This window comes from Streptomyces sp. A5-4 (assembly GCF_051131715.1).
GTDB lineage: Bacteria > Actinomycetota > Actinomycetes > Streptomycetales > Streptomycetaceae > Streptomyces.
In genome coordinates this window covers 3,746,783-3,859,166 of the sequence record NZ_CP178591.1, presented here as the reverse complement: position 1 = coordinate 3,859,166, position 112,384 = coordinate 3,746,783, and the positions used below count along the sequence as shown (strand labels likewise).

At 70.6% G+C, this 112,384-nt stretch carries 103 protein-coding genes, 4 tRNA genes and 3 pseudogenes (2 of these 110 cut by a window edge); 51 read left to right on the top strand and 59 right to left on the bottom strand.

The window, feature by feature from the left end; translation table 11 throughout:
• A protein-coding gene (locus ACLLJJ_RS17710) for a globin domain-containing protein (protein ID WP_434592320.1) crosses the window boundary here: on the top strand, nt 1-625 show its final stretch. 1,124 nt of this gene lie to the left of the window's left edge; 625 of the gene's 1,749 nt are visible here — the last part of the coding sequence; its start codon lies off the left edge, out of view; the stop codon is at nt 623-625.
• Between the two features lie 38 nt (nt 626-663).
• Here ACLLJJ_RS17710 and ACLLJJ_RS17705 read toward each other — a convergent pair whose 3' ends face one another.
• The 4 genes from ACLLJJ_RS17705 to ACLLJJ_RS17690 form a co-directional block, all read right to left on the bottom strand.
• Nucleotides 664-1,143, bottom strand: a complete 480-nt coding sequence (locus tag ACLLJJ_RS17705) for an NUDIX domain-containing protein (protein ID WP_434592318.1) — start codon at nt 1,141-1,143, stop codon at nt 664-666.
• An 80-nt stretch (nt 1,144-1,223) separates the two neighbouring features.
• Nucleotides 1,224-2,120, bottom strand: coding sequence for a LysR family transcriptional regulator (locus tag ACLLJJ_RS17700; protein WP_434592317.1), 897 nt, complete (start codon nt 2,118-2,120; stop codon nt 1,224-1,226).
• Between the two features lie 227 nt (nt 2,121-2,347).
• The gene (locus ACLLJJ_RS17695) at nt 2,348-3,496 is read right to left on the bottom strand and encodes a cystathionine gamma-lyase (RefSeq protein WP_434592315.1); all 1,149 of its coding nucleotides are present in this window, start codon (nt 3,494-3,496) and stop codon (nt 2,348-2,350) included.
• 5 nt (nt 3,497-3,501) lie between these two features.
• The gene (locus ACLLJJ_RS17690) at nt 3,502-3,879 is read right to left on the bottom strand and encodes a phage holin family protein (RefSeq protein ID WP_283521981.1); all 378 of its coding nucleotides are present in this window, start codon (nt 3,877-3,879) and stop codon (nt 3,502-3,504) included.
• 68 nt (nt 3,880-3,947) lie between these two features.
• Between ACLLJJ_RS17690 and ACLLJJ_RS17685 the strand changes: the two genes are divergently transcribed.
• From ACLLJJ_RS17685 to ACLLJJ_RS17670, 4 genes are all read left to right on the top strand, one after another.
• Nucleotides 3,948-4,265 carry a cupin domain-containing protein gene (locus ACLLJJ_RS17685; RefSeq protein WP_434592312.1) on the top strand — a complete coding sequence of 106 codons (318 nt, stop codon included), beginning with the start codon at nt 3,948-3,950 and terminating at the stop codon, nt 4,263-4,265.
• Nucleotides 4,266-4,415: 150 nt separating this feature from the next.
• Nucleotides 4,416-4,640 (top strand): DUF5326 family protein, encoded by a 225-nt coding sequence (locus ACLLJJ_RS17680; RefSeq protein ID WP_434592309.1) that lies wholly within the window; start codon nt 4,416-4,418, stop codon nt 4,638-4,640.
• A gap of 338 nt (nt 4,641-4,978) precedes the next feature.
• Complete coding sequence (locus ACLLJJ_RS17675) at nt 4,979-5,704, top strand: IclR family transcriptional regulator (protein WP_434592307.1); 726 nt, start codon at nt 4,979-4,981, stop codon at nt 5,702-5,704.
• 100 nt (nt 5,705-5,804) lie between these two features.
• Nucleotides 5,805-6,239 (top strand): SsgA family sporulation/cell division regulator, encoded by a 435-nt coding sequence (locus tag ACLLJJ_RS17670; protein ID WP_283521984.1) that lies wholly within the window; start codon nt 5,805-5,807, stop codon nt 6,237-6,239.
• Between the two features lie 71 nt (nt 6,240-6,310).
• Here the strand turns inward: ACLLJJ_RS17670 and ACLLJJ_RS17665 are convergent, their stop codons facing one another.
• A complete protein-coding gene (locus tag ACLLJJ_RS17665) occupies nt 6,311-7,687 on the bottom strand; it encodes a YibE/F family protein (protein ID WP_434592305.1) in 1,377 nt (458 codons plus the stop codon).
• A gap of 222 nt (nt 7,688-7,909) precedes the next feature.
• On the opposite strand from ACLLJJ_RS17665, the gene thiC reads away from it, so the two are divergent.
• Complete coding sequence (gene thiC, locus ACLLJJ_RS17660) at nt 7,910-9,676, top strand: phosphomethylpyrimidine synthase ThiC (protein WP_434592303.1); 1,767 nt, start codon at nt 7,910-7,912, stop codon at nt 9,674-9,676.
• Nucleotides 9,677-9,707: 31 nt separating this feature from the next.
• On the opposite strand, the gene ACLLJJ_RS17655 is transcribed toward thiC, so the two are convergent.
• The 3 genes from ACLLJJ_RS17655 to ACLLJJ_RS17645 all read right to left on the bottom strand — a co-directional run bounded on the left by ACLLJJ_RS17655 (nt 9,708) and on the right by ACLLJJ_RS17645 (nt 13,157).
• Entirely contained in the window at nt 9,708-10,532 is an 825-nt protein-coding gene (locus tag ACLLJJ_RS17655) for a hypothetical protein (RefSeq protein ID WP_434592300.1), read from the bottom strand.
• Between the two features lie 193 nt (nt 10,533-10,725).
• Nucleotides 10,726-11,796 (bottom strand): metallophosphoesterase, encoded by a 1,071-nt coding sequence (locus ACLLJJ_RS17650; protein WP_434592297.1) that lies wholly within the window; start codon nt 11,794-11,796, stop codon nt 10,726-10,728.
• Nucleotides 11,797-12,044: 248 nt separating this feature from the next.
• Complete coding sequence (locus ACLLJJ_RS17645) at nt 12,045-13,157, bottom strand: LacI family DNA-binding transcriptional regulator (RefSeq protein WP_434592295.1); 1,113 nt, start codon at nt 13,155-13,157, stop codon at nt 12,045-12,047.
• A 368-nt stretch (nt 13,158-13,525) separates the two neighbouring features.
• Here ACLLJJ_RS17645 and hisC point away from each other — a divergent pair, with 368 nt between their 5' ends.
• From hisC to ACLLJJ_RS17615, 6 genes are all read left to right on the top strand, one after another.
• A complete protein-coding gene (gene hisC / locus ACLLJJ_RS17640) occupies nt 13,526-14,608 on the top strand; it encodes a histidinol-phosphate transaminase (RefSeq protein ID WP_434592292.1) in 1,083 nt (360 codons plus the stop codon).
• Between the two features lie 228 nt (nt 14,609-14,836).
• Entirely contained in the window at nt 14,837-16,345 is a 1,509-nt protein-coding gene (locus tag ACLLJJ_RS17635; RefSeq protein WP_434592289.1) for a cytochrome ubiquinol oxidase subunit I, read from the top strand.
• Nucleotides 16,346-16,356: 11 nt separating this feature from the next.
• Nucleotides 16,357-17,358: a cytochrome d ubiquinol oxidase subunit II gene (gene cydB / locus ACLLJJ_RS17630; RefSeq protein ID WP_434592287.1), complete on the top strand. Its 1,002-nt coding sequence runs from the start codon at nt 16,357-16,359 to the stop codon at nt 17,356-17,358.
• A 15-nt stretch (nt 17,359-17,373) separates the two neighbouring features.
• Nucleotides 17,374-20,883 (top strand): thiol reductant ABC exporter subunit CydD, encoded by a 3,510-nt coding sequence (gene cydD, locus ACLLJJ_RS17625; protein ID WP_434592285.1) that lies wholly within the window; start codon nt 17,374-17,376, stop codon nt 20,881-20,883.
• A gap of 127 nt (nt 20,884-21,010) precedes the next feature.
• Entirely contained in the window at nt 21,011-22,795 is a 1,785-nt protein-coding gene (locus tag ACLLJJ_RS17620; RefSeq protein ID WP_434592283.1) for a GAF domain-containing protein, read from the top strand.
• Nucleotides 22,796-22,963: 168 nt separating this feature from the next.
• The gene (locus tag ACLLJJ_RS17615) at nt 22,964-24,019 is read left to right on the top strand and encodes a M23 family metallopeptidase (RefSeq protein WP_434592281.1); all 1,056 of its coding nucleotides are present in this window, start codon (nt 22,964-22,966) and stop codon (nt 24,017-24,019) included.
• 140 nt (nt 24,020-24,159) lie between these two features.
• On the opposite strand, the gene ACLLJJ_RS17610 is transcribed toward ACLLJJ_RS17615, so the two are convergent.
• Entirely contained in the window at nt 24,160-25,026 is an 867-nt protein-coding gene (locus ACLLJJ_RS17610) for a Cof-type HAD-IIB family hydrolase (protein ID WP_434592278.1), read from the bottom strand.
• 424 nt (nt 25,027-25,450) lie between these two features.
• On the opposite strand from ACLLJJ_RS17610, the gene ACLLJJ_RS17605 reads away from it, so the two are divergent.
• Together ACLLJJ_RS17605 and ACLLJJ_RS17600 are read left to right on the top strand one after the other, a co-directional pair.
• Entirely contained in the window at nt 25,451-26,350 is a 900-nt protein-coding gene (locus ACLLJJ_RS17605) for an LLM class flavin-dependent oxidoreductase (RefSeq protein WP_434592275.1), read from the top strand.
• A 27-nt stretch (nt 26,351-26,377) separates the two neighbouring features.
• Nucleotides 26,378-27,142, top strand: coding sequence for a maleylpyruvate isomerase N-terminal domain-containing protein (locus ACLLJJ_RS17600; protein ID WP_434592273.1), 765 nt, complete (start codon nt 26,378-26,380; stop codon nt 27,140-27,142).
• 87 nt (nt 27,143-27,229) lie between these two features.
• On the opposite strand, the gene ACLLJJ_RS17595 is transcribed toward ACLLJJ_RS17600, so the two are convergent.
• The 5 genes from ACLLJJ_RS17595 to ACLLJJ_RS17575 all read right to left on the bottom strand — a co-directional run bounded on the left by ACLLJJ_RS17595 (nt 27,230) and on the right by ACLLJJ_RS17575 (nt 32,558).
• On the bottom strand, nt 27,230-27,772 hold the full coding sequence (locus tag ACLLJJ_RS17595; RefSeq protein ID WP_434592271.1) for an RNA 2'-phosphotransferase: 543 nt from the start codon (nt 27,770-27,772) through the stop codon (nt 27,230-27,232).
• A gap of 123 nt (nt 27,773-27,895) precedes the next feature.
• Nucleotides 27,896-28,837, bottom strand: coding sequence for a MerR family transcriptional regulator (locus ACLLJJ_RS17590; RefSeq protein ID WP_434592268.1), 942 nt, complete (start codon nt 28,835-28,837; stop codon nt 27,896-27,898).
• A 93-nt stretch (nt 28,838-28,930) separates the two neighbouring features.
• Entirely contained in the window at nt 28,931-29,815 is an 885-nt protein-coding gene (locus ACLLJJ_RS17585; RefSeq protein ID WP_434600444.1) for a metal-dependent hydrolase, read from the bottom strand.
• Nucleotides 29,816-29,907: 92 nt separating this feature from the next.
• Nucleotides 29,908-31,695 carry an SDR family oxidoreductase gene (locus tag ACLLJJ_RS17580; RefSeq protein ID WP_434600443.1) on the bottom strand — a complete coding sequence of 596 codons (1,788 nt, stop codon included), beginning with the start codon at nt 31,693-31,695 and terminating at the stop codon, nt 29,908-29,910.
• A 5-nt stretch (nt 31,696-31,700) separates the two neighbouring features.
• Nucleotides 31,701-32,558 (bottom strand): M24 family metallopeptidase, encoded by an 858-nt coding sequence (locus ACLLJJ_RS17575; protein ID WP_434592267.1) that lies wholly within the window; start codon nt 32,556-32,558, stop codon nt 31,701-31,703.
• Nucleotides 32,559-32,857: 299 nt separating this feature from the next.
• Between ACLLJJ_RS17575 and ACLLJJ_RS17570 the strand changes: the two genes are divergently transcribed.
• From ACLLJJ_RS17570 to ACLLJJ_RS17550, 5 genes are all read left to right on the top strand, one after another.
• Complete coding sequence (locus ACLLJJ_RS17570) at nt 32,858-33,901, top strand: ABC transporter ATP-binding protein (protein ID WP_434592264.1); 1,044 nt, start codon at nt 32,858-32,860, stop codon at nt 33,899-33,901.
• On the top strand, nt 33,891-34,805 hold the full coding sequence (locus ACLLJJ_RS17565) for an ABC transporter permease (protein WP_434592261.1): 915 nt from the start codon (nt 33,891-33,893) through the stop codon (nt 34,803-34,805). The genes ACLLJJ_RS17570 and ACLLJJ_RS17565 overlap by 11 nt, the downstream gene beginning before the upstream one ends.
• Nucleotides 34,802-35,713, top strand: a complete 912-nt coding sequence (locus ACLLJJ_RS17560; protein WP_434592258.1) for an ABC transporter ATP-binding protein — start codon at nt 34,802-34,804, stop codon at nt 35,711-35,713. Before ACLLJJ_RS17565 ends, ACLLJJ_RS17560 begins: the two co-directional genes overlap by 4 nt.
• A gap of 15 nt (nt 35,714-35,728) precedes the next feature.
• Nucleotides 35,729-36,448 (top strand): ABC transporter permease, encoded by a 720-nt coding sequence (locus ACLLJJ_RS17555; RefSeq protein ID WP_434592255.1) that lies wholly within the window; start codon nt 35,729-35,731, stop codon nt 36,446-36,448.
• Nucleotides 36,449-36,728: 280 nt separating this feature from the next.
• Nucleotides 36,729-37,445, top strand: coding sequence for a hypothetical protein (locus ACLLJJ_RS17550; RefSeq protein ID WP_434592252.1), 717 nt, complete (start codon nt 36,729-36,731; stop codon nt 37,443-37,445).
• Nucleotides 37,446-37,477: 32 nt separating this feature from the next.
• Here ACLLJJ_RS17550 and ACLLJJ_RS17545 read toward each other — a convergent pair whose 3' ends face one another.
• From ACLLJJ_RS17545 to ACLLJJ_RS17490, 12 genes are all read right to left on the bottom strand, one after another.
• Nucleotides 37,478-38,740: a CynX/NimT family MFS transporter gene (locus ACLLJJ_RS17545; RefSeq protein ID WP_434592250.1), complete on the bottom strand. Its 1,263-nt coding sequence runs from the start codon at nt 38,738-38,740 to the stop codon at nt 37,478-37,480.
• 49 nt (nt 38,741-38,789) lie between these two features.
• The gene (locus ACLLJJ_RS17540) at nt 38,790-39,464 is read right to left on the bottom strand and encodes a FadR/GntR family transcriptional regulator (RefSeq protein WP_434592247.1); all 675 of its coding nucleotides are present in this window, start codon (nt 39,462-39,464) and stop codon (nt 38,790-38,792) included.
• Nucleotides 39,465-39,773: 309 nt separating this feature from the next.
• Nucleotides 39,774-40,598: an HAD family hydrolase gene (locus ACLLJJ_RS17535; RefSeq protein WP_434592244.1), complete on the bottom strand. Its 825-nt coding sequence runs from the start codon at nt 40,596-40,598 to the stop codon at nt 39,774-39,776.
• Nucleotides 40,595-41,905, bottom strand: a complete 1,311-nt coding sequence (gene serS / locus ACLLJJ_RS17530) for a serine--tRNA ligase (protein WP_434592241.1) — start codon at nt 41,903-41,905, stop codon at nt 40,595-40,597. Before serS ends, ACLLJJ_RS17535 begins: the two co-directional genes overlap by 4 nt.
• 627 nt (nt 41,906-42,532) lie before the next feature.
• A complete protein-coding gene (gene pheA / locus ACLLJJ_RS17525; RefSeq protein WP_434592238.1) occupies nt 42,533-43,468 on the bottom strand; it encodes a prephenate dehydratase in 936 nt (311 codons plus the stop codon).
• A 46-nt stretch (nt 43,469-43,514) separates the two neighbouring features.
• A complete protein-coding gene (locus ACLLJJ_RS17520; protein WP_434588078.1) occupies nt 43,515-45,113 on the bottom strand; it encodes an ISL3 family transposase in 1,599 nt (532 codons plus the stop codon).
• Between the two features lie 179 nt (nt 45,114-45,292).
• Entirely contained in the window at nt 45,293-46,555 is a 1,263-nt protein-coding gene (gene efeB / locus ACLLJJ_RS17515) for an iron uptake transporter deferrochelatase/peroxidase subunit (RefSeq protein WP_434592235.1), read from the bottom strand.
• A gap of 5 nt (nt 46,556-46,560) precedes the next feature.
• Nucleotides 46,561-48,465 (bottom strand): copper resistance protein CopC, encoded by a 1,905-nt coding sequence (locus ACLLJJ_RS17510; protein WP_434592232.1) that lies wholly within the window; start codon nt 48,463-48,465, stop codon nt 46,561-46,563.
• Nucleotides 48,466-48,476: 11 nt separating this feature from the next.
• On the bottom strand, nt 48,477-48,932 hold the full coding sequence (locus ACLLJJ_RS17505) for a copper chaperone PCu(A)C (RefSeq protein WP_434592229.1): 456 nt from the start codon (nt 48,930-48,932) through the stop codon (nt 48,477-48,479).
• Entirely contained in the window at nt 48,929-49,585 is a 657-nt protein-coding gene (locus ACLLJJ_RS17500; RefSeq protein ID WP_434592226.1) for an SCO family protein, read from the bottom strand. The genes ACLLJJ_RS17505 and ACLLJJ_RS17500 overlap by 4 nt, the downstream gene beginning before the upstream one ends.
• A gap of 29 nt (nt 49,586-49,614) precedes the next feature.
• A complete protein-coding gene (locus tag ACLLJJ_RS17495; RefSeq protein ID WP_434592223.1) occupies nt 49,615-50,367 on the bottom strand; it encodes a YcnI family copper-binding membrane protein in 753 nt (250 codons plus the stop codon).
• A gap of 95 nt (nt 50,368-50,462) precedes the next feature.
• Nucleotides 50,463-51,260: a hypothetical protein gene (locus ACLLJJ_RS17490; RefSeq protein ID WP_434592221.1), complete on the bottom strand. Its 798-nt coding sequence runs from the start codon at nt 51,258-51,260 to the stop codon at nt 50,463-50,465.
• A 180-nt stretch (nt 51,261-51,440) separates the two neighbouring features.
• On the opposite strand from ACLLJJ_RS17490, the gene ACLLJJ_RS17485 reads away from it, so the two are divergent.
• On the top strand, nt 51,441-51,899 hold the full coding sequence (locus tag ACLLJJ_RS17485) for an ATP-binding protein (RefSeq protein ID WP_434592218.1): 459 nt from the start codon (nt 51,441-51,443) through the stop codon (nt 51,897-51,899).
• 79 nt (nt 51,900-51,978) lie between these two features.
• Here ACLLJJ_RS17485 and ACLLJJ_RS17480 read toward each other — a convergent pair whose 3' ends face one another.
• Nucleotides 51,979-53,439 (bottom strand): aminopeptidase P family protein, encoded by a 1,461-nt coding sequence (locus ACLLJJ_RS17480; RefSeq protein WP_434592215.1) that lies wholly within the window; start codon nt 53,437-53,439, stop codon nt 51,979-51,981.
• 100 nt (nt 53,440-53,539) lie between these two features.
• Nucleotides 53,540-55,060: a PP2C family protein-serine/threonine phosphatase gene (locus tag ACLLJJ_RS17475; RefSeq protein ID WP_434592213.1), complete on the bottom strand. Its 1,521-nt coding sequence runs from the start codon at nt 55,058-55,060 to the stop codon at nt 53,540-53,542.
• Nucleotides 55,061-55,481: 421 nt separating this feature from the next.
• Between ACLLJJ_RS17475 and ACLLJJ_RS17470 the strand changes: the two genes are divergently transcribed.
• Together ACLLJJ_RS17470 and ACLLJJ_RS17465 are read left to right on the top strand one after the other, a co-directional pair.
• The gene (locus ACLLJJ_RS17470) at nt 55,482-56,213 is read left to right on the top strand and encodes a bifunctional DNA primase/polymerase (RefSeq protein ID WP_434592210.1); all 732 of its coding nucleotides are present in this window, start codon (nt 55,482-55,484) and stop codon (nt 56,211-56,213) included.
• A gap of 341 nt (nt 56,214-56,554) precedes the next feature.
• Complete coding sequence (locus ACLLJJ_RS17465; protein WP_434592207.1) at nt 56,555-57,142, top strand: hypothetical protein; 588 nt, start codon at nt 56,555-56,557, stop codon at nt 57,140-57,142.
• Nucleotides 57,143-57,442: 300 nt separating this feature from the next.
• Here ACLLJJ_RS17465 and ACLLJJ_RS17460 read toward each other — a convergent pair whose 3' ends face one another.
• The 3 genes and pseudogenes from ACLLJJ_RS17460 to ACLLJJ_RS17450 all read right to left on the bottom strand — a co-directional run bounded on the left by ACLLJJ_RS17460 (nt 57,443) and on the right by ACLLJJ_RS17450 (nt 60,034).
• A complete protein-coding gene (locus tag ACLLJJ_RS17460; protein WP_434592204.1) occupies nt 57,443-58,405 on the bottom strand; it encodes a DUF5926 family protein in 963 nt (320 codons plus the stop codon).
• Nucleotides 58,406-58,588: 183 nt separating this feature from the next.
• Nucleotides 58,589-59,188 carry an ATP-binding protein gene (locus tag ACLLJJ_RS17455; protein ID WP_434592201.1) on the bottom strand — a complete coding sequence of 200 codons (600 nt, stop codon included), beginning with the start codon at nt 59,186-59,188 and terminating at the stop codon, nt 58,589-58,591.
• 52 nt (nt 59,189-59,240) lie between these two features.
• Nucleotides 59,241-60,034 (bottom strand): annotated as a pseudogene (locus tag ACLLJJ_RS17450) (glycerophosphodiester phosphodiesterase).
• Between the two features lie 265 nt (nt 60,035-60,299).
• On the opposite strand from ACLLJJ_RS17450, the gene ACLLJJ_RS17445 reads away from it, so the two are divergent.
• From ACLLJJ_RS17445 to ACLLJJ_RS17435, 3 genes are all read left to right on the top strand, one after another.
• The gene (locus ACLLJJ_RS17445) at nt 60,300-61,787 is read left to right on the top strand and encodes a S1C family serine protease (protein WP_434592198.1); all 1,488 of its coding nucleotides are present in this window, start codon (nt 60,300-60,302) and stop codon (nt 61,785-61,787) included.
• A gap of 134 nt (nt 61,788-61,921) precedes the next feature.
• A complete protein-coding gene (locus ACLLJJ_RS17440) occupies nt 61,922-63,541 on the top strand; it encodes an IS1634 family transposase (protein WP_434588209.1) in 1,620 nt (539 codons plus the stop codon).
• Between the two features lie 62 nt (nt 63,542-63,603).
• Nucleotides 63,604-63,690: transfer RNA gene (locus ACLLJJ_RS17435), tRNA-Ser, on the top strand.
• A 349-nt stretch (nt 63,691-64,039) separates the two neighbouring features.
• Here ACLLJJ_RS17435 and ACLLJJ_RS17430 read toward each other — a convergent pair.
• Nucleotides 64,040-65,077: a bifunctional DNA primase/polymerase gene (locus ACLLJJ_RS17430; RefSeq protein WP_434592195.1), complete on the bottom strand. Its 1,038-nt coding sequence runs from the start codon at nt 65,075-65,077 to the stop codon at nt 64,040-64,042.
• Between the two features lie 322 nt (nt 65,078-65,399).
• On the opposite strand from ACLLJJ_RS17430, the gene ACLLJJ_RS17425 reads away from it, so the two are divergent.
• The 9 genes from ACLLJJ_RS17425 (at nt 65,400) to ACLLJJ_RS17385 (ending at nt 74,482) form a co-directional block, all read left to right on the top strand.
• Complete coding sequence (locus ACLLJJ_RS17425) at nt 65,400-65,711, top strand: hypothetical protein (RefSeq protein WP_434592193.1); 312 nt, start codon at nt 65,400-65,402, stop codon at nt 65,709-65,711.
• Between the two features lie 226 nt (nt 65,712-65,937).
• Nucleotides 65,938-67,164, top strand: a complete 1,227-nt coding sequence (locus tag ACLLJJ_RS17420; protein WP_434592190.1) for an acyl-CoA dehydrogenase family protein — start codon at nt 65,938-65,940, stop codon at nt 67,162-67,164.
• Entirely contained in the window at nt 67,157-68,083 is a 927-nt protein-coding gene (locus tag ACLLJJ_RS17415; RefSeq protein WP_434592187.1) for a bifunctional MaoC family dehydratase N-terminal/OB-fold nucleic acid binding domain-containing protein, read from the top strand. The genes ACLLJJ_RS17420 and ACLLJJ_RS17415 overlap by 8 nt, the downstream gene beginning before the upstream one ends.
• Nucleotide 68,084: 1 nt before the next feature.
• Nucleotides 68,085-69,272: an acyl-CoA dehydrogenase family protein gene (locus tag ACLLJJ_RS17410; protein ID WP_434592185.1), complete on the top strand. Its 1,188-nt coding sequence runs from the start codon at nt 68,085-68,087 to the stop codon at nt 69,270-69,272.
• Nucleotides 69,269-69,721 (top strand): MaoC family dehydratase, encoded by a 453-nt coding sequence (locus tag ACLLJJ_RS17405; protein ID WP_434592182.1) that lies wholly within the window; start codon nt 69,269-69,271, stop codon nt 69,719-69,721. Before ACLLJJ_RS17410 ends, ACLLJJ_RS17405 begins: the two co-directional genes overlap by 4 nt.
• A complete protein-coding gene (locus ACLLJJ_RS17400; protein WP_434592179.1) occupies nt 69,718-70,884 on the top strand; it encodes a lipid-transfer protein in 1,167 nt (388 codons plus the stop codon). Before ACLLJJ_RS17405 ends, ACLLJJ_RS17400 begins: the two co-directional genes overlap by 4 nt.
• A gap of 280 nt (nt 70,885-71,164) precedes the next feature.
• Nucleotides 71,165-71,926 (top strand): DUF1906 domain-containing protein, encoded by a 762-nt coding sequence (locus tag ACLLJJ_RS17395; RefSeq protein WP_434592176.1) that lies wholly within the window; start codon nt 71,165-71,167, stop codon nt 71,924-71,926.
• Between the two features lie 175 nt (nt 71,927-72,101).
• Complete coding sequence (locus ACLLJJ_RS17390; protein ID WP_434592173.1) at nt 72,102-72,644, top strand: SigE family RNA polymerase sigma factor; 543 nt, start codon at nt 72,102-72,104, stop codon at nt 72,642-72,644.
• Nucleotides 72,645-72,829: 185 nt separating this feature from the next.
• Entirely contained in the window at nt 72,830-74,482 is a 1,653-nt protein-coding gene (locus ACLLJJ_RS17385) for a long-chain fatty acid--CoA ligase (protein WP_434592171.1), read from the top strand.
• 99 nt (nt 74,483-74,581) lie between these two features.
• On the opposite strand, the gene ACLLJJ_RS17380 is transcribed toward ACLLJJ_RS17385, so the two are convergent.
• Both ACLLJJ_RS17380 and ACLLJJ_RS17375 read right to left on the bottom strand, forming a co-directional pair.
• Nucleotides 74,582-78,751, bottom strand: coding sequence for a PAS domain-containing protein (locus ACLLJJ_RS17380; protein ID WP_434592168.1), 4,170 nt, complete (start codon nt 78,749-78,751; stop codon nt 74,582-74,584).
• A 362-nt stretch (nt 78,752-79,113) separates the two neighbouring features.
• Nucleotides 79,114-79,587, bottom strand: a complete 474-nt coding sequence (locus tag ACLLJJ_RS17375; RefSeq protein WP_434592165.1) for an SSI family serine proteinase inhibitor — start codon at nt 79,585-79,587, stop codon at nt 79,114-79,116.
• Between the two features lie 210 nt (nt 79,588-79,797).
• Between ACLLJJ_RS17375 and ACLLJJ_RS17370 the strand changes: the two genes are divergently transcribed.
• Together ACLLJJ_RS17370 and ACLLJJ_RS17365 are read left to right on the top strand one after the other, a co-directional pair.
• Nucleotides 79,798-79,888: transfer RNA gene (locus ACLLJJ_RS17370), tRNA-Ser, on the top strand.
• Between the two features lie 229 nt (nt 79,889-80,117).
• Nucleotides 80,118-80,190 (top strand) — tRNA-Arg (locus ACLLJJ_RS17365).
• 78 nt (nt 80,191-80,268) lie between these two features.
• On the opposite strand, the gene ACLLJJ_RS17360 is transcribed toward ACLLJJ_RS17365, so the two are convergent.
• Complete coding sequence (locus tag ACLLJJ_RS17360) at nt 80,269-80,943, bottom strand: MerR family transcriptional regulator (RefSeq protein ID WP_434592162.1); 675 nt, start codon at nt 80,941-80,943, stop codon at nt 80,269-80,271.
• Nucleotides 80,944-81,031: 88 nt separating this feature from the next.
• On the opposite strand from ACLLJJ_RS17360, the gene ACLLJJ_RS17355 reads away from it, so the two are divergent.
• The 6 genes from ACLLJJ_RS17355 to ACLLJJ_RS17330 all read left to right on the top strand — a co-directional run bounded on the left by ACLLJJ_RS17355 (nt 81,032) and on the right by ACLLJJ_RS17330 (nt 84,770).
• Nucleotides 81,032-81,451 (top strand): DUF3291 domain-containing protein, encoded by a 420-nt coding sequence (locus ACLLJJ_RS17355; RefSeq protein WP_434592159.1) that lies wholly within the window; start codon nt 81,032-81,034, stop codon nt 81,449-81,451.
• A gap of 138 nt (nt 81,452-81,589) precedes the next feature.
• Nucleotides 81,590-81,883, top strand: coding sequence for a hypothetical protein (locus ACLLJJ_RS17350; protein WP_434592156.1), 294 nt, complete (start codon nt 81,590-81,592; stop codon nt 81,881-81,883).
• A complete protein-coding gene (locus ACLLJJ_RS17345; RefSeq protein ID WP_434592153.1) occupies nt 81,849-81,980 on the top strand; it encodes a hypothetical protein in 132 nt (43 codons plus the stop codon). Before ACLLJJ_RS17350 ends, ACLLJJ_RS17345 begins: the two co-directional genes overlap by 35 nt.
• Before the next feature lie 14 nt (nt 81,981-81,994).
• Nucleotides 81,995-82,870, top strand: coding sequence for a DUF2797 domain-containing protein (locus tag ACLLJJ_RS17340; RefSeq protein WP_434592150.1), 876 nt, complete (start codon nt 81,995-81,997; stop codon nt 82,868-82,870).
• 155 nt (nt 82,871-83,025) lie between these two features.
• Entirely contained in the window at nt 83,026-83,940 is a 915-nt protein-coding gene (locus ACLLJJ_RS17335; protein ID WP_434592147.1) for an amidohydrolase family protein, read from the top strand.
• Between the two features lie 107 nt (nt 83,941-84,047).
• The gene (locus ACLLJJ_RS17330; protein ID WP_434592144.1) at nt 84,048-84,770 is read left to right on the top strand and encodes a response regulator transcription factor; all 723 of its coding nucleotides are present in this window, start codon (nt 84,048-84,050) and stop codon (nt 84,768-84,770) included.
• Nucleotides 84,771-84,817: 47 nt separating this feature from the next.
• On the opposite strand, the gene ACLLJJ_RS17325 is transcribed toward ACLLJJ_RS17330, so the two are convergent.
• Both ACLLJJ_RS17325 and ACLLJJ_RS17320 read right to left on the bottom strand, forming a co-directional pair.
• The gene (locus tag ACLLJJ_RS17325; RefSeq protein WP_434592141.1) at nt 84,818-85,285 is read right to left on the bottom strand and encodes a PPOX class F420-dependent oxidoreductase; all 468 of its coding nucleotides are present in this window, start codon (nt 85,283-85,285) and stop codon (nt 84,818-84,820) included.
• Nucleotides 85,286-85,457: 172 nt separating this feature from the next.
• Nucleotides 85,458-85,673 (bottom strand): annotated as a pseudogene (locus ACLLJJ_RS17320) (STAS domain-containing protein); the annotation flags it as partial.
• A gap of 232 nt (nt 85,674-85,905) precedes the next feature.
• Here ACLLJJ_RS17320 and ACLLJJ_RS17315 point away from each other — a divergent pair.
• Nucleotides 85,906-86,643 (top strand): GAF and ANTAR domain-containing protein, encoded by a 738-nt coding sequence (locus ACLLJJ_RS17315; protein ID WP_434592139.1) that lies wholly within the window; start codon nt 85,906-85,908, stop codon nt 86,641-86,643.
• Between the two features lie 60 nt (nt 86,644-86,703).
• On the top strand, nt 86,704-87,024 hold the full coding sequence (locus tag ACLLJJ_RS17310) for a hypothetical protein (RefSeq protein WP_434592136.1): 321 nt from the start codon (nt 86,704-86,706) through the stop codon (nt 87,022-87,024).
• Here the strand turns inward: ACLLJJ_RS17310 and ACLLJJ_RS17305 are convergent.
• The 3 genes from ACLLJJ_RS17305 to ACLLJJ_RS17295 form a co-directional block, all read right to left on the bottom strand.
• The gene (locus ACLLJJ_RS17305; protein ID WP_434592133.1) at nt 87,021-87,839 is read right to left on the bottom strand and encodes a YceI family protein; all 819 of its coding nucleotides are present in this window, start codon (nt 87,837-87,839) and stop codon (nt 87,021-87,023) included. The genes ACLLJJ_RS17310 and ACLLJJ_RS17305 overlap by 4 nt on opposite strands.
• Before the next feature lie 163 nt (nt 87,840-88,002).
• On the bottom strand, nt 88,003-90,477 hold the full coding sequence (locus ACLLJJ_RS17300) for an MFS transporter (protein ID WP_434592132.1): 2,475 nt from the start codon (nt 90,475-90,477) through the stop codon (nt 88,003-88,005).
• A 14-nt stretch (nt 90,478-90,491) separates the two neighbouring features.
• Entirely contained in the window at nt 90,492-91,016 is a 525-nt protein-coding gene (locus ACLLJJ_RS17295; RefSeq protein WP_434592130.1) for a MarR family winged helix-turn-helix transcriptional regulator, read from the bottom strand.
• A 210-nt stretch (nt 91,017-91,226) separates the two neighbouring features.
• On the opposite strand from ACLLJJ_RS17295, the gene ACLLJJ_RS17290 reads away from it, so the two are divergent.
• Nucleotides 91,227-91,442, top strand: coding sequence for a hypothetical protein (locus tag ACLLJJ_RS17290; RefSeq protein ID WP_434592127.1), 216 nt, complete (start codon nt 91,227-91,229; stop codon nt 91,440-91,442).
• A gap of 136 nt (nt 91,443-91,578) precedes the next feature.
• Here the strand turns inward: ACLLJJ_RS17290 and ACLLJJ_RS17285 are convergent, their stop codons facing one another.
• The 9 genes from ACLLJJ_RS17285 to ACLLJJ_RS17245 all read right to left on the bottom strand — a co-directional run bounded on the left by ACLLJJ_RS17285 (nt 91,579) and on the right by ACLLJJ_RS17245 (nt 97,505).
• Nucleotides 91,579-92,469, bottom strand: a complete 891-nt coding sequence (locus ACLLJJ_RS17285; protein ID WP_434592124.1) for a hypothetical protein — start codon at nt 92,467-92,469, stop codon at nt 91,579-91,581.
• Between the two features lie 90 nt (nt 92,470-92,559).
• Nucleotides 92,560-93,417, bottom strand: a complete 858-nt coding sequence (locus ACLLJJ_RS17280) for an RNA polymerase sigma factor SigF (RefSeq protein WP_434592121.1) — start codon at nt 93,415-93,417, stop codon at nt 92,560-92,562.
• A 211-nt stretch (nt 93,418-93,628) separates the two neighbouring features.
• Nucleotides 93,629-94,537, bottom strand: a complete 909-nt coding sequence (locus ACLLJJ_RS17275) for an RNA polymerase sigma factor SigF (RefSeq protein WP_434592120.1) — start codon at nt 94,535-94,537, stop codon at nt 93,629-93,631.
• Between the two features lie 180 nt (nt 94,538-94,717).
• A complete protein-coding gene (locus ACLLJJ_RS17270) occupies nt 94,718-95,011 on the bottom strand; it encodes a Dabb family protein (protein WP_434592118.1) in 294 nt (97 codons plus the stop codon).
• Between the two features lie 47 nt (nt 95,012-95,058).
• Nucleotides 95,059-95,223 (bottom strand): hypothetical protein, encoded by a 165-nt coding sequence (locus tag ACLLJJ_RS17265; RefSeq protein ID WP_434592116.1) that lies wholly within the window; start codon nt 95,221-95,223, stop codon nt 95,059-95,061.
• Between the two features lie 472 nt (nt 95,224-95,695).
• Nucleotides 95,696-95,782, bottom strand: a tRNA-Ser gene (locus ACLLJJ_RS17260).
• A 103-nt stretch (nt 95,783-95,885) separates the two neighbouring features.
• On the bottom strand, nt 95,886-96,314 hold the full coding sequence (gene tadA / locus ACLLJJ_RS17255) for a tRNA adenosine(34) deaminase TadA (protein ID WP_434592114.1): 429 nt from the start codon (nt 96,312-96,314) through the stop codon (nt 95,886-95,888).
• Nucleotides 96,315-96,430: 116 nt separating this feature from the next.
• Nucleotides 96,431-96,979: a hypothetical protein gene (locus ACLLJJ_RS17250; RefSeq protein ID WP_434592111.1), complete on the bottom strand. Its 549-nt coding sequence runs from the start codon at nt 96,977-96,979 to the stop codon at nt 96,431-96,433.
• 328 nt (nt 96,980-97,307) lie between these two features.
• Nucleotides 97,308-97,505, bottom strand: a complete 198-nt coding sequence (locus tag ACLLJJ_RS17245) for a hypothetical protein (RefSeq protein ID WP_434592108.1) — start codon at nt 97,503-97,505, stop codon at nt 97,308-97,310.
• Nucleotides 97,506-97,609: 104 nt separating this feature from the next.
• On the opposite strand from ACLLJJ_RS17245, the gene upp reads away from it, so the two are divergent.
• On the top strand, nt 97,610-98,245 hold the full coding sequence (gene upp / locus ACLLJJ_RS17240) for a uracil phosphoribosyltransferase (protein ID WP_434592105.1): 636 nt from the start codon (nt 97,610-97,612) through the stop codon (nt 98,243-98,245).
• A 45-nt stretch (nt 98,246-98,290) separates the two neighbouring features.
• Here the strand turns inward: upp and ACLLJJ_RS17235 are convergent, their stop codons facing one another.
• Together ACLLJJ_RS17235 and ACLLJJ_RS17230 are read right to left on the bottom strand one after the other, a co-directional pair.
• Nucleotides 98,291-98,938 carry a LytR C-terminal domain-containing protein gene (locus tag ACLLJJ_RS17235; RefSeq protein WP_434592102.1) on the bottom strand — a complete coding sequence of 216 codons (648 nt, stop codon included), beginning with the start codon at nt 98,936-98,938 and terminating at the stop codon, nt 98,291-98,293.
• Between the two features lie 168 nt (nt 98,939-99,106).
• Nucleotides 99,107-99,409: a type II toxin-antitoxin system VapB family antitoxin gene (locus ACLLJJ_RS17230; protein ID WP_214921385.1), complete on the bottom strand. Its 303-nt coding sequence runs from the start codon at nt 99,407-99,409 to the stop codon at nt 99,107-99,109.
• A gap of 87 nt (nt 99,410-99,496) precedes the next feature.
• Between ACLLJJ_RS17230 and ACLLJJ_RS17225 the strand changes: the two genes are divergently transcribed.
• Entirely contained in the window at nt 99,497-101,104 is a 1,608-nt protein-coding gene (locus tag ACLLJJ_RS17225; protein WP_434592099.1) for a helicase HerA-like domain-containing protein, read from the top strand.
• 331 nt (nt 101,105-101,435) lie between these two features.
• Here the strand turns inward: ACLLJJ_RS17225 and ACLLJJ_RS17220 are convergent, their stop codons facing one another.
• Nucleotides 101,436-102,020: an HhH-GPD-type base excision DNA repair protein gene (locus ACLLJJ_RS17220; protein ID WP_434592096.1), complete on the bottom strand. Its 585-nt coding sequence runs from the start codon at nt 102,018-102,020 to the stop codon at nt 101,436-101,438.
• A gap of 194 nt (nt 102,021-102,214) precedes the next feature.
• Between ACLLJJ_RS17220 and ACLLJJ_RS17215 the strand changes: the two genes are divergently transcribed.
• Complete coding sequence (locus tag ACLLJJ_RS17215) at nt 102,215-102,748, top strand: hypothetical protein (RefSeq protein ID WP_434592093.1); 534 nt, start codon at nt 102,215-102,217, stop codon at nt 102,746-102,748.
• A 42-nt stretch (nt 102,749-102,790) separates the two neighbouring features.
• On the opposite strand, the gene ACLLJJ_RS17210 is transcribed toward ACLLJJ_RS17215, so the two are convergent.
• Nucleotides 102,791-105,076, bottom strand: a complete 2,286-nt coding sequence (locus ACLLJJ_RS17210) for an ATP-binding cassette domain-containing protein (RefSeq protein WP_434592090.1) — start codon at nt 105,074-105,076, stop codon at nt 102,791-102,793.
• A 518-nt stretch (nt 105,077-105,594) separates the two neighbouring features.
• Between ACLLJJ_RS17210 and ACLLJJ_RS17205 the strand changes: the two genes are divergently transcribed.
• Nucleotides 105,595-105,987 (top strand): STAS domain-containing protein, encoded by a 393-nt coding sequence (locus ACLLJJ_RS17205; RefSeq protein WP_434592087.1) that lies wholly within the window; start codon nt 105,595-105,597, stop codon nt 105,985-105,987.
• A gap of 102 nt (nt 105,988-106,089) precedes the next feature.
• Here ACLLJJ_RS17205 and ACLLJJ_RS17200 read toward each other — a convergent pair whose 3' ends face one another.
• The 3 genes and pseudogenes from ACLLJJ_RS17200 to ACLLJJ_RS17190 form a co-directional block, all read right to left on the bottom strand.
• Complete coding sequence (locus ACLLJJ_RS17200; protein WP_434592085.1) at nt 106,090-106,932, bottom strand: isocitrate lyase/PEP mutase family protein; 843 nt, start codon at nt 106,930-106,932, stop codon at nt 106,090-106,092.
• Nucleotides 106,929-107,705 carry a LysR family substrate-binding domain-containing protein gene (locus tag ACLLJJ_RS17195; RefSeq protein ID WP_434592083.1) on the bottom strand — a complete coding sequence of 259 codons (777 nt, stop codon included), beginning with the start codon at nt 107,703-107,705 and terminating at the stop codon, nt 106,929-106,931. Before ACLLJJ_RS17195 ends, ACLLJJ_RS17200 begins: the two co-directional genes overlap by 4 nt.
• Before the next feature lie 112 nt (nt 107,706-107,817).
• Nucleotides 107,818-107,943: pseudogene (locus ACLLJJ_RS17190) on the bottom strand (LysR family transcriptional regulator); the annotation flags it as partial.
• A 131-nt stretch (nt 107,944-108,074) separates the two neighbouring features.
• Here ACLLJJ_RS17190 and ACLLJJ_RS17185 point away from each other — a divergent pair.
• Nucleotides 108,075-109,538 (top strand): MFS transporter, encoded by a 1,464-nt coding sequence (locus ACLLJJ_RS17185; protein ID WP_434592081.1) that lies wholly within the window; start codon nt 108,075-108,077, stop codon nt 109,536-109,538.
• Here the strand turns inward: ACLLJJ_RS17185 and ACLLJJ_RS17180 are convergent.
• Nucleotides 109,532-110,791 carry an MFS transporter gene (locus ACLLJJ_RS17180; protein ID WP_434592079.1) on the bottom strand — a complete coding sequence of 420 codons (1,260 nt, stop codon included), beginning with the start codon at nt 110,789-110,791 and terminating at the stop codon, nt 109,532-109,534. The two genes, ACLLJJ_RS17185 and ACLLJJ_RS17180, sit on opposite strands and share 7 nt — an antisense overlap.
• The gene (locus ACLLJJ_RS17175; RefSeq protein WP_434592076.1) at nt 110,788-111,675 is read right to left on the bottom strand and encodes an MBL fold metallo-hydrolase; all 888 of its coding nucleotides are present in this window, start codon (nt 111,673-111,675) and stop codon (nt 110,788-110,790) included. The genes ACLLJJ_RS17180 and ACLLJJ_RS17175 overlap by 4 nt, the downstream gene beginning before the upstream one ends.
• A 78-nt stretch (nt 111,676-111,753) precedes the next feature.
• On the opposite strand from ACLLJJ_RS17175, the gene ACLLJJ_RS17170 reads away from it, so the two are divergent.
• Nucleotides 111,754-112,185 (top strand): MarR family winged helix-turn-helix transcriptional regulator, encoded by a 432-nt coding sequence (locus tag ACLLJJ_RS17170; RefSeq protein ID WP_434592074.1) that lies wholly within the window; start codon nt 111,754-111,756, stop codon nt 112,183-112,185.
• A gap of 66 nt (nt 112,186-112,251) precedes the next feature.
• On the opposite strand, the gene ACLLJJ_RS17165 is transcribed toward ACLLJJ_RS17170, so the two are convergent.
• Nucleotides 112,252-112,384, bottom strand: partial view of an NAD(P)H-dependent oxidoreductase gene (locus tag ACLLJJ_RS17165; protein WP_434592071.1) — the 3' portion only. 512 nt of this gene lie beyond the right edge of the window; 133 of the gene's 645 nt are visible here — the last part of the coding sequence; its start codon lies off the right edge, out of view; its stop codon occupies nt 112,252-112,254.

The window sequence follows — 112,384 nt, the reverse complement described above, 5'->3', positions numbered from 1 at the left end:
CCGCCCCGACCAGCCCTACCCCTTCCTCGCCGGGCAGTACACCAGCCTGGAAACGCCGTGGTGGCCCCGGATCTGGCGGCACTACTCCTTCGCTGCCGCCCCCCGCTCCGACGGGCTGCTCTCCTTCCACGTGAAGGCGGTCCCGGCCGGCTGGGTCTCCAACGCCCTCGTCCATCACGCCCGTCCCGGCGACGTCCTGCGCCTCGGCGCCCCGGCCGGCTCGATGGTGGTCGACCACTCCACCGACAACGGCCTGCTCTGTCTGGGCGGCGGCACCGGAATCGCGCCGATCAAGGCGCTCGTCGAGGATGTCGCCGAGCACGGCGAGCGGCGCCCCGTCGAGGTGTTCTACGGCGCGCGCACCGGGCACGATCTGTACGACATCGACACGATGCTGCGACTCCAGCAGTCGCACTCCTGGCTGTCGGTGCGCCCGGTGGTCGACGACCGGGCGCAGTTCCCCGACGCGGTGCGTGAGTACGGCCCGTGGACGTCGTACGACGCGTATCTCTCGGGGCCGCCCGGCATGATCCGCAGCGGCGTCGACGCGCTGCGGGGCCTGGGCATCCCCTTCGACCGTATCCGCCACGATTCGGTCGAAGAGCTGGTCGCGGCGGGCGACTGAGCCGCGCCCGGTCCACCCGCTCGGGAACAGTGGCCGGGTTATCCCAGGTCGGTGGCGTGCATCGCCCGTACGCCCTCGATGTTGCCGTCCAGGAAGTGTCGCAACGACAGCGGCACGAGGTGCACCGCGGCGATGCCGACCCGGCTGAAGGGGACCCGTACGGTCTCGTACTCACCGCACGGTTCGTCGATCTCCGGCCCGTGCCGGCGTGAGGGGTCCATCGACTCCAGTCGGCAGACGAAGAAGTGCTGCACCTTCACGCCGGTCACACCGCCGTGCGCGATGTGCTCGATGGTGTCGACGAAGCAGGGGACCACGTCGGTGATCTTCGCGCCGAGTTCCTCGTCGAGCTCCCGGTGCAGGGCGTCGACGACGGTGGCGTCCTCCGGCTCGACTCCGCCGCCGGGCGTGAGCCAGTACGGGGCGACGCCCGGTTTGGTGCGTTTGATGAGGATGAGGTCGTCGGCGTCGAGCAGGATGGCGCGTGCGGTGCGCTTGACCACGGGCCGTTCGGTCATGGCAGTTAATTGGCCCGTGCGGTCCGTTCTGAAACTCCCGTCCACTTCCCGGCTGTGTCCTGCCGGGCGGCTCCGGTGTCTCAGCACCAGTCGGTGGCGGCCCGCAGCAGCCATTCGTGCGCCCGCTCGATGTGGGTCAGCGTGAGTGTGCCGGTGCGCGCGGCCAGGAAATAGGTGCGCAGCGGTGGCATCGGAGGGTCGAAGAGGGCCACCACCTCGCCACGTTCCAGCGCCTCCTCGCACAGGTAGCGCGGCAGCACGGACAGTCCGGCGCCCGCGGCCGTGGCGTGCAGCACGGCCCGCAGGTCGGGCGCGACGACGGTGGCGGCGGCGGTCGGCCGGGTTTCGAAGACGGTGCTCCAGTAGGGGGTGACGAACGGCATCGACTCGTGCACCTCCACCACCGGCATCTGTTCCAGCGCCTCGGGCCCCTTGTGACGCAGCAGCCCCGGCGCGATCCGGCCGGCCCAGCGCGGAGCGGCGACCAGGACATGCTCCTCGTCGCACAGCGGGGTCGCGGTGAGCAGCCTGCCGCGCGGCCGGTCCGTGGAGATCGCCAGGTCGTGGTGGCCGGCGGCGAGCCCCTCCAGGGTCTCCTGGGCGTTCCCGAAGGCGATGCGCAGCACCAGGCCCCGCGCGATCAGCGGCGCGAGGGTGGGCAGCACGCGGAGGGAGGTGAATTCCGGTGGCCCGGCGAGGTGCAGGGTCCGCGCCCCCGACTCCTCGTGCAGTCCTGCCTCGGTGATCTCGACGAGCGCGTCCAGATGCGGCGCCGCGCGGTGCGCCAGCTCGTCGCCGATGGTCGTGGGGGTTACCCCGCGGGCCTGGCGCAGGAACAGGGGGCGGCCCAACTGCCGTTCCAAGGTGCGTATCTGGCTGGTCACGGCGGGCTGGGACAGCCCGAGGAGCGCGGCGGCACGGGTGAAGGATCCGGCCCGGTGCACCGTGACGAATGTACGCAGCAGGGCCAGGTCCATGGTGTGCCCTTCCGTCCGACAGGCTCCCCGCCCGGGCACAACTATAAATATGTCGATAGGTCGCTGTCGCTACCGTGATTGGACACTGACGCAGAGTCAACTAGCCTTGTGCGCGCGGTTCTTCGCGCATAGAACCGGGACGGTCCGAGCCAAGAGGGGGGAGGCTCGGACCGTCCGTTGTGCGTAGCGGGCGCGGTGCGCCGCAGGTGGGGGCAGGCGGTGCGCGATCAGGGCGTCTCGGAGCCGGTCCCCGGGGGCGCCGCCTCGTCGAGCGAGCGCAGTACGTCGGCCACCAGGTCCTCCGGGTCCTCGGCGCCGACGGAGAAGCGGATGAAGCCCTCCGGCACCGCGTCGCCGCCCCACCGGCCGCGCCGCTCCGCGGTGGAGCGCACGCTCCCGAAGCTCGTGGCGTCGTCGGCCAGCCGCAGCGCGTCCAGGAAGCGCTCCGCGTACCCCCGGTCCGGCAGCGTGAAGGAGACCACGCAGCCGAAGCGCCGCATCTGCCGCGAGGCGATGGCGTGCGAGGGGTCGCCGGGCAGCCCGGGGTGGCGCAGGTCGCTGACCGCACGGTGCCCGCGCAGCGCCTCGGCCAGCGTCAGCGCGGTCGCGCCCTGCCGGTCGGCGCGCAGCTGGAGGGTGGCCAGCGAGCGGTGCGCCAGCCAGGCCTCCATCGGCCCGGGGATCGCCCCGACGACCTTGCGCCAGCGCCGTACCCGAGCGGCCAGCTCCGGATCGCGGCAGGTCACATAGCCGAGCAGTACATCGCCGTGGCCGGTCAGCCCCTTGGTTCCGCTGGCCACGGAGAAGTCCGCGCCGAGCTCAAGGGGCCGCTGGCCGAGGGGGGTGGCGAGCGTATTGTCGACGGCGACCAGCGCGCCCGCGGCGTGCGCCGCGTCCGCGAGCCGACGGATGTCGCACACGTCGAGCCCGGGGTTGGACGGCGTCTCGATCCACAGCAGCCGCGCCCCTTCGAGCTCGCCGAGCTGGGCGTCGCCCGCGGTCGGCGCGGTGCGCACCACCACGTCGTACGCCGCCAGCTGCTCGCGCACCAGCGCCAGCGCCTGGTAGCCGTCGTCGGGCAGGACCACCGTGTCGCCGGAGCGCGCGTGCGAGAGGAGGACGGCCGAGATCGCGGCCATGCCGGAGGCGAAGACGACGGTCTCCACGTCCTCGTCGCCGGGCGCCTCCAGCTCGCCGATGGCGCGCTCCAGGTGCGTCCAGGTGGGGTTGCCGTCGCGGCCGTACGTGTACGGGCCGGTCGGCTCCCCGGGCAGGTGGAAGTGCGCGGCGAACACCGGCCCGGGGAGGGTCGGCTCGTACGCGACCGGGGTGGGCAGCCCGGCGCGTACCGCCCGGGTGCCGTCTCCTATACCCATGCGCGTCAGTCCTTGTCGGGCATGACGACGTTCAGCGCCCAGGAGACGACGCTGATGATCAGGCCGCCGAGCACGGCGGTCCAGAAGCCCTCCACGTGGAAGGCGAGGTCGAACTTGTCGGCCAACCAGGAGGTCAGCAGCAGCATCAGGGCGTTGATCACCAGCGTGATCAGACCGAGAGTGAGGATGAACAGCGGCAGCGTCAGCAGCTTCACGACCGGCTTGACGAGGAAGTTCACCAGGCCGAAGATCAGCGCCACGATGACCAGGGTGAGGGTCTTCTTGCCCGTGCTGTCGCCGGTCAGCGTGATGTCCGCGAGCAGCCAGATGGCCACGGCCAGGGCCGCCGCGTTGGCGATCGTCTTGACTAGGAAATTCATCATGTGTCTGATCGTGGCAGACATGATCGGCGCTGGACACCGGCGCACGGCGGCCGAGGGACGGACGGACGATGAAGGCATTCCGACTTGACGAGCTCGAGGCGGAGCGCGCGGCCAATGACGGCGCGTATCTGCAGTTCCTGTGGGAGAGGAACATGTCGGTCGGCCTGTACGCGCTGGACGCGGGCGACACCGACCCGCAAGCGCCGCACGGGCAGGACGAGGTGTACTTCGTCGTGAGCGGCCGGGCCTCCATCACGGTCGGGATGGAAACGACGCTGGTGGGGCGGGGGAGCGTCGTGTACGTACCGGCTTCCGTGCCGCACAAGTTCCATCACATCACCGAGGATCTGCGGGTGATGGTGGTCTTCTCTCCGCCCGAGAGCTGACCCGGACCCGCCGGATTCCCTAGGGGGACGGTCAGGGGTCTTCAAGGGCTCGGAGCGCCCCGTTGGCCCCCGGTGCGCGCCTAGCATCGGGACCAGGAAGTTCGGCTCGGAGCGAGTGCTCCGGACTACTGAGTGGGAAGAGGCAGGACGATGGCTGTACGGGAGATAATCGCGGGACTGCCGTGGTGGGTGAAGTGGGTCGCGCTGCCGGTCCTCGCCCTGGTCGTGTTCGGCGGCGCGATTCTGAGCGCGATCAGTGTGCTGATCTGGCTGCTCTTCAAAATCCTGATCTTCGTCGCCCTGGTCGGCGGTCTGATCTACGTCGTGCGGAAGTTCAAGGGGTCCTCCTCGTCGTCCTCGGACAGTGGCTGGTAGCCGGACGGTGGTGGTCGGCCGCGCCGTGGCGTCGGCCGGACGGTGCTGGGCGGCCCGTCCGTGCCCCGCACGGCCGTTAGCCCACTTGAGGGACCCGGGCCCGGGAAACCGCGTGCGGGCCCGGATTCGGCCGTTACAGTGACGAACCTCTGCTGCCTCCTGGGACCCATGGCCCGGCAACCCCGCTGACCAGCGGTACGTACCTCTCCGGTCGGCACCAGGTTCGCGGCGGGCTCGCGGGGGCGGCCCCCGCAGGGCGGGCACGTTGCCCGTCAGCACGCCTGGGGGTGCCTGTGGCCACGGCTCAAACCGCCGCTGTACCAACCCTGATCGGCTCGGTGCAGCGAGCCCTTCGGCTCCTCGAAGCCGTGGGTGCCCATCGGGACGGGGCCCCGGCGAAACAGCTCGCCCGGGAGGCCGGCCTCCCCCTCCCCACCGCCTACCACCTGCTGCGCACGCTGGTCCACGAGGGCTATCTGCGGCGCGAGAGCGGGGTGTTCGTGCTCGGTGACGCGGCCGGGCGGCTGGCGCGGGGCAGTGTGCAGCAGCGCCGCCGCGGCATGATCACGCAGTCGCTGGAGCACTGGCGGGACACCATCGGCGTCCCCGTCTACTTCGCGGTCTACCGCGACGGTGAGATCGACCTGGTCGCGGTCGCCCAGAGCCCCGCGCTCCCCGCCGTCGAGGAGTGGGCCGACTTCCGCGAGACCGGACACGCGCACGCGCTGGGCCAGTGCCTGCTGAGCCAGCTCGACGAAGCGGCCCGCCGGGACCACTTGGACCGCCACCCCGTCCGGCCGCTCACCCCGTACTCCGTGCAGGACCGGGACGCCCTGCTGGCGCGGCTGGCCGCGACGGAGCGGATGCGGCCGGTGGTGGAGCGTCAGGAGTACGCGCTCGGCGCCCTCTGCGCGGCCATTCCGATCACGGTGGGTGACACTGCTGCCGCTTTGGCCGTTTCCGTACCGGCAAGTCAAGAAGATCAGTTGCTACCCGCGATTGAGCAACTCCGCACTGCGGTAGGGGCGTTGCTCAACTCCCTCGCATTCTCTATCAGTATCTGAAAAATCACTCCTTGTGATCCGCTAGCGCTTCCAGCACGATTACGTCAATAGGGCCAGGAGGGACCATTCCTGGCCAGTTACACAAAGTGCGGGGTGAGTGATGCGCGAGTCGGTTCAGGCAGAGGTCATGATGAGCTTCCTTGTCTCCGAGGAGCTCTCCTTCCGGATCCCGGTGGAGCTCCAGTACGCGGCCAGAGATCCCTACGCGATCAGAATGACGTTCCACCTCCCCGGCGACGCCCCCGTCAGCTGGACCTTCGGCCGTGAGCTGCTTCTGGACGGCCTCAGCGAGGCGTGCGGCGAAGGCGATGTGCACATCGAGCCGAGCGATCTCGGGGACCTGCTGGACGTGCACCTCCGGCTCCGGGTCGGCGACGACTGCGCGCTGTTCCGGGCGAGCGCGGCGCCGCTCGTGGCCTTCCTCGACCGTACGGACAAGCTCGTGCCGCTGGGGCAGGAGCGCACCCTCGGGGACTTCGAGGGGAATCTGGAGGCGGCGCTCGGCCGGATCCTCGCGGAGGAGACCGCGGGCTGACGCCGCGGAGCCACCGGGCGAGCGCCCGCAAGCCCCGGGCGCCCACTGGCCGACGGCCGAGCGTCGCGGGGTCAGGGTTTGCGGCGCCTGCCCCGGCCGCGCCTGCCGCTCGATCCGCGCGCCGGGGACTCGGCGGGTGTCTGCGGGGAGCCGGCCGGTCCGGAGGGGGCGGCTGGCCCGACGGCGGCGGGGGCGCCCGACCGGTCGGCGGACACGACCAGCGCCGCCAGCGCCGTGGTCACCGGCACCGAGGCGACCAGACCGATCGAGCCGACCAGGGTCCGTACGATCTCTGCCGCCACCAGCTCGCTGTTCGCGACCGTGCCGACACTGCTCTGAGCGATCGAGAAGAGCAGCAACAGGGGCAGCGCCGCACCCGCGTAGGCCAGCACCAGCGTATTGACCACGGACGCGATGTGGTCGCGGCCGATGCGGATGCCCGCCCGGTAGAGGGCGCGGGGGCCCATCTTCGGATCCGCCTGGTGGAGTTCCCAGACGGCCGATGTCTGAGTGACCGTCACGTCGTCGAGCACGCCGAGCGATCCGATGATGACGCCGGCGAGCAGCAGACCGCTCATGTCGATGTCCGGGTAGAGGCCATGGATAAGGCCGGTGTTGTCGTCGGTGTTGCCGCTCAGGAACGCCCACCCGATGAAGAGCGAGCCGAGCAGCCCGATCAGCAGCAGTGAGATGAGCGTGCCGACCACCGCGACGGACGTGCGGGCCGTCAGTCCGTGGCAGGCGTAGAGCGCGATCAGCATGATGGCGCTCGCTCCGACGACCGCGACGACCAGCGGATTCGAGCCCTGCAGGATCGCGGGCAGGATGAACAGGGTCAGGATCGCGAAGGACACCGCGAGCGCGATCAGCGCCATCAGGCCCTTCATTCGGCCGACGACGATCACCGCGAGGGCGAAGATCCCGGCCAGCAGGGCCATCGGAACCTTGCGGTTCACATCGGTCACCGAGTACTGCAGGTCGCGGGGCGCGTCGGGCGCGTACGCCACCACCACGCCCTGGCCGTCGTTCAACTGCCGCGGTGCGTCCGGCTGGACGATCTCCGTGAAGGTTCTGTCCTTGTCCTTGCCGGAGGTGACTTCGACGGTCGCCTTCTTGCAGCTGCCCGTCGCGGCCTGCTGTGCCTCGCGGCCCTCGGGCGTGGAGGTGTCGCCGGTCGGCGGGACCTGGGCGGCGTTCACGTCCTTGCAGTCGACGCGCTGTACGGCGGTGACCTTGCCCTGGACCGTCTGCCGGTCGAAGCCGACACCCGTGCGCTCATGGGCAGGCGCACCGCCGGGCCAGAGCATGACAAGGCCGACGACGACCGCCGCCGCGAAGGGGATCAGCACCGCCGCGATCACCTTGCGCAGATGTTTGGAGACCGGTGCGGCGGGCCCGTGGCTGTGGGTGTGGCCGTGTTGTTCTGGAGTCGGCTGTGGGTGCGTCACCGACCGATCATCGCAAGAACGACGGGGGCCCTCTGTTCAGCGCGCCAGAGATGACGCTAGCGTGGGGGCACCTTTGCACACGCGGGAGCTCGGAGCACCGGGCTGAGAGGACGCTGACCTCCGTACGGAATGTCCGGCTCATGCCGGAACGCCGGATGCGGAAGCCGCTGCGTCGACCGCCGAACCTGTTACCGGGTAATGCCGGCGTAGGGAGTAGGTCTCATGACCATTCAGGATGCACGCACGCCTGCCGCCGATCAGGCGGAGCGCAAGCCGGGCTGGCACAAGGGATACGTCGAGGGCTCGCGCCCCGACCTCCGGGTGCCGGTCCGACAGGTGCACCTCACCAACGGGAAGGACGTGACGCTGTACGACACGTCCGGCCCGTACACCGACCCCACCATCGAGACGGACGTCCGCCGGGGGCTCGCGCCGCTGCGGGAGAACTGGATCATCGGTCGCGGCGACACCGAGGAGTACACGGGCCGCCCGCTCCGTCCGGAGGACGACGGGATCAAGCACACCTCGCCGCGCGGTGGACTGCGCAACCTCGACGCGGTGTTCCCCGGCCGGCCGCGGCTGCCCCGCAGGGGCCGTGACGGGCAGGCGGTGACGCAGCTCGCGTACGCCCGTCGCGGCGACGTCACCCCGGAGATGGAGTACATCGCCATCCGGGAGAACGTGTCCCCCGAGGTCGTGCGCGAGGAGATCGCCGCGGGCCGGGCGGTCATGCCGATGAACGTGAACCACCCCGAGATCGAGCCGATGATCATCGGGAAGCGGTTCCTGGTGAAGGTCAACGCCAACATCGGGAACTCCGCGGTCACCTCCTCCATCGAGGAGGAGGTCGACAAGATGACCTGGGCCACCAAGTGGGGCGCGGACACGGTCATGGACCTCTCGACCGGCCGCAACATCCACGCCACCCGCGAATGGGTGCTGCGCAACTCCCCCGTCCCGATCGGCACTGTCCCGCTCTACCAGGCGTTGGAAAAGGTGGACGGCAAGGCCGAGGAGCTGACCTGGGAGGTCTACAAGGACACCATCATCGAGCAGGCCGAGCAGGGCGTCGACTACATGACGGTCCATGCCGGTGTGCGCCTCCGGTATGTGCCGATGACCGCCCGCCGCAAGACCGGCATCGTCTCGCGCGGCGGCTCGATCATGGCGGCCTGGTGTCTGGCGCACCACAAGGAGTCGTTCCTCTACGAGAACTTCGAGGAGCTCTGCGACATCCTCGCGGCGTACGACGTGACGTACTCGCTCGGCGACGGCCTGCGGCCGGGCTCGATCGCGGACGCCAACGACGAGGCGCAGTTCGCCGAGCTGACGACCCTCGGCGAGCTCAACACGATCGCCAAGCGGCACAACGTACAGACCATGATCGAGGGCCCCGGGCACGTCCCGATGCACAAGATCAAGGAGAACATCGACCTCCAGCAGGAGATCTGCGAGGAGGCCCCGTTCTACACGCTCGGCCCGCTGACCACGGATGTGGCCCCGGCGTACGACCACATCACCTCCGGCATCGGCGCGGCGATGATCGCCTGGTGGGGGACGGCGATGCTCTGCTACGTCACGCCCAAGGAGCACCTGGGGCTGCCCAACCGGGACGACGTGAAGACCGGCGTCATCACGTACAAGATCGCCGCACATGCCGCGGACCTCGCCAAGGGGCACCCGGGGGCGCAGGACTGGGACGACGCGCTGTCGGACGCGCGCTTCGAGTTCCGCTGGGAGGACCAGTTCAATCTGGCCCTGGACCCGGACACGGCACGGGAGTTCCACGACGAGACGCTTCCCGCGGAGCAGGCGAAGACCGCGCACTTCTGCTCGATGTGCGGTCCGAAGTTCTGCTCGATGAAGATCAGTCACGACATCCGGCGCGACCACGGCGGTACGCAGGAGGAGGTCGAGGCGGGGATGGCGGAGAAGTCGGCGGAGTTCGCGGCGGCCGGCAACCGGGTGTACCTCCCGATCGCCGACTGATCATCCACGGTTGACGATCGGCCCGGACCACTTACTCCGGTTTGTGGTCCGGGCCGCCGTAGTCGGGACTGGAGAAGTCGGGGCTGGAGAAGCTCGGGCGCGGTCCGGGCGCGGTGTCGCCGTCGGGGCCGGGGCTGCCGAAGTCCGGCCGTGAGTAACCCAGATTGGGGATACGGCCCGCCGACCGCTGCGGCGTCGGGGCGCTCTGCCCGGCCTTCGGGTCGGCCAGGGCCTCCCGCAGGAACGGCACGACCCCGCGTTCGAGCAGGGCGTGCCGCCAGGCCTCCTTCGCCTGGCCGACCTCTCCGGTCGGCCCACCTCCAGGGCCGTCGCCGAACGCGGACGAGCCGTTGCGCAGGGCCGTCAGCAGCAGCCCGACGGCGGCGACCAGGATGCCCGCCGCTGTGATCGCCCCGAAGAGCCAGCCCGCCGTCAGCAGTGTTTCGGCGAAGGCCGGCTCGGGGGTGAGCATCTTCAGCAGATACCCGACGAGCAGGAAGATCGCGGCGGCCGTGCCCGCCAGTACCGGGGTCAGCACGGCGACGACGGCGACGGCGCCCGCGCCGGCCGCCTCGGGCTCGCCCATGGCGAGGACGGAGCTGCTGCCGCGGTCCGCGCCGCGGGGCGTGCGCAGTTCCTCGCGGGCCTTCACATAGTGGTCGTACTCGGCAGCCGCGGCGGCGCTGATGATCGCGCTGGCGTTCAGCGCCATGGTGCGCAGCTGTTCGGTGTTGAGGCGCTGTCCGACGGCGGCGAGGTCCGGGTGGTCGTGCGCGTTGCGCAGTGCTTCATCGAGGACGCGCTCATATTCCGGGCGGTCCTCGGCCAGCAGGTGCGGAGCGCTGTTCATGTGCATCCCCCGATGCTCCGTAGGGCCGGATCGCCCGCTTCGAACGGGCGATTGGGCGGAAACGGAGGAGAGCCTGCTACGGATAAGCCGATGGTAGAGCGCCTACGGCACGGGGTGACAGGGGGTTTCCAGAATTGGGCCCGGCGGTGAACACACTCTGTATGGTGCTTCGCCTTCCCGGTTATGCGCCTGTCATGCGTCAATCCTGCAAGGGGAGTTGCACCACGAGCAGCTTTCCGGCCATGGTGACGCCGCCGTCCATGGCGATGGCGAGCCCGTCGGCGTACACATGAGGGCCTTCCACGTTCGGGCCCGAACCGCCGTCGCCGTCCTCGGAACTCTCGTTGCCGACCTGGCCCAGCAGATACGGGATGGGGCTGTGACCGTGGACGATGCGCTCGCCGCCATAGGCTTCCAGCAGATCGCGCACCGCTTGTGAGCCGCCCTCGTCGCGGAAGGCGAAGCGCTTGGTCAGCTTGCGGAAGACATCCCAGCACTCGTCGGCGTCGTTGCGGGTGAGGATGGCGTGAATCGTGTCGTTCACGTCCTCGATGGTGGAGCCGTAATCGAGGTATGCCGTGGTGTCGGAGTGCGTCAGAAGATGCGAGTCCTCCAGCGCGACCGCGTCGAGGCGGGACATCCACTGCAGATGTACGTCCTGGAGGCGGTCCATGTCGGACTTCTGGCCGCCGTTGAGGAGCCAGGCGGCCTGGAAGGTGGCGGTGCCCGCCCCGGAGTTGACGGGGGTGTCGCCGAACCGCCTGGCGCCGATGAGGAGCAGCTCGTGGTTGCCCATCAGCGCCTTGCAGTAGCCACCGGCCGCCGCGGCCTGCGCCGAGAGCCGCATCACCAGGTCGATGACGCCGATGCCGTCGGGGCCGCGGTCGGTGAAGTCGCCGAGGAACCAGAGGCGGGCGTTGCCCGCCGCCCACTGGCCCTCCGCGTCGATGAGTCCCTGCTCGGCCAGCGCGTCGATCAGCTGGTCCAGATAGCCGTGCACGTCACCCACGACGAAGAGCGGGCCGAGGCCTTCGCCGTTCGCGAACCGCGGCTCGGGCTCCGTCTGCACCGTCACCTGAACGGTGTCTCCCGGGCCGCCGCGGCCGATGACCGGGAGGTCGCGCTGAGTGGGCGTGTACCCCTCCGGCTCCTCGTCGATTCCGTAGGCGCCCGCCTGCTCGGGAATGGGGGCCTGTGCGTACGGCGGTACGCGGAAATCCCGCAATGTAGCCGTCCGCACCGCGGGTCCCTGACCGGCCCCCTGAGTCATCGACCCCTCCACCACCGTCGCGCCGCCTACACCTGACGATCCCACCTGGTCTCGGGTGGTCCGCAGTGTCGTGCGCCCATCATAGGAATGACGCTCGTGCTGTGTGACGCACCAGGGGTGGTGAATCCGGCTGCACCTATGGTTCACCGGTTGTTTCGTCCGAATTGGGGAGGTCGGTCCCCAACGGTCGTCGGACTCGGCCCTCGGACTTGTTCCTCGGGCTCGGCCTCCGGCCCCCCTCCCGGGTCTCAGTCCCCGGCCGGCGAGCGGGGCGCGCTCACCGTCGTGCGCGGCGGCCTCCGCTGTGAGGACGTCCGGACGATGAGCTCCGTGGGTATGACCTGCTCGACGGGTCGGTCGGTGTTGAGGCCTTCGATCGCGTCGATGAGGAGCTGGACCACCGCGGTGCCGATCCTGCGTGGTTTCAGCGAGAGTGTGGTGATGGGCGGTTCGGTGACGGCGTACAAGGTGGATTCGCTGCAGCAGACCAGCAGCAGATCCTCGGGGACGCGCAGCCCGTAGCGGCGGGCGGCGGCGAGCAGATCGGTGCCGTTGGGGTCGAAGAGCCCGTAGACGGCGTCCGGCCTGTCCGGGCGGGCCAGCAGCCGGTCGGCGGCGACGGCGCCCGCACAGGGGTCGTGGGCCGGATAGGACTCGTAGACGGGGTCCTGGCCGACCCGCTCGCACCACTGCAGGTACGCGGCGGTGGAGAGGCGGGTGTAGGTGTCTGTGGTGTTCCCGGTGAGCAGCCCGATTCGGCGGGCACCGGCGTCGGCGAGATGGTCGAGCAGGCCGAGGACGGCGGCCTCGTGGTCGTTGTCGACCCAGGCCGTCACGGGCAGGCTGCCGGCCGGGCGGCCGTCGGAGACGACGGGAACGCCCTGGCGTACGAGTTCGGTGACGACCGCGTCCTGGTCGGACGGGTCGATGACGACGGTTCCGTCGAGGGCGACGTTCGACCAGACGTCGTGACGGGAGGTGGCGGGCAGGATGACCAGTGCGTAGCCGCGGGCGAGCGCGGCCGAGGTCGCGGCTCTGACCATCTCGGCGAAGTAGGCGAATTCAGTGAAGGTGAAAGGTTCATCCCCGTACGTGGTCACGGTCAGGCCGATGAGGCCCGACTTGCCGGTACGGAGGGTTCGGGCCGCCGCGGACGGGCGATAGCCCAGCCGTTCGGCGACCTCGCGGACATGGCTGCGGGTGGCGTCCGGGAGCCGGCCCTTGCCATTGAGCGCGTCGGAGACGGTCGTGATCGAGACGCCTGCGGCTGCGGCGACGTCTCTGATGCCCGCGCGTCCTGGCCGGGTGCTCCGCCGGGGTGGTTCCGTCCGGCTCACCTGATGCTTCCCTGCTGCTGTCATGGCGAGCCGATAGTAGGGCTCGGGCGGGCGGTTAGGGCGGGTGCATATGCACTCATTGACAGGCACGTTTCTGCATGGTGATGACCCGTCAATGACCTTGGAATGCAAGGGGATTATGGGGTTTGGGTGGGTGGCGGCGCCCATGGACCGGCGTGGGCGCGCCAAGTGTCCATGTCTCGAAGAGGTCTCAACTCACCTTCACGAGGGATGCGCGCCACGGCGTGGGCCACCGGCGTGCGCCAGGGCGGCGAGCGCCCCCCGCCCCTTCGGCCCTCCTCCCGTTCTTCTTCCCACCGCCCATTCGCAGCGGCGGCCAATCCTCATAAGGTGAGCAGCATTGGCGGTCGTACGGTCGAGGAGGACCCAGAGTGAGCGAGAAGAGCCCCAAGCTGCGCACGGCGCTGGACGGCATTCCCACCTACAAGCCGGGGCGGAGTGCGGCGGCGGCCGGGGAGCCGGTGGCGTACAAGCTGTCCTCCAACGAGAACCCGTATCCGCCGCTGCCCAGCGTGCTGGCGAGCACGGTCGCCGCCGCCGGTCATTTCAACCGTTACCCGGACATGGCCTGCACCGGTCTGATGAACGAGCTCGCCGACCGGTTCGGGGTGCCGCTGACGCACCTGGCCACCGGCACCGGGTCGGTCGGCGTCGCGCAGTCGCTGCTGCAGGCGACTTCGGGGCCCGGCGACGAGGTGATCTACGCCTGGCGCTCCTTCGAGGCCTACCCGATCATCACGCGCGTCAGCGGTGCCACCGCCGTGCAGGTGCCGCTCACGGCCGGCGATGTGCACGATCTGGACGCGATGGCCGACGCGATCACCGACAGGACCCGGCTGATCTTCGTCTGCAACCCGAACAACCCGACCGGCACCGCGGTACGCCGGGCCGAGCTGGAGCGCTTCTTGGACCGGGTGCCGTCCGACGTGCTGGTGGTGCTGGACGAGGCCTACCGGGAGTTCGTCCGGGACGCCGATGTCCCGGACGGCATCGAGCTCTACCGCGACCGGCCGAACGTGGCGGTGCTGCGGACCTTCTCCAAGGCGTACGGCCTGGCCGGGCTGCGGGTCGGGTTCGCCGTCGCGCACGAGCCGGTGGCGGCCGCGCTGCGCAAGACCGCGGTGCCCTTCGGTGTGAGCCAGCTGGCACAGGACGCGGCCGTCGCCTCGTTGCGGGCGGAGGACGAGCTGCTCGGCCGGGTCGGCTCGCTGGTCGCGGAGCGGGCGCGGGTGTACGACGGCCTGGTCGAGCAGGGCTGGACCGTGCCCGAGACCCAGGCGAACTTCGTCTGGCTGCGGCTGGGGGAGCGTACGACCGACTTCGCGGCGGCCTGCGAGAAGGCCGGCGTCGTGGTGCGGCCCTTCGCGGGCGAGGGTCTGCGGGTCACCATCGGCGAGACCGAGGCCAATGATGTCTTCCTGCATGCCGCGGAGGCGTTCCGCAAGGAGCCGTAGAGCGGCTCTCGCCCGGTGCTGCCCGTGCCCCCGCATGCCCTTTTGGCGTGCGGGGGCACAGTCGTACCCGAAAGTCGCACCCCCGGGGGATCCTGCCGAACAGCCGTGCGCCATAATAGCTAGTGAATGTGAACACGTTCACAAGCGAGTCTTGTTCCTCCCATGATCAGTGGGATTAAAGGACCAAACTGCCGATGTGACCCACGGCGATGTGAAGGAGAAGACGACGTGGACCTAGCTCTGGCGCCGGAGACCTTGGCGCGATGGCAGTTCGGCATTACCACCGTCTACCACTTCCTCTTCGTGCCCCTGACGATCTCGCTCGCCGCGCTCACCGCCGGCCTGCAGACCGCCTGGGTGCGCACGGAGAACGAGAAGTACCTCAGGGCCACCAAGTTCTGGGGCAAGCTCTTCCTGATCAACATCGCGATGGGCGTCGTCACCGGCATCGTGCAGGAATTCCAGTTCGGCATGAACTGGTCCGACTACTCGCGCTTCGTGGGTGACGTCTTCGGGGCTCCGCTGGCCTTCGAGGCCCTGATCGCGTTCTTCTTCGAGTCCACCTTCATCGGGCTGTGGATCTTCGGCTGGGACAAGCTGCCGAAGAAGATCCACCTCGCCTGCATCTGGATGGTCTCGATCGGCACGGTCCTGTCCGCGTACTTCATCCTCGCGGCCAACTCCTGGATGCAGCACCCGGTCGGCTACCGGATCAACGAGGAACGCGGCCGGGCCGAGCTCACCGACTTCTGGGCGGTGCTCACCCAGAACACCGCGCTCACCCAGTTCTTCCACACCATGACGGCGGCCTTCCTGGTCGGCGGCGCGTTCATGGTCGGCATCTCCGCCTTCCACCTGGCGCGCAAGAAGCACATCCCGGTGATGCGGACCTCACTGCGACTCGGCCTGATCACCGTGGTGATCGCCGGCCTGCTCACCGCCGTCAGCGGCGACCTGCTCGGCAAGGTCATGTTCAAGCAGCAGCCGATGAAGATGGCCGCGGCCGAGGCGCTGTGGGAGGGCGAGGCGCCCGCGCCCTTCTCGATCTTCGCGTACGGCGACGTCGACGCCGGCCACAACACCGTCGCCATCCAGATCCCCGGAATACTGTCCTTCCTCGCCAACGACGACTTCAGCTCGTACGTCCCGGGCATCAACGACGTCAACAAGGCCGAGCAGGAGAAGTTCGGGCCCGGCGACTACCGGCCCAACATCCCCGTCGCCTACTGGGGCTTCCGCTGGATGATCGGCTTCGGAATGGCGTCCTTCGGCCTCGGACTGCTCGGTCTGTGGCTGACCCGCAAGAAGTTCCTGCTGCCACCGGCGCTGCGGACCGGTGAGGACGAGGCGCCGAATCTGGTGCTCTTCCGGAACAAGGTGCTCGGCGCGCGATTCACCAAGTGGTACTGGCTTCTGGCGCTCTGGACGATGGGCTTCCCGCTGATCGCCAGCTCCTGGGGCTGGATCTTTACCGAGATGGGGCGCCAGCCCTGGGTCGTCTACGGCGTCCTGCGCACCCGTGACGCGGTCTCCCCCGGCGTCTCGCAGGCCGAGGTCATCACCTCGATGATCGTCTTCACCTCGCTCTACGCGGTGCTCGCCGTGATCGAGGTCAGGCTGCTCCTGAAGTACGTCAAGGCCGGACCGCCGGAACTCACGGAGGACGACCTCAACCCGCCCACCAAGATCGGCGGCGACGACCAAAACGCCGACCGGCCTATGGCCTTCTCGTACTGAGGAGCTGAGGTATGGAACTCCACGACGTCTGGTTCGTACTCATCGCCGTTCTGTGGATCGGCTACTTCTTCCTGGAAGGATTCGACTTCGGGATCGGTGTCCTGACGAAGCTGCTCGCCCGCGACCGCAAGGAGCGGCGAGTCCTCATCAACACCATCGGGCCCGTCTGGGACGGCAACGAGGTGTGGCTGCTGAGCGCGGGTGGTGCGACCTTCGCCGCCTTCCCCGAGTGGTACGCCACGCTCTTCTCGGGCTTCTATCTGCCGCTGCTGCTCATCCTGTTCTGCCTCATCGTCCGAGGCGTCGCCTTCGAGTACCGGGTGAAGCGCACCGAGGACCGCTGGCAGACCAACTGGGAGCACGCGATCTTCTGGACCTCGCTGCTGCCCGCCTTCCTGTGGGGTGTCGCCTTCGGCAACATCGTGCGCGGCGTGAAGATCGACGCGGACATGGAGTACGTCGGGACCCTGTGGGACCTGCTCAACCCGTACTCCCTCCTGGGCGGGCTCGTCACACTGAGCCTCTTCACCTTCCACGGTGCGGTGTTCGCCGGGCTCAAGACCCTCGGCGACATCCGGCAGCGGGCGCGCGGGCTGGCGCTCCGGCTCGGGGTCGTCACCGCGGTACTGGCCCTCGTTTTCCTGATCTGGACGCAGAAGGACAACGGTGACGGCGCGAGCCTCGTCGCGATGATCGTGGCGGTGCTCTCACTGGTCGTGGCCATCGGATTCACGGCGGCCGGACGCGAGGGATGGGCGTTCGGCCTGTCCGGCGTGACCATCGTGGCCGCGGTGACGATGCTCTTCCTGACGCTCTTCCCGAACGTCATGCCGTCCTCGCTGAACGACGCGTGGAGCCTCACCGTCACCAACGCCTCGTCCACGCCCTACACCCTGACGATCATGACCTGGTGCGCCGGGATCGCCACACCGGTGGTGCTGCTGTACCAGGGGTGGACGTACTGGGTGTTCCGTAAGCGCATCGGCACCCAGCACATCGCCGATGCCCACTAGTGGGGGATGTTTCACGTGAAACCGATCGACCCGCGTCTGCTCCGGTACGCCCGGGCCACCCGCTTCTTCCTGGGAGCGGTGGTGGTGCTCGGGCTGGCCGGGGCGGGCCTGGTCGTCGCCCAGGCGATGCTCATCGCCGAAGTGGTGGTGGGCTCCTTCCAGCGAGGCCTGGACGGCGCCGAGTTGCGCACCCCGCTGCTTCTGCTGGCGGCGGTCGCGCTGGGGCGGGGACTGGTGGCCTGGCTGACGGAGCTCGCCGCCCACCGGGCGAGCGCGGCGGTCAAGTCGGAGCTGCGGGGACGGCTGCTGGAGAGGGCCGTCGGTCTGGGGCCGGGGTGGCTGACCGGGCAGCGGGTCGGTTCGCTGGTCGCCCTCGCGACGCGGGGCGTCGATGCGCTGGACGACTACTTCTCCCGGTATCTGCCGCAGCTCGGCCTCGCGGTGGTCGTGCCGGTGGCGGTGCTCGCCCGGATCGTCACCGAGGACTGGGTCTCGGCCGCGGTCATCGTGGTGACCCTGCCGCTGATCCCGATCTTCATGATTCTCATCGGGTGGGCGACCCAGGCGCGGATGGACCGTCAGTGGCGGCTGCTGTCCCGGCTGTCCGGACACTTCCTGGACGTGGTCGCCGGGCTGTCGACGCTCAAGGTCTTCGGGCGGGCGAAGGCGCAGGCCGAGTCGATCCGCTCGATCACCGACGAGTACCGCCAGGCCACTCTGCGGACGTTGCGGATCGCCTTCCTGTCGTCCTTCGCGCTGGAACTGCTGGCAACCCTTTCGGTGGCGCTGGTGGCAGTCGGCATCGGCATGCGACTCGTGCACGGTGACCTGGACCTGTACACGGGCCTGGTCATCCTGGTGCTCGCGCCCGAGGCGTATCTGCCACTGCGGCAGGTCGGGGCGCAGTACCACGCGGCGGCCGAGGGGCTGTCCGCCGCGGAAGAGATCTTCGAAGTGCTGGAGACGCAGCCGCGGCCGGACGGCACGGCAGACGTTCCGGCCGGTGCGCTGCGGGTGGAAGGCGTGACGGTCCGGCACCCGGGGCGAAGCGAGGCCTCGCTCGACTTGGCCTCGCTGCTCGTCGGGGAGGGAGAGACGGTCGCGGTCGTCGGGCCGAGCGGGGTCGGCAAGACCACGCTGCTCAATGTGCTGCTGGGCTTCGCGCAGCCGGACGAGGGACGCGTACTTGTCGGGGACACAGACCTGGCCGACGTATCCATGGAGCGGTGGCGGGAGCGGATCGCCTGGGTGCCGCAACACCCGCACCTCTTCGCGGGAACAGTTGCGGAGAACGTACGGCTCGCGCGGCCGGACGCGGACGAGGCGGCCGTGATCGCCGCCCTGCGGGACGCGGGGGCATACGACTTCGTGGCCGCCCTCCCCCAGGGGGTGCGGACACGTCTCGGCGAGGACGGCGCGGGGATCTCGGCGGGGCAGCGGCAACGACTCGCCCTGGCAAGGGCGTTCCTGGCCGACCGGCCGCTGCTGTTGCTCGACGAACCGACGGCGAACCTCGACGGTGAGACGGAGGCGGGCATCGTCGATGCCGTGCGGCGGCTCGCGGCCGGACGCACCGTGGTGCTGGTCGTCCACCGTCCCGCGCTGCTCGCGGTGGCCGACCGGGTGGTCGAGCTGTCCCGCCCGGTAGCGGACAGCGGCGCCACCGTGCCCCTTCAGGCGCGGCAGCGGGTGGACGGTACGGCGCGCGGGACGGTCGAGGACGCCGTGGCGCCCGTCGCTGAGCCCCCGAACGGGGTCGTCGGCGTCGGCGTACTGGCCAGGGTCCGGGGGGCCGCCGGCGCCCTGCGCGGCCGGCTGGCCCTGGCCCTCCTGCTCGGGAGCCTCGCGCTGGGCTCGGCCGTGGGGCTCATGGCCGTGTCCGGCTGGCTGATCTCGCGGGCGTCCGAACAGCCGCCCGTGCTCTATCTGATGGTGGCGGTCACGGCGACCCGGGCCTTCGGCATCGGGCGGGCCGTGTTCCGCTACGCCGAGCGAATCGTGTCGCACGACGCCGTGCTGCGGATGCTCGCCGAGCTGAGGGCGGCGGTCTACGGCAGGCTGGAGCGGATCGCCCCGGCCGGGCTGCGCGAGACCAGGCGCGGCGATCTGCTCTCCCGGCTGGTCGCCGACGTGGACGCACTTCAGGACTACTGGCTGCGCTGGCTGCTGCCGGCCGGGGCGGCCGTGGCGGTGGGCGCCGGGGCAGTCGGGTTCACCGCGTGGCTGCTGCCGGAGGCGGGTGTCGTGCTGGCCGTCGGGCTGATCGTCGCCGGGGTCGGGGTGCCGCTGGTGAGCGGGGCGTGTGCCAGGCGGGCCGAGCGGCAACTGGCTCCCGCACGCGGGACGCTGGCCACACGCATCGCCGATCTGCTCGGCGGTACGGCCGAGTTGACCGTCGCCGGGGCGCTGAAGCGCCGGACCGGTGAGGTGAAGGAGGCCGACGGGGTGCTCACGCGGATCGCCTCGCGGGCCGCTGCCGCCACGGCGCTCGGCGGGGGGCTCTCGGCGCTGGTGTGCGGGCTCACGGTGGCGTGCGCCGCGTACGTCGGGGTGCAGGGCGTGCACGACGGGCGGCTGTCGGGGGTGTCCCTGGCGGTGGTGGTACTGACCCCGCTGGCCGCGTTCGAGGCGGTCACCGGGCTGCCGCTCGCCGTGCAGTACCGGCAGCGCGTCAAGCGCAGCGCGGAGCGGGTGTACGAGGTTCTGGACGCGCCGGTGCCGGTGCACGAGCCCGATGTTCCCGCCCGTGGGCCCCTTTCGCCGTTCCCGTTGGAGGTACGGGGGCTGAGCGCCCGGTACGCCGGGCAGGAGCGGGACGCGCTGACGGACTTCGACCTGACGCTGGAGGCGGGCAGCCGGATCGCCGTGGTCGGCCTCTCCGGATCCGGGAAGACGACTCTCGCGCAGGTGCTGCTGCGCTTCCTGGACGCTGAGGCGGGGACCTACACGCTCGGCGGTGCGGACACCTCGGAGCTGGCGGGGGACGACGTACGGCGGCTGGTCGGACTGTGCGCGCAGGACGCGCACCTCTTCGACAGCTCTGTACGGGAGAACCTCAGGCTGGCCCGTACGGACGCCACCGAGGACGAGCTGCGGCACGCACTGCGCGCCGCCCGGCTGCTGGCCTGGGTCGACGCGCTGCCCGACGGGCTCGACACGCTTGTCGGGGAACACGGCGCCCGCCTGTCCGGCGGCCAGCGCCAGCGCCTCGCACTGGCCCGCGCGCTCCTCGCGGACTTCCCCGTCCTGGTGCTCGACGAGCCGGCCGAGCATCTGGACCTGGCGACGGCGGACGCGCTGACGGCCGACCTGCTGAGGGCCACCGAGGGGCGTACGACGCTGCTCATCACCCACCGGCTGGAGGGCCTCGCCGCGGTGGACGAGGTGATCGTGCTGGACGAGGGGCGGGTCGTACAGCGGGGCGGGTACGCGGCGCTGGCGGAGGCCGAGGGGCCGCTGCGGCGGATGCTGGATCGCGAGCGGGAGGCCGGACCGGTCAGCACGTGGCAGCCCGTAGCGCACTGACAACGGGGCGCACCACGCTACGCAGGGGGCAGGCCGAACGCGCAAAAGGCCGAACCGCGTGTACGGGCGGCTGAATCGCTCGACAGCCGACTTTCCTCTTGAAATAGGACTAACTAGTCTCAAGGGCATGTCAGTGCCGGACGTGCCGCCCGCCCCGAGCGACCAGAGCGACCAGAGCGATCCCAGGGACAGCAAGGACCTCTGGGACGCCAAGGACACCGAGGACGAGCTCGAAGCCGCGTCGCAGGCGGCCCGCAGCCTGCAGGGCCTCTCCACCGAGCTCACCGCCCGTGTACCGCAGCTCCTTGAGGCCATGCGATCCGTCGGGACGGGGCTGGAGCTGCACTCCACCCTCGACCGGATCTGCGAGACCGCGGCGGAGCTCGCCGGCGCGCGGTACGCGGCGATCGGCGTGGTCGACGAGGAGGGCGACGGGCTGTCCGACTTCGTCACCTACGGAGTCACCGAGGAGTCGGCCGCCCGCATCGGCCGCCTGCCGGACGGTCGCAAGGGCCTCCTCGGCGCACTGATCAGGCACCCCGAGTCGGTGCGGCTCGCCGACCTGACGGCCGACCCGCGCTTCGCCGGATTTCCCGCCCACCACCCCCCGATGCGGACCTTTCTGGGGGTGCCCATTCGCGTACAGGGTGAGATCTTCGGCAACCTCTACTTGACCGAGAAGGTCGGCGGGGCGGAGTTCAACGACTACGACCTGCACATGGTCCGGGTGCTCGCCACCGAGGCCGGGATCGCCATCGGCAATGCCCGGTTGTACGAGGCGGCGCGCCAGCGTGAGCGCTGGATCGACGGCTCGGTCGCCGTCACCACTGCCCTGTTGTCGGGCGGCGACGCCGACGACGCACTGACGGTCGTCGCGGAACAGGCCCGCCATCTGGCGGCGTCGGCTGCCGGAATGGTGCTGCTGCCCGTCGCCGAGGGCGGCCTGGAGATTGTCGCGGTCTCTGCCGACGACCCGACCCAGTCGCTGGGTGTGATCATCCCGCCGGAGAGTCCCGTCATCGCGCAACTCCTCGACGGGGAGGCGGTGTTCGTCAATGACGCGGCGAGCGACCCGCGCGTGATCAGCAAGTTGGCGGCCAGATACGGACCGAGCATGCTGCTGCCGCTGCACAGCGGGGGCCGGGTGCTCGGCGCGCTCGTCACGCCACGCGCGCGTGGCGGGAAGCAGTTCACGGAGGCGGAGCGGACCCTGGCCACCCAGTTCGCCTCGCAGGCCGCACTCGCGCTGATGATGGCGGAGGCGCAGCGGGACCGGGAGCGGCTCGCGGTGTACGAGGACCGCGACCGGATCGCCCGCGACCTCCACGACCTGGTCATTCAGCGGCTGTTCGCCACCGGGATGATGCTGGAGAGCGCCCAGCGCACTTCGGCGGTGCCCGAGGTGCAGACCGGCGTGGGCAGGGCCGTGGACGAGCTGGACGTGACGATCCAGGAGATCCGTACTGCCATCTTCGCGCTCCAGCAGGGCCCGGCCGAGGCCCCTTCGGGGCTGCGCACGCGCGTGCTGCGGGAGATCAACATGGCCGCCGTGCCACTGGGCTTCAAACCCGCGTACCGCTTCGTCGGCGCGATCGACACGCTCGTGGGCGAGCTCACCGGCAAGAACCTGATCGCGGCCCTGCGCGAGGCGCTGTCCAATGCCTTCCGGCACGCGCGGGCGGCCCGGATCGAAGTCGTCGTCGACGCCACGGCGACGATGCCGGACGGGACCATCGGGGTGCGCCTTTCGGTCGCGGACGACGGGGTGGGCATACCGAAGGGCGGCCGGCGCAGTGGACTGCGCAACCTCAAACGGCGTGCGGAGTCGCTGGGCGGGTCGAGCGGCTGCGAGGCAGGGATCGGCGAGGGCGGCGGCGCGGGGACCACAGTGGTGTGGGAAGCCCCGCTGTAGAGGGCTCCCCGCGGGTCACGGTGGCGAGAGGCGCACCGGTGGGGAGCGGGCCTCCGAGGTGCCTGGCCGTCCGGCCGGGGCGCCCGTTGTAGGCCGGATGGCGGGACGACACCCGGCGGAGCGCCCCTCATGCGCGCATTCGTGCCGCGGCGGGGCCACGATCCGTTGATGCGCCCAGGACTGTGTCACCGGCCCCTCGTCCCGGTGCTGTGCCTGCTCCTGTGCCTCCTCGCATCCACACCGGCACGGGCCGGCGAGCGCGTCGCCCCGTCCGACGGGCCCACCATCGGGGCCGAGGTGGCGCGGCTGTACGAGGAGGCGGCGCTGGCCACCCAGACGTACGAGCACGGCAGGCACGCGGCGCAGGTCCAGCGGGCCAGGGCGGGCCGGCTGGAACGGCTGCTCACCGCGGAACGGCGTGGCATCAAGGCGCTGCACGCGAATCTCGGCCGGGTCGCCCGCGCCCAGTACCGGGTCGGCGGCGGAGGCATCGAGTACACCGCGCAGCTGCTCCTCGCCGACGACCCCGAGGAATTGATGGATGGTCAGCGGCTGGCCTGGCAGGCCGATCTCGCGGTCTCGCGCATGCTGGAGCGCGCCGAACGGGCCGAGCACAAACTCGCCGCGGACGAGAAGACGGCGTCCGCCGTGTGGCGGGACCTGGCCGGCCGCACCGAACGGCTGGCAGGGATCAAGCGGGGCATCCAGACGAAGCTCGAAGACGCCAGGTGGAAACTGCAGAGCGACGCGGACCGCAGCGTCGCCGCTGGGCGCTGCGCGGGCGCCGTACGGCTGGAGCAGCGGGAGCCGCCCGCCACGCCCGCGTGGGTGACGCCGGTCGAGACGTACGAGCTGTCCGCCGGGTTCGGCGGCTCGGGCGCGCGCTGGAGCAACCGGCACACCGGGCAGGACTTCGCCGTGGACATCGGCACACCGGTGCGCTCCGTCGGCGCCGGACGGGTCGTCTCGGTCTCCTGCGGCGGGGGCTTCGGCATCGAGGTGGTGGTCGGGCACCCGGGCGGCTACTACTCGCAGTACGCGCACCTCGCCGGGGTCACCGTCGACCAGGGCGAGAAGGTAGGAACGGGACAGTGGCTCGGGCAGGCCGGCACCACGGGCAACTCGTCAGGGCCGCACCTGCACTTCGAGGTGCGGCTCACCCCGTATCTGGGCTCGGGCGTCGACCCGGTCCGCTGGCTGCACGAGCACGGGGTGGAGCTCTGAACGTCCCCTGTCCGTTCCTCGGTCCTGTCGGGCCCGTGCGTGCAGGGGCCGGCCCGCGGCCGTACGGCCGCGGCCACCCGTTGCTGCCGGGCCCGTACGGAACACCGACGCCGTCCGTCGGGGACCGGCGCCGCCCGCGACTACAGGCCGCCGGCCAGGATTCGCTCGATGACGACCGCGACGCCGTCCTCATTGTTCGCGACGGTGCGTCCGGACGCCGCGGCGATCACGTCCGGGTGGGCGTTGCCCATCGCGTACGACGTCCCCGCCCAGCTCAGCATCTCCACATCGTTGGGCATGTCGCCGAAGGCCACGACCTCCGCGGGCGAGATGCCGCGCTCCGCACAGCACTGCGCGAGGGTGCTCGCCTTGGAGACGCCGGGGCCGCTGATCTCCAGCAGGGCGGTCGGGCTCGACCGGGTGATCGACGCACGCTCCCCGGCGGTCGCGCGGGCCAGGGTGAGGAAGGCGTCGGGTGCCAGGTCGGTGTGGTGGGCGAGCAGCTTGATGACCGGAGCCCCCGCGCCCGGGGTCGGCTCCTGGAGCAGCTTCTCGGCGGTGGCGACGGTCGCGCCCGGGTCGAGATGGAACGGCGGGTACGCCGGCTCGTAGTGGATGCCGGTGGTCAGCTCGACCGCGAAGGAGGTGCCGGGCGCGGCGGCGCGCAGGGCCTCGACGACATCGAGCGCGGTGCCGCGGGGCAGCGGGCGGACCTCGATCAGTTTGCCGTCGGCGTGCAGGTCGACAACGGCGGCGCCATTGGCGCAGATCGCCAGGCCGTGGCCGTGGACGTGGTCGCTGACGACGTCCATCCAGCGGGCCGGGCGGCCGGTGACGAAGAAGACCTCGACGCCGGCCTCCTCGGCGGCGGCGAGCGCGGCGATCGTACGGTCCGAGACGGACTTGTCGTCGCGCAGCAGGGTGCCGTCGAGGTCGGTGGCGATCAGCCGCGGCAGGGCGGTGGCCGGGGCCGGACGGGCGGGATGGGGGTCGGGTGCTGAGGTCACAGGTGCATCTTCGCGTATGAACACGCAGGTAGGTGTACGGACGTGCGAAGGGGTGCACATCTGAGAGGGGAACCACACCTCTGAGATGTGCGGGACCGCCGCCGCCGCGGGCCGATGGCGGACAGCGGATTCCTCCGGCAGGGTGCCTGTCGCTTTCTTCCCGGCAGGATGCCCGTCACTCGCGCAGCCCCGAGTGTCGCGCCGGCGCTGGACACCACTTCGTATTCGGGAATTCTGCCGCCCCCGGGGGCACGCCTCCTGCAGGCAGAGGCCGCCTTCGACCACAGGCCGACTTCGCTTCACGTCCGCTTCGTACGCCGCGCACCGCGGGCTCGGCGGCGCACGTCGGCCCCCGGCCGTCGCCGACACTGTGCGCCGCCACCCTGGACCGCCGTGCGCCGCTCGCGCCACGTAGGGTCGGAACATGCGCTTGAGCACCGTGATCCTTCCCATTTACCGCTGGTCGGACGGCGGCCGTGACGCATGGCAGCGAGCCGAGCAGCTCGGTTTCCACACCGCGTACACCTACGACCACCTGTCCTGGCGGACCTTCCGTGAGGGCCCGTGGTTCGGCGCGGTGCCGACCCTCACCGCAGCGGCAGCCGCCACCACACGGATGCGCCTCGGCACCCTCGTCACCTCGCCGAACTTCCGGCATCCGGTGACTCTCGCCAAGGACCTGATCACGCTGGACGACGTGTCCGGCGGGCGGGTCACGCTCGGCATCGGCGCCGGTGGCAACGGTTTCGACGCGACCGCGCTCGGCCAGGAGCCCTGGACCCCGCGTGAACGGGCCGACCGCTTCGGCGAGTTCGTCCCGCTCCTCGACCGGCTGCTCAGTGAGCCCGCCGTCACCCATGAGGGCGCCCACTACTCCGCCGTCGAGGCTCGGAACATCCCCGGCTGTGTGCAGCGGCCGAGGCTCCCCTTCGCCGTCGCCGCCACCGGGCCGCGTGGGCTGAAGCTCGCCGCCCGGCACGGTCAGGCGTGGGTGACGACCGGTGACCCGAAGCTTTTCGAGTCGGGCACGCCCGCCCAGTCGCAGGAAGCCCTCCGTGGCCAGATCGGCAAGCTGGGCGCCGCCTGCGCCGAGATCGACCGCGAGGTGAACGAGATCGACAAGGTCCTGCTCACCGGTTTCACCCCGGAGCGGAGCGGGCCGCTGGAGTCCCTGGACGCCTTCGTCGACTTCGCGGGCAAGCACTTCGCGCTCGGCTTCGACGAGATCGTGCTCCACGCCCCGATCCCCGATTCGGACTTCGCGGCGGACGTGAAGGTCTTCGAGAGGGTCGCCACCGAGGCGATGGCCCAGCTCACTCCCTGATTCGAACCCGATCCATAGGCTTGTTCCATGGACGGGGAAGCAGCACTGGTAGCCCTCAGGGCGGAATCACAACGTTTGTTCGAGAAAGTCGATGGCCTTCCTGAAGGGGAGTGGGACCGTCCGAGCCCGTGTGCGCCCTGGACCGTGCGCGAGGTGTTCGCGCATCTGACGACCGCTGTGGGGAGGGTCGACAGCATGCTGGCGGACCCAGCAGCGGAACCAGAAGCAGATGCAGGGGGAGGGGCAGAACCGGAAGCGGGCGCCTCGGAGATGCTGGTGACCGCTGCCGGGTACTACGCACGGAACGAGCGCTTCTCATCGACGGCCAATGGCGCGAGGGTCGATGCGGCCCAGGAATCCGCCGCCGGGTACGCCGACGGCCGGTCCCTCGCCGAAGACTTCGACGCCGTCTGGCGCTCGGCCGCCGCCTCCTGCGCGAAGGAGCCGCCCGAGCGGCGGATCCGGACCCGGCACGGCGACCCGATGCTGCTGAGCGACTTCCTTGTCACCAGGGTCGTCGAGGTGTGCGTGCACGGCTTTGATGTCGCGGCGGGGCTCGGTCATCAGCCGTGGCCGACGGCGGAGGCCGCGGAGGTGGTGGCCCGGCTATTGCTGGGCGGGCGCCCGTACGAGCCGGGCCACGCCGCGGGTGGGGGATACGCGGGGTCCGCGGCCGGAGTCGGCTGGGACCGTACGACGTTTCTGCGCAAGGCGACCGGGCGGCTCCCGATGACCGCGGCGGAACGCATGGCCGCGGAAGGGCACGGTCTGCACTGGCTGACACTGGGCTGAACCGACTGCCCGGGACGGAGAAGGCCGCGTCCGCCGCTGAGCCCATAGGTGTTTCACGTGAAACAGCGGGCCGGGTGGGAGGCCCAATCAGCGGGGGAAGCGCAGATACTCCGGCGGCACGGCCTCGGTGAGCCACACCCCGTTGGCGCTGACCCGGAAGGCGTGCCCGGCGCGATGCATGGAACCGGCGTCCACGCTGATGACGACCGGGCGTCCGCGCCGGGCGCCCACCCGGGTTGCCGTTTCCCGGTCGGGCGAGAGGTGGACGTCGTGCCGGGCCATCGCGCGCAGCCCTTCGGCGCGGATGGCTTCGAGACTGGCGGCGACAGTGCCGTGGTAGAGGTACGCGGGCGGCTCGGCCTCCGGGAGCCCGAGGTCGACCTCGATGGTGTGACCCTGGCTGGCGCGAATGAGGGGCCCCTTGATCGCGAAGCGCTGCTTGTCGTTGGAGGCGACGACAAGGTCCAGTTCCTCCCGGGTGAACCGGAAGCCGTGTTCTGCCGCCGCCAGGATCAGGGCGTCGATTTCCACCCAGCCGTTCGCGTCGGGTGAGATCCCGATCCGGTCGGGCTGGTGTCGCAGGTGCTTCGAGAGATATTTCGACACCTTTGTGGTGCGTCGTTCATGCATCTCGCCAGAGTGCCGGGGAGGCGAGCATCACGCCACTGAAATTCGTCGCGGAGGTTTGATCCACAGCCAAGTCGGGTTTTCCACAAGGGATTTGGCGATTCTGTGGACAACTGCCCAGTGATTTCAGGTGGTTTGACCAACTTGCCCCTGAGTCCTGCTATTTGCGGCAAGTGCGTCCAATGTCCGTGACTGCACCTCTCGTTCGGTTGCCGCGGCAATGAAGGCGGCCGCGTTGCCGGAACCAACCAGCTTATGGACGGCGCTCATTGTGTCCGGAGGCAAGGTCACAGCTGTGGGCCCGGCCTCGACGGCGAGCCCGGTTGTCTCGCCGAGGTGCTGCTGGAGGTGCCGAGTGGCGAACGTCTGCATCGCGCGGGCCAGTTCGGCGTCGACTGTCTGCTGCGCGAGCGGCCGGAGCTGTCGTACCAGCGCCGCCGCTTCCTCCGCGTCCGCGTCCGTGGGCGGGGTATGGCCGAGGTAGCGGGCGAAGACGTGCTCTGTCGTGAACTCCAGGAAACGCGTGGCAATGTGCTCCACCTGGCCGCGAAGTTCCCGCAGATGCGCGGAGATTGCCTGGAGCGGGACGCCAGCCGCGTGCAACTCGGCTGCCACTGCGAGCTCCTGCGGGGACGGTACGAGGAATTCGTCCGCGCGCCCGGGGATGCGTTCGAGCACACCCAGCTCGACTGCCTCGTCCACCGCCGTGTCGTCGGGCTGCCCGCCGAAGCGCTCGTCCAGCTCGACGCGCGAGATCCGGTCCGCCTTCTCGTCCGTCCACGGACCGTTGACCTCGGCGACGAGCCCCAGCACCCCGCCCAGCCCCCGGCCCGCGTCCCAGGCCTCCAGCAACTCCTTGATGCTGGCCAGGGTGTAACCGCGCTCAAGGAGGTCGGCGATGCGGTGGAGACGGGCCAGATGCGCGTCCCCGTACACATTGGACCGGCCCCTCCGCTCGGGCTTGGGCAGCAGTCCGCGGTCCTGATAGGCGCGGATCGTACGAACCGTGGCGCCGCTGTGGTGCGCGAGGTCCTCGATCCGGTACTCGGCTGCTGACTGCCCTGACACGCGTACTCCTACCGTCCGGGTCTACGACAAGCCGCTCGGCGATCGGGGCCATGGCTTCGTCGGCCGTGGCCCCGGTGACCACGGCTCCGGTGGCTACGACATGGCCGTCCGGCCCACCGCGCCCGCCGCGGTGCGGGCCGCCGGCGAGGTCGCGAGGTATTCGACGGCCTTGCGCAGCGAACCTTCCTGCGAGGGATGGTACGACCGCCGGAAGTAACGCGGTATCGCGGCGCCCAGCTCGCGCCACGTGGGCAGCAGGCCCTTGGTGACCGCCTTGTTGTGCTCGCGCAGCGAGTAGCGCTGCCGGCCCGCGAGCTGTGGGTCGTGCCGCATCAGATACGAGGCGCCCCATCCCCACAGCCACAGCAGGACCGGTGCGACCACCACCATGCCCTCGACGCGTCGGACGTACCGGGGCAGCCCGGAACCCGAGCAGTGCTGGTACATGTCGAAGGCCACCGCGCGGTGTTCGACCTCCTCGGCGCCGTGCCAGCGCAGCAGGTCGAGCATCACCGCGTCCGGGTCGGCGAGGTCGAGACCCTCCGCCCGCAGCACCCAGTCTCCGAGGACCGCGGTGAACTGTTCGATCGCGGCGACCAGCGACAGCCGGAAGCGCAGCCACTCCTGGGTGGGGATCGGCGCGCCGAACGGCGGCGCCTCACCGAGCAGTTTCTCGAAGAGGAAGTCCACATGCCTGGTGTACGGCTCGGTGTCCAGATTCTGCTCGGCCAGGTGGTTCAGCACGTACGAGTGCTGCACACTGTGCGTCGCCTCCTGCCCCATGAACCCTTTGACGTCCCGCAGCAGCTCGGGGTCGCGCACCAGAGGCAGAGCCTCCTTGAACACCTTGACGAACCACCGCTCGCCCGCCGGCAGCAGCAGGTGAAGCACATTGATGACATGGGTGGCGGTCGGCTCGTCCGGAATCCAGTGCAGCGGGGTCGCGCGCCAGTCGAACGAGACCCGGCGCGGCGCGATCGCGTAACGCCCCTCGCCCTCCCCGTGCCCGTCAGGGCCCCCGGGCTCATCGAACGTCCCGTACCCCTCGCGCCCTTCGTACGCTCCGGTGCTCACAGCGGCGGCTCCATCCGGGCGATCGCGCGCAGCGCCCTCGGCGCGAAGCGCGACATGAGGTGCGCGCCACGAGCCTCCGGTGTTACGGGGACGACCGCCTGATTGCGTACGACTGCCTTGAGCACCGCGTCCGCGACTTTCTCCGGCGGGTAGTTGCGCAGCCCGTACAGCCGGGACGTCCTCTTCTGCTTGCGCTTCTCCTCGTCCGCCGAGACTCCGGCGAACCGGGTGGTCGCGGTGATGTTGGTGTTGACGAAGCCCGGGCAGATCGCGCTGACCCCGATGTCCTGTCCCGCCAGCTCCGCCCGCAGACACTCGCTCAGCATCAGCACCGCCGCCTTCGACGTGCTGTACGCGGGCAGCGCCTTCGACGGCTGGTACGCAGCCGCGGAGGCGGTGTTGACGATGTGCCCGCCCTGGCCGCGCTCGGCCATCTGCTTCCCGAAGAGCCGGCAGCCGTGGATGACGCCCCACAGATTCACATCGAGGACCTTCTTCCAGTCCTCGGCGCTGGTCTCCAGGAAGGAGCCGGACAGGCCTATCCCGGCGTTGTTCACCAGGACGTCGACGACGCCGTACTCCATGGCGACCTTTTCGGCGAGCTTCTCCATGGCCTGCTCGTCACTGACGTCCACGGTCTCGCCCCAGGCCTGCGGCGCACCGATCAGCCGGGACATCTCCGCCGTCCTGGCGGCCCCCTCGGCGTCCCGGTCGACCGCGACGATCCGCGCGCCCGCCTCGGCGAACGCGAAGGCGGTGGCCCGCCCGATGCCGCTGGCCGCGCCCGTCACCAGCACGAGCTGTCCGCCGAACCGGTCGGCGTACCGGCCGCCCGCCACCACACCGGTGGCGGGCACCCCGGCCGCGCTGTCCTCGTTGGCGGCGACGAACTCGCTGATCCAGGAAGCCAGTTGGTCGGGCCGGGTGCGCGGCACCCAGTGCTTGCCGGGCAGGCTGCGCCGCACCAGGTCGGGTGCCCACACCTCCAGCTCGTCGTAGAGCCGCTCGGACAGGAAGATGTCACCGGTCGGCGTGATCAGCTGGACGGGCGCGTGGGCGTATGCGTCGGGGCGCGGCCTGCGCAGCCTGGACCGGATGTTGTCCCGGTACAGCCAGGCGCCGTGAGCCGCGTCCTGCGGCAGCGACGCGGTGGGGTAGTCCCCCGCGGGCACCTTCTCCAGCCGCTGGAGGATCTTCGGCCACTGCTTGCCGAGGGGCCCGCGCCAGGCCAGCTCCGGCAACACGGGCGTGTGCAGCATGTACACGTACCAGGACTTGGCGCCCTGGGAGAGCAACTGGGCCGCCCTGCGCGGCGTCGGCCGCGCCATGCGCTTCTTGATCCAGTGCCCGAAGTGGTCCAGGGACGGGCCGGACATCGAGGTGAAGGAGGCTATCCGCCCCTCGGTGCGCTTGACGGTGGTGAACTCCCAGGACTGCACGGATCCCCAGTCGTGCCCGACCAGATGCACCGGCCGGTCGGGGCTCACCGCGTCCGCGACCGCCAGGAAGTCGTCCGTCAGCTTCTCCAGGGTGAAGCCGCCGCGCAGCGGCGTCGGCGCCGTCGACCTGCCGTGCCCGCGTACGTCGTACAGCACGACGTGCCACCGCTCGGCGAGCCGGGACGCGACCTCCGTCCACACCTCTTTGCTGTCCGGGTAGCCGTGCACCAGCACCACCGTCGGCTGCGTGGCGTCGCCCAGCTCGGCGACGCACAACTCGACGCCACCGGTGCGCACCCAGCGCTCACGCGCTCCAGCGAGGCCCTTGTCCTTGGACCCGTCCATGCCGTTCACGAGGTCTTCTCCTCCGCCCAACGCCGCACATGCGGCAGATCGTCGTCCAGCCAGAAAGCGCTCTGCTCCGGATCCTGCGAGTCGGTGACCACCAGGATCTCCTCGAACTTCGCGCCCGTACCCCTGAATCCGAGGTGGGGTTCCACCGCCCACAGGCCCGGCTGCGGCGGGTGGTCGGAGAATTTGTACGGGCTCCACAGTGGCGACCAGCCCTCGCGGTGGCCGTGCAGCGCGTCACCGGCGAGGCCCTTCAGCGCCTGTGTGCCGAACCCGAAGACATGCGGTGACCAGCGACGCTCCTTGACCCGGTCGATCTTGTGGGCGATGACGCCGAAGGGATACGCGCGGTGCCGGTTGGCGTATCCCTGGCGGACCATGAGCCGCTCGACGTCCTCGTAGATCTCGCGCAGGGGCTGCCGTTCGCGCACCTCGCGCAACAACAGCTCACGGTGCGCCTCAAGATCGGAAAGGAGCTTGTCGTGCACGGGGTTGAGGCCGAGACACCCCGAGTACCCGATGTCCGCCGTACAGCCCTGGTAGACCGGGGCCATGTCGAGGATGAAGGGCATCCCCGGCTCCAGCCGCCGGTTCGTCGGGAAGAACTGCAGCGGCACCTTGAAGTTCACGAAGGCCGTACGGTCCCCGAACCAGGCGAACGGCAGATGGAACCAGTCGCGCACACCCCGCCCGTGCAGCCAGTCCCGCTGCATCCGGGCCGCCTCGCGCTCGGTGACCCCCGGCTTGAGCTGGGCCGCGACGGCTTCGGCGCATTCGTAGGCGAGGCGCTGCACCTCCCTGAACCCGCGCAGCTCCGCGGTCCGCTCCCGCTGCTCGCTCCGCACTGCTGAGGTCATGCCACCTGTCCGTCCCTGTTGCGGTACGCGTCCGTAACTTGACACTGATGAATGTGACAATGCTCGGCGGCTGCGTCAAGAGCTGCACGAAACCTGTGGAGAACTCCGCTCCTGTGGAGAACTCCGCCACCCGGCCCGCCAGCCCAGCAGCCCGCCCGGCCACCGCCCGACAGGCAGGCCCGCCCCACGCCGCCCACCCTGGGTACCGGCCCCCTACGGGTCCGTACGCCTGGAGTCGGACACGGAAGCAGCCGTCAGGTCTGACGCGTGATGTGGTGCGCGCCACTACCTTCGAAAACGTGACTGTGATCGCGACCGAAAGCCTGAGCAAGCGGTTCCCCAGGGTGACCGCACTTGAAGAGCTTTCCTTGGACATCGGACCCGGTGTGACCGGGCTGGTCGGTGCCAACGGGGCCGGCAAGTCCACCCTGATCAAAATCCTGCTGGGTCTGTCCCCCGCCACCGAAGGCCGGGCCGCGGTGCTCGGCATCGACGTCGCCACCGGCGGTGGCGCCATCCGTGAGCGGGTCGGCTACATGCCCGAGCACGACGCGCTGCCGCCGGACGTGTCGGCCACCGAGTTCGTCGTGCACATGGCGCGCATGTCGGGCCTGCCGCCCACCGCGGCCCGCGAGCGCACCGCCGACACCCTGCGCCACGTCGGACTGTACGAGGAGCGCTACCGGCCCATCGGCGGCTACTCGACCGGCATGAAACAGCGGGTGAAGCTGGCCCAGGCGCTCGTCCACGACCCGAAGCTGGTCCTCCTCGACGAGCCGACCAACGGCCTCGACCCGGTGGGCCGCGACGAGATGCTCGGGCTCATCCGCCGCATCTACACCGACTTCGGCATCTCGGTCCTGGTCACCTCGCACCTCCTCGGAGAGCTTGAGCGCACCTGCGACCACGTCGTCGTCATCGACGGCGGAAAGCTGCTGCGCTCCAGCTCCACCAGCGACTTCACCCAGACCATGGCCACCCTGGCCGTCGAGGTGACGGACACCGACACGTACCCCGACGGCACCCGCGCCCTGCGTGAGAAGCTCGCCGCCGCCGGAGCGACCCTCCACGCGGGCGTGGATGACGGTCTGCCCGGTGCGGGTCACATCCTGCTCGTCGAGGCCATCGGCGAGGAGACGTACGACCTCGTGCGGGACGCCGTGGCCGACCTCGGCCTCGGGCTCGTACGCATGGAACAGCGCCGCCACCACATCGCCGAGGTCTTCCGTGCGGACCACCAGCAGGAGACGGCCGCGCCACTGGCGGCGGCAACCGCCTCCGCTGTCCCCGCCGGTGCCACCGCCGCCGCCGACCCGAAGGGAGACGGCCGCGATGGCATCTGAGGCCGCCACACCGCTCACCCCGAGCGCCGACCCGACCCGTATCCACAACATCGGCTACCGGTCGTACGACGGACCGCGCCTGGGCCGTGCCTACGCGCGCCGCTCGCTCTTCTCGCAGTCCCTGCGCGGCGCCTACGGACTGGGCCGCAGCGCCAAGTCCAAGGTCCTGCCGATGATCCTGATGGGCGTGATGTGTCTGGTCGCGGCGATCATCGTCGCGGTCGCCGTCGCCACGCCGAACATGACGGACCTGCCGCTGAAGTACACCCGGTACGCGATCGTCATGCAGGCCGTCATCGGTCTCTATCTCGCGTCCCAGGCCCCGCAGTCGGTCTCCAGGGACCTGCGCTTCAAGACGGTCCCGCTGTACTTCTCGCGGCCCATCGAGCGCATCGACTACGTCCTCGCCAAGTACGCGGCGATGGCGTCGGCGCTGTTCATCCTCACCGCGGCGCCGCTGGTGATCCTCTACGCGGGCGCCCTGCTGGCCAAGTTCGACTTCGCGGACCAGACGAAGGGCTTCGCTCAGGGGCTCGTCTCCGTGGCGCTGCTCTCGCTGCTCTTCGGCGGCCTCGGCCTGGTGATGGCCGCGCTGACCCCGCGCCGCGGCTTCGGTGTCGCCGCCGTCATCGCCGTACTGACGATCTCCTACGGAGCGGTGTCCACCGTCCAGGCCATCGCCTGGAACCAGGGCGCGGCCGGGGCGGTCGAATGGCTCGGCCTGTTCTCGCCGGTCACCCTCATCGACGGCGTGCAGACCGCCTTCCTCGGCGCCGTTTCGGCCTTCCCCGGCGGGGAAGGCCCGTCGGCCGGCAGTGGAGCGGTCTACGTCCTCGTCGTCCTCGGCATCATCTTCGGCTCGTACGCCGTCCTGATGCGTCGCTACCGGAAGGTCGGGCTGTGACCACCATCGACATCACCAACACCTCGCGCTGGTTCGGCAATGTGGTGGCGGTCAACGACATCACGATGAAGGTGGGCCCCGGCGTGACCGGGCTGCTCGGCCCCAACGGCGCCGGCAAGTCCACGCTGATCAACATGATGGCCGGTTTCCTCGCGCCCTCCACCGGCGCCGTCACCCTCGACGGGAAGCCGGTCTGGCGCAACGAGTCGGTGTACAAGGAGATCGGGATCGTGCCCGAGAGGGAAGCGATGTACGACTTCCTCACGGGCAAGGAATTCGTCGTCGCCAACGCCGAGTTGCACGGTCTCGAAGCGGGCGCCGCGTACAAGGCGCTGGCGACCGTCGAGATGGAGTACGCGCAGGACCGCAAGATCGCGACGTACAGCAAGGGCATGCGGCAGCGCGTGAAGATGGCGTCCGCCCTGGTCCACGACCCGTCGGTGTTCCTCCTCGACGAGCCCTTCAACGGCATGGACCCGCGTCAGCGCATGCAACTGATGGAGCTGCTGCGGCGGATGGGCGCGGAGGGCCGCACGGTCCTCTTCTCCTCGCACATCCTGGAGGAGGTCGAGCAGCTCGCCTCGCACATCGAGGTGATCGTGGCCGGACGGCACGCCGCGTCCGGCGACTTCCGCAAGATCCGCCGGCTGATGACGGACCGCCCGCACCGCTATCTCGTACGGTCCAGCGACGACCGCGCGCTCGCCGCCGCACTGATCGCCGACCCGTCGACCACGGGCATCGAAGTGGACCTGACAGAGCGCGCACTGCGCATCGAGGCGGTCGACTTCATCCGGTTCACGGAACTGCTGCCGCAGGTCGCGCGTGCGCACGGCATCCGGTTGCTGACGGTCTCGCCCTCGGACGAGTCCCTCGAATCGGTCTTCTCCTACCTCGTAGCGGCCTGAAAGGAGCTTGCAGCGATGTACGAACCCACAGTCGCCCGGCTCACCTACCGGGCCCTCCTCGGCCGCCGCCGAGCCGCCATCCTCTTTGTGCTCCCGGCCCTGCTCATCCTCATCGCGGTGGCGGTACGCCTGCTCACCGGCGCGGACGACCAGGTCGCCGCCGATGTGCTGGGCGGTTTCGCGATCGCCACGATGATCCCGCTGATCGGCGTGATCGCCGGTACCGGCGCGATCGGCCCCGAGATCGACGACGGCTCGATCGTCTATCTGCTCGCCAAACCGGTGAAGCGGTCCACGATCATCTTCACCAAGCTGATCGTCGCGATCGCCGTGACGATGGCGTTCTCCGCGATCCCCACCTTCATCGCCGGCCTGATCCTCAACGGCAACGGCGGGCAGATCGCGATCGCCTACACGGTCGCGGCGCTGGTCGCCTCGATCGCGTACAGCGCGCTCTTCCTGCTGCTCGGCACGGTCACCCGGCACGCGGTGGTCCTCGGACTCGTCTACGCGCTGGTGTGGGAGACGCTCTTCGGCAGCCTGGTGCCCGGCGCGCGCACCCTCAGCGTCCAGCAGTGGTCGCTGTCCCTGGCGGAGCGGATCGGCGCGGACGGGATGATCAGCTCGGACGTCGGCCTGCCGACGGCCGTCACCCTGCTGGCCGTGGTCACGGTCGTCGCGACCTGGTACGCGGGGCAGAAGCTGCGCACGCTGAAGCTGGCGGGCGAGGAGTAGAGCGGACGCGCCACGCCCTTCGCGTACGTTCGTGCAGCTGTGAACCCCCGTCCGATGGATGGGGGTTCACGCGTAACTGTACGTTTATCGGTTCGTTGTTCAGGGTGCGTGGAGGCAACTGGAATCTGTGGCGTCGTAGCGTTCGTGAAATTGGGGATTGCCGGTACCGGATCGAAAGCCGGGCCGGTCATTGGGTGAGTAGCACCGTGAGCCGACCTCCGCCCCTGAAGCCCGGGGACAGGGCCGACCATGATCGGTTTCACGAACGGAAGGCATGCTCATGCCATCGGAAGTCACCCTGCTCGAATCGCGCACGCTGCGCGACGAAGCGATCGGGCGGGTCGAGGTCCTCGACAAGGTCAAGGCGCTTGTCATGCTCCCGGACGGAATTAACGTCTGCACAGAAGATGTGGCCCGGTACTTCGAGGTGTCCACAGAGGTCGTCAAGAAGGTGGTACAACGCCATCGCGTCGAACTCGACGAGAACGGGTTGCAAGTTCTGCGAGGCGATGACCTGCGCATCTTCCAGAGGGACATTCTGTCCCTCTGGAGCGACGGCCTGGGGACAAGTTATCCACAGGCGGCCACCAACCTCACCCTCTTCACCCGCCGGGCGGTCCTCAACATCGCGATGCTTCTTCGCGACAGCGACATCGCCCGGCGCGTCCGTACGTACCTCCTCGACGCCGAGGAGAACGGCTGGCGCGCGGGTTACGTCTCGCTGGACCGCCGGGTCACCACAGTCGAGTCGCACCTCGACACCGTGGGCCGTGCGCTCCAGGAGCTGGGGCCCGTCATCAACGGGATCACCATCCGGCTCGACCGGCTGGACCGGCGGCTCGACGCGACCAACCAGGTCGTCGGCGCGATCAGCAACCGGCTCTGCGATCTGTCCGAGAACATGCGCGGCATGGAGCACCGCATGGACCGCAGGTTCGACGCGGTCGACCGCCGGCTGAGCGCGCTGGAGCGCAGTCAGCGACGTAAGCGCCGCTGATCCACTCGCGGCCCGCGCCCGGCGCTCGCGCGCTACACCTTCAGGTCGCGGGCCGCGAACAGGCCCACCACCAGGGCCGCCGCACACACACCCAGCATCAGGGCGATCGACAGCGTCCAGCTGCCGGTCGCCTCGTACACCGCGCCCGCCGCCAACGGGCCCACCGCGGCCAGCAGATAGCCCACGGTCTGCGCCATCCCGGACAGCCTCGCCGCCGTCACCGCGTCGCCCGAGCGCAGCACGATCAGGGTCAGCGCGAGGCCCACCGCACCGCCCTGGCCGACGCCGAGCACCGCCGACCAGAGCCAGGCGCCGGCCACCGGGGCGACCATCAGGCCGACATAGCCGGTCGCCACGAGCGAGGTCACCAGCACGATCAGCGGGCGCTGGCCGCGCATCCGGCCGGCCAGCAGCGGCACACCGAAGGCGCCCGCGATCTGGATGAGGTTGTTGAAGGCGAAGACCACACCGGCGCCGGAGCGGCTCATGCCGTGGTCGGTGAAGATCGTCGGCATCCAGGCGATGAGGACGTACGACCAGAGCGACTGCAACCCCATGAAGAACGTGACCTGCCAGGCCAGCGGCGATCGCCAGACACTCTTCGCGCGGCCGGGGGCCGGGGCGACCCGTACCTCGTGGCCGGTACGCCCCCGGGCGATCAGCACCTGGGGGAGCCAGGCCACGGCGGCCACCACGGCGAGCAGCGACCAGAACGCCAGTGACGCCTGCCAGTTGTCGCCGAACGCCCGCTCCAGCGGGACCGAAGCAGCAGCCGCCACGGTCGCACCCGCGATCATCGCGCCGGTGTAGACGGAGGTCATGGCGGCGGCCCGGTCGGGGAAGTCACGCTTGATCAGGCCCGGCATCAGGACGTTGAGCAGGGCTATCGCGGTGCCGATCAGCAGGCTTCCGCCGTACAGGCCGGGCAGCGAGGGCAGCACCCGCACCACGATCCCCACGGCCAGCAGCAACAGCGCGGCGAACAGCACCCGTTCGGTGCCGTAGCGCCGGCCCAGCCAGGGTGCGACCATCGCGCCGACTCCGAGGAAGAGCACCGGCACCGAGGTCACCAGGCTGCTTCCGGTGGACGAAAGGCCGAACGCCTCGCCGATCTCGCTCACCAGTGGCGACACGCTCGCGAGGGCGGCCCGCATATTGAGCGAGGCCAGCACGATCCCGATCAGCAGCACCACGGGGTGGGCCAGCAGCGCCCGCCGGGCGGCCGCCCCTTGAGGCGTGGGCCGTACGTCGGCCTCCGCGTCGAGGAGGAGTTGATCGGAATCCGAGCGTGACACAGCGAGCACCTAACAGAGGAGACAGCGGAGAGGGAGAAGGGGGTAGGGGTCAGCGGTCGAGCAGTGCCCTGACCACATCGATCGGCACCTGGAGAACGGCCCGCGCCGCACGTTCCGCCGCCGCCGGGTCGCCCTCGCCGATGGCGTCGACCAGCGCGGCGTGCGCGGCCAGGTCGATCGGCGGCATCTCGTGATCACCCAGGGAGGCGGCCAGCGACTCGTGCACCTGGGCGGAGAAGAAGCGGTAGACCTCCGTGAACGCGGTGTTGTGGGTGGCCTCGATGATCGCGAGATGCAGGACCATGTCGGCGTCCGCGGCCCGGTCCCCCTGCGCGCGCAGCCCGTCCAACGCGGCCCGCAGCCGTTCCAGATCGATGGCGTCGCGGCGGGCGGCGGCCAGTCTGGCCGCCTCGGTCTCCAGCGCGACCCGCAGTTCGAGTACGTCCAGGGCCCCGGCGTGCCGCATGGAGCGCAGTACGGCGGCCGGGTCGGCGGTGGAGCGCACGAACGTGCCGTTCCCCTGCTGGGACTCCAGCAGCCCCGCGTGCACCAGCACGCGTACGGCCTCGCGCACCGTGTTGCGGCCGACGCCGAGCTGGTCGGCGAGCTCGTGCTCGGTGGGCAGCCGGTCGCCGACGGCCCACTCGCCGTCGGTCAGTTGGGCACGCAGCTGATCCACCACGGTGTCCACCAGGGACTGTCGTCCCGCCGCACGCAACGCCATGTGTAAGCCCCTGCCTCTATTCGCCCGGTTGCCCAGTCATCCTACAACTGCGGAAATTCGCTGGCGCATGGATATGCGGAAGGGGCACAGTAAGTGACGTAACCGACAGATCGAGAGATCTGGCCAGAAAGAGATCTGCCCCAGACCGGGGCGGAGCGCGGCGTTGAGCGGGATTTCAGGTCCTGGTCCGCCGCGCTCCCGCCGGGCGGCCGTCACTCGCCGCCCAGGGGGCGGCCGCTTCGAGCGCTTCGCGCGGGCCGCCCCCTCCCCAGGGCATTTTGGGGAGGAAGCGCGCCGGGGTTCCTCGGCTCAGTGCCGGGCGGCGAGCATCTGCTCCAGGACCACCGCGATGCCGTCGTCCTCGTTCGACGCCGTGATCTCGTGCGCCACGGCCTTCAGTTCCGCGTGCGCGTTGGCCATGGCCACGCCGTGCGCCGCCCAGCCGAACATCGGGATGTCGTTGGGCATGTCGCCGAAGGCGACCGTGTCCGAGGCCTTGAGCCCGAGCCGCCGCGCGGCCAGCGAAAGCCCCGTCGCCTTGGTCAGACCCAGCGGCAGGATCTCCACCACACCCGCGCCGGCCATCACGACGTCCACCAGGCTGCCGACCGTCTCGCGCGCGACCTTCGCCAGCGCGTCGTCGGACAGGCCCGGGTGCTGGATGTACACCTTGTTCAGCGGCGCGGACCAGAGATCCGCCGGGTCCGTGTACGGCAGATACGGAAGCGGGCCCTCCTGCACCTGGTAGCCGGGGCCGATCAGGACCGCGCCGTCCAGACCGTCGCGGCTCGCGGCCAGCGCCAGCGGGCCGATCTCCGCCTCGATCTTGGAGAGTGCGAGGCCGGCCAGCTGCCGGTCCAGCGTCACCGAGGTCAGCAGCCGGTGCTCACCGGCGTGGTAGACCTGCGCGCCCTGGCCACAGACGGCGAGGCCGTCGTAACCGAGGTCGTCGAGGATGTGCCGGGTCCACGGGACCGCGCGCCCGGTGACGATGATGTGGGCCGCGCCCGCCGCCGTAACGGCGGCGAGCGCATCGCGCGTGCGGGCCGAGACCGTGTCGTCGGAGCGCAGCAGCGTCCCGTCGAGGTCGGTCGCGATCAGCTTGTACGGCAAGGGGGGCGGGGCGGTGCTCACTTGGAGATGGGCTCCAGCCTGTTCTTCAATGGTTCAAGAATGGCTCGTCCCCCGAGGTACGGACGCAGCATTTCAGGTACGCGCACCGAACCGTCGGCGAGCTGGTGGTTCTCCAGGATCGCCACGATCGTGCGCGGTACGGCGCACAGCGTGCCGTTCAGCGTGGCGAGCGGCTGGAGCACCTTCTTGCCGTCACGGTTGTCGCGCATCCGGATCGACAGCCGGCGGGACTGGAACTCCAGGCAGTTCGACGCGGACGTCAGCTCGCGGTACTTGCCCTGCGTCGGAATCCACGCCTCGCAGTCGTACTTGCGCGAGGCCGAGGAACCCAGGTCGCCGGAGGCCACATCGATCACCTGGAACGGCAGCTCCAGCGACGACAGCCACTGCTTCTCCCAGCCCAGCAGGCGCTCCAGCTCCGCCTCGGCGTCCGCCGGGTCGATGTACGTGAACATCTCGACCTTGTCGAACTGGTGCACCCGGAAAATGCCCCGGGTGTCCTTCCCGTACGTACCGGCCTCGCGGCGGAAGCAGGGCGAGAAGCCCGCGTAGCGCAGCGGCAGCTTGTCCGCGTCGATGATCTCGTCCATGTGGTACGCGGCGAGCGGGACCTCGGAGGTGCCGACCAGGTAGTAGTCGTCCTTCTCCAGGTGGTAGACGTTCTCGGCGGCCTGGCCGAGGAAGCCGGTGCCTTCCATGGCGCGCGGGCGGACCAGCGCGGGGGTGAGCATCGGGATGAAGCCGGCCTCGGTCGCCTGCGCGATCGCGGCGTTGACGAGGGCGAGCTCCAAGAGCGCGCCGATGCCCGTCAGGTAGTAGAAGCGCGAGCCCGACACCTTGGCGCCGCGCTCCACGTCGATGGCGCCGAGCGATTCGCCGAGCTCCAGGTGGTCCTTGGGCTCGAAGCCCTCGGCCGCGAAGTCGCGCGGGGCGCCGATCGTCTCGCGTACGACGAAGTCCTCTTCGCCGCCCACCGGGACGTCGGGATGCACGATGTTGCCGAGCTGGAGCAGCAGCTTCTTGGCGTCGGCCGCGGCCTCGTCCTGATCGGCGTCGGCCTGCTTGACGGCGACGGAGAGCCGGCCGGCCTTCGCCAGCAGCTCGGCCTTCTCGTCGCCGGAGGCCTTGGGGATCAGCTTGCCGAGCTGCTTCTGCTCGGAACGGAGTTCGTCGAAGCGGCTGCCGGACGACCTGCGCCGCTCATCGGCGGAGAGGAGGGCGTCGACGAGCGCGACGTCCTCTCCACGGGCGCGCTGGGAGGCGCGAACACGGTCGGGGTCCTCACGGAGCAGGCGAAGGTCAATCACCCCACCAGGCTACCCGCGCTCGCTTCCCACGATCGACTGGATATTGCATTGCATGGCATTATGTCCAAATTGCCCGAGATTGAGAATGTGGATGAGTAACGGGACGGGCAATACGGGGAGAGCGGCGCGGTCGCGGGGAATCGCGGTGGGATGCGCATCGGCCGCGCGTCAATAAAACAGGCGCCATTCCCCGAAACAGGGCAATCGGCGTCGGCGGCTTGACGCTTCTCCCTTGTGGGGAGCGGGAGTTGGCCATGGGGTTGTCCACAGGAATGTGTGCGTCCGAAAAGTTATCCACAGGCTGTGTGGAAGATCTGTGGATGCCGGAAGTGATCGTTCCGAAAGCCTCATGAGGGGCGAAGGATTCCCCGCGCAAACCCGCCCCACACACTCATTCGGGTGGGAATGCCTCGCCCTAAAGAGTTGATCACTGGAATTGAGGTGACAGGGCGCGACCTACCACCCTGTGGACGGAAGGGGGCGCTCTAGGCAGATTTGTCGACGATGTCGGGTTGCGTTGTCGACTTGTCCCCAGGTCGAGACCATGCCCTGTGGATAACTTTCTGTGACCGGATAAGCAGCCCGGGTATCCACAGCTGGAACACCGGAAGACGCCGATCCGAGCGGTCAGGCCCGGCCGTCCTGGCAGCGCGCCAGCCAGTCCGACGCCGCCACGAACTCCGTGTCCGAGGTCCCCGCCCGCAGCGCGGGCACGTCCGCCGGCAGCACACCGGCCCGCGGATAGGACCCGAGGAACCGCACGTTCGGGCTGATCCGCTTGAGCCCCATCAGGGCCTCGCCCACCCGCCGGTCCGAGATGTGGCCCTCGGCGTCGACGGCGAAGCAGTAGTTCCCGATCCCCGCACCCGTCGGCCGCGACTGGATCAGCATCAGGTTGACCCCGCGCACCGCGAACTCCTGAAGCAGTTCGAGCAGCGCGCCCGGGTGGTCGTCACCCAGCCAGATCACCACCGAGGTCTTATCGGCGCCCGTCGGTGCGGCGGGCCGCGCCGGCCGCCCCACCAGGACGAAGCGCGTCTGCGCGTTCACCGCGTCGTGGATCTCGGTGACCAGCGGCACCAGGCCGTAGGTCGCCGCCGCGAACTCACCCGCGAAGGCCGCGTCGTAGCGCCCCTCCTGGACCAGCCGCGCGCCGTCCGCGTTGGACGCGGCCGACTCCCACGTCACCTCCGGCAGATTCGATGCCATCCAGTTGCGGACCTGCGGCTGGGCCGCCGGGTGCGCGGTGACCGTCTTGATGTCGGTGATCTTCGTGCCGGGTCGCACCAGCAGCGCGAAGGTGATGGAGAGCAGCACCTCGCGGTAGATCATCAGCGGTTCGCCGGACGCCAGCTCGTCGAGGGTCGCGGTGATGCCGCCCTCGACGGAGTTCTCGATCGGTACGAGCGCCGCCGCGGCTGCCCCGCTGCGCACCGCGTCCAGCGCGGCCGGCACGGACACCATCGGGACGAGCTCCCGGGTGGCGGCCTCCGGGAGGGTGCGGAGGGCGACCTCGGTGAAGGTGCCCTCGGGGCCGAGATAGGCGTAGCGCGTTGCCGACATACGGTCACCTTAATGGGCTCTGTCGCTGATCTTGTGACGGGGTGGGTCAGGGTGTGAGGAGCACCCGCTTGCGGAGGAAGTCGAGGTTGGCTCGTCCGTATCCTTGCCTTTTGAGGAATTTCACTCGTGTGACCTGGCCTTCGACCTGGCCTGAGCTCCAGGGGGTGGACAGGCCGGCGGTGACGGCGTCCTGGTCCCGGCGCAGGCCGTTGACCAGGGAGTGCAGGGCGGGCAGGTTGTCGGCGAGGACGCGTTCCATCCAGGCTGGCAGCTGGTCGCCGCGCAAGTCGCTCATCATGGCGGCGAAGTCGCGGACATGGTCGGTGACGGCGTCGAGTTCGGGGCAGTCGGCCCGGATCTCTTTGAGGTCGGCGGCGTCCACGGCTGCCAGGTTTCCGGGGGCGGTCATGATCCAGCGGACGATGCGGCGGGGCCGCGGAGCTGGACGGGGCACTGGCGGCGCGGTGGTGGAGGTCTTGAACGGGCGGAGGTAGCGGCGGACGGTCTGGATGCTTCCGGTGAACCCCCGGGCGACGATTTCCTGGTGGAGCTGGGCACTGTCGCGACAGCCCTCGTTCCATCGCTGGTGGAGGTAGGGCGTGTGCTCGTCCAGGAGGGTGGACCGGTTTGTCGCCTTGACCAGCAGTTCGTCGATGCTGGTGGCCCGGGCGAAGCGGCGCACGGTTTTGCGGCTCAGCCGCAGTGTCCGGCAGATCCCCTCCAGCGTGCTGCCGCCGTCCAGGAGTTCCCGCACTGCGGTGTAGCGTTCCCTGGTCCGGGTCACCAGACGGCGTTCGCGTCCGCAGACATCGAGCATCGCGTCAACCGGGGGCGGCGTCTGCCAGATGTCGTCGCTGGGCGGCGGCTTGGCCGGTACGGTGTTCTCGAACGCGGCCCGGGCGCAGGCGTGGTGGGCGGATACGGTCTTCTCCACCGCCTCGCCGAGGTTGTGCCACAAATGCCAGGCGTCTGCGACCTGGACCGCCTGCGGGGCGCCGCTGCGGGTGCCCTCGGCATACGCTCCGGCCCTGTCCCGGCACACGATCTCTATTTCCGGGTGGTTGCTCAGCCATGCGGCCAGTGGCTCGGCCTCACGGCCGGGCAGCACGTCGACCGGGCGCCGGGTCTCCAGGTCCACCAAGATCGTGGCGTACGTCGCACCCCTGCGGAGCGCGAAATCGTCGACACCGAGCACACGGATCTCTCCGACAGGCTCTTCCGGCACCGCACGGACCAGACGTAACAGAGTGTCCTTGGCGACGTCCAAGCCCAATACCCCGGCCAGGCGGGCCCCCGCGCGGCCGGCCAGCGCGAGAGCGATCGAGGTCAACTGGCCGCGCAGCAGCGGCGTATAGCGGGCATGCGGGCTGGTCAGCCCCGCGATCTGCTCAGCGAACGTCACCGCCCGGCACCCGGGGTTCAGGCACTTGAACCGCCGCACCAGCAACTCGATCACCACCCCGGCGCCGCTGGCCGCCGCGTCCGCGAGCCGCCGTACGTACCGTCCGTGCACCCGGCCCGACGCGCTACCGCAGTGCGGACACACCCCGCCCGACGACCGAGCACGCGCATGCATCGAGACCACACCGGACAACGACCGCTCGACCACCTCGACCACAACACCGGCCAGATGAGGGAACAACACCCCGAAACTCCGTGAAGTACACCTGGCTCATGATCACAGCCGCCACTGACACCACCCGCCCCGTCACAAGATCAGCGACAGAACCCCTTAATGGGCCGTACGGGAACGCTCTACGGGATCCTCACCCGTCCCGCAGGTCTCACCCGCCCCGCCGGACTCCACTGGCCCCACCGGGGCCCTCAGCCCTCCAGCAGCCGCTGCCCCACGTACTCCCCGTCCGGCGCACCGCCCGGCACCGCGAACAGCCCGCTCGCCTCGTGCCGGACGAACGGCGACAGCGCGTCCCCGCGGTCGAGCTTGCGCTGCACCGGGACGAAGCCGCGCAGCGGGTCCGCCTGCCAGCAGACGAAGAGCAGCCCGGCGTCCGGCTCACCGTTGCCGGAGATCCCGTCGTGGTACGAGAACGGCCTGCGCAGCATCGCCGCCCCGCCGTTCTGTTCGGGGGCGGAGATCCGGGCGTGCGCGTCGGAGGGGATGACGAGCCTGCCGTCGGCGCCGGTCTTGTCCAGCGCCAGTTCCGTGTGCTCGTCGCCGCCGGTGAGCGGCGCCCCGTCGGCCTTCCTGCGCCCGATGACCTTCTCCTGCTCGGCGCGCGCCAGCTTCTCCCAGTCGTCGAGGAGCATGCGGATACGGCGTACGACGGCGTACGAGCCGCCCGCCATCCACTGCGGATCCCCGCCGGCCGGCACAAAGATGCGCCGGTCGAAGTCGTCCTCGGACGGTTTGGGGTTGCCCGTGCCGTCGATCTGGCCCATCAGATTGCGGGCCGTCATCGGCTGCGCGGTCGCGCCCGGCGCACGGTTGAAGCCGTTCATCTGCCAGCGCACCTTGGCCGCGCCGCCCGCCTCCCGCTGGATCGCGCGCAGCGCGTGGAAGGCGACCAGCGAGTCGTCGGCGCCGATCTGCACCCACAGGTCACCGTTGCTGCGGCGGGCGTCCAGGTGGTCGGAGGAGAAGTCGGGCAGCGGGTCGAGCGCGGCCGGCCGTCGCCCGCCCAGGCCCGTACGGCCGAAGAAGCTGTGGCCGAAGCCGAAGGTGACGGTCAACGAGGACGGCCCCGCGTCCAGTGCGACGCCCGTGTCACCGTCCCCGGCAGGATCGCCCGCCATCAGTCCGCGCGCCACGGCCGACCAGCGCCGCAGCAGCGCCGCGGCCTCCTTGCGCCCGGCGCCCGGCGCCAGGTCGAAGGTGACGAGATGGCCGCGGGCCTGCAGGGGCGTGGTGATTCCGGCCTGATGGGCGCCGTGGAAGGCCACGGCCGTGGAGCCGACCGCCGTCAGGGCCGTGCCGGTGTCCGCCCCGGAGCCGGAGGCGACGGCGTAGCCGCCGGTCCCGCCCAACGCGAGCCCGGCGGCGCCCGCCGCGCCGGTGGCGGCGAGCAGCCGCCGCCGGGAGAAGCCATCGCTTCCCGTGCCGTTGTTGTCCACGTCAGTTTTTCCCACGTCTGTCAGCCGATCTTCACGTTCTTCTTCACGGTCACCTGATCGATGTCTGAGGTCCGGACCATCACTTCGAGCTCCCACGTGCCGGGCATCGGAATCTGCACGCCGCTCGCGCTCCAGTGTCCGGTGGCGACGCGGTCGGGGGCGGCGGGCAGCGGTCCGATCGCCTTCTTCTTCTCGGTGAACGCGACCGTCACCTCGGGGGCGTCCAGGGGCCGCCCGTTGGGCCGCTCCAGCCATACGTGCAGGCTGTTGGCGCCCGACCTGGCCGGGTCGAGCTCGACGCGCGCCGTGCCCTTGCCGTCCTCGCCGCCGGTGTCGAAGGGGATACGGACCTCGATGGGCTCCGCGGGGGCAGTGGGGGAGGTCTGGGTTCTGCCGACCTCCTTCTCCTGCGTACGTCCGGGCTCGGTGCTCGTCAGCACGGTCGTCACGGCCAGCAGCACCACGGCGACCCCGGCCTCCGCGAGGACCGACCGCCGCAGCCCCGTCCGCAGGGGGTCGGCGTCACGCTCGCGCTTGACGCGGGCGGTGGCCAGCGCGGCCTTCTGCCGGGAGAGCTGGGCGGAGCGCGCGGGATCCTCCGGGACGGTCACCCGCTCCTCGGCCTCGACTGCCTCCTCCTCGGCGGCCCCGGCCCCGTCCTCGGCCTTCGCGTCCGCCGCCGCGTCCCCGGCCAGCCGCGCCGTCCAGCGCCGCGAGATCCAGGCGATGCCGACCAGGACCACGACCAGGCCGACCTTGACGAGCAGCAGCTGCCCGTACGACGTACCGGTCAGCGCCGACCAGGAGCCGACCTGCCGCCAGGACTGGTAGATGCCGGTCGCGGCGAGCACGACGACGCTGATGAACGCGACCCGGGAGAAATTACGGACGGCGGCGCGCTCGATGCCCGGCGTCCGGTACAGGGCGACGAGCAGCGCGGCGAGGCCGCCCAGCCAGGTCGCCACGGCCAGCAGGTGCAGTACGTCGACGGGCATCGCGATACCCGGCTGGAGCCCCGTGGACGCGTGCTCGGCCAGCGCCCAGGTCGCCGCGATCCCGGCGGCCATGACCCCGCCGCCGAGGGCGAGCCCGAAGGTGAGGTCCTTCTTCTCCTTGGGGTCCTCGCGCTTCGCGTACGCCCCGAAGAGGACGGCGACGAACAGCGCCGCCGCGCCGAGCAGCAGCAGCCGCGAGACGAGCGACGCCCCGGTCTTGGTCTCCAGGACGGCCTTGAGGCCGCTGAGGTCGAAGGCGTCGGCGAGCTTGCCCGAGCCGGTGTACGGGGTGCGTAGCAGCAGCATCACCAGGGTGGAGGCGGTGAGCGTGATCCACCCCGTCACGACGAGGCGTTGCAGCGGACGCTCGCCCGCACCGCGCTGCCAGCAGGCCAGCACGAAGGCGGCGCCACCGACGAGCAGAATGAAGCCGGCGTACGCCGTGTAGCGCGCGATGTCGTAGAGCGCGCCCACCAGCCCGCCGCCCGCCGCCTGTTCGGGCACCTCGGCGGTGGTCTCGGAGGGGGCGCCGATGGAGAAGGTGAAGGCGCCGGAGATGGGGTGGCTGTCGGCGGAGACGGCCTGCCAGGCGACGGTGTACGTGCCGTCCGGCAGCCCGGCGTGCAGGTCGACGCCGTACCTGACGACGCCTCCGGCGGTCAGGTCGCGGACATCACCGGTGTCGGCGCGTTTGCCGCTGGGTTCCAGGACGCGGATGGAGTCGTCGCCCAGGGCGATCTGTTCGGAGAAGGTGAGGCTGACTTCCTTGGGCGCGGTGGCGACCACCGCCCCGTCCTTCGGGTCGCTCCCGGTGAGCGCGGCGTGCGCGGACGCGGGGGCGGCTCCTGCGAGCAGGGTGGCGAGGAGCGCCGTCGTGACGAGCAGCAGCCGTATGACAGAGGCTGCGAAGCGCGGGGCGGTGGCCGGCATGTGTCAGTCCCTCACTGCTTCTTCGGGTTGTGGGTGGTCTCCTCCACGGGGAAGTCGACCGTCATGGTGGCGGCCTTCTCGAAGTGCAGCTCCACGGCGACCTTCTCGCCCAGCTCGGGCTTCTTCTTGAGCTTGAGGAACATGATGTGGTTCCCGCCGCGCTCCAGATTCAGTTCGCCGTTCGCGGGGATGTCGAAGGATTGCACCTCCTGCATCTTCTGGTTCTTGGCCTCGTGGATCTGCACCTCGCCCGCGATGTCGCTGGTGAGAGAGGTGAGCCTGTCCGCGGTGGAGCCGGCGTTCTTGATGGTGAGGAAGCCCGCGGCCATGTCGTCCATGACGGGCTCGGGCATGAACGCCCCGCTGACCTTCAGCTCGGGCCCGCCGTCACCGCCGTCGGAGCAGCCCGCGAGGGTCAGTCCCGCGGTCAGCGCCACGGCGGTGACGAGGGTGGTGCGGCGGTTCACGGGTTCTCCCCCTTGAGCAGCTTGGGAAGATCCTTGGTGTAGTCGTCGGCCGTGGTGTCCTCGCCGTACAGCACGTAGCCGCCGTCGGTCTTCGGCGAGAACGCGATGACCTGCGCGCCGTGCATGGACACGACCGTGCCGTCCTTCTCCTTCTTGGGCGGGTCGATGCCGATGCCGAGCTGGCGGGCCCCGGCCTGGATGGTCGGGAAGTCGCCGCTGAGCCCGGTGAAGGCGGGGTCGCCCGCGCCCTTGAGCCACTTGCCGAGCGCCTCGGGGGTGTCCCGTTCCGGGTCGGTGGTGACGAAGACGACCCGGAGCTTGTCCCGGTCGGCCTGGGGCAGCTTCTTGTACGCGATGGCGATGTTGCTCATCGTCAGCGGGCAGACGTCGGGGCAGTTGGTGTAGCCGAAGTAGATGAGCGTCGACTTGCCCTTGGTCTGCTCACGCAGGTCGTACTTCTTGCCGTGGGTGTCGGTGAGGACGAGGTTCGGCTTGGTGAACGGCTTGTCGAGAACCGTCGCGGCCTTGGTGTTCATGTCGGCGGAGACATCGGTGACGGGCTTGGAGGTGTCGGCCTTGTCGGTGCCGCACGCGGACAGGGTGAGCGCGGCTGTGGCGACGAGCGCCACGGCCAGCGCGTTCTTCTTGCGCATGATGATGAATCCCGGTGCTTCGGAGGGGGTCAGGAGGCGCGGCGGCGGCCGGCGAGAACACCGAAGGCCACACCCGCCACACCCACGATGATGCCGATGACGCCGAGGGTGCGGGCCGTCGTGTCGCTGCTGTCGGCCGCGTTCTCGGACTTGTCGCTCTTGTCGGCCTTCTCGTCGTGCGACGCGGCCTCCGCCTTGCCGTCCTTCTCGTCGTCGGCGCCCTTGGCACCGGCGCCGTGGTGATCCTCACCGGAGGGCTCGGTCAGCTTGAGGACGGGGGCCGGGGACTTAGGCTCCTCCTCGCCCTCCTTGGGCTCCTCGATCCAGCGGACGACTTCCTTGTTGTCGTACGTCTGGATGGCCTTGAGGACCAACTGGTCGGCGTCCTCGGGCAGCTGGCCCAGCGACAGCGGGAACTGCTGGAACTGGCCGGGGGCGATCTTCCCACCGGTCCAGGTCACCTTGGAGACGGCCTCGGTGATCTCCTTGCCGTGCACCTTGAGCGGCTTGTCGAGCTTGGTCTTCTCGACCTTGACGGTCCAGCCGGGTACGGGCTGCGGCATCACGGACGACAGCGGGTGGTCGGTGGGGAAGGAGACCTCCAGCTTGGTGGTCGATGCGTTGTCCCGCTCGTTGGGCACCTTGACGTTGACGGTGGCGTAGCCGCCCTTCTCGGCGGCGCCGACGGGCTGCACGCCGACGTGCGCGAAGGCCGGTCCGGCGAGAAGCACGACGGTGGAGGCGGCGACGGCGCCGGCTGCGGAGATACGCGTGATGTTCATGGCTGGGAACACTCCGGGGAGACAGGGGTGAATGCTGCTCCGGCGCGCGGATGCGCGACGGCATCGCGACACCACTCCCTGGGGAGCGGGCCGCGTCAGGCTGCGAGTACGAGCGCCCCGGAGGGCGGCCCGCGCCTGATCACCATGTGCTGGAGTGCGTCCGCGGCCGGCCGAAGGGGCGTACGCAGTGGTGTGCGCAGCGCGCGCGGGCTCTGCGCGTGCGCCCGCGGAAGACCGGCGCGCATTGACCGTACGAGCGCGAGCGCGGCGCGCAGGCACCGCACGAGCGCGCCCTCCGCGACTCCGTGCGCCGAGATCCGGACCAGCCGGGAGAGCGCGACCTCGCCGCGCCGCAGCAGCCAGCCGGTCGCGACCGCGGCCAGGAGGTGGCCGAGCAGCATGGGGAGGGTGGGAAGCAGCCCGGCGGCCGATTCGGCCCCCGAGTGCTGCACCGTGTGTGCCGCGTGGTGCTGGGCGTCGTACACCGCGGCGGGGCTGATGCCCGCCTCGGTGACGACGCGCCGGGCCTCGATGGTGCTGAGCGGCAGGGCTCCCGCGCCGCACACCAGCTTCGCGGCCAGGGCTGTCAGCGAGGTGTCGGTGGCCGCGGACTGGATGGCCGGGCTGTGCTGGCCGATCCCGAACAGGGCGTGCAGGGCCAGCTGTCCGCAGGTCAGCGCGGTGGCGATGACGGGCATCGAGCGTGCGCGCCCCGCGAACGGTGCGACCGTGCCGAAGACGGCGGCGCAGCCGAGCACCATCGTCCACCAGGGAACGGTCGCGCAGGCGGCCACGACGTGTCCTGTCGCGGACAGCGCGACGCAGACCGCGGTGAACACCGCGGCCCGCAATAGCCGCAGACCGGCTCCGGCGCGTGCGACGGACGTAGACATGGCCCCGACATCATCGCACTGCGCCCACGCCGTTCCTACGGCAGGTCCGTGAGCCCATACACCGGCGTGAACGGTGCGCGCTTCGGCCGAATGAGCGCAATCACGTCAACTCTGTGCTTATTCGGCGGTGCTTACGGCAATAGGTAATCGTATGTCGAGCCGCAGCCTGGAGGCTGGAGCATGAGCATCTGGTGGTCTCTCCGCTTGCGACGTGAGGCGGCGAGCGTTCCGCTGGCACGCCGCCTACTGCTCGGCACCATGGAGACCGCGGGGGTGGATCCGGACGTCTCCTTCGACTTGTCGGTCGCGCTGAGCGAGGCCTGCGCGAACGCGGTCGAGCACGGCGGGGAGGTAGGGGCCGGGGTGTCGTCCTCCGCGGAATACCGCGTGACCGCTTATCTGGACGGCGAGAAGTGCCGTATCGAGGTCACCGACTCCGGGCCGGGTTTTCCCGTGTCACGAGGGCGCCGCGGGGCCCTGAGGTCCGTCCAGTGCACGGCGGAGGACGGCAGGGGGCTCGGTCTGATCGAGCAGCTCACCGACCATGTCCACTACCGGAACAGGCCGGGCCGTGGCGCCGTGGTCAGTTTCGACAAGATCCTGAAATGGCGTGAGGGCGCACTGCTCATGGCCTCCTGAAGGTGGGGTCCGAGCAGCACGCCCTCGTGGCGTACGCGGCTCTCGGCCGGTCACCGGCCGGCTGTGTGCCGTCGGTGCGTCAGGCCTGCTTGGTCGCGGCCATCCACGCCTCGACGTCCTCGGAGCGGCGCGGCAGGCCGGCCGACAGGTTCCGGTTGCCGTCCTCGGTGACGACGAGGTCGTCCTCGATCCGCACACCGATGCCGCGGTACTCCTCGGGCACGGTCAGGTCGTCGGCCTGGAAGTACAGACCGGGCTCGACGGTCAGGCACATGCCGGGCTCCAGCGTCCCGTCGGCATACGCCTCACGGCGGGCGGCGGCGCAGTCGTGGACGTCCATGCCGAGCATGTGACCGGTGCCGTGCAGCGTCCAGCGGCGCTGCAGGCCGAGCTCCAGGACCCGCTCGACCGGACCGTCCACGAGGCCCCACTCGACGAGCTTCTCGGCGAGGACGTGCTGCGAAGCGTCGTGGAAGTCGCGGTACTTGGCGCCGGGCCGCACAGCCGCGATGCCGGCTTCCTGGGACTCGTACACCGCGTCGTAGATCTTGCGCTGAAGGTCGGTGAAGCGGCCGTTGATCGGCAGTGTGCGCGTGACGTCGGCGGTGTAGAGGGTGTGGGTCTCCACGCCGGCGTCGAGCAGCAGCAGGTCGCCGGAGCGCACATCGCCGTCGTTGCGCACCCAGTGCAGGGTGGTGGCGTGCGGGCCCGCGGCGCAGATCGAGCCGTAGCCGATGTCGTTGCCCTCGACGCGGGCGCGCAGGAAGAACGTGCCCTCGATGTACCGCTCGCTGGTGGCCTCGGCCTTGTCGAGGACCTTCACGACGTCCTCGAAGCCGTGCACGGTCGCGTCGACGGCCTTCTGGAGCTCGCCGATCTCGAACTCGTCCTTCACCGCGCGGGCCTCGGAGAGGTACGTGCGCAGCTCATCGTCGCCCTCGGCGGTCGCCTTGTCGGTCAGCGCGGCCTCGATGCCGGCGTCGTGACCGCGCACGTTGCGCACCGGGCCGGTGGCCCCGGTCAGGGCGGCGGGCAGCTCACGGACGTCCTTCGCCGGGATCCCGAGCAGCTGCTCGGCCTCGGTGAGGGAGTGGCGGCGGCCGACCCACAGCTCGCCCTGGCCGTCCAGCCAGAACTCGCCGTTCTCCCGGTCGGAGCGCGGCAGGAGGTAGACCGTCGCGAGGTGACCGTCGTCCGCCGGCTCCAGCACGAGAACGCCGTCCTGCGTCTGGTCGCCGGTCAGGTACGCGTATTCGGTGGAGGCTCGGAAGGCGTACTCGGTGTCGTTGGAACGGGTCTTCAGATTGCCCGCGGGGATCACCAGACGCTGGCCCGGGAAGCGGGCGGAGAGCGCTGCGCGGCGGCGGGCGGTGTGCCCGGCCTGCGCGATGGGCGCCAGGTCGTGCAGCTCGGTGTCTGCCCAGCCGGACTTCATGCTTTCCGCGAGCTCGTCGGAAACGCCCGGATACAGGCCGTTCTTCCGCTGCTTGATCGGCTCGTTCTCAGTCTCCGGGGTCTCCGGATTGAGCTCCTCAGACACGACTTCTCCTTGATACGACACCTTGGGACGCCATTGGGCCGCCTTCCATCGTATGTGCGATGAGAAGACGGCCCGGAGACCTGTGGACAACTGTGAGAAATCAGTCGAAGCGCGCCGCGAGCAGCACGATGTCCTCCACCGGATCGCTGCTGTCGTGGCCCTCCGGAAGCATCGCGGCGAGCACGTGGTCCGCGATCGCTCCGGGGTCGTCCCGCACCGCCCTGGGCACGCTCGCCGCTGCCGCGTGCAGCCGGGCGAAGGCCCGGTCCATGGGGTCGCCGGTGCGGCGCAGCAGCCCGTCCGTGTAGAGCAGCACCGTCTCTCCCGGGTCCGGCGTGAACTCCACGCTCGGCGCCTCCCAGCAGGCCAGCATCCCCAGCGGCGCGGAGAGCGACGTCTCCACGTACTCGGTGCGCCGCTCGCCGACGAGGAGCGGCGGGCTGTGCCCGGCCCCGGCCAGCACGACCTTGCGGAGGGCCGGTTCGCAGTACGCGAAGAGGGCGGTCGCGGACCTGGCCGGTTCGGTCAGCCGCAGCAGCAGCTCCAGATCGGACAGTACGGCGACGGGGTCCTCGCCCTCCATGACGGCGTACGCCCGCAGGGAGGCCCGCAGCCTGCCCATCGCGGCCAGTGCGCTCGGGCCCGACCCGGAGACCGAGCCGACGGCGAGTCCGAGTGCGCCCTCCGGCAGCGGCAGCGCGTCGTACCAGTCGCTGCCGCCGCGCGGCCCGGTGTGGTGCCGGACGGCGAGCCGCACCCCGGCGACCCGCGGGAGTCTGCTGGGCAACAGGCCCTCGGTGATGGTCGCGACACGGGTGCGGGAGCGCTCCAGCTCCAGCAGCCTGGCCAGGTGTTCGGCGGCGTACCGCGCGTAGAGCCCGGCGAGGTGGCGGGCGCGCTCGGCCGGCTCGGCCGGCTCGTCGTAGAGCCAGACGGCCGCGCCGACGTGGCCGGTCTCCTCGGTGGCCAGCGGCAGCGCGTAGCTGGCGGCATAGCCGAGGCGGGCGGCGACTTCGCGGTGGCGCGGGTCGAGGGTCTTCTCGCTGAGCAGGTCGGGGTGCGCGATCTCGCTCGGGCGGCCGTTCTCCGTGAGCGTCTCCAGGCCGTCCAGGATCCGGCCGTAGGAGGTGGAACTGCGCGGCACGGTCTCGATGTGGCCGAGGTCGGCGTGGGCGAGGCCCAGGCCGACGGTGGCCACGGGGCCGAGCCCGTCGGCCGGGTCGAGCACGATGAGGCCGCGGCGGGCGCCCACCAGGGCGGCGCCGGCGCTCAGCAGCTCGTGCAGGGCCTCGTCGAGCGTGCCGGTGCGGACCAGGCGTTCGGTGAGCTCGTGCAGGGTGGTCAGGTCGGACACCCAGGTCGCGAGCCGGTCCTGGATCACCGACATGGCGGCCACGGGAGGGGCTGAGGGGGCAGCGTTGGAAGACTGGGGCGCGACAGTGTGCGCGGGGGCCGGAACCACTGGATCGATTCCAGCCACTTTCGGGACGTGCGGGGCGCTCATGACCGCGAGCTTTCCAGTTGGTGCTTTTTGCTCAATAGCATCGCAAACCCCCATGTCATTCTGCGCCGCTATCAATGCATCCACATGTACACGTACAGGTAAGGGGATGTCCAGCATTGCGGTCTTGGGACTCTTGGTGTCTGTGGGATCGGCAACTTGGCTTAAAAATGCCACCCTCAGCAATATTTTGCGGTCGACTGAGGGCGTTCAGGAGCGCGTCATATCAACCGTGTTGGGTAACTACTCGTTGATGGCCGGGGGTAGTTGGCTCTGTCCCGGAACCTGGCGGCGGGCTCAGGCGTCTTAACCGCCGTGGGCCGCGCCCCGTCCCCGAGTAGCGGGGAACGTTCCACCGGACCAGTAAGCGCCATGCGTGCGCCACCCTCCGCTACGTTCACGCTCGGCTCCGACGAGTGACCCGTGCCGCAGGCTGTTATCGCCACGATGCGCCATTTCGTAACCGAAGAGTACGCGCAGTGAAGTAACGCACACACGATGTGATGTGGACCTCGGCGTTCAACGGAAAGGACGAGCGCTCATGCGCGAGATCCCCGGAAGGCGACGCAGGCTCTGGTTCCGGCAAAGCGAGGAGCCCGCCCTGCTCGGCGCGGCCCTGACCTGTGCCACCGAGTGGCAGTGGCCCGTACTTCCCGGTGTGGGGCTGAAGGCGACCACGGGTCGCGACAGCCGCAGCGGCCAGGACCAGGGCTGTGCCTGCCCCGACCCCGAGTGCGTCGTGCCCGGCGCACACCCCTTCGACCCCGGCATCCTGGCGGCATCCACCGACGAACGCATGATCCGCTGGTGGTGGACCAACCGGCCGACCGCCCCGATCATGCTGGCCACCGGCGGCACCGCCCCCTGCGCGCTCAGCCTCTCCGCGATCGCCGGCGCCCGCGCGCTGACGGCCCTGGACGCGATGGGCATGCGGCTGGGCCCGGTCGTGGCGACCCCCACCCGCTGGTCGCTCCTGGTGGCGCCGTACTCCCTGGAGCGGCTCGGCGAGCTGCTGTACGCCAAGGACTGGGTGCCCAGCTCGCTGCGGTTCCACGGCGAGGGCGGCTATCTGGTGCTGCCGCCGTCGGAGACGGGCACGGGACAGGTGCGCTGGGAGCGGGCACCGGCCCAGGGCCCTCGGCTCCGCCCGGGCAGGGGAGGGCCCGTCGCCGCTTCCGTCGCGCCCTGGCTGCCGGACGTCGAGGCGGTCGTGGACGCGCTGGTGGTGGCGAGCAACGGCGCGCCGGACGGCGGCAGCAGGCTCACGTACTGACGGACCGTCGTCGCCGGCGGGCGGTCCATTCCGAGGATCTGTCCGGCGCCGGCGGTTCGTCCGTGGTGACGACCCGCCAGGCGCCGAGGGCCCCGGGTTCGGCTCGCCCGTCCTGACGGTTCATCGCGTACGGCCCCCCGGGTCTGGCGCGCCCCTACCCGCCGTCAGGGCCGTTCGGCCCAGGGGGAGTTACGGCGACACGCCGGGGGACTCACTCGTACGAGTGTGAGCAGGGGCCGAGTTCCGGGGAATTGGGCGCGCGGTTGCCCGAGTGCCTGCCATACGTCGATATCTTCGGGCCACCGCCAGGATTTCCCGGGCAGTTGACAGGTGGGACCCCCATGAACATCCGCACGATCGGGATCGTGGCCGTGGTGGTGCTCACCGTCCTGCTCCCGCTGGCCGGCGCATCCGCGGAGCCCGAGCCCGCCCCCGACGACGCCAAGGGCGCGCCCCGCACCCCGCCCTCGCCGAAGCCGTCGCCCGAGGCCTTGGCGGCGGCGGAGGGTGCGCGCGACGCCGGGGAACCTTCGGCCGGGGCAGGGGCGGGCGATGGCGCGCCCGGCGCACCCGGCACCACGCCCCGTACCGGCGCGCAGTGCGGCCCGGAACTGAGCTCGCCCGAGGGGATCGAGGCGCAGATGTGCGTACTGACCGAGGGCGAGAGCACCTGGGCGCGCGCGTACTACCGCAATGCGACGGGTGAGGAACTGCGCGCCGTACTCACTCTGATGGGGCCCGCCCACCGGACTGTGCAGATGCATTGCGCGGTGGGCGCGGAGGACGAGCCCGGGGTGTGTGAAACGCCGCGTGAACCCATCGGCGGAAAGGCCGCGCAATACACGGCGGTCTCGGAGTTCGCCGCATGGGGCGACGGGCCGCTGCTGTTGCGTTCGGGAAGCAACTCGGCGAGGCCCGCAAGCAGTTGAAAACCGGAGGTGATGGGCGGCCGGGCGGGAAAAACACCGGCGCCGACTCCGGAACGTCGAACGCCCGGCCGCTGGCGACGGGGGATGCACCAGCGACCGGGCTCCTAGAACCGTAACAAGAGATCTGCGGTTAGCAAATTCGATCCCAGTAATTCGGACAGGGATTTACCTGCCACCGCAGGGAGTTGTGACGGGTATCACCAATCGTCCGGCAGGAAACGTCCCCTGCGGGCCCGCCGTCACGGCGGGCCCGCAGGGGGCCGGGCGTTGGTCGGCGGGCCCGTGGGCCGGCCGGTCGGATCAGCTGAGAGTGACCTGGCGGTTGGTGAGCCCGCCACGTGCCCGGCGCTCTTCGGCGGTCAGCGGTGCGTCCGAGGCGAGCGCCGCGGTGAGCCGCTCCGCGAGCTGGGCCGCGGGCTTCTCGATGTCCTGCGCCGACATCCCGCTCGGCAGGTCCCAGACCGGGACGACCACCCCGTGCGCCCGGAAGGAGCCGACGAGCCGGGTGCCTTCGCCGAGCGAGGACGTACCGGCGGCGTGCAGCCGCGACAGCGCGTCGAGGAGCTGGTCCTCGGCGTACGGCATGACCCAGCGCAGGTGGTTCCGGTCCGGGGCCTCGCACCAGTAGGCGGCGTCGACGCCGGTCAGCCGGACCGTCGGGATCGCCGCCGCGTTGGCGCGCTCCAGGGAGGCGCCGACCTCGGGCGTCGCGTTCTCCGGGTCCGGCACCCAGAACTCGAAGCCGGAGTGCACGACCGGCTCGAAGGCCGCGCCGGGGTCGAGCAGGTCCTGCAGGCGCGGCCCGTCCGCCGGGGCGCGCTCGGCCACCACCGGATTGCCCGGCTCGGTGGTCAGCGCACGCCGGAGCGTGTCGGCGAGGTCGCGGCTGAGGTCGCCGGAGGGGGTGTCGTTCTGCAGGCCGAGCAGCACGGAGCCGTCGTCGCGGCGCAGCGCGGGCCAGGCCATCGGCAGAACGGTCGCCAGCGACACCGAGGGGACGCCGTCGGGCAGCCCGTCCTTGAGCGTCAGCGGCACGGTCGCGGCGGGCACCAGCTCGCGCAGCGCGACCCAGTCGGCCTCGCCCGTCAGTCCCTCGAAGGGGCGCTGCACCAGCTCGGTGACGGCGTGCGACGCGGCGCGGCCGTGGCAGGCCTTGTAGCGACGGCCGGAACCGCATGGGCAGGGTTCGCGGGCCCCGACCACCGGCACCTCCCCGCTGGTCACCTGAGGCTTGGCCTTGGTCTGGAGGCGCTTCTTGGCCATGCGTGGCTTCTCCCGTTCACGGCGGTGCTGTGTCGGGCGCGAGCCTAGCCGCTGCACCGGGTGGGAATCGTCCGTCGCCGGGCGAGGGGTCCCCGCGCCCGGCCCGGCGCCGGTCGTCCGGGACTCGCGTACCCCGTGCCCGTCCGGTCCTGTCGTTGCTCCATGGCGGTCGGTCCATGGTGGTCAGTCCAGGTCGTCGAGGACGTCGGCGAAGGTCAGATCAGGGACGGCGACGCGCGTCGCGAAATCCTCGCGCCGATTGCCCGCGCCGACCACCGCCCACACGGTGACCTCTCCGACCGCGTTGTCCTGTACCCCCCAGTCCCGCGCCAGCGCACTGATGATGTTGAGCCCACGACCGCCGCGCGCGGTGACCGACGGTGTGGCCGGAATCGGTCGGGTAGGGCCACCGCCGTCTGTCACTTCGACGGTCAGCGCACCTGCCGGGTCGACGCGCCACGCGGCGCGGATGTCGCCGTCCCCCACCTCTGCCTGTCCCAGCGGCCTGCCATGGCGGCAGGCATTGCTGAGCAGTTCGGAAAGGATCAGTACGGCATCGTCAATGACCGATTCGGTCATCCCATTTCCGTGCAATTCATCACGCATGCGACGTCTTGCATTGCCCACGCCCGCAGGGCCGTGGGGAACGGCCATGCTCGACGACGTGGGCACTTCCTGTGCCACCACAAACGCCACCCCCGAGACCTCCTTCGCCCCACGCCACCGAGTGAATGCCCCAATGGCCTGGACCGGAAACCGGCCAAGCGTTGAGCAGTGACGCACTCGTACGATCGAATACGGAACGAATGCGCCGGTGCACTCCCTGTAGCCGGTGTCAGAGGCGCCCGAGTTGCGACAACACCTGCTTTGGGCGATTGGTGATGATTGCGTCGACGCCGAGGCGGATGCACAGCTCGACGTCCTCCGGCTCGTTCACCGTCCACACGTGCACCCGGTGACCCGCGCGATGTAACCGGGGTGATTGCGGACAATGCGCATGCCGGGACCCGCGATGCGCGCACCGGCCGGAAGTCGCCCGTCGCGCAGCCGCGGCGAGACGAACTGCATCAGATAGACGGTCGGGATGGTGGGTGCGGCGGTTGCCACCCGGTGCAGGGAGCGGGCCGAGAAGCTCATGATGCGTACCGGCGAGGGCTCGTCCGCGGCGGGCGCGTCGAGGCCGAACTGCTTCAGCAGGAGGAGCAGCCGCTCCTCGACCTGGCCGGCCCAGCGGGTCGGGTGCTTGGTCTCGATGGCCAGCTCGATGCGGCGCCCGGCGTCCGAGACCAGTTCGAGCAGCCGCTCCAGGGTGAGTACGGAGGTGAGCTCACCCCGGCCGGGGTCCCAGTCCGGGGACTCCTCGCGATCCTTCCAGGAGCCGAAGTCGAGGGTGGCGAGATCGGCCAGTTCGAGGGCGGAGACGGCGCCGCGGCCGTTCGATGTGCGGTTCACCCGACGGTCGTGCACGCAGACGAGGTGTCCGTCCGCGGTGAGCCGTACATCGCATTCGAGGGCGTCCGCGCCGTCCTCGATCGCCTTCATGTACGCGGCCAGGGTGTGCTCGGGGGCGTCCTCGGAGGCGCCCCGGTGAGCGACGACTTGGGTGGTGTGCTGCCGTGCGTGGGTCACCGCGTCATGGTGTCACCGGGACGGGGTAGGCGCGCACCTGAGGGGCCCGGCGCAGGGGCCTGCCGGACGCCTCGAAGGTGCGCCGGTTTTGTCCGATATAAAGGATGATCAGTGGACGCACAGGAACTGCTTACCGCGCGCTGACGTCCGGTGGGAAAAGCTGACAGCGGACACTTGCACAGTTGGACGTTGACGATACTCAGACAAAGACTTCACACAGGGACATCGAGACCGAGCCTGATGTGGGACCGAGGAGAAGAGAGCTGTGAGCACCGAGAACGAGGGCACTGCGGTTCCGGCCGCCCCGTCTGCACCTCCCGCACCGGCCGCTCCCGAGCCCGACTCCGCGACTGCGGCACAGCAGCCCGGACATGGGGCCGGGCCCGCCCCGGCCGCCGAGCAGCGGCCGTCGGCGGCCACCGCGCCGGAGCAGCCCGCGCACGCCCCGCAGCCCGGCCCGGTGCCCGCCGGGGCGCCGTACACCCAGGCCGCGGGCGCCGGCTGGCCCCCGCCGCCGCCCGCCTACCCCTCGTACGGAGGAGGCGGCGCCGGTGACGACGGCATCGGCGGTCACAGCGGCGGCCCCGCCTGGGGCGCGCCCAGGGCACCCGTGCCCCCGGCCCCGAAGAAGCGCAATGGCGGCCTGGTGGCCGGGGTGCTGGCCGCCGCGCTGATCGCGGGCGGCGTCGGAGGCGGCTTCGGCTACTGGGCCGCCGAGCGCAACGACAACCCCACCGACTCGACCACCGTCTCCGCTGCCGGAGACCTCAAGGACTTCAAGCGCGAGCCGGGCACGGTCGCGGCGGTCGCGGGCAAGGCCCTGCCGAGCGTCGTCACCATCCAGGCGCGGGGCGGCGACGGCGAGGGCGGCACGGGCACCGGCTTCGTCTACGACAAGGAAGGCCACATCGTCACCAATAACCATGTGGTGGCTTCCGCGGCCGACAGCGGCGCGGTGTCCGTCACCTTCTCCAACGGCAAGAAGTACGACGCCGAGGTGGTCGGCCGGGCACAGGGCTACGACGTGGCCGTACTGAAGCTGAAGAACGCCCCGTCCGGCCTGGCCCCGCTGCCGCTGGGCGACTCGGACAAGGTCGCGGTCGGCGACTCGACGATCGCCATCGGCGCCCCCTTCGGCCTGTCGAACACGGTCACCACCGGCATCGTCAGCGCGAAGGACCGCCCGGTCGCCTCGGGCGATGGCCAGGGCAGCAAGGCCTCGTACATGAGCGCCCTGCAGACCGACGCGTCCATCAACCCGGGCAACTCCGGCGGCCCGCTGCTGGATTCGCGCGGCGCGGTCGTCGGCATCAACTCGGCCATCCAGTCCGGCGGCGGCTCCGGCGGCTTCGGCCAGTCCCAGGCGGGCTCCATCGGCCTGGGCTTCGCGATCCCGGTCAACCAGGCGCGGACCGTCGCCGAGCAGCTGATCAAGACGGGTGTGCCGGTCTACCCGGTGATCGGCGCGACGGTGGCCATGGACGAGAAGAGCACGGGCGGCGCCAAGGTCGCGGACAGCGGCGCGGGCAATACCCCGGCGGTCCTGCCGAACGGCCCGGCCGCCTCGGCGGGCCTCAAGGCGGGCGACGTCATCACCAAGCTCGACGACCGCGTGATCGAGAGCGGCCCGACCCTGATCAGCGAGATCTGGACCCACAAGCCGGACGACAAGGTCACGCTCACGTACGAGCGCGCCGGCAAGTCCTCCACGGTCGATGTCACCCTGGGCCAGCGCAAGGGCGACGACAGCTGACCGGCTAGGCCGATCCTCCGCACATAGCTGAATCGGATGAACTGATGAGTTGGCCGGTACTTCGATAAGTGCGGGTCGTTGTTCTGGACGTGCCGATATCTCGTTCGTGTCGTTCCCGGGTCCAGCGCCCCCGCATGTCGGTGGAGTTGGCGCCTGTGGTGGAGAGGCGTCTGGGTGCTCTGCCTGCCTCTGCCGAGTTTCTGCGCCGGCTGGACGTGGCCGGGATCATCGACGAGCTGTGTCCTGTCCGTGAGGTGGCTCATCTGACGCACGGGCAGGTCGTCGAGGCGCTGATCGCCAACCGGCTGTCCTCGCCGACCTCGATGGTGCGGGTGGAGGACTGGGCGCGGAAGTGGGCTGTCGAGGAGGTCTTCGGCATCGAGCCGGACCTGCTCAACGACGACCGTATCGCCCGCGCTCTGGACGCGATCGCCCCGCACCTGGAGGAGATCACCGGCTCGGTCGGCGCGCAGGCCATCGCGGAGTTCGGCATCGATACCGCTCAGATCCACTGGGACATGACGTCGATCTCCATGTTCGGCGCCTACCCGGACCAGGAAGAGGAGTACGCGCAAGTCAGATACGGTCACCCCAAGGACCGGCGGGTCGACCTGAAGCAGGTCCAGGCCGGGCTGGCCGTCACCCGCGACGGTGGCATCCCCGTCTTCCACCGTGCCTACGACGGCGGAGCGGGCGAGGTCGCCCAGGTCGTCGGCGCGATGAAGGCCCTGCGGAAGATCGCCGACCGCAAGGACTTCCTGCTCGTCGCGGACTCCAAACTGGTGTCCTACCCGAATGTCACCGCCCTGCTTGACGCCCGGGTCGGATTCGTCGCCCCCATACCCGCGGCCCAGGTCAAAGCCGGCTTCTACGCCACTGCCGACCTCGGGGCCGCCGAGCTGGTCGACTACGTCAACGACCGCGACCGCGAGCGGGAGACCCCCGCCGACCAGCGCGAGTCCTACCGGGTCCTGGAAGACGTCCACGCCATGGCAGGACCACGCAAGCGCGACCCGGTCCACCACCTGCGCCGGATCCTGGTCCACTCCACCGGCAACGCGGAGGGCCAGCGCAAAGCACGCGCCAAGCGTCTGGCCAGAGCCACCGAGGATCTGGAGAAACTGCAAAACTCGGCCGGCGGCCGGTACTACACCACCGCCGAGAAGGTCCAGGCCCGGATCGGGGTGATCACCAAGTCCCGCCGGGTCGCCAGCTGCCTGCGTACCACCGTCACCGCCGGCCCCGACGGGAAACCCACTCTGGCCTGGCACTTCGACGAGGACGTCCTGGCCGCCGAAGCCGCCGCCGACGGCTGGTACTCCCTGGTCACCGCTCTGACTCCGGAGCAGGCCGACACGGCCGAGGTCTTCCGGCGCTACAAAGGCCAGGGAGTGGTCGAACGCCGCTACGGCGAGTTCAAAGGCCCCCTGGCCGTCGCGCCGCTGTTCCTGGAGCACAACCGCCGCATCACGGCCTTGATCACCGTGATCTGCCTGGCCCTGCTGGTCTACTGCCTGATCGAACGCCAGGTCCGCCAGGCCCTGGGCCCCGAGCAGACCATGGCCGGCCTCTACCCCGACAACCGCAAGGTCCGACCCACCGGCCGCATGATCCTCTACCACCTCGACGGCCTCATGCTCCGCCCCGGCACCGCCACCGACCCACCCGTCATCCTCATCAGCCGAGGAGTCCAAGCACACCTACTCGAACTCCTCGGCATCGACGAAACCCGGCCCCGCTGGCTGGAGACCTAAAGCCCCATGTGCGAAGTCACCGGCTAGGCTGTCCCCGCGCCCACCGCACAGCGGTGGCGCGGGGTGGGTTGCCCGAGCGGCCTAAGGGAACGGTCTTGAAAACCGTCGTGGCAGCGATGTCACCGTGGGTTCAAATCCCACACCCACCGCGTAGTTCAAACAATGTGCAGTGCAGACGGGGCGCCTCCGGTTACGGGGGCGCCCCGTCTACTGTCGGCCTGCTGTATCGGCGCTGGTTCGGCGGGGCCGTGGGGCGGTGCTAGGCGGCCGTGTCCAGTGCGGCGAGGATCGCCGGCCAGGGGGTCTGCTGGTCGGCCGGGGCGCGGCGGGGTTCGTGGAGTGGCCAGACGTTCGGGCCGTGGATCAGGTGCACGCCCGCGCGGCGGAGCGCGGTGAGGTGGCCGTCCCAGGCCGGGTGGCGGGCATGGGCGGCGTTGATCCCCCACGTCCCCCACGTCCGCCATGGCGAACAGGGCCATCCTGCACGGCCTCCCCGGTTCAGGACGCCGTGGAGAGGCGGGCCGCGGAGGCGATGGTGGCTCGGGCCTCGCGTTCGGTGAGACCTGTGCGGACGGCCGCTTCGGTGAGGGGGTCGGTGAGGGCGGGGCCGAGGCCGTTCTCGTACGCACGGCACGCGGCCCAGAAAAGGCGGGTGTTGCGCTGGCCCTCGTGCGCCGCGAGGACGAAGTGGACCAGGCCGTGGCCGCGTCCGGGCGGTTCGGCGTGCGGGCCGGGCCGGTCCGTGGGGTGGTGAGGGCGTGCGGGGGGCGCAATCAGGCGCAGGAGTGCGCCGGGGCAGGGGGCCGGGGCGAGGTGCGCCGTGCCCGGCGCCGTGCGGTAGATGCCGCGCGTGGTGAGGGAGCCGGGGCCCACCAGGTAGCCGCCGGCGCCGCGGATGTCGATGCCCGGGGCCAGGCGGCTCGCGGAGTTGGGGACGACGACCTCGGGCGGCGCGGTCAGCCAGAGGTGGCGGCCACCGCTGGGGGTGAGGACCACGACGGTCTCTGGGATCGTGAAGAGGTGCTGGAGGGCGAGGTGGCGGAGGGCCGCGGTGCTGTCGGAGGCGGTGTTCGAGGTGGCGTCGGCGGATGCCCCGGTGCGTGAGGTGCCGGTGGTCGGGGCGAGGCGGGCGTACGCCTCGGGGTCAGGGGCCGATGCGGTGCCGGCGTACGCCTCGCCGCCCGGGGCGTAGGAAGGTCCTGGGTACTTCCCGGCGTCCGGGGCCGGTTTGGTGTCCAGGTCGATGCCCACGAGGTGGTGCGGGGCCCGGCCGCAGGCGATGCCGTAGCCGGTGGCCCAGGGGGCGGCGGCGAACAGGGCGCGGACGGTGGCGGGGTCGGCGCTGGCGTCGTGCACGCCGTGCCCCGGCTGCCCGCACTCGCCGCGGCACACGAGCGGATCGGGGGAGTCGCGGTGCGGCGAGCGCAGGGCGGGGAGCTTGGTCCGGGACAGGGGGATGACGGGGAGCCCGCGCTCGGCGGCGGAGAGAGCGTGGGCGAGGGCCAGGGTGGCGGCGCGCCGGTCGGTAGTGGCCATACGTTCATGTTCGTACAAGTGTTCGAAGAAGGGAAGGGGGAATGGGAATGGGTGGATTGGCCGAAAATGTGGCGGAACGCTTCTTCCCTTGCGGCGCCCGGGCCCGGGCGGCCCCGACCGGGGTGAGGTGGTGGTTTGGGGGCGTGAAGGGGGTTTATCGACATGTCCTCACACTTGAGGGGGAATTAGGCCGTCCGGGCTGGTTCGCCGGGGATTCGATAGGCAAGTCTGATCTCGCGACGTCGTGACCAACGCCGCGGTGGCCGGCCGGCCGCCCCGGAAATGGCCGTACTTACCAGTCCCAGTTCCTGGAGGAATTGACATGGCAACCACCCGTACCGCTCGCACCTTCGCCGTTCTCGCCGCGCTGCCCCTCGCGGCGGCCCTCTTCTCGGGTGTCGCGGTTGCCGACAACGGCTCCTTTGCGAACAACGGATCCAACGCGAGCGTGGCCACGGTCAACGGAAGCGGTGTCGGTCACGACAACAACGGAAACTCGACCACCACGCAGCAGGTGGCGACCGGTTCCGGCGCCTCCAACCAGAACAACACCGCGGCCGTGAACGGGTCCGGATTCACCGCGATCGACCAGTCGAACGAGAACGTCGCGGTGAACTTCACCAAGCTCTGGTGAGCTGCGGCCCTGTCGGGGCTTGTGCCGCGGGGTGAACGACTGCCTGCGCGACGGTGCTTCGGCGCCGTCGCGCAGGCAGTTCGCGTTGTGGCGGAGAGGCGGGGCGGTGCGGAAGTCCGGTGAGGCCCTCGGTGGCGGGATGGGTGAGTCCTCGACCTTGACAGCGCACGCTGACCTGACGGACAGTCAGAAATCCTGATCCGTAACGCCGTCGGAGGCCGCCGCCGTGCACCTCGCTCCCACCGCGCGTCAGCGGCAGCTGCGCGCAGAACTCCGCTCGTACTTCCGTGAGGTCATGCCGGAAGGGCGACGCGTCGAGGACCCGGCCGAGCAACGCGCCCTGGCCCGGCGGATCGGCGCAGACGGGATGCTCGGGCTCGGCTGGCCCGTCGAATACGGCGGCCAGGGGCGTGGGGCCGACGAGCAGTTCGTCTTCTTCGACGAGGCGTACCGGGCGGGCGCACCCGTTTCGATGGTCACGCTCAACACTGTCGGGCCGACCCTGATGAAGTACGGGACGGCCGGGCAGAAGGACTTCTTCCTGCCGCGCATCCTGCGGGGCGAGCTCGTTTTCGCGATCGGGTACACCGAGCCGTCGGCCGGTACGGACCTCGCCTCGCTGCGCACGCGCGCGTGCCGCGAAGGCGGCGACCTCGACGCTGAGGGGGGTGCGGGCGGTGAGTGGCTGATCGACGGACAGAAGATCTTCACCAGCAACGCCCAGAACGCCGACTGGATCTGGCTGGCCTGCCGTACGGACCCGGCGGCCCCCAAACACAAGGGCATCTCGATCATCCTGGTGCCGACGGACGCGCCCGGCTTCTCATGGACGCCGATCGAGACGGTCGGCGGGCTGACCACGACCGCCACGTACTACGACGGCATCCGGGTGCCCGTCACGAACCTGGTCGGCGAGGAGAACGCCGGCTGGGGGCTGATCACCAACCAGCTCAACCACGAGCGGGTGGCGCTCGCGGCGATCGGGATGCAGGCCGAGGGCTGTTACGACCAGGCGCTGGCGTACGCCGCCACCCCCGACCCGGACACCGGCGAGCGGCCGGCGGACCGGCCCTGGGTGCGGGCGCGGCTGGCGGAGGCGTACGCCCGCCTCGCGGCGATGCGGCTGCTCAACTGGCGGCTGGTCGGGGACGTGGGGGCGGACGCGCTGGCGCCGGGCGACGCGAGTGGCGTGAAGTTCATGGGAACGGAGGCCGCGGTCGCGGTGTACCGCATGTGCCAGGAGGTCACGGGTGAGGCCGGGTTGGTGCGGTCCGGTTCGCCGGGCGCCTTCGGGGACGGGGAGTTGGAGCGGATGAACCGGGCCGCGCAGATCAACACCTTCGGGGGCGGGGTCAGCGAGGTGCAGCGGGAGCTCGTCGCGACGATGCGGCTCGGCATGCGCAGACCGAAAAGGCAGCGGGCGAGGGCCACGGAGGGGGCGGGCGATGAGTGACGATCTTGATGAGCTCCAGAGGTTCCACACGCGGCTGAAGGCGTACGAGGGGCGGGCCGCCACCACCTCCGGGGTCGGCAAGGACCTGGTCAACGAGCCCATGATCAGGCACTGGTGCGAGGCGATGGGTGACGAGAGCCCGGCGTACGCGGGGCCGGGCGCGGTGGCGCCGCCGACGATGCTCCAGGCCTGGACGATGGGTGGGCTCTCGGGGCACACGGGGAGGTCGGGCGCGTACGAGGAGCTGTTCGAGCTGCTGGACGGAGCGGGGTGCACCTCGGTCGTCGCGACCGACTGCGAGCAGGAGTACCTGCGGGACCTGCGTCCCGGGGACCGCGTCACGTTCGACGCGGTGATCGAGTCGGTGTCCGGGCGCAAGACGACAAAGCTGGGCACCGGGCACTTCGTCACGACCAGGATGGACATCAGGGCCGGCGGAGAGCTCGCCGGTACGCACCGCTTCCGCATCCTCAAGTACGCGCCCGCCGAGGCCGGGAGAAAGACCGGGGAGGCGGCCGAGGCCGCGCGGCCCAGGCCGGTCGTGAACCGGGACAACGCCGGATTCTGGGCCGGGGTCGCCGAGCACCGACTGCTGATCCAACGCTGCGAGAGCTGCGCGACGCTGCGATTCCCCTGGCTCCCGGGGTGCAACGCCTGCGGGGGCGCCGCATGGGACACCGTCGAGGCGAGCGGCACGGGCACGGTCTTCTCGTACGTCGTCATGCACCGACCGGCGTTCCCGGCCTTCGCCCCGCCCTACGCGGTCGGGCTGATCGAACTCACCGAGGGTGTGCGCATGGTCAGCAACGTGGTCGGGGTGCCCTACGACAAGGTACGGATCGGCATGCCCGTACAGCTCGAATTCCTGCGCGTGGACGCGAAGTTGAAGCTGCCGGTCTTCAGAGGGGGCGCGGGCTGACATGGACTTCACACCCACCGAGGAGCAGACGGCGGCGCGGGACCTCGCGGCGCGAATATTCGGGGACCTGTCGACGCACGAGAGGCTGACCGCGGCCGGGACCGGCACGGACGCCGGTCTGTGGAAGGAGCTCTGCGCGGCGGGGCTGCCCGCGGCGGTCGAGGAGACGGGGCTGCTCGGCCTGGTGCTGCTCCTGGAGGAGCAGGGCCGGACCACGGCGCAGGTCCCGTTCGCGGCGACAGGTGTCTACGGGCTGCTGGCGGTGGCCGCGCACGGCACCCGGGAGCAGCGGGCCCGGCTGCTGCCCGCGATCGGTGCGGGCACGGCGGTGGTAACCGGGGCCTTCCCCGCCCGGGGAGCGATACGGGCCGACGCGTCCGGCGGGCCGGTCGGCGCGGCGGCTTGCGCCTCCCCGACCGGCCCGGAGTTCGCCACGGACCCGAACGGCAGGGCGCGCACCGCGCGACTGTCCGGCACCGCGCCCGTCGTGCCGTGGCTGCGGGAGGCCGCGTGGGTGCTGGTCCCCGACGCGGACCGGGGGCTCTGGCTCGTATCGACGGCGGACGCGACCGTGGGGGTCGAGCCGGTGGAGACCACCGCGCCCTGGTCCGCGGGCCGGCTCACGCTCACCGGGACACCGGGCGAACGGCTGGGTGGGCCGGGGCCCGGCGCGTACGAGCAGGTGCTGGCGGTGAGCCGGACGGCCTTCGCGGGGCTGCAGGCCGGGGTGTGCGCGGGGTCCCTCGCGCGGGCCGTCGCCCACACCTCCACGCGCGAGCAGTTCGGCCACCCGCTCGCCACCAACCAGGGCGTGCTGCTGCGGGCCGCCGACGCGTACATGGACACCGAGGCGATACGTGTCACGGCGTACGAGGCCGCCTGGCGCCACGACGCGGGCCTGCCGTTCGCCGAGCACGCGCTGACCGCGGCGTGGTGGGCGTCGGAGGCGGGGCAGCGGGTGGTGCACACCGGGCAGCATCTGCACGGCGGCGCGGGCGCGGACCTGGAACACCCCGTCCACCGGCACTTCCTTTGGGGCCGGCAGCTCGACGCCTACCTGGGTTGTGGCAGTGAACTGCTCGCGGAACTGGGCGGGTTGCTGGCGGATGCGGCGCCGGAAGGCATGGCGGGCCGGGAAGAGAGACAGGAGCGACCAGTGAAGCGGGACCAAGAGGAGTGGCCGGTATGAGAGTCGGCCACGAGCTGCCACCGCTGGAGATCCCGATCACCCGCACACTGATCGTCGCGGGCGCCGTCGCCTCCCGCGACTACCAGGACGTGCACCACGACGCCGAGGCCGCGCGGGAGAAGGGCTCCCCCGACATCTTTATGAACATCCTGACCACCAACGGCCTGGTCGGCCGGTACATCACCGACCACTTCGGTCCCGAGGCCCGGCTGCGCGCCGTGAAGATCCGCCTCGGGGCCCCCAATTACCCCGGCGACACCATGGTTCTCACGGGCACCGTGGTGGCGGTCGACAAGGACGGCACCACCGAGGTGCGGGTCGTCGGCGCCAACGGGGTCGGCAACCACGTCACCGGAACAGTGCGCGTCGCCCTGCCCGCCGCTTCGCAGACCACCCGGCCGGCCGTCCCGTCGGCCGTTCCATCTGCCGTCCCGGGAGGGGACCGATGAGCTTACGTGGCGCCGACACACTGGGTGGGAAGGCGGCGATCGTCGGCATCGGGGCGACCGAGTTCTCCAAGGACTCCGGGCGCAGCGAGCTGAAGCTGGCCGTCGAGGCGGTGCGGGCGGCCCTCGACGACGCCGGGCTCACGCCCGCCGATGTCGACGGCATGGTCACGTTCACCATGGACACCAACCCCGAGATCACCGTCGCCCAGGCGGCCGGCATCGGCGAGCTGTCCTTCTTCTCCCGCGTCCACTACGGCGGCGGCGCGGCCTGTGCCACCGTGCAGCAGGCCGCCCTCGCCGTGGCGAGCGGAGTCGCCGAAGTCGTCGTCTGCTACCGGGCGTTCAACGAGCGCTCAGGACGCCGGTTCGGCTCCGGGGTGCAGCACCGCGAGCCGTCCGCCGAGGGCGCCGCGCTCGGCTGGTCGCTGCCGTTCGGGCTGCTCACCCCGGCGTCCTGGGTCGCCATGGCCGCCCAGCGCTATCTCCATACGTACAACCTGACGCCCGAGGCCTTCGGCCATGTCGCCGTCACGGACCGTCGACATGCCGCGCGGAACCCGGCGGCGTACTTCTACGGCAAGCCCATCACCCTCGCCGACCATGCCGCGTCGCGCTGGATCGTCGAGCCGCTGCGGCTCCTCGACTGCTGTCAGGAGACCGACGGCGGGCAGGCGATCGTGGTGACGAGTGTGGAGCGTGCCAGGGACCTCGCGCAGCGGCCGGCCGTGATCACGGCGGCGGCGCAGGGCGCGGGCCGCCGTCAGGAGGCGATGACCAGCTTCTACCGCGACGGTCTCACGGGGCTGCCCGAGATGGATGTGGTCGCCCGTCAGCTCTGGCGCACGTCGGGCCTCGGCCCCTCCGACATCGATGTGGGCATCCTCTACGACCACTTCACACCGTTCGTGCTGATGCAGCTGGAGGAGTTCGGATTCTGCGGCCCCGGTGAAGCCGCGGACTTCGTCGCCGCGGACGGCCTGGCGCTCAACACGCACGGCGGTCAGCTCGGCGAGGCGTATCTGCACGGCATGAACGGCATCGCGGAGGCGGTCCGGCAACTGCGCGGTACTTCGGTGAACCAGGTGCCCGACGCGGCCACGACTCTGGTCACCGCGGGCACCGGGGTTCCCACGTCCGGGTTGATCTTGGGGGCGGATGGCTGAGGGTGGGGTGTGAGAGCCGCTCCGCGTGGGGGTGGGCACCTTAACTCTCCCTATGAACCTACGACTGTGGGCATTGCGCCTCCTCGGATACGCGCTCGTGCTGGCCGTCACGGTCGGCGTGCCGACCGCATCGGATCAGGCACGAGCGCAAACGCGACCGCAAGCAGGACCGGAAGCAGAGCCGCAAGCAGGGCCGGAATCAGCGGCACGGGGGCTCCGGACAGCGGCGGCACCCGCACCCGTACTCGGCAGGGCGCCCGCGCCCGCTCCCGCGCCCCCCATGCCCGCTCCCGCGCCCCTTGCCCCCGCCCCCGCGCTCCGCCCCCTGTACTTCCGTGGCTGGGCCTTCGACACCTGCACCGCTCCCACCCTCACGACCATGCGCGCCTGGCGTTCCTCCCGTTACCGGGCCGTCGGCGTCTACTACGCGGGCCGCGGCCGGGCCTGCCAGAAGCAGCCGAACCTCAGCAGGCGCTGGGTGTCGGCCGTGGACACGATGGGCTGGCGGATGCTGCCCATCTTCGTCGGCTCGCAGTCGCCCTGCGTACTGGCCAAGAACAAGAAGGCCGTCAGGATGGGCCGCGCCCCCTGGCGCCAGGGCAAGCGGGAGGGCGCGCACGCCGTCCGGCGCGCCAAGGCGTACGGCATGGACCGGGGCAGCGCCCTCTACCTCGACATGGAGGCGTACGACCTGCGCAACAGCCGATGCGCCCGCACCACCCTCGACTTCGTGCGCGGCTGGAACCGCACTGTGCGCCACTACGGATACGTCCCCGGCTTCTACAGCAGCGCCGATTCCGGAGTGCGCCATGTGGAGCGCGCCCGCAGGGCGGGGGTCAAGGACCTGCCGACGGTCATGTGGTTCGCCCGCTGGCGCACCTCGTCGTCCCTTTACCGGGAGCCGTCCCTGTCCCCGCGTGCCTGGCACCCGCACCGCCGGATCCACCAGTACGCGGGCAATGTGACGGAGAAGCACGGCGGCCGACGCATCAGCATCGATCGCAACAACGTGGACGCCCCGGTCGCCCTCATCCGCCGCTGACCTGCGAAGAAGGCCCGCCTGCCCCACGCGCCCCCGAGATCCGACCCTTACGGAAACGGGCGCTCCCTCCACCTTCAGGAGGTGGGGCAGGCCCCAGCACTACAACCTGAGGCGGACCCACCTTCGGGACCTGGGGCCGATCCGCAACGGTAGTGCCCACTCCTAGCTTGGACCTATGACCACGCTTGTCTGCACCAGCGCATCCAAGGCAGCGACGCCGACGCCCTACCCCTCGTTCTCCACGTACGTACGAGCCCGGGGGCCGGTCCTGCTGCGCACGGCCCGCTCGCTCACCGCGAACCCGTGCGACGCGGAGGATTTGCTGCAGACCGCGCTCACCAAGACCTATGTCGCCTGGGACCGCATCGAGGACCACCGGGCCCTCGACGGTTACGTCCGCCGCGCCCTGCTCAACACCCGCACCTCGCAGTGGCGCAAGCGCAAGGTCGACGAGTTCGCCTGCGAGGAACTGCCCGAGCCCGAGGCCGTCCCGGCCACCGACCCCGCCGAGCAGCAGGTGCTGCACGACGCGATGTGGCGTGCGGTCGTCAAGCTGCCGGAGCGACAGCGCGCGATGGTCGTCCTGCGTTACTACGAGGATCTGAGCGAGGCCCAGACGGCCGAGGTGCTCGGGGTGTCCGTCGGCACGGTCAAGAGTGCGGTGTCCCGGGCGCTCGGCAAGCTCCGCGAGGACCCGGAGCTGGCGACGGTCCGCTGATCGCCCGGGAATCACGGGATTCCCGCGCCCGCATCCCGCGCGGCATCGCACCCGCGCCGCGCCCGCATCGGGCTCGTACTCCCGAATTGCTCCCGAATTACTCCCGAAACTAGTGACATACCGAGCGGTACGTGCGCAGAATCAGCGGAACCTTACTGCCGCGTAGCGCCCACCGGGAGGACGCCGTGCTGAGCACCATGCAGGACGTACCACTGACCGTGACCCGCATTCTGAATCATGGGATGACGATCCACGGTCACTCACAGGTCACCACTTGGACCGGTGAGAGCGAGCCGCGTCGCCGCAGCTTCGCCGAGGTCGGCGAGCGGGCGGGCCGACTCGCGAACGCCCTGCGCGACGAACTCGGAGTCGTCGGCGACCAGCGCGTCGCGACACTGATGTGGAACAACGCCGAGCACGTGGAGGCGTATCTCGCGATCCCCTCCATGGGCGCCGTGCTCCACACCCTCAATCTGCGGCTGCCCGTCGAGCAGCTGATCTGGATCGTCAACCACGCGGCCGACCGCGTCGTCATCGCCAACGGCTCCCTGCTGCCGCTGCTCGCGCCGATCCTCCCGCACCTGCCGACCATCGAGCATGTGATCGTGTCGGGCCCCGGCGACCGTTCGCTCCTCGACGGTGTCGCGCCGAACGTGCGGGTGCACGAGTACGAGACGCTGATCGCGGACCGCCCCACCACGTACGACTGGCCCGAACTGGACGAGCGCACCGCCGCCGCCCTCTGCTACACCTCGGGCACCACCGGCGACCCCAAGGGCGTCGTCTACTCGCACCGGTCCATCTACCTGCACTCGATGCAGGTCAACATGGCCGAGTCGATGGGTCTGACGGACCGGGACACCACCCTCGTGGTCGTGCCCCAGTTCCACGTCAACGCCTGGGGCCTGCCGCACGCCACGTTCATGACCGGCGTCAACATGCTCATGCCGGACCGCTTCCTGCAGCCCGCCCCGCTGGCCGAGATGATCGAGCGCGAGAAGCCGACGCACGCGGCGGCCGTCCCCACGATCTGGCAGGGTCTGCTCGCCGAAGTCACCGCCAACCCGCGCGACCTCTCCTCGATGGCGACCGTGACCATCGGCGGCGCCGCCTGCCCGCCGGCCCTCATGGAGGCGTACGACAAGCTCGGTGTGCGGCTCTGTCAGGCCTGGGGCATGACGGAGACCTCACCGCTCGGCACCATGGCCAACCCGCCCGCCGGTCTCACCGCCGAGGAGGAGTGGCCGTACCGCGTCACCCAGGGCCGCTTCCCGGCCGGCGTCGAGGCCCGGCTGCGGGGCCCCGCGGGCGAGAGTCTCGCCTGGGACGGTGAGTCGGCCGGTGAGCTGGAGGTGCGCGGTGCATGGATCGCGGGCGCGTACTACGGCGGCGCGGGCGGCGAGGACTTCAAGCCCGCCGACAAGTTCAGCGAGGACGGCTGGCTCAAGACCGGCGACGTCGGCGTGATCAGCGCCGACGGCTTCCTCACCCTCACCGACCGGGCCAAGGACGTCATCAAGTCCGGCGGCGAGTGGATCTCCAGCGTCGAGCTGGAGAACGCGCTGATGGCCCACCCGGACGTCGCGGAGGCGGCGGTCGTCGCCGTGCCGGACGACAAGTGGGGCGAGCGGCCCCTGGCCACCGTGGTGCTGAAGGAAGGGGCGACGGCGGGCTACGAGGAGCTGAAATCGTTCCTGGGCGGCCGGATCGCGAAGTGGCAACTGCCGGAGCGCTGGGCGATCATCCAGGCGGTCCCGAAGACCAGCGTGGGCAAGTTCGACAAGAAGGTGATCCGCAAGCAGTACGCGGCGGGCGAGCTGGACGTCACGCAGCTCTGACCCCGCCCTCCGGGGGCGGACGCTGAACGAACGGCAGAAGGGCCCCGCGACGGTGCGGGGCCCTTCTGCCGTCTCGCGCGATGTCAACGTACCTACGGCTCAGTTGGTGCCGATCTTCGCCAACAGGTCCACGATGCGGCCCTGCACGTCACTGCTGGTGGAGCGCTCCGCGAGGAAGAGGACCGTCTCGCCGGAGGCGAGCCGGGGAAGCTCGTTCTCGCTGAGGCCGGCCGAGGTGTAGACGACCAGCGGGGTGCGGTTCAATTGCCCGTTCGCCCGCAGCCAGTCCACGATCCCGGCGCGCCTGCGGCGTACCTGCATCAGGTCCATCACCACCAGGTTCGGCCGCAGCTGCGTCGCCAGCGTGACCGCCTCGGTGTCGGTCGCCGCGCGTGCGACCTGCATGCCGCGCCGCTCCAGCGTCGCCGTCAGCGCGAGCGCGATCTCCTCGTGCTCCTCGATGAGCAGCACGCGCGGCGGGTGCTGCTCGCTGTCGCGCGGTGCGAGTGCCTTCAGCAGTACGGCGGGGTCGGCGCCGTACGCCGCTTCGCGCGTCGCCTGCCCGAGCCCGGCCGTGACCAGCACCGGGACCTCGGCGGCGACGGCCGCCCGGCGCAGGGACTGGAGCGCGGTACGGGTGATCGGCCCGGTCAGCGGGTCGACGAAGAGAGCCGCGGGGAAGGCGGCGATCTGTGCGTCGACCTCCTCACGGGAGTGCACGATCACCGGGCGGTAGCCGCGGTCGCTGAGCGCCTGCTGGGTGGAGACGTCGGGGGCCGGCCAGACCAGCAGACGGCGAGGGTTGTCGAGCGGCTCGGGGGGCAGTTCGTCGTCGACGGGCCGCGGCTGGGGCCGATTGGCCACCTCCACGGCGCCGTTGGGCCCGTCCAGCGGCTCGGGGCCCTCGGAGCCCTCGTCCGGTGCTCCTATGGCGTACGCCCGTCCCTCGGCCTGCGCCGGCAGCCGCTGGTGGGGCGGGCCCTGGGGCTGGGGGCGGGGGGCGGTGGGCTCGTCGTCCGGTGCGGGGGACTCGGCGGACGGGGACGGCTCCGCCTGCTGCCGCTCGGAGAGCTTGCGGCGACGACCGGAGCCGAGCGTCTGGTTCTGCTGCTGGGCGATCTGCTGCGCGAAGGGCATGCCCTGCCCGAGGGTGCGCACGCTGAACGCGCGCCCCTGCGTCGAGTCGGCGGGCTCCGGCGCGGGTGTGGACGCCTCGGCAGGCAGCGGCTGGGCCGGGGGCAACGGCTGTGCGGCGCGCGACTGCGGGTGCCCGGGGGCGGGGGTGGGCGTGGTGGCTGGGGCGAGCGGGTTGGGGTTCCCGCCGTTGTCGCCCTCGTCGTCGCCGTCCTCCTCGTCGTCCCCGTGCGCGTCCGCGCCCGCCGACGCGGGCCAGGTCTGTGTCGACCCGACCGCGGTGGTGGTTGCCCCGACGGGGGCCGTCCCGCCGGCTGCGGCCCAGCTCTGGGGCGCGGCGACAGCGGCGTCGTGGATGGGCGCGTCGGGTGCGTCCGGGGCCTCGCGCGGGTCCGGGGTGACATGTGCCGCCGGAGCAGCCGGCGTTGCCTGTGCGGGCTGTGCGGGCTGTGCGTTCTGCGGCGCGGCGTCGTCGGGGAGCTGCGGGGATTGTGCGGGCTGCTGCTGCCCGTCCTGCCGCGCCCTGCGCCGACCCGTCGGGTTGGTCACCGGATGCGGCTGCGGCGGGGTGTGGTCGGCGCCGTGGTCGGACCGCGCGGCGTCATGGCGACCCGGCAGCGAGGCGTCCGCCGCACCGGCCGTCGGCGGCACGCGGTCGGCCTCGGCCGGAGGCAGCGCGAACGCGATCCGCGCACCGCCCTGGGCCTGGCTCTGTCCTTCGCCGGACCGCTCCTGCGCCGGGGCGAGCGCCCTGCGGGCACGCCGTCCGGCTGCCTGCTGTTGCTGCGGGGTGTGCTGTTGCGGGGCCTGCTGCTGTGGGGCGTTGCTCCCGGCGGAGGGCGCGGCAGGGAGGGCGGGGAGCGCGTGAGGGCCGTCGTACGCCCCTTCCGCACCACGTCGTGCGCGGCGCCCTGTCGGGCTCGGGGCATCGGTGGGCACGCCCTGGGGCGGCACCGTCTCGCCGAGCGCCGCGCGCCCGGTGCCGTGCGCCCCCTCGGCGGCTGTCACGACCGAGCCCTCGGAAGGCGCCGGGACCCGGCCGGCGGGAGCGATGGCACGCAGCTCCACGTCACTGCCGACCCCGCCGGCGGCGCCCGTCGGCTCCTCGACCTGGCTGGGCCGGCCACGCCTGCGCCCGGTGCCGCCCGAGCCGGGCCCGGAACCCTCGCCCGAATTCTGGGCCGGAATGCGCTGCTGCTGACCGTCGGCGGACTCCTCCGGCGCATCGCGCCGCGCCCTGCGCCGACCGGTCGGCGGGACCTGCTCCCCATCGGCACCGGCAGCGGGGCTCTCGCCCGACCGCCCGTTCCGGCTGCTCTCTCCGCTTGTGTCGCTCGCGCCGCTCTCGTGCTGCTCGTTGCCGAGGAACGCGTCGGTGGAGGCCCGCCGGGCGCGCCGCCCGGCCCCGTCCGTACCCGTCTGCTGTCCCGGCAGGTGCGCCGAGACGGGCGCGTCGTCCCGGCCCGTGGGCTGCGGCACCGCGACGGCGACCGTCCCCGCACCGTCGCCGAGGGGGACTTCGAGTACGTACGCACTCCCGCCCATCCCCGGCACCTCGTGCGTCTGCAGCACGCCACCGTGCGCCTGCACGATGCCCCGCACGATGGGCTCGTGCACCGGGTCTCCCCCGGCGTACGGCCCGCGCACCTCGATACGTACGACGTCGCCGCGCTGCGCCGCCGCCACCACGATCGTCGAGTCCAGGTAGCCGCCGCCGGCCGGCGCGGCGGGCGCCTTGCCCGTCGAGTCGACCCCGGCCACGTCGGCGACCAGATGCGCGAGAGCCTTCGCCAGCCGGACCGCGTCCACCTCGGCCTCTATCGGGGGCGCGTGCACCGCGAACTGCGCACGGCCCGGCCCGATCAGCTCGATGGCACCTTCCACACCGGCCGCCACGACCGCGTCGAGGAGCACCTTCTGCTTGTCCAGCCGCGCCGTGCCCGCCATGAGCCGCTGGAAGCCGAGCACATTGTCGACGAGGGTGGTCATCCGGGCGTATCCGGCGGCCAGGTGGTGCAGGATCTGGTTCGCCTCGGGCCACAGCTGGCCCGCCGGGTCGGCGGCGAGCGCCCCCAGCTCGCCGCGCAGCTCCTCCAGCGGCCCGCGCAGCGAGTCGCCCAGGACGGCGGTCAGCTGGGCCTGCCGACCGGCCATCTCCTCGTACCGCGAGGTCTCCTGGGCGAGCGCCTCGGCGTGCTTCTCGATCAGTTCGTCACGGATCTGAGTTTCCCGTGCGAGCGCTTCGGTGTGCTTTTCGACCAGTTCGTCGTGCAGCCGGGTTTCGCGTGCGAGCGCTTCGGCGTGCTCTTCGATCAGTTCGTCGTACGGGCGGCGGTCCGTGAAGGTCATCACCGCGCCGACGAGCTGGTCACCGTCGCGCACCGGAGCGGTCGTCAGGTCGACGGGAACGGCCTTGCCGTTCTTCGCCCACAGCACCTGCCCGCGCACCCGGTGCTTGCGCCCGGACTTGAGGGTGTCGGCGAGCGGTGACTCCTCGTACGTGAAGGGGGTGCCGTCGGCGCGCGAGTGCACGGCGAGCGGGTGCAGTTCCCTGCCACCCAGGTCGCTCGCCCGGTAGCCGAGGATCTGCGCGGCGGCCGGATTGACCAGGACGACCCGGCCGTCCGTGTCCGTACCGACCACACCTTCCGATGCGGCCCGCAGGATCATCTCGGTCTGGCGCTGCGAACGGGCCAGCTCCGCCTCGGTGTCCATGGCGCCCGACAGGTCCCGTACGACGAGCATCAGGAGCTCGTCGCCGGTGAAGCTCTGCCGGTCGTAGTGCGCGTCCCGGAAGGCGTCGCCGCCGTCCGCCAGATTCGCGCTGGTCACCTCGACCGGGAGCTCTGTCCCGTCGGTGCGCCGCGCCATCATCCTGGTGGGCTTCGTACGCCCCTGCTCGTCGGCGCCGTCCGCCCGCCGCATCGACCCCGGGATCAGCTTCGAGTCGAACCCCGGCAACAGATCGAGCAGCCCGCGCCCGACCAGTCCGGTGCCCGGCGACTCGAACGTCTCCAGAGCGATGGTGTTGGCGTTCACGACGGTGCCGTTGCAATTGACGAGCAACAGCCCGTCCGGGAGCGCGTCGAGTATCGCCGCGAGGCGAGCAGCGCCTCGGGATGGCCTGCTGCTCACGACGACTGTTCCTCCCTGACTACTGCACCTTGCCGACAGCCGCTCCCATCTTGCCCCTGGGTTCGCGTGCTGTCACTGGAGGGAGTCTAAAGGCAGGGGAAGGCCGCGTGACGGCGGATGAGGGGGAGCTCTCACCGAGGTTGTGTGCGCGCGGGCGCACAACTGGGCCCGTCGCACCCGTCGTGACCTGGTACGAGTCCCCTGTCACCGGGGCCGGAACCGCCGCCGGAAGGGCTGCCCGGACCGCTTTGAGTGTCCGTTCCTGCCCCCCTGTGTCTGTTCCTGCGCCCGTTCCTGGCAGGGGCGTCAGGAACGGACGCGGGAGCTGCGCACCGGGAGCCGCGCACTGGGCGCTGTGACGGCTACTGGGACAGGGCTTTCGGCAGGACCGGCGCGACGGGAAGCACCGGCAGCACCGGGGTCATGGAATTCCAGCGGGAGATCTCGCAGCCGTCGCCGCGGCCGAAGACGGCGTCGACGGGCCGCCCTTGCCAGATCCCGGTGACCCGGGCGGTGGCGGCCCCGCCGTACTGCTGCGTGCACATCTGCCCCTCGGGCGTCGGCGCGAAGGGGTCCCTGCCCTGCCCGGCCAGCTCCCCGAGCCGGTCACAGGCGGCCTGCGCCCGCGGGTGGCTGCCCCCGGCGGGCCCGCACTGAAGCTTGTACGTCGCGTCGGCTTCCGGGCTCCCGGTCTCGGATGTGGTCACGGTGAGCAGGTCCTCCCCGGCGTGGATCAGCGGCACGGGGAGGGGAGCGCCGACGGCGAGGGCGCCGGGCGCGGTGACGGACAGCGCGGCGACGGACGCGGCGGCGGTGAGAACGAGGCGGCGCAGCATGCGGGCTCCTAGGACGTGGGGGGTGCGCGGGAACACGAAGGAACGGGACTCCCTGCTCCCTCTAACGCGCCACAGCCCCCGGCGTTGCGCAACAGGAACGGTTTTGCTCTGCGGCAGGGCCGCCTAGTACCGTGGGCAGCGATTGGTGACAGCCCGCAAGGCTGTGACATCATCTGCACGCACCCACTCGCGCAGGCGAGAGAGTGTGCTGGAGGCGTCGCCTAGTCCGGTCTATGGCGCCGCACTGCTAATGCGGTTTGGGTCTTAAAGCCCATCGAGGGTTCAAATCCCTCCGCCTCCGCGTGTGATCACCGAAGCCCCGGTCCCCAGGACCGGGGCTTCGGCCGTCCACGGCCGTCCCTCGTCACCCAGGGCCGTTCGAGTGCTCTTCGAGGGCTCGCGCAAGGGGCGCCCAGAAGGCTGTTTCCGCAGCTCACATGGGGTGCGGGTAATGGATTTCGTATGGCGGCGCAGGTCATGTAATGTTGTTCTCGCAACGCAGACGGGGCAAGAAACGCCCCGAACGCCAAGCACTCGTAGCTTAACGGATAGAGCATCTGACTACGGATCAGAAGGTTGCAGGTTCGAATCCTGCCGAGTGCACAGCAGGTCAAAGCCCCCGCCGGGTCATCCGGGCGGGGGCTTTGTCGTAGCCGCGGTCGGTGAGGTGCGGCAACCGGGTCAGCCGGTGCCGTAGCGCTTGGCCGACTCGTCCTCCTGGGCCAGGCGTCGCAGGGCCAGCAGCGCGGGCTCCAGCAACACGGTCAGCAGTACGGCCCGTTCGGCCCGTTCGAGGGGGTCGGCGGTCTCGGTCAGTTGGTCGAGGTCCAGTGCCGCGGTGCGCTCGGCGAGGGCGGCGTAGGGGACGAGGGACCGCCAGTCGTAGTCCATGCCGAGGGAGCGCAGGGTCTCCAAGGTCGTCGCGACGACTTCCTTGGCGGGGGCGTGTTCCGAGACCGACCAGCCCATCTCCGTCAGCAGTGCGTCGGTGCCGATGTCGGCCGTGGTGGCGGTGGTGGTGTCGGGGTCGGGGTCGGGGTCGGGGTCGGCGTCGACGGCAACGGTTCCGGGTCCTGGCCCGGTGGCCGGCCTCGCGCCCAGGACCAGGCCGAGCAGTTGGTGGGTGTCGGTCTCGTTCTCCGACACCGCTCTCAGCAGTTCCTTGGTGGTGTCGACCGACAGTCCTCGAACGCCGATGAGTGCGCGGACCAGCCGGAGGCGGCGCAGGTGCGGCTCCCCGTACTCGGCCTGGGTCGCGGACGTCGCCCGGCCGGGGGGCAGCAGGCCTTCGCGCAGGTAGTGCTTGATGGTCGTGATCGGCACCCCGCTGCGGCGGCCCAGCTCGGAAATCCGCACCTGTTTCTCGCTCTCGTCTAGCAATTAGAGAGTGACACTCTCTAATATGGATACTGCCACTACCCAATCTACGAAGGTGAGAAGTGCGATGCCGACAGTGCCCTGGGTCACGCCCAACCCCGCCCCGCCGCACACCCGCGCCGTTGTCATGGCCTCCACCTTCGAGGTGCGGTCGCTCAAGGACGTACCGCGTTTCTTCCTCAAGTCGTTCGCCGCGTGGCGGCAGCTGCAGTCCGCGCCGGGAGTGTTCGGGGCTTCTCTCGTCGCGCGGCCGACGAAGCGCGTCTTCCGCACCTTGTCCGCGTGGGAGAGCCGGGACGCGATCCACGCGTACGCGCAGGCCGAGCCGCACCGCGGCATCATGACCGGGCTGCGCCCGACCATGCTCCGCTCGACGTTCACCTTCTGGGAGGTCCCGGTCGAGGAACTGCCGATCAGCTGGGACGAGGCCGAGCGCCGACTGGCGGACCAGGCGCGGACCGACGCCGCCGAGGGCCAGGCCTCCTGACCGTTCGCCGGGCTCGGTTCCGCCGCGGAATTGACGCTTCCTGTCACCCATCGAGTGAACTTCTTTTTGAACCGCGGGAGTTGCGTTCGCTCGTGCCTAGGTTCGAGGTGGAGGTGATGCTCGATCTACGAGCAGGACATGCGGACCCAGGTCAGTCGTAGCCAGGACTCGATGGCCCACGCGCTGCATCGCATCGCCGACTCGCTGGACCGGGTCGCCGACCGCTTCCAGCCCGTCGCCGCCGAGGCCGACGGGCCCGCGATGACGCCGCAGGAGCTGCTTGCTCTCTGGCAGGCGAAGACCCTGGTGGTCACCGAAGACGTCCACGCGGTGGCCGCGTACCTGGCCCCCGGCGCTCCTGCGGGGCGGGGCGCACTCTCGGCTGGAGGAGATCGCGGTGCGCACCGGGCTGCCGCAGGCCCGTGCCCATGACTGCGTGCGCATGCTGATCAAGCGCGGCCGCATGCGGCAGACCGGGTCCGACGCCGATGGCGCACCCGTCTACGTTCTTCCTTGGCCGAGGTGCTGAGAGGGGGTGCGGCTGTGGAGTGGCGAAGTGCGGGGCTCGGGTGGCCCGACGGGGTGCCTGTGCTGCGGTGGGACCGCGGGCGGGTGAGCCCGCTGTCGTACGGGAAGGAGATCGGCTTTCGGGTCGTGGGCGAGCGCCGCTGCGTGGGGGCGCGGGGAAATGCGTGTCCGCTCGGGACTGTGGTCGCGGGGCGGGCCTCGCAGGCGCGGTGTGCGGAGTGTGCGCGGCTGGACCGGGCGTTCTCGGTCGCGGCCGACGGGGTACCCGACGATCCGCGGACGTACCGGGTGTACCTGGCGTGGTTCGGGGCGGGGATGGCCAAGGTCGGGATCACCGCCGAGGAGCGCGGATCCGTACGCCTGTTGGAGCAGGGGGCCGTGGCGTTCAGCTGGCTCGGGCGGGGGCCTCTGATGGCGGCGCGGCGGACCGAGGAGCTGCTGCGGGCCGCGCTCGGGGTGCCCGACCGGATTCCGTACGCGAAGAAGCGGGCCGTGCGGCACGACCTGCCCGGGTGGCCCGAGCGGGTCGCGGAGATCGGGGAGTTGCATCGGCGGGCCGTGGCGCTGGACGGGTGGCCGGATTCGCTGGAGCGGGTGACGTTCGAGGCAGTGGACCACTCCGGGGCCTTCGCGCTGGCGGGGCTGGCGCCGCTGACGCGGGTGGTGAGCGAGCTGACCGCGGGCGGGGTCGTGGCGGGGCGGCTGGTGGCGGCGGCCGGGCCCGATCTGCATCTCGTGGAGACGACAGCCGGTACGGAGGGCGGGGTGCTTGTGCTGGACACGCGGCTCATGTCCGGGTGGGCGCTGACCGGCGGGGGCGGGGTGACTACCGTGCCGGTGCGGGAGGTTGAGGCCGCGGGTGACGGATCGGTGCAGGAAGGGCTCTTCTGACCCTCTTCCGAGAGGGGGACCGGGGGCAACGCGGGTGCCAGGAGTGCGGCCGGCCGGTCCGGCCGAGGCGTCTCGTCGGCTCGGCTGTGCGTCCCCGTGCGTCTTGTGGGTCCTGAGGGTGGACAGGGCGGTGCGGGGAGCCGAGGGTGAGTGTTATGAGCATGCAACCTGTCGCGGCGGAAGAACCGACCCCCTCGATCCGCGCCGAGCCTGCCGTCGTGCGGTTCTGGGAGCGGCTCGGGCTGCCGGGGATCATCGACGTACACACGCACTTCATGCCCGACCGCGTGCTCAAGAAGGTGTGGGCCTATTTCGACGCCGCCGGGCCGCTGACCGGCATGGCCTGGCCCATCACCTATCGCCACGAGGAGGACGAACGCGTCGCGCTGCTCCGGGAATTCGGGGTACGGCACTTCACCTCCATGGTCTATCCGCACAAGGCCGGGATGGCGCAATGGCTCAATGGGTGGGCGGCCGATTTCGCCGCCAGGACCCCCGAATGCCTGCATACGGCGACGCTCTTTCCGGAGGAAGGGGTGGAGGCGTACGTACGGGAGGCCGTCGAGCGTGGGGCGCGGGTCTTCAAGTCGCACATTCAGGTCGGGGCGTACGACGCGAACGACACGTTGCTCGATCCGGCCTGGGGGTTGTTGGCGGAGGCCGCGATCCCCGTGGTGACGCACTGCGGGTCCGGGCCCGCGCCCGGCAAGCACACCGGGCCGGAGCCGATCGGCCGGCTGTTGGCGCGGCATCCGCGGCTGCGGCTCGTGGTGGCTCATATGGGGATGCCGGAGTACACCGACTTCCTCGACCTCGCCGAGCGGTACGACGAGGTCAGGCTCGACACGACCATGGCCTTCACCGACTTCTCCGAGCGCTTCACGCCCTTTCCGGCGGGCGAGCGGGGGCGGCTGGCCGATCTGGGGGACCGGATTCTGCTCGGGACCGACTTTCCCAATATTCCGTACGCCTATGGGCACCAGCTGGAGGCGCTTGAGCGGCTGGGGCTGGGGGACGACTGGCTTCGGGCGGTCTGTTACCGGAACGCGGCGCGGTTGTTCGGACTGTGAGAGGGGCGCACCGCGGCGCGGTGTGACGTGGTGCGCGGCGTGCGTTTCTCAGGGGATTCACAGGAATGGGAAAGGGCGCTCTCAGAGGCCGGGCCCAGGCTGGCCGCATGCGTACCGAACTGCTCAGGCCCGGCGGCAGCCCCGTGCGGGTGCTCGTCGTGGACGATGAGGCGTCCCTCGCCGAGCTGCTGTCCATGGCCCTGCGTTACGAGGGGTGGGAGGTCCGCAGCGCCGGTGACGGGGCTGGGGCCGTGCGTTCGGCGCGCGACTTCCGGCCCGACGCGGTCGTACTCGACGTGATGCTGCCCGACATGGACGGGCTCGCCGTCCTCGGGCGGCTGCGCTGCGAACTGCCCGACGTACCCGTGCTGTTCCTGACGGCCAGGGATTCCGTGGAGGACCGGATCGCGGGGCTGACGGCGGGCGGCGACGACTACGTCACCAAGCCGTTCAGCCTGGAGGAGGTCGTGGCCCGGCTGCGCGGGCTGATCCGGCGGTCGGGGACCGCGGCGGCGGCCGTACGGAGCGAATCGGTGCTGACAGTGGGCGACTTGGCGCTCGACGAGGACAGCCACGAGGTCTCGCGGGGCGGCGACGGGATCCATCTCACCGCGACGGAGTTCGAGCTGTTGCGCTTCCTGATGCGCAATCCGCGCCGTGTCCTGAGCAAGGCGCAGATCCTCGACCGGGTGTGGAACTACGACTTCGGCGGCCATGCCAATGTCGTCGAGCTGTACATCTCGTATCTGCGCAGGAAGATCGATGCGGGCCGGGAGCCGATGATCCACACCCGGCGCGGCGCTGGGTATTTGATCAAACCGGGTATGTGAGTGGGAGTGAGGGTGGCCGTATCCCTCCGCACCCCACCCGCTCCCCGCTACTCCGTCGCGAGACGCGCCGGGAAGCCGCCCGTGGCGATTGGGCCCCAGCGCTCCGGTGTGATCCGGATGATCGACTTGCCCTGCTTGAGCATGGCGGCCCGGTACTCGTCCCAGTCCGGGTGTTCCCCCGAGATGTTCCTGAAGTACTCGACGAGCGGCTCCACCGAATCCGGGGTGTCGATGACCTCCGCCGATCCGTCGATCTGCACCCAGGGCCCGTTCCAGTCGTCCGACAGGACGATCACGCTCGCCCGCGGGTTCCGTTTGGCGTTGCGGGTCTTGGCGCGCTCGGGGTAGGTCGAGGCGACCAGCCGACCCGCGTCGTCCACGCCGCACGTCAACGGCGAGCCCTGCGGGGTGCCGTCCGCGCGGGTGGTGAGCAGGATCGCCCGGTGCCTGGGCCGTACGAACTCCAGCAACCGGTCGAGTTCCACTGCCGTATTGGTCGCGATGTTCGGTGTCATGGGGCGACCCTACGACTCGGTGCTCCGTGGTCCCGGGACCTCCCACGGCCTGCCCGTGACCGCCTCGGCCACGCTCGCGTAGGCCGGCACGTCCCGGCGCGGATTGGTCAGCGCCAGAATCCGCGCCACCTGCGGCTCGGTGACCGCGAGCCGCAGGTGGCGCGCCCCGCTTCCGGAGGCGCTCCTCGCTCGCGGTGATGAGTTCGACGCCCCGGGTGTCGATGAACGTCGTGTGCGTGAGGTCCAGGACCAGGACGTGCAGAGAACCGGTCCGCTCGTCGATGATCCGGGCGGGGTCCGCGTGCAGTTGGGGCGAGTTGCCGAGGTCGATCTCGCGCGGCAGCTTCACCAGGGTGCAGTGCGGAAGATCACAGGGGTTCAGGAGCATGGGAGGAGGCCTCACCCGACCGGCGTCCTCGTTGTGCGGATGTCGGCCGCTTCCTGACCCGGAGCTCCATTTCAGCACGGGTGAACCTGTTCGGTGGAGCGTGTGCCCTATTGCTTCGAGGCGGTCGGGAAGCGGATAGAATCTGTCCGTCCTTTGCTCGCAGTCGGGAATGTGCTGCGGAGCTCTCCAGCGCATGGCTTCATCCAGGCCGTGCTCGCCGAAGAGGTTCGTGGTGACTGCGTCCGACATTTCTGAAAATCAGCATGAATATGCCGATTCTTCTCCTGATTCCTCCGCCGCTTTCGTCGGCGCCGTCGACCTGGTCCTGGCCGACGCACTGACCGCCGCCGCGGTCGGCCTGCACGAGGCCAGGGGCCGGGACGACACGTTGCGTACCGCGGTACAGCTGGCCGAGAAGATCGTTCCCGGCGCCGACTGCGCGGGCATCTCCGTCGTCGAACGCACCGGCAGCGTCTCCACGGTCGCCTGGACCGACGAGACCGTACGGGTCATCGACGCCGACGCGTCGTACGGCAGTTGGGACGGGCTCCGGTCCGCGCCCGTCATGCGGATCGACGACACCACGGCGTGGGAGGGCTGCGGCCCGGCACTCGCCGCGGCCAACCTCCGGTCCGGCCTGTTCCTGCGTCTGCGCGGTCGCCAGCGCAGCTTCAGCGTGCTGACGCTCTACGCCCGCAAGCCGCAGGCCTTCGACGACCGGGCCGCGCACATCGCCCGGCTGCTGGCGGCGCACATCGGCATCGCGCTGGAGACCGCCGCCGTGCAGGAGCAGCTCGCCGAGGCCATGCACACCCGGGACGTCATCGGACAGGCCACCGGCATCCTCATGGGGCGGCTGAACATCGACGCGGCACAGGCCTTCGAGCATCTCGTACGGGCCTCGCAGCAGGGCAATGTGAAGCTGCGCGACATCGCGGCCCGCATCGTCGACGCGGCCACACCCGAGTGACGGCCGCCGCATCCGGAGGGCATCCCGGGTGAGTGACCCGATCCGGGGCACGCGAAGCGGATGAGGGACACGGCGGGTGCGACCGAGGCGGCCGGCAGGGCGGGTGCGACCGGGTGGAGCCACGGCTTCGACCTCGCCCCGCCGCACGGCGCCCTCTCCGACTGGCACGGCCTGGACGCCTTCCTCCAGGAGCTGACCGAGCTCGCCGTGCACGCGGTCGGCGGTACCGACTCGTGCAGCGTCACCATGCGGAGGCGCGGCAGGTTGGTCACCGCCGCCAGCAGCGACGGCCTGGCGCCGGCCCTCGACGGGCTGCAGTACGACGTCGAGGCGGGGCCGTGCGTGTGCAGCCTGGAGAACGGCGAGGAGGAGAGGGGCTAGGCCTGCGGCAGCTGCTCCCCCTGCACCGCCTGGATGTTCAGCTCGACCCGCAGCGTCGCGCCGATCGCCGAGATGCCCGCCTGGACCACCTGGTTGTAGTTGATGGCGAAGTCCTCGCGGCGCAGTTCGGCCGTCGCGCGGAAGGCCGCCCGTACGCCGCCCCACGGGTCCGGGCCCGTCCCCAGGTAGCTGAGGTCCAGCTCGACCGGGCGCGCGACCCCGTGCAGGGTCAGCTCGCCGTGCACGGTCCACCGGTCGGGCCCGGCCGGGGTGATGCCCGTACCGCTGTAGGTGATCTCGGGGAACTGCTCCACGTCCAGGAAGTCGGGCGACTTCAGGTGTCCGTCGCGCATGCCGTTGCCCGTGTCGATGCTCGCCGCGCCGATGACCGCGTCGACCCGTGACGTGCCCAGGTCCTCGGCGATCTCGATGCGCCCGCCGAATCCGGTGAACCGGCCGTGCACGCTGGAGATGCCCAGGTGCTGGGCGACCGCGGCCACCGAGGAGTGCGCCGGGTCGATGGTCCAGGGGCCCGGTGGCGGCAGCTCGACGCCGCCCTGACGGGCCAGCACGAAGGTGCCCGCGTCCGCCCGGCCGCTCGCCGTGACGAGCGCGGTCGAGGCGGCGGGGGCGTAACCGGCGGCCGTCACGACCACCGTGTAAGGACCGGAGGGCAAGGGGGCGTCGGTCCTTACCGCGCCCTCCCCGTCCGCGTCGGCCCGCAGCACCTGGGTGCCCGTCATGTCGGTCACGGTCACCACCGCGTGCTGTACGGCCCAACCGTCGCGGGTCCTTACCTGTGCGCGAAGTCCCATCCCGTTTTCTCTCCTTGCCGAAATGATGCGGGCCCCGGACGGGGCGGCGGGCCGTCCCCTGCCCGCCGCCGCTTCCGGGGCCCATTTCCACCCGCTCGGCCGGGGCCGCGCCTCCGCTCGGAGCGCGGCCCCGCCGAGGGGGGCCTGAGGGTGCCTGTGAGGGCTACTCGCCCGGGTGGGCGAGCTCGATGTCGTGGCCGTCGACGCCGCGGCCCGCGACCGTCAGCGCGCCCGCCACCGGCGGGTAGCCGGTCGCGACGACCGTGTACTCGCCCGAGTTCAGGTCGGCGAAGGCGTACGCCCCGTCGTCCCCGGTGGTCGACGTGGCGACGACGTTCCCGGCCGCGTCCATCAGCGTCACGCGGGCGTCGGCCAGCGGACGCCGGTCGGCGCCGCCGCGTACCGTGCCCTGGACCAGCGCGCCGGACTGCAGCGCGACCTCGATCCGGGTGACGCCCTGGCCGCCGATGTCCACCGGCAGTGCCATCGGCCGGAAACCGGCCGCGTTCACCGCGATGGTCACCGAGCCGGGGATCAGCTCACCGAAGGTGAACTCGCCCTGGCTGCCGGACTTTCCGGTGGCCAGCACATCGCCGCGCACATCGGTCACCACGACCATGGCGCCCTCGACGGGCAGCCCGCCGTCCGTGGTGCGCACGGTGCCGAGCAGTCCGCTCGTACCGGACAGCAGGATGTCGTACGCGACGGGCTCGTCGCCGACGACCACCGTGGACGCCTGCGGCTGGAAGCCGTCGGCGGAGGCGATCAGTACGTACGAACCGGCTGCCGGGGCGTCCAGCGCGTACCGGCCGTCCTGGGCCGCGGTGCGGCCCAACTGCCGTCCGGCCAGCGAGATCAGCGTGACCGCGGCGTGCGACACGGCTGTTCCCTCTGCGGTACGGACCGTGCCGTGCAGGGTCCTGCCGGTCGGCGGCGTGGCCGCGAACGACGCGGTGGAGTCCTGGGCCGGGTCGCGGACCTGGAATCCGGCCACTCCGGCGGCCTCTTCGCCAAGCAGCTCACCGGTGGTCTCACCGGCCGGGCCGTTGGCGGGCTCGGCGGGTGCGGCCGGGCCGTCGGACGACTTCAAGGCGACCTCCTTGACGAACATCACCAGGATCAGGCCGATCAGCGCGATCGGCGCCGCGTACAGGAAGAGGTCGGCGACCCCGTGCCCGTACGCGCTCTCCACGACGGTCCTGACCGGTGCGGGCAGGGCGTCCACGTCCGGGATGGTGTTGCCGCCACCGGCGCTGGGCTTGATGTGCAGGGCGGTGAGGCCGTCCTCCACGTAGTGGGCGATGCGGTTGGACAGCACCGCGCCGAGCGCGGAGACGCCGACCGCGCCACCGAGGGAGCGGGTGAAGGTGACCAGCGAGCTGGCCGCGCCGAGCTCGTGCGGCTCCACCTGGTTCTGCGAGGCGAGCACCAGGTTCTGCATCATCATGCCGAGACCGAGGCCGAGCACCGCCATGTAGATGGCGACCTGCCAGTAGTCGGTGTCGTACCTGATGGTGCTGAGCAGGCCGAGACCCGCGACGAGACCGACACCGCCGCCGACCAGGAATCCCTTCCAGCGGCCCGTCTTGGTGATGATCTGGCCGGAGACCGTCGAGGAGATGAAGAGACCGGCGATCATCGGGATCGTCATGACGCCGGACATCGTCGGCGACTTGTCCCGGGCCAGCTGGAAGTACTGGCTCAGGAAGACGGTCGAGCCGAACATCGCGACACCGACGAAGAGGCTCGCGAAGGACGTGAGCGCGATCGTGCGGTTACGGAAGAAGCGCAGCGGGATCAGCGGCTCCTTGGCCTTCGTCTCGACCAGGAGGAAGAGCAGGCCGAGCACGAGCGTGCCGCCGAGCATCGCGTACGTCTGCCAGGAGTTCCACTCGTACTTGTCGCCCGCGAGGGTCACCCAGATCATCAGCAGGGAGACGGAGGCGGCGAGGAAGAAGGCACCGAGCCAGTCGATCTTCACCTTGCGGCGGACGACCGGAAGCTTGAGGGTCTTCTGGAGGAGGACCAGGGCGATGGCCGCGAACGGCACACCGACGTAGAAGCACCAGCGCCAGCCGAGCCACTCGGTGTCGGTGATGACACCGCCGAGCAGCGGGCCGCCGACGGTGGCGACGGCGAAGGTGGCGCCGATGTAACCGGCGTACCTGCCGCGCTCACGCGGCGAGATCATCGCGGCGATCACGATCTGGGTGAGGGCGACCAGACCGCCGGTGCCGATGCCCTGGAGTACTCGGAAGGCGATCAGGGTGCCGGTGTTCTGTGACAGACCGGCGAGCGCCGATCCGATCACGAAGATGACCAGTGCTATCTGGACCAGCAGCTTCTTACTGAAGAGGTCGGCCAGCTTGCCCCACAGGGGGGTGGTCACGGTCATGGAGAGAAGTGCGGCGGTGACGACCCAGGTGTACGCGCTCTGGGTGCCGTCGAGATCCTTGATGATCTCGGGAAGGGCGTTCGACACGATGGTCGACGACAGCATCGCGACGAACATGCCGAGCAGCAGGCCGGTGAGGGCTTCCATGATCTGCCGGTGTGTCATCGGCGCGCCGTCGGAGGAGTGATGTGTCCCCTGCTTGGCGTGGCCGCCCCGCACACCGACTGGTGTGGTCGTAGCCATTGAATTCCTTTGCTTTACGCGGGTGTTGCGGGTGATGCAGGTGTTACGGGTACCGCGGGCTTCCGGGCCTCGGAGCCACCGTCCTGCTCGAAGTGGTGCGGGGCCCGTGCCCGGCAGTCGCCGAAGCTGTTGCGCAGGCGGGCCAGCATGATGTTGAGCTGGCCGACCTCGTCGTCGGACCAGTCGTCCAGGGCGCCGGCGAGCGTCGCGGTGTAGCGCTCGGAGAGTTCCTCCAGGAGCGCCCGGCCCGCCGGGCTCAGCCGCAGGATGCGCGAACGCCTGTCCCCCGGGTCGGGGGCCCGGTCGATCCAGCCGCGGTCCGCCACATGGGCGACGTGCCGGCTGGTTACCGACATGTCGACCGCGAGCAGCTCGGCCAGCCTGCTCATCCGCATCTCGCCATGACGGTCGAGAAGGGTGAGCACCGCGGCCGATCCTGCCGGGCAGTGTGCGGGGAGGATCTTGGCGAGATCGCGTTTGACGGCGCCGATGGCACTGAGCTGCCGGGCCAGTTCCGCGTACTGACTCTGCGCGGCCATCGGCACCTCCGTTCATCTTGTTGCTTAGGGCAACCATAGAAGCGGTTGGTTGCTACAGGCAAACTAATTCGGGACTCAGGGAGTAAAGGAACCCAAAAGCCTCCGTGCGGCGCGGGTCAACGGCGTCCGTACTGCCGGTAAAGCCGCAGATCGCGAGGGTCGGGGGGCCGGGGTGTGCGGGATGCCTCTTCTTCGCTAGGGTCCTGCCCCATGGCACACAACCCCCAAGCCCCCCAGGGTCCCGAGGGTCACAGCGACCCGGCGGGCAGCACTCAGATGTTCCGCGCCTTCGTCGACGAGGGTGAGCCGCAGCGGCAGCAGCCGGCCGCGGCGGTGTCCTCGGGCGGCCCGAAGACCGGACTGATCGTCGGCGTCGTCGCCGTCATCGTGGTCCTCGCGGCGGTCGCCTGGCTCGCGCTCGGCTGATCGTCCCGTCGGCCGCCCCGGTGGCCGCTGCGGGAGCGGGCCCGACGGCCGGCGCCCCGCAGCCGCCTCGGGGCGCTCCCGGCGTCACTCCTGGTCCGGGTGGCTCCCCGCGGCGCTCATGAGGCCAACGGCGGCGTCACTTCCAGTCGGCGGTGACGTCCTGGGTCTCCACGCGCATGCCCAGCGGCACCCGCCAGGCATCCACGCACACGGTGTACGTCCTGTTCACGGCCGCGCCCGCCGCGATCGGTCCGGGCAGCGGCTGCGCCGAATAACGGGTGCCCCAGTCGACGCCCAGCGCGCCGATGATGTGCGTCGCGAAGGTGACGCTGCCGGACCGCACCGGTGAGCCACCGGTATTACTGAACCGCACGGTCACCTTCTCGCACCACCGCTTCCCGGCGCCCGCGCGCGCGGGCTCGCCCACCTTGAGCGCGGCGGGCGCGGGCGGGGGCGGAGGCGTGGTGGCGGGCGGCGATCCGGGGCCGGTGCCCGGCGATCCCGTGCCGGGCGGCCCGGTGCCGGGTGAGCCGGTTCCCGGTGAGCCGGTTCCCGGTGAGCCGGGGGCGGTCTGACCGCCGGACGGGCCACTGCCACCGGCGCCGCCGCCCGTACGACCGGGGGCCGATCCACCGCTGCCCGGTGCGGCGGGCCTTCCGGAGCTGCCGGGTGCGTCCGGGGCCGCCGCTTTCCCGTCCGAGCCGCCGTCACCCGCGGCGCCGGGCGCGCCCTTGCCCGTACCGCCGGCCGTCGACCCGCCCGGGCCTTGGCCCTCGGCGGGGTGCTTGCCGCTGCCGCCGCCCCGAGCCCCGTCGTCGTCGAGGGGCACCAGCTCGACCTCGCCGTCGGGCGGTACGGCCCTGCCCGGCGCCCGCTCCGGTGACGGGCCCGCGGCGCCGACCGCCGCATAGCCGTTGTCGTCGCCCTCGCCACCGCACGCGGCCAGAACCCCGCCCAGACACAGCACAGCCACCGAGGCGCCCAGCGCGGCACCCCGGCGGCCGTATATCAGACCATGACGTCGCATCGCGCCAGTTTGTCTGACGCTCCGTCAATTGGAAACCCCGTCAGCAGGACTGACTGCCTGTCACTCGGGTCCCAGCGGTGAACCGTCCGCTCAGTCCGCGATGAGCCCTTCCCTGAGCTGGGCGAGCGTGCGGGTCAGCAGGCGTGAGACGTGCATCTGGGAGATGCCGACCTCTTCGCCGATCTGCGACTGGGTCATGTTGGCGAAGAACCGGAGCATGATGATCTGGCGCTCCCGAGGCTGCAGTTTGGCCAGCAGCGGCTTGAGGGACTCGCGGTACTCGACGCCTTCCAGCGCCGTGTCCTCGTATCCCAGCCGGTCGGCCAGCGACCCCTCGCCGCCGTCGTCCTCGATGGAGGGCGAGTCCAGCGAACTGGCGGTGTAGGCGTTGCCGACGGCGAGGCCGTCCACGACGTCCTCCTCCGACACCCCCAGCACCACGGCGAGTTCGGGGACGGTCGGCGAGCGGTCGAGCTTCTGCGCGAGCTCGTCACTGGCCCGGGTCAGCGCGAGCCGCAACTCCTGCAGCCTGCGCGGCACCCGCACCGACCAACTGGTGTCGCGGAAGAAGCGCTTGATCTCACCGACCACCGTCGGCATCGCGAACGTGGGGAATTCCACCCCGCGTTCGCAGTCGAACCGGTCGATCGCCTTGATCAGCCCGATCGTGCCGACCTGGACGATGTCCTCCATCGGCTCGTTCCGGCTGCGGAATCGGGCCGATGCATAGCGCACCAGGGGGAGGTTGAGCTCAATGAGGGTGTCTCGAACGTACGTATGCTCCGGGGTGTTCTTCTCAAGGGCGGCAAGCCGCAGGAAGAGGGAGCGGGACAGAGTGCGTGTGTCGATGACTTCCGGCTGCGACACGATTGCCGGCTTGGCCACGTGGTCGAGCACGGCGGGCACTGCTTTGGTGAGCACCTTTGAGCTGCCCTGTTCTGCGGACATGCCACCCCCTTGAGGTCGCGGACGGTAGCGGCGGGCGCTCCCGTTCGGAGGAAGCAGCCTCCACCTGAATACCGGTGGCGGAGCTGCGGCAAACGCGGTTCCAGCAGAATGTCACATGTCGGCAACACGCTGTAGCGCCAAGTCGACAAATCTGCGCAGGAAAGAGGGGGTGTGCGGCTTTTCGGCCATCCTGCGGGAGTGCCCGTTCTGCTTACGCTTCGATTCGATTTGCGGATCGAAGCCGCGCGAAGCTTCTGGCCAGCAGTCTCGACACGTGCATCTGGGACACACCCAATTCCGCGCTGATTTGCGATTGCGTCAGATTGCTGTAGTAGCGAAGCAGCAGAATCCGCTGCTCGCGTTCGGGCAGTTGTACGAGCAGATGCCGTACGAGGTCCCGGTGCTCGACGCCGGCCAGGGCCGGGTCCTCGTATCCGAGCCGGTCGAGCAGGCCCGGTAGGCCGTCGCCCTCCTGGGCCGCCTCCAGCGAGGTCGCGTGGTACGACCGGCCCGCCTCGATGCAGGCCAGTACCTCGCCCTCGGAGATGCGCAGGCGCTCGGCGATCTCGGCGGTCGTGGGGGACCGCCCGTGGGCCGTGGTGAGGTCCTCGGTGGCCCCGCTGACCTGGACCCACAGCTCGTGCAGCCGACGCGGCACGTGGACGGTCCTGACGTTGTCACGGAAGTACCGCTTGATCTCGCCGACGACGGTCGGCATCGCGAAGGTCGGGAACTGCACCCCGCGGTCCGGGTCGAACCGGTCGATGGCGTTGATCAGACCGATCGTGCCGACCTGGACGACGTCCTCCATCGGCTCGTTGCGGCTGCGGAAGCGGGCGGCGGCGTACCGCACGAGCGGCAGGTTCGCCTCGATGAGCGCCCCGCGCACCCGGCTGTGCTCGGGAGTCTCGGGGTCCAGCACCTTGAGCTCGCCGAACAGCACCTGGGTCAGTGCCCGGGTGTCGGCGCCGCGACTCCTGGCCGGGGCGGCGTCCGGGGCGGGGTCGGGGGCGGTCTCCGGGGGCAGCGGGGGGAGCTGGGAGCCCGGACGGCTCTGCTGGCCCTGTTGGCTGTGCTGGATCTGCTGGGGCGGAGCCTGAGGCGCTGTACTGGCAGGCACGGTCGCGCCACCCCTTTCCTCGGTCAACCACGGTCAACTCATCCGTCAAAAGCGGTCATAGCATCACAAGACATGTGCACTGTGTGCAAGCACCGTATATCGCCGTGTTGAGGGCAAGTTGGGGCGTAACTACGCATAAACCCCACACCAAAATGGTGTGGGGCAGGGTGCGGAGGGGGCTCAGAACTCGTAGTCGGCGATCACCCACGTGGCGAATTCGCGCCACTGTCCGGCGGCTGCCTGATGGGCCGGGTGTTCGACGTAGCGCTTCAGCGCATCGCGGTCCCGCACCGCCGAGTTGATGGCGAAGTCGTACGCGATGGGCCGGTCGGTGATGTTCCAGGCGCACTCCCAGAACTCCAGCTCGGGGACGACCCCGTCGAGCTCCTGGAAGGCCTTCACGCCGGCGGCGACACGCGGCTCTTCCCGCTGCACGCCGTCATTGAGCTTGAAGAGGACCAGATGGCGGATCAAGAAGCACTCCTTGGAGACGGAGGGCGTCCGGATCGGTCATCGGTCGGTCACTGGATCAGTTCGGACATGAACTCGCCGACGCCCTGAGCGGCACTGGCAATGCCTTCGAACCCTACCTGGACAAGATCGGCCGCCCGGCCGGGCGACGTGATGATCGTGTACAGCACGAAGACCACGATCACGTACAGCGCGAGCTTCTTGGTTTGCACCATGCGTGCGGCCTCCCCTGCCGGTCCCCTGTGCAGTCGGGAGAGTGTATCGGCAGAAACGGCGTGCCCAGGGGTCGCAGCGATCACTCACTCGGCCTTTAAGGACCTACGACCCGCCGATCCGGGCCCTTTGCCCGCCCGTCGCCCCGCTCGGGGGGCGCAGGATGGATCTGAGCCCGGCGGATCTGGCAGGAATCCGCAGGGCGAGGAACAGGACCTCACTGCGGGGTCCGGCCGCCGGCTTCCCCCCTGGTGCGGCCGGACTTGCAGGTCTTGTTCTCATCGGGGGGGAGCGGCTTGTCCCCCCGATACCGCTTCCCCCGTCCAACGCGAAGGCCCCGACCATCCCCCCGGTCGGGGCCTTCGGCTGTTCGCTGCCGTACCGAGAGCCCTTATCGGTAGCCCTTACCGAGAGCCCGCGGTGCCCGTGCAACGCGAAAGCCCCGGTTCAGTGAACCGGGGCTTTCGCTCAGAGCGGTAGCGGTGGGATTTGAACCCACGGAGAAGTTGCCCCCTCACACGCTTTCGAGGCGTGCTCCTTAGGCCGCTCGGACACGCTACCGAGACAGAGCTTAGCCCACGGTGGGCCGTGCTCCGAAATCCGTTCCGGCAGGTGACCCCGCGGCCCTGTCGGGACCGCCCGCGCCCCGCTTCCGGCCCGCCCTTCAGCGGTTCCGGAAGAAGGCGGTGAGCTGAGCCGAGCACTCCGCTTCGAGGACGCCGGCGACGACCTCGGGCCGGTGATTGAGCCGCCGGTCCCGTACGACGTCCCAGAGCGACCCGGCCGCGCCCGCCTTCTCGTCGAGCGCGCCGTAGACCACCCGGTCCACCCGGGACTGGACGAGCGCCCCCGCGCACATCGTGCACGGCTCCAGCGTCACGACCAGCGTGCAGCCGGTCAGACGCCAGCCGCCGAGCTTTCCGGCCGCCCTGCGGATGGCCAGGACCTCGGCGTGCGCCGTCGGGTCGCCCGTTGCCTCGCGCTCGTTGTGGCCCGCCGCGAGCAGCGAGCCGTCGGGAGCCAGCAGGACGGCGCCGACCGGCACATCGCCGGCCTCCGCCGCCCGTGCCGCCTCGTCCAGGGCGAGACGCATCGGCGCCTGCCAGGGATCACGTACCGGGTCGGGTACTGGGTCGGGTGGGGCATCGGTACCGGCACCGGGTCGTGGGCCGGGTGCCGGCCGATCAGGTACTGGATGAGCCGTGGCCACTACTGGACGGTCTCCAGTACGTCGGCGGCGCCCAGGACGTCGGCGATCTCGGCGAGCGCGTCCGTGTCGAGCGCCAGCAGTTCCTTCTCGGACAGACCGAGGTCCACCAGGACCCCCGCGTCGCCGAGCGGGCCCGCCGGTACGACAGCGCTGTCGCCCGGAGTGCTCTCCTCCCCGTCGTCCTCCACTTCCGTTTCCGGGTCCGGCTCGCCGTCCTCGGTCCCGTCGAGGTCGACGAGCTCTTCCAGGGCGTCCGGATCCTCGGGATCGCGGCCGAGCAATTCGTCGGTGAGCAGAATCTCCCCGTACGAGGAACGGGCGGCCGCGGCCGCGTCCGAGACGTAGATACGCGGATCCTCCTCGCCGTCCACCCGGACGAGGCCGAACCATGCGTCTTCCTGCTCGATGAAGACGATCACCGTGTCGTCGTCGACCGTGGCCTCGCGGGCCAGATCGGTCAGGTCGGACAGGGTCTCCACATCGTCGAGCTCCGTGTCGCTCGCTTTCCACCCGTCTTCGGTGCGCGCGAGCAGTGCGGCGAAGTACACCGTGACTCTCCCACTGGTCTCGAGAAGTGCCGGTTGGAAGTCCTCCCGGCCGGAGGGTGTAGCTGGGCGGGGGAAACCGTTTTGCAGCTCCTGGCCCCGCCCACTCGGAATCGTGGCAGAAACGAAGGCTGAGCGAGAGGTCTTCCGCTCTTGCGTCGTGTACCAGTCCTGACGGAGTCGTCTCCGGGCCTCTTCCGAGTCCTCCCGGATTCTCCTCGAAGCCCCCTCGGTTTCCCGAGTGCGGAGTCCCCTCATGGGCCGCTCGCCAGGCGCTCGGCAGGCGCCCGCCAGGCGCTCCGGACGGCTGCCCGGGGCCTCCGGGCCGCCGCTACCAGCGGAAGGTGCGCATCCGCATCTGCTGACGCATCCGCGCGGCGCGGGCCGTGCGCGGCTTCACCCGGTCGCGCAACTCCTTGGCCTCGTTCAGTTCGCGCAGGAAGTGGGCGCGTCGCCGCCTTCGGGCGGCCTCGCTCTCCGGCTTCGGCTGCTGGTCCCGCGTCTGCTCGGGCTCTTCCCCGTCCCGCATCGGCCACACCACCCCACGCTGGGTTCTCCTGCATCCCACCTTCCCCCTGGACAGGGGGTTGATGCCAGCGCAGTGGGCGCTGGAGCCCGGTTACTGTTGTGGGCATGCGCATCAATGTCGTCGACCACCCGCTGGTGGCGCACAAACTCACCACGTTGCGCGACAAGCGCACCGACTCTGCGACCTTCCGGCGCCTCGCCGACGAGCTGGTCACCCTGCTCGCGTACGAGGCCACCCGGGACGTGCGCACCGAGCAGGTCGACATCGACACCCCGGTGGCGAGGACGACGGGCGTGAAGCTGTCCTACCCGCGCCCCCTGGTCGTGCCGATCCTGCGGGCCGGTCTCGGCATGCTCGACGGAATGGTCCGGCTGCTGCCGACCGCCGAGGTGGGCTTCCTCGGGATGGTCCGCAACGAGGAGACCCTGGAGGCGTCCACCTACGCCACCCGGATGCCGGAGGACCTCTCCGGGCGCCAGGTGTACGTGCTGGACCCGATGCTGGCCACCGGCGGCACCCTCGTCGCGGCGATCCGCGAGCTGATCAAGCGCGGCGCGGACGATGTGACGGCCGTCGTGCTGCTGGCCGCGCCCGAGGGCGTGGAGATCATGGAGCGCGAGCTGGCCGGCACGCCGGTCACCGTGGTCACCGCCTCGGTGGACGAGCGGCTCAACGAGCACGGCTACATCGTCCCGGGCCTCGGTGACGCGGGCGACCGAATGTACGGCTCGGCCGAATAGCCGGTCCGGCACGCAGTAGTACGTCAGCGGTACTTCAGCAGTACGTCAGCACTTTGCGGAGGGCGCGGGGGCGGGGTTGGCCAGTGCGGCCAGGGCCGCGTCCGCGTCCTTCTTCGTGTCCAGCTTCTTGAAGGCCGTGCCGAGGATCATGTCGACCTCGGTGCCCGTGCGGGCGTCGGCCTTCTGCTCCGCCTTCTTCAGCTGCGTCCCGAGGACGGGCAGCACACCGGCCACGTCCTTGGGGGCGCCCAGCAGTATTCCGGTGCCCTTGACCTTCTTGTCGTACTCGGTCGGGGCGTTTCCGACCTTGCCGATGGCGAAGCCGCGCTTTTTCAGCTCGTCGGCCGTCTCCTTGGCGAGACCGCCGCGCGGCGTCGCGTTGTAGACGTTGACCTTGATCTTGCCCGGCTTGGGCAGGGCCTTGGCCGACGTGGTCGAGGTCGCGGGGGAGGCCTCGGGCGCGGAGGGCTTGCAGTCGTCCTTCTTGCGGCCGGACGCCGTGGTCTTCTTCTCACCGCCCGTGAAGACGTCGATGAGCTGCAGTGTCCCCCAGCCGACCAGGCCGAGGGCCAGGACCGAGGCCACCACTACGAGGACGATCCTGCGTCGGTGACGAGGGCGGCGCATACGCGGGAACTTGTCGCCCGTGATGCGGTACTTTCCGCCCATGCCGGGGGGAGTCAGCATGCTCATGGGCGCAGCGTAGTGCGCTCATGAGGTGATTCCTACTAAATGATCAACGACTGACCGGCACTCCAACCCAAAAGGCCCAATTAGGTGTTGACCGGACACACCGAACGGAGTACCGAGCGGGGCTGCGGCGGGTGCCCCGGCCGCTCGGTGGCGTGTCGGGCGGCGGGGTCAGATGCCGTCGAGTTCGAGGACGCGCGCGTGCAGCACCTGGCGCTGCTGGAGCGCGGCGCGGACCGCGCGGTGCAGTCCGTCCTCCAGATAGAGGTCGCCCTGCCACTTCACGACATGCGCGAAGAGGTCGCCGTAGAAGGTCGAGTCCTCGGCGAGCAGCGTTTCCAGGTCCAGCTGGCCCTTGGTGGTGACGAGCTGGTCGAGGCGGACCGGGCGCGGCGCGACATCCGCCCACTGGCGGGTGCTTTCCCGGCCGTGGTCGGGGTACGGCCGGCCGTTTCCGATGCGCTTGAAGATCACACGGAAAGCCTACCGGGCGAGCGCCTCCGGGCGCAGCCATGAGGCAGGGGTGCAAAGGTCGTATTCAGCGCCAGAACGGGAGCAAACATGAGCGGAAGTACCCCCTCCGGTGACTCCGGCGGTTCGGCTGACGAGGTGGCGGCCATTGCCACGGGTTACGCCTTCACCGGTCCGGCCCTCGAACTGGGCGCCCTGCTCTGGGAGGGCGAATGTCTGCCGGACACCCAGATCCGGATCCCCCTGGCCATGCTCAACCGGCACGGGCTCGTCGCGGGGGCCACCGGCACGGGCAAGACCAAGACGCTCCAGCTGATCGCCGAGCAGCTGTCGGCGCAGGGTGTCCCGGTCTTCCTGGCCGATGTGAAGGGCGATGTGTCGGGTATTTCCGCGCCAGGTGAGGACGGCGAGAAGGTACGCGAGCGGGCCTCCCAGGTCGGGCAGACCTGGGAGGCGACGGGCTTCCCCTGCGAGTTCTTCGCGCTGGGAGGGATCGGGCCCGGCATTCCGCTGCGGGCCACGGTCACCAGCTTCGGTCCGGTGCTGCTGTCGAAGGTGCTCCAGCTCAACCAGACGCAGGAGCAGTCGCTCGGCCTGATCTTCCACTACGCCGACTCCAAGGGCCTGGAGCTGGTGGATCTGAAGGACCTGCGGGCCGTGGTCGCCTTCCTGGTGTCGGACACGGGAAAGGCCGAGCTCAAGGGCATCGGCGGGCTCTCGTCGGTGACGGCCGGGGTGATCCTGCGGGCGCTGACGGCGTTCGAGCAGCAGGGCGCGAGCGACTTCTTCGGGGAGCCGGAGTTCGACACGAGCGAGTTCCTGCGGTCCGCGCCGGACGGGCGGGGGCTGGTCTCCGTACTGGAGCTGCCCGCCGTGCAGGGCAAGCCGCAGCTCTTCTCGACGTTCCTGATGTGGCTGCTCGCGGACCTCTTCCACGATCTGCCCGAGGTCGGCGACCTCGACCGGCCCAAGCTGGTCTTCTTCTTCGACGAGGCGCATCTGCTGTTCAACGGCGCCTCGAAGGCGTTCCTGGAGTCGATCACGCAGACGGTGCGGCTGATCCGTTCGAAGGGGATCGGGATCTTCTTCGTCACGCAGACGCCGAAGGACGTGCCCGGGGACGTCCTCGCGCAGCTCGGCAACCGGGTGCAGCACGCGCTGCGGGCCTTCACGCCCGACGACGCGAAGGCGCTGAAGGCGACCGTGCGAACTTTCCCCCATTCGGAGTACGACCTGGAGGAGTTGCTGACGGCGCTCGGCACCGGCGAAGCGGTGATCACCGTCCTGAGCGAGAAGGGCGCGCCGACCCCGGTCGCCGCGACCCGGCTGCGCGCGCCCGAATCGTTGATGGGCCCGGTCGAGGCGGCGGCGCTGGAGCAGGCGGTGAAGGCGTCGCCGCTCCACGGGCGGTACGCGGAGCCGATGGACCGCGAATCGGCGTACGAGAAGCTCACCGCGAACCAGCAGACCGCGGACGCGGAGGCGGTGCGGGTGGCGCTGGAGGCGGAGCAGGCGAAGGAGCGGGCCGACGCGGCGAGCCAGGCCTCGCGGCCCCAGAAGGCCCAGAAGGGGGATGCGTCGCTCGCCGAGCAGGTGGTGGGCAGCGGCGTCTTCAAGTCACTTGCACGGTCGATCGGGACCCAGCTGGGCCGCGAGATCTCCCGGTCGATCTTCGGCACGGCACGGCGGAGGCGGTGACCTATGGCGGGGTGGCGCGAGGCGCGGTTGCACAGGGCGCGGTTGGGTGGCCGCGAGGGGGGCGCGGGGCGCGGTGGCGCGGGGCGGGGCGGGCTTTCCCTCCGGTTGGAGCGCGCAGCGCCGTGTGTGGGCTTCCCCCGGTCGGAGCGCCAGCGCCATGCACGGTGGGCTTCACTTCCGGGTCGGAGCGCGCAGCGCCGTATGCGCGCTTCCCCCCCCGGTCGGAGCGCCAGCGCCGTGTGCGGGCTGGTCCGCAGGCTGTTCCACGCGCCCGGTTCGCGGCCTGCCGAAGGGGCTGTTCCACGGCCCGGTTCGCGGCCTGCCGCGCGGTCTATTCCGCGGCCTTCTTGGCCGCCTGCTTCGCTGCCTGCTTGAACGCGCGGACCTTGGCCAGCGACTCCGGGCCCGTGATGTCCGCCGCCGAGCGGTACGCGCCCGCGTCGCCGTACGCCCCGGCCGCCTCGCGCCAGCCCTTCGGCTTCACCCCGAGCTGCTTGCCGAGGAGTGCCAGGAAGATCTGGGACTTCTGCTTGCCGAAGCCGGGCAGCTCGTTCAGCCGCGCCAGCAGCTCCTGGCCGGTGGCGACATCGCGCCACACCGCGCTCGCATCGCCGTCGTAGTGCTCGACCAGGTACTGGCACAGCTGCTGCACGCGTTTGGCCATGGAGCCCGGGTAGCGGTGCACGGCGGGCTTGGCCGACAGGAGCGACGCGAAGGCCTCCGGGTCGTACGCGGCGATCTGATGCGCGTCCAGGTCGTCGCCGCCCACCCGCTGGGTGATCGTGTACGGGCCCGCGAACGCCCACTCCATCGGCACCTGCTGGTCCAGGAGCATGCCGACCAGGTCGGCGAGCGGGCTGCGGCCGAGCAGTTCGTCGGCCTCCGGCTGCTGGGAGATGCGCAAGACGGTGCTCATCCCCCCATGATCCCGCACAACCACCACCACCGGCCAGCGCAGAACCGCCGGTCGGGGATGACCCGGACCGTGCCGCTCGCACTCGGACGGCGTACCTCCGCAGGGCGTACGGGTGCGGGCGACCCATGCTCGAAGGGCGCACATCGTTCGCCCCTCCGCAGGGCGCGCAGGTGCCTCTGGAAGGACACCCGTTCATGTCGGACACGACCCCGCCGACCCACGAACCGCCCAACAGCGCCGGCGGGCCGCAGTGGGGCCCCCGGCCGCCGGGCCGCGGTGGTGGCCCGCCGCCCGGCTACCCGCCGCCCGATTACGGCTACCCGCCGCCTCCGAAGCGGCGTCGGGTCTGGCCCTGGGTCGTACTCGGTGTCGCTGTCCTCCTCGTCGGAGGCTGCACTGTCATCACGCTCGCCTTTGTCGGTGTGGTCGACGAGGAGTTCGAGCGGGCCGTGAAGGTGAAGTACGCGGTGACCGGCGACGCCAAGGACGTCACGATCAGCTACTCCGAGTGGAGCGACGGGAATCTGTCGACCAGTACCGCGTCCGACGCACGCCTCCCGTGGCGCAAGGAGGTCGATACCACCGGCTTCCTGAAAGGCGGTCATCTCACTGTCGTCACCGGGGCCGACGGCGGCACCGCCACCTGCACGGTTACCGTGGATGGCAAAAAACCACGGACCTCCACCGCCAGCGGCCCTTTCGCGACGGCCATCTGTGACGGCTTCTGAGCCGTCCCCCGTCATCCCCCCCCGGGTCACCCCGGCCGGCCGCTACCCGCCGACGTACTCCCGCAGGTGCTCCGCCGTCAGCGTTCGGCCGGTCGCGACCAGCTCGGCCGGGGTGCCGGTGAAGACGATCCGGCCGCCGTCGTGGCCCGCACCCGGGCCCATGTCGATGAGCCAGTCGGCGTGCGCCATGACCGCCTGGTGGTGCTCGATGACGATGACCGTGTTGCCGTCGTCGACCAACCGGTCGAGCAGCGCGAGCAGTTGGTCCACATCAGCCATGTGCAGGCCGGTCGTGGGCTCGTCCAGGACGTAGGTCGCGGACTTCTCCGCCATGTGGATGGCGAGCTTGACCCGCTGGCGCTCGCCGCCCGACAGCGTGTTGAGCGGCTGGCCGAGGCGGAGGTAGCCCAGGCCCACGTCGGCGAGCCGGTCGAGGATCGCGCGGGCCTGTCCGGACGGGAAGAAGTCGCGGGCCTCCGCCACCGCCATGCCGAGCACCTCACTGATGTTCTTGCCGCGCAGCTTGTACGTGAGCACCTCGGGTGTGAACCGCTTGCCCTCGCACTGCTCGCAGACGGATGCCACCCCGGCCATCATCGCCAGGTCGGTGTAGACGAGCCCGAGGCCGTTGCAGTTCGGGCAGGCGCCCTCCGAATTCGCGCTGAACAGCGCCGCCTTGACCCCATTCTCCTTGGCGAAGGCGGTACGGATCGGGCCGAGCAGCCCGGTGTACGTCGCCGGATTGGACCGGCGCGAGCCGCGGATCGGTGACTGGTCGGCCACGACCACCCCGTCACGGCCGGTCAGGTAGCCGTGGATCAGTGAGCTCTTTCCGGACCCGGCGACCCCGGTGACCACGGTCAGTACGCCCGTCGGGATGTCGACGGAGACGTCCTTCAGATTGTGCAGGCCGGCGCCGGTGATCGACAGCTTTCCGCGCGGCTCACGCACTGTCTCGCGCAGCCGCGCGCGATGCTCCAGGTGCTGCCCGGTGAGCGTCCCGGAGGTGCGCAGTCCGGGGACGTCGCCGCTGTAACAGATCTGCCCGCCGCCGGAGCCCGCGCCCGGCCCCAGGTCCACCACGTGGTCCGCGATGGAGATGACCTCGGGTTTGTGCTCGACCACGAGGACGGTGTTGCCCTTGTCGCGCAGGCGCAGCAGCAGGTCGTTCATCCGCTGGATGTCGTGCGGGTGCAGCCCGATGGTGGGCTCGTCGAAGACGTACGTCACATCGGTCAGGCTGGAGCCGAGGTGTCTGACCATCTTCACCCGCTGCGCCTCACCGCCGGAGAGCGTCGACGAGGTGCGGTCCAGGCTCAGATAGCCGAGGCCGATCTCGACCAGCGAGTCCAGGGTGTCGCGCAGGGTGGTGAGCAGTGGGGCGACGGACGGGTCCTCGATGGACCGTACGAAAGCGGCCAGGTCGCTGATCTGCATCGCCGAGCACTGGGCGATGTTCACCCCGTCGATCACCGAGGACAGCGCGGCGGCGCTCAGCCGGCTGCCGCCGCAGACGGAGCAGTCGGTGAAGACCACCGCGCGGTCGACGAAGGCCTTGATGTGGCCCTGCATCGACTCCCGGTCCTTGGAGAGGTAGACCCGCTGCACCTTGGTGACCAGGCCCTCGTAGGTGAGGTTGTTGCTACCGACCTTGATCTTCGTGGAGGGCTTGTGCAGCAGGTCCTCCCACTCGGCGGCGGTGAAGTCCGCGAGCCGGGTGTCCGGGTCGTAGAGCCCGGAGGCCGCCATGACCTGCCAGTACCAGGAGTCCACCGCGAAGCCGGGGACGGTGATCGCCCCTTCCTTCAGGGACAGTTCACGGTCGACCAGCTGATCGATGTCGATCTTCGAGACCTGGCCGATGCCCTCGCACTCGGGGCACATGCCCTCCGCGCTGTTGAAGCTGAAGGCGGTCGACGTACCGATGTGCGGTATGCCGAGGCGGCTGAAAATGATCCGCAGCATCGTGTACGCGTCGGTCGCCGTGCCCACCGTGGAACGGGAGTTGGCGCCCATCCGCTCCTGGTCGACGACGATGGCCGCGCTCAGATTGTGCAGCGAGTCGACGTCCGGGCGGCCCATGCTCGGCATGAACGACTGGATGAACGCCGTGTACGTCTCATTGATCAGGCGCTGCGACTCCGCGGCGATGGTCCCGAACACGAGTGAGGACTTGCCGGAGCCCGAGACGCCGGTGAAGACCGTGAGCCGGCGCTTGGGGAGATCCACCGATACGTTCGCCAGGTTGTTCTCCCGGGCGCCGCGGACCTGGATCACATGGTGGAGGTCGGCGGTGGTCGGTTCGGGGCTGGACGGATCGGGGGACATTCCGGCTCTCCTTGGATACCTCGAACAGCGTGGCGCGCCGCGTCGGCGGCGTCCGGCCCTTCATTCTGCCGCCCGGGTCCGACAGTCACCGAGGGTGATGATTTGGGGTGAGGTGCTGCCGTGCTCGCGCCGAGTCTCTCCTCGTTCTTCCGGCCGGTCTGCTGGCATTCCTACGGGCGAAGTTCGGACGTTCTTTGATTGCGCCCGGGTCGAACTCCCCGGCCGGGCCCGGAGTTTTCAGCCAATTTCTTCCGTTCCTGCCGATCCTGAAGTCGCTTACCAGCCGGTAGTACAACGCGGCGCATGCAAGGGGTGAGTGCGCGTGCGTATTCAGGCGCATCCTTGGCCCTGCGATCGCACTACCGGGGAGGGGTACAAGGTGGCCTTTGTGGGGCACGATGACGACATATCACTCTGTGCCGCCCCAGACCCCGGCGGCGCTTCGAGCAAGCTCCGTCAGCGGCTGTGGGCAGCGGCCGGTGACGCCTCAAGCCTGAGCAGAATGCCGGGGGTTGGCCATGAGTGTCGACGAGATCACTTTCCTTCTGCGGGACCGCACGGCAGGTGCGGTCCTGGTCATCGAGCTCCACGGTGAGCTGGACATCTGGGCGACGGTCGTGCTGAGCGAGCGGGCGGAGGCGATCTGTGACCGCTCCCGTCCGGATGTGGTGGTCGATCTGCGCTCCGTGAGCTTCCTGGACGCGGGTGGCCTGCGGCTGCTCCTGCGGATCCGGGCCCAAGTGGCCAGAAGGAGAGGCACCCTTCGGCTGGTGCGGCCCACCCCCCAGGTGTGGCGAGTGCTGCGGATCACGGGTCTGGACCAGGCGTTCACCGTCATCGACGTCCCGGAGGGCCGGCCGATCGTGTCGGCCGAAGCGGGCAGCCGGGACGACCACGGCCTGTCGGCCTGATCGGGCTCCCGCGCGCGGGAGTTCGTAGCCACGGTTCCGAGGGCGTACGAAGGTGGACGTGCGCCCTGTTTCCGCTGCGGGGAAGCCCCGTCGGCCGAGCCCTCAGCCGAGTGCGGTGCCCGCGTACGGGTCCCGGCCCTCCCGGATCGCCTCGACGAGCCCGGCCAGATGCTGCTGCACCGCGACGAAGAGGCCGGGGCCGAAGGTCACCCTGGCCACGCCCGCCGCCGCCAACTCCTCGAAGGACAGCGGGCTCCCGGGCCCGTACGCCACATTGACGGGCGCCCCGATGCCCTCCACCAGGGAGCGCACCGCCCGGTCGGACAGGCCGGAGACGGAGATCGGATAGACGCAGTCGGCGCCCGCCCCGGCGTACGCCCGGCCCCGGGCCACCGCCTCCGCCAGCCGCGACGCCTCGGCTCCGGATCCCGTCCCCTCGCCGGATCCGTGCAGGAAGGTGTCCACGCGCGCGTTGATCACCACATCGGGCGCCGCCTGCCGGAACGCGGCGAGGAAGTCGGCCTGTTCGCGTACGTCGAGCAGCTTGCCCGTGCGGGGGTCGGTGTCCTCCAGATTGCAGCCCACCGCGCCGCTCTCCGCCAGCCGCGCGGCCAGTTCGGCGGGCGCCAGGCCGTAGCCGCGCTCCAGGTCGGCGGTGACCGGCACATCCACGGCCCGCACGATGCGGGCCAGCGCGGCGAACATCTCGCCGGGCGGGGTCGCCTCGTGGTCCTCGTAGCCCAGCGCCGGGGCCATGGCCGCGCTGCCGGTGGCGACGGCCGGGAATCCGGCGGCGGCCACGGTACGGGCCGAGGCCGCGTCCCAGGCGTTGGGCAGCACGGCGGGTGTGCCGGGGACGTGCAGGGCCCGAAGCTCGGCCGCGAGGGATGCCCGGGGTGCCTGGCTGGTTCGGCGGTCGCTGTCGTGCGTCGTCCGATTCGTCATGCCTTCGACGTTAGGAGAGGCCCGGCCGTCCGCTCTGGTCCAATTCCACGCCGCGCGACTGGGCCAACCGTCCGGCGGAGACCCGCGGGCGCCACAGCCTTCGCCCCCGCACCCTCCGGCGCCAGGTCCTTCGACACCGCGAGCGCGCTGCGGGCGAACGCCCTGACCGCGTCGGTGTTGTCGCTGGCACGCCACACCAGGCCGTACCCGACCGGCCCCGCGTCCTCGAACGGGACGTAGGCGACACCGGGCCTGGCGAAGTACGTCGCGGTGTGCGCGGCCGACAACAGCGCGCCCCTGCCGCCCGCGACCAGCATGAGCGCCTCCTGCATGTTGGTGATGGCGGGGCCCCGGCCGATCGCCCTGCCGCCGGGCGTGCGCGTCGGGGCGTGGTGTTCCCGCCAGTAGTCCGGCACGTCACCGTCGATGGTCAGCAGCGGTACGTCGGCCAGATCCTCCAGCGACACCGAGGCGCGCGCGGACAGCGGATGCCCGGAGGCGATCACCAGCACGCGCTCCTCGGTGAGCAGGGCGGGCCCGTTGCCCAGATCCTCCTCGCGCACCGGGAACTCCGTGAGCTGTACGTCGTAACCGCCGTCGCGCAGTTTCCCGTACGGATCGGAGAGCGGCACCTCGCAGATCTCCGTGCTCAGCCCGGGGTGGTCCGCGCGCATCGCCTCCGCCGCCTTCAGCACGATCTCCCCGGCAGGTGGCCCAGAGAAGCCGACGAAGAGCACCCCGCCGATGCTCCGGGCGGTGGCGGTGGCCCGCACGACCGCGTCCGCGATGGCCGCGGTGGTGCGGTGCGAGGTCGTCGCGGAGCTGCCGGCCGAGGTCGGTGAGGGCGACGCGGCGGCTCGTACGGGCGAACAGCGGGGCGCCGATGCGGCGCTCCGTGCGCTGGACGAGCTGGCTCACCCGGGCACGGGACAGCCTCATCCGGTCGGCGGTGCGTCCGAAGTGCAGCTCCTCGGAAAGGATGAGAAAGCACTCCAGCTCGTCGTGCTCCATGACATCCCCCAGGGCGACGCGGATCGGTAAGCCTGGCTGAACGAACGTTGCGTTCTTCGCCGTTGTTCCCCCAACGGCGCTGATCGAGGGTGGTTGAGCAGACAACATCCCCTCACCACCGAGGAATTCACATGAGCACCAGCGTGCCGAGTGCGCCCAGTGCGCCAAGAACCCCGCGCAAGGATCACTGGGGCGTGCTGTTCGTCCTGTGCGGCGCGATCTTCCTGGAAGGCATCGATGTCGCGATGCTCAATATCGCCCTGCCGTCCATCCGGGCCGACCTCGACATGTCCACCGGCGAGCTCCAGTGGGTCATGAGCGCGTACGTCCTCGGTTACGGCGGTTTCATGCTGCTGGGCGGCCGGGCCGCCGACCTCTTCGGGCGCCGCCAGATGTTCGTCCTGTGGCTGACCGTGTTCCTGATCTTCTCCGGCCTGGGCGGTTTCGCGTCCGAGGGCTGGATGCTGATCGTCGCGCGGTTCGTCACCGGGGTCGCCGCGGCCTTCATGACCCCTGCGGGCCTGTCCATCATCACCACGAGCTTCGCCGAGGGCGAGGCGCGCAACAGGGCCCTGCTGATCTACTCCGGCACCGCCGCGGGCGGCTTCTCGATCGGCCTGGTCGTCGGCGGTCTGCTCGCCTCGGTCGGCTGGCGCTGGGTGTTCTTCGCGCCGGTCGTCCTGTCCTTCGTCATCCTGCTGGCCGCCCTGGCGTTCGTGCCCAGGTCACCGCGTCCGGACCGGACGGGCGAGGGCTTCGACGTGGCCGGCGGCGTGACCGTCACCGCCGCCATCGTGCTGCTCGTGCTCGGCGTCGAGCGCGCCAGTCACACGGGAATCGGCTGGACCCTGGGCACGCTCGCCGCGGGACTGGCCGTCCTCGCCGCCTTCGTGGCGATCGAACGCCGGGCGAGCTCCCCGCTCGTACGCCTCGGAATTCTCCGCAACGGTCCCCTGGTCCGCGCCAACATCGCCGGGCTGCTCTTCGCCGCCGGTTTCTTCGGCTTCCAGTTCCTGGTCGTCCTCTACCTCCAGGAACTGCGCGACTGGTCGACGCTCCAGACCAGCTTCGCGATGATCGTCATCGGCGTCGACGCGGTCCTCTCGCCCACCCTCACCCCCAGGCTGGTCGCCCGGTTCGGCAACGCCCGGGTGATCTTCGGCGGGCTGCTGCTCGCCGCGCTCGCGTACGGGCTGTTCCTGCCGGTCGGCGCGGACTGGACGTATCCGGCGATGTTCCCGAGCCTGATCGTCCTCGGCCTCGCCTTCGCGCTGGCGTACGGCCCGCTCACCATCGTCGCCACCGAGGGCATCGCGGAGAAGGAACAGGGCCTGGCGGGCGGGCTGCTCTACACGTCCTTCCAGTTCGGCGCGGCGCTCGGCCTGTCGACCGTCACCGCCGTCAACGTCGCGGCCACCGCGTCGAGTTCACCCACCGCGATGCTCGACGGCTACCACGCCGCTCTCGTGGTGCCGCTCACCGCGGCGCTGCTCGCGGCCTTCGTCAGCGCCTTCGGGCTGCGAACGGGGAGGAGCAGGACGGTGGCTGGTGCCGGCGCTGCCCAGGGGCTCGCCGAGGCCCACGTGGGTCACTGACCCCGGGCGGTGGACAGGTCCGCACCGGCCCGGGGCCGTACGCCGCCCTCGCTGCCCCGCCGCAGTACCACCGCCCCGGCCACGGTCGCCGCCGCCCCGCCGACCGCCGCCACCGCCGCGACGAGCGCGGCGCTCGCGAAGCCGAAGGTGCTGGAGAGCGCGCCGAAGGCGAAGGGGGCGACGGTGGCGCCCGCGTAGATGCCGACCTGGACCGTGTGTCCCGCGTTCTCGGCCCGGCCGGGGACCAGCCGCAGTGTGGTGGCGAGCAGGAGCCCCGTCCAGCCCCATCCGGCGGAGAAGGCCAGGACCGCGCCGATGACGAAGGCCGTGGGGGAGCCGACGGCGATCAGTGCGAGCCCGACGCCCCCGGTGAGCATCATCGCGGCGATCACCGCGGGGTTGCGCTGCGGCGCCCGATCGGTCAGGGCTCCCGCGCCGATCCGTACGGCGATGGCGATGAGCGCGCTCATCGACAGCAGGTTGCCCGCGACGGTGACGGCGAGCCCGGAGTCGGCGCCGAGCTGTACGAAGTACGAGGCCACCGCGTTGTTCCCGGCCGCGGACAGCGCCGCGGCGAGCGCCCAGAGCACCAGCACCCGGCGGACGGTGCGCGGGTCGTGGCTCTCGTCCGACGCCCGCTTCGGCGGCGGGCCACCGGGGACGCGGGCCAGTGGGGCGAGGGCGGCGGGGACCAGGGCGACGCCACCGGCGATCAGCATCGCCGTACGCCACCCGTAGGGCTCGACGACGAGCGCGACGAGCAGGCCCGGGACGAGGGTGGCCGCCCCCAGCGCCGCGCCGACCAGACCGGCGGCCAGGGAGCGCCGGTGCGCCGGGGCGCGCGCCGCGATCAGCCGGCCGGCGGCGGGCTGGACCAGGCCGCTGCTCAGCCCGCCCAGGACCAGCACCGCGGCCAGTGCCGCGAAGCCGGTCACCCGGGACGCCGTCAGGAGCACGGCCGACGCGACGAGCGAGGCGAAGGCGAGGGCCACGGGGACGGGCAGCCTGGCGGCGAGGCGCTTGGTGAGGGGGGAGCCGAGCGCGGTGGCGGCGTAGAAGGCGCTCATCGCGAGCCCGATACCGCTGCGGGAGATGCCGAGTTCGGCCTGGATCGAGGGTGCGAGGGCTCCGACGGTGAAGCCGGGCATCACGGTGGCGGTCGCGGTGAGGGCGACGGCGGCGATGCCGGGCCAGTGCCCGGTGGACGCGCCCCCGGCCTCGCCCCGGGGCGCGTCGCCCTTCCCCCGGCTCACGCGGAGACGGGTCGCCAGAAGTGCCCGCGCCCTTCCCCGTCGGGGTGGACCGCGGCCTGCCCGAACACCACGTCGGCGAAGTGGACGCCGTATCCCAGGGTGTCGGGCCGGGCCAGCTCGGCGACGAGGTCGCGGCGGAAGCCGGCCGACTGCTCCGCGTCGTGGTCGGAGACGGCGGACCACTCGGGGTGGGCGACCTGGATCGGCGAGTGCAGGGCGTCGCCGAAGGCGATCAGGCGCCGGCCGCCGGAGCTGATGACGTACGCGGTGTGCCCCGCCGTGTGACCCGGGGTGGGCAGCGCCCGTACGCCGGGAAAGATCTCCTCCCCGGCGGCGAAGGTGCGTACCTGCGGTTCGAGCGCGCTGAGCATCTCCTTGCTGGTGCCGTGCGCCTCGGTGAGGTGGCGCTGCGACCACTCGGCCTCGGCCACCAGATACGCGGCGCCGGTGAAGACGGGCCGGCCGGTCCCCGGGGCGGGGTGCCAGGCCCATCCGAGGTGGTCGAGGTGGAGGTGGGTGATGGCGACGGCCTCGATCTCCTCGGGCCTGCGGCCGGCCGCGGCCAGGTTGTCCAGGAGGGCGCCGCCTTGGATGGCGCCGTGCGGGTTGCCGGGCTCGGCGGGGAGGGACTGCGGGCCGAATCCGGCGTCGATCAGCAGGGCCCGCCCGTCGCGCTCCACCAGCAGCCCGCCGATGCTGCCCACCAAGTGGCCGGTCGTGTCGAGGTATTCGGGGTGCGCAGCCCACACCTTGTCGGTGGTGCCGGGAAGCCAGCGGCGCGGCACGAGCTGCACCGCCCCGTCGGGTATGTACGTCACTTTGGTCTCGCCCAGGTGCAGCGAGCGGAGGCCCGCGGGCCGTCGCAGTCGTTCGTCGTGGCTCATGGCCGGGAGCATATGCATCTAGCTTGAATGATTCAAGCTCGTAATATTCGTGCTTGATGGATTTGCTAGACTCGGCCCATGACCGAGCCGCAGCCCACCCCCGAAGCCGTAGCCGAGCGGGAGCTCTGTGGGCTGGTGAACGGGCTGGCGCGGCAGATCGGGGACCATGTGCGCGAGCGCGCCACGAAGCTTGAACTCACGGCCCCCCAGGCGACGGCCCTGCGCGAGATGACGGGTCCGATGACGATGCGGGACCTCGCCGAGCGCATGAGCTGCGAGCCCTCCAACGCCACCTTCGTCGTCGACAAGCTCGAAAGGCTCAGCCTGATCGAGCGCCGCCCGCACCCCACGGACCGCCGCGCCAAGCAGCTGGTCCTCACCCCCGAAGGCGTCGCGCTGCGGGAGCGTCTGATCGGCCTCCTGGTGCAGGACTCCCCGCTGGCGGGCCTGACCCAGCAGGAGCGGTCCACGCTGCACGACCTGCTGAAGCGGGCCGTGGTCCCCCGCTGATCAGGCCGGCCTCAGGGGCGCGGTCCCCCGCCGGTCACGTCGCCTGTTCGTGGACGGCCTGATCACTCAGGCCGTTCGCACCGACTGATCACGCGGGCTGTTGGCGCCGCCGTCAGGGGCCATGAGCGCCGCGGCCTGTTCGCGCGCCCGGTCCAGCCAGGCCGCACGCTCCGCGTCGGTGGAGTCGGTGACGGTACGG

Bases quoted from the DNA above. Each gene is read 5' to 3' on its own strand.
- ACLLJJ_RS17200 (WP_434592085.1), bottom strand. From the start codon at position 106,932: ATGACGAATCGGACGACGCACGACAGCGACCGCCGAACCAGCCAGGCA.
- ACLLJJ_RS17620 (WP_434592283.1), top strand. From the start codon at position 21,011: ATGTCAGTGCCGGACGTGCCGCCCGCCCCGAGCGACCAGAGCGACCAG.
- ACLLJJ_RS17690 (WP_283521981.1), bottom strand. From the start codon at position 3,879: ATGATGAATTTCCTAGTCAAGACGATCGCCAACGCGGCGGCCCTGGCC.
- ACLLJJ_RS17510 (WP_434592232.1), bottom strand. From the start codon at position 48,465: ATGCCGGCCACCGCCCCGCGCTTCGCAGCCTCTGTCATACGGCTGCTG.
- ACLLJJ_RS17400 (WP_434592179.1), top strand. From the start codon at position 69,718: ATGAGCTTACGTGGCGCCGACACACTGGGTGGGAAGGCGGCGATCGTC.
- ACLLJJ_RS17645 (WP_434592295.1), bottom strand. From the start codon at position 13,157: ATGACAGCAGCAGGGAAGCATCAGGTGAGCCGGACGGAACCACCCCGG.
- ACLLJJ_RS17280 (WP_434592121.1), bottom strand. From the start codon at position 93,417: ATGTCCGCAGAACAGGGCAGCTCAAAGGTGCTCACCAAAGCAGTGCCC.
- ACLLJJ_RS17395 (WP_434592176.1), top strand. From the start codon at position 71,165: ATGCCCGCTCCCGCGCCCCTTGCCCCCGCCCCCGCGCTCCGCCCCCTG.
- ACLLJJ_RS17225 (WP_434592099.1), top strand. From the start codon at position 99,497: ATGAGCGGAAGTACCCCCTCCGGTGACTCCGGCGGTTCGGCTGACGAG.
- tadA (WP_434592114.1), bottom strand. From the start codon at position 96,314: ATGCGTCTCGCCCTGGACGAGGCGGCACGGGCGGCGGAGGCCGGCGAT.
- ACLLJJ_RS17390 (WP_434592173.1), top strand. From the start codon at position 72,102: ATGACCACGCTTGTCTGCACCAGCGCATCCAAGGCAGCGACGCCGACG.
- ACLLJJ_RS17440 (WP_434588209.1), top strand. From the start codon at position 61,922: ATGTCGGTGGAGTTGGCGCCTGTGGTGGAGAGGCGTCTGGGTGCTCTG.
- ACLLJJ_RS17325 (WP_434592141.1), bottom strand. From the start codon at position 85,285: ATGACACCGAACATCGCGACCAATACGGCAGTGGAACTCGACCGGTTG.
- ACLLJJ_RS17215 (WP_434592093.1), top strand. From the start codon at position 102,215: ATGTCGGACACGACCCCGCCGACCCACGAACCGCCCAACAGCGCCGGC.
- ACLLJJ_RS17555 (WP_434592255.1), top strand. From the start codon at position 35,729: ATGTACGAACCCACAGTCGCCCGGCTCACCTACCGGGCCCTCCTCGGC.
- ACLLJJ_RS17495 (WP_434592223.1), bottom strand. From the start codon at position 50,367: ATGAACATCACGCGTATCTCCGCAGCCGGCGCCGTCGCCGCCTCCACC.
- ACLLJJ_RS17220 (WP_434592096.1), bottom strand. From the start codon at position 102,020: ATGAGCACCGTCTTGCGCATCTCCCAGCAGCCGGAGGCCGACGAACTG.
- ACLLJJ_RS17565 (WP_434592261.1), top strand. From the start codon at position 33,891: ATGGCATCTGAGGCCGCCACACCGCTCACCCCGAGCGCCGACCCGACC.
- ACLLJJ_RS17290 (WP_434592127.1), top strand. From the start codon at position 91,227: ATGGCACACAACCCCCAAGCCCCCCAGGGTCCCGAGGGTCACAGCGAC.
- ACLLJJ_RS17295 (WP_434592130.1), bottom strand. From the start codon at position 91,016: ATGGCCGCGCAGAGTCAGTACGCGGAACTGGCCCGGCAGCTCAGTGCC.
- ACLLJJ_RS17600 (WP_434592273.1), top strand. From the start codon at position 26,378: ATGGACGGGGAAGCAGCACTGGTAGCCCTCAGGGCGGAATCACAACGT.
- ACLLJJ_RS17540 (WP_434592247.1), bottom strand. From the start codon at position 39,464: ATGGCGTTGCGTGCGGCGGGACGACAGTCCCTGGTGGACACCGTGGTG.
- ACLLJJ_RS17550 (WP_434592252.1), top strand. From the start codon at position 36,729: ATGCCATCGGAAGTCACCCTGCTCGAATCGCGCACGCTGCGCGACGAA.
- ACLLJJ_RS17415 (WP_434592187.1), top strand. From the start codon at position 67,157: ATGAGTGACGATCTTGATGAGCTCCAGAGGTTCCACACGCGGCTGAAG.
- ACLLJJ_RS17405 (WP_434592182.1), top strand. From the start codon at position 69,269: ATGAGAGTCGGCCACGAGCTGCCACCGCTGGAGATCCCGATCACCCGC.
- ACLLJJ_RS17430 (WP_434592195.1), bottom strand. From the start codon at position 65,077: ATGGCCACTACCGACCGGCGCGCCGCCACCCTGGCCCTCGCCCACGCT.
- ACLLJJ_RS17465 (WP_434592207.1), top strand. From the start codon at position 56,555: ATGAACATCCGCACGATCGGGATCGTGGCCGTGGTGGTGCTCACCGTC.
- ACLLJJ_RS17410 (WP_434592185.1), top strand. From the start codon at position 68,085: ATGGACTTCACACCCACCGAGGAGCAGACGGCGGCGCGGGACCTCGCG.
- ACLLJJ_RS17350 (WP_434592156.1), top strand. From the start codon at position 81,590: ATGCGGACCCAGGTCAGTCGTAGCCAGGACTCGATGGCCCACGCGCTG.
- ACLLJJ_RS17335 (WP_434592147.1), top strand. From the start codon at position 83,026: ATGAGCATGCAACCTGTCGCGGCGGAAGAACCGACCCCCTCGATCCGC.
- ACLLJJ_RS17605 (WP_434592275.1), top strand. From the start codon at position 25,451: ATGCGCTTGAGCACCGTGATCCTTCCCATTTACCGCTGGTCGGACGGC.
- ACLLJJ_RS17330 (WP_434592144.1), top strand. From the start codon at position 84,048: ATGCGTACCGAACTGCTCAGGCCCGGCGGCAGCCCCGTGCGGGTGCTC.
- ACLLJJ_RS17490 (WP_434592221.1), bottom strand. From the start codon at position 51,260: ATGTCTACGTCCGTCGCACGCGCCGGAGCCGGTCTGCGGCTATTGCGG.
- ACLLJJ_RS17185 (WP_434592081.1), top strand. From the start codon at position 108,075: ATGAGCACCAGCGTGCCGAGTGCGCCCAGTGCGCCAAGAACCCCGCGC.
- ACLLJJ_RS17685 (WP_434592312.1), top strand. From the start codon at position 3,948: ATGAAGGCATTCCGACTTGACGAGCTCGAGGCGGAGCGCGCGGCCAAT.
- ACLLJJ_RS17235 (WP_434592102.1), bottom strand. From the start codon at position 98,938: ATGAGCATGCTGACTCCCCCCGGCATGGGCGGAAAGTACCGCATCACG.
- ACLLJJ_RS17175 (WP_434592076.1), bottom strand. From the start codon at position 111,675: ATGAGCCACGACGAACGACTGCGACGGCCCGCGGGCCTCCGCTCGCTG.
- ACLLJJ_RS17300 (WP_434592132.1), bottom strand. From the start codon at position 90,477: ATGGCTACGACCACACCAGTCGGTGTGCGGGGCGGCCACGCCAAGCAG.
- ACLLJJ_RS17205 (WP_434592087.1), top strand. From the start codon at position 105,595: ATGAGTGTCGACGAGATCACTTTCCTTCTGCGGGACCGCACGGCAGGT.
- ACLLJJ_RS17615 (WP_434592281.1), top strand. From the start codon at position 22,964: ATGCGCCCAGGACTGTGTCACCGGCCCCTCGTCCCGGTGCTGTGCCTG.
- ACLLJJ_RS17575 (WP_434592267.1), bottom strand. From the start codon at position 32,558: ATGACCTCAGCAGTGCGGAGCGAGCAGCGGGAGCGGACCGCGGAGCTG.
- ACLLJJ_RS17650 (WP_434592297.1), bottom strand. From the start codon at position 11,796: ATGACTCAGGGGGCCGGTCAGGGACCCGCGGTGCGGACGGCTACATTG.
- ACLLJJ_RS17655 (WP_434592300.1), bottom strand. From the start codon at position 10,532: ATGCACATGAACAGCGCTCCGCACCTGCTGGCCGAGGACCGCCCGGAA.
- pheA (WP_434592238.1), bottom strand. From the start codon at position 43,468: ATGTCGGCAACGCGCTACGCCTATCTCGGCCCCGAGGGCACCTTCACC.
- ACLLJJ_RS17305 (WP_434592133.1), bottom strand. From the start codon at position 87,839: ATGGGACTTCGCGCACAGGTAAGGACCCGCGACGGTTGGGCCGTACAG.
- ACLLJJ_RS17475 (WP_434592213.1), bottom strand. From the start codon at position 55,060: ATGCTGGACATCCCCTTACCTGTACGTGTACATGTGGATGCATTGATA.
- ACLLJJ_RS17375 (WP_434592165.1), bottom strand. From the start codon at position 79,587: ATGCTGCGCCGCCTCGTTCTCACCGCCGCCGCGTCCGTCGCCGCGCTG.
- ACLLJJ_RS17310 (WP_434592136.1), top strand. From the start codon at position 86,704: ATGAGGGACACGGCGGGTGCGACCGAGGCGGCCGGCAGGGCGGGTGCG.
- cydB (WP_434592287.1), top strand. From the start codon at position 16,357: ATGGAACTCCACGACGTCTGGTTCGTACTCATCGCCGTTCTGTGGATC.
- ACLLJJ_RS17265 (WP_434592116.1), bottom strand. From the start codon at position 95,223: ATGGTGCAAACCAAGAAGCTCGCGCTGTACGTGATCGTGGTCTTCGTG.
- ACLLJJ_RS17670 (WP_283521984.1), top strand. From the start codon at position 5,805: ATGCGCGAGTCGGTTCAGGCAGAGGTCATGATGAGCTTCCTTGTCTCC.
- ACLLJJ_RS17705 (WP_434592318.1), bottom strand. From the start codon at position 1,143: ATGACCGAACGGCCCGTGGTCAAGCGCACCGCACGCGCCATCCTGCTC.
- upp (WP_434592105.1), top strand. From the start codon at position 97,610: ATGCGCATCAATGTCGTCGACCACCCGCTGGTGGCGCACAAACTCACC.
- ACLLJJ_RS17210 (WP_434592090.1), bottom strand. From the start codon at position 105,076: ATGTCCCCCGATCCGTCCAGCCCCGAACCGACCACCGCCGACCTCCAC.
- thiC (WP_434592303.1), top strand. From the start codon at position 7,910: ATGACCATTCAGGATGCACGCACGCCTGCCGCCGATCAGGCGGAGCGC.
- ACLLJJ_RS17425 (WP_434592193.1), top strand. From the start codon at position 65,400: ATGGCAACCACCCGTACCGCTCGCACCTTCGCCGTTCTCGCCGCGCTG.
- ACLLJJ_RS17580 (WP_434600443.1), bottom strand. From the start codon at position 31,695: ATGGACGGGTCCAAGGACAAGGGCCTCGCTGGAGCGCGTGAGCGCTGG.
- ACLLJJ_RS17170 (WP_434592074.1), top strand. From the start codon at position 111,754: ATGACCGAGCCGCAGCCCACCCCCGAAGCCGTAGCCGAGCGGGAGCTC.
- ACLLJJ_RS17700 (WP_434592317.1), bottom strand. From the start codon at position 2,120: ATGGACCTGGCCCTGCTGCGTACATTCGTCACGGTGCACCGGGCCGGA.
- ACLLJJ_RS17485 (WP_434592218.1), top strand. From the start codon at position 51,441: ATGAGCATCTGGTGGTCTCTCCGCTTGCGACGTGAGGCGGCGAGCGTT.
- ACLLJJ_RS17595 (WP_434592271.1), bottom strand. From the start codon at position 27,772: ATGCATGAACGACGCACCACAAAGGTGTCGAAATATCTCTCGAAGCAC.
- ACLLJJ_RS17695 (WP_434592315.1), bottom strand. From the start codon at position 3,496: ATGGGTATAGGAGACGGCACCCGGGCGGTACGCGCCGGGCTGCCCACC.
- ACLLJJ_RS17500 (WP_434592226.1), bottom strand. From the start codon at position 49,585: ATGCGCAAGAAGAACGCGCTGGCCGTGGCGCTCGTCGCCACAGCCGCG.
- ACLLJJ_RS17470 (WP_434592210.1), top strand. From the start codon at position 55,482: ATGCGCGAGATCCCCGGAAGGCGACGCAGGCTCTGGTTCCGGCAAAGC.
- ACLLJJ_RS17285 (WP_434592124.1), bottom strand. From the start codon at position 92,469: ATGCGACGTCATGGTCTGATATACGGCCGCCGGGGTGCCGCGCTGGGC.
- ACLLJJ_RS17460 (WP_434592204.1), bottom strand. From the start codon at position 58,405: ATGGCCAAGAAGCGCCTCCAGACCAAGGCCAAGCCTCAGGTGACCAGC.
- ACLLJJ_RS17680 (WP_434592309.1), top strand. From the start codon at position 4,416: ATGGCTGTACGGGAGATAATCGCGGGACTGCCGTGGTGGGTGAAGTGG.
- ACLLJJ_RS17245 (WP_434592108.1), bottom strand. From the start codon at position 97,505: ATGCGGGACGGGGAAGAGCCCGAGCAGACGCGGGACCAGCAGCCGAAG.
- ACLLJJ_RS17355 (WP_434592159.1), top strand. From the start codon at position 81,032: ATGCCGACAGTGCCCTGGGTCACGCCCAACCCCGCCCCGCCGCACACC.